Origin of the sequence: Salinicola halophilus, from assembly GCF_003206155.1 — a bacterium.
Classification (GTDB): domain Bacteria; phylum Pseudomonadota; class Gammaproteobacteria; order Pseudomonadales; family Halomonadaceae; genus Salinicola; species Salinicola halophilus.
Genome location: NZ_PZJV01000003.1, coordinates 1 through 113229, shown reverse-complemented (window position 1 = coordinate 113229; position 113229 = coordinate 1). Strand labels below are relative to the sequence as shown.

Annotated in this window: 102 protein-coding genes and 1 CRISPR repeat array; of the genes, 36 read left to right on the top strand and 66 right to left on the bottom strand. The window is 66.3% G+C overall.

The window, feature by feature from the left end:
- Positions 1-54: 54 nt before the first annotated feature.
- The 5 genes from DOM33_RS10760 to DOM33_RS10740 all read right to left on the bottom strand — a co-directional run bounded on the left by DOM33_RS10760 (position 55) and on the right by DOM33_RS10740 (position 6961).
- Positions 55-912: a universal stress protein gene (locus DOM33_RS10760; RefSeq protein ID WP_110668855.1), complete on the bottom strand. Its 858-nt coding sequence runs from the start codon at positions 910-912 to the stop codon at positions 55-57.
- Between the two features lie 73 nt (positions 913-985).
- The gene (locus DOM33_RS10755; protein WP_110668852.1) at positions 986-2473 is read right to left on the bottom strand and encodes a SulP family inorganic anion transporter; all 1488 of its coding nucleotides are present in this window, start codon (positions 2471-2473) and stop codon (positions 986-988) included.
- 438 nt (positions 2474-2911) lie between these two features.
- Positions 2912-4180 (bottom strand): beta propeller repeat protein, encoded by a 1269-nt coding sequence (locus DOM33_RS10750; protein WP_110668850.1) that lies wholly within the window; start codon positions 4178-4180, stop codon positions 2912-2914.
- A gap of 2 nt (positions 4181-4182) precedes the next feature.
- Complete coding sequence (locus DOM33_RS10745) at positions 4183-5412, bottom strand: hypothetical protein (RefSeq protein WP_110668848.1); 1230 nt, start codon at positions 5410-5412, stop codon at positions 4183-4185.
- On the bottom strand, positions 5402-6961 hold the full coding sequence (locus DOM33_RS10740) for a hypothetical protein (protein WP_110668846.1): 1560 nt from the start codon (positions 6959-6961) through the stop codon (positions 5402-5404). Before DOM33_RS10740 ends, DOM33_RS10745 begins: the two co-directional genes overlap by 11 nt.
- Positions 6962-7121: 160 nt before the next feature.
- Here DOM33_RS10740 and DOM33_RS10735 point away from each other — a divergent pair, with 160 nt between their 5' ends.
- Positions 7122-8447 carry a hypothetical protein gene (locus DOM33_RS10735; RefSeq protein WP_110668844.1) on the top strand — a complete coding sequence of 442 codons (1326 nt, stop codon included), beginning with the start codon at positions 7122-7124 and terminating at the stop codon, positions 8445-8447.
- Between the two features lie 15 nt (positions 8448-8462).
- On the opposite strand, the gene DOM33_RS10730 is transcribed toward DOM33_RS10735, so the two are convergent.
- The 6 genes from DOM33_RS10730 to DOM33_RS10705 form a co-directional block, all read right to left on the bottom strand.
- Positions 8463-9548, bottom strand: a complete 1086-nt coding sequence (locus DOM33_RS10730; protein ID WP_110668842.1) for a hypothetical protein — start codon at positions 9546-9548, stop codon at positions 8463-8465.
- A 75-nt stretch (positions 9549-9623) separates the two neighbouring features.
- The gene (mntR, locus tag DOM33_RS10725) at positions 9624-10040 is read right to left on the bottom strand and encodes a manganese-binding transcriptional regulator MntR (protein ID WP_110668840.1); all 417 of its coding nucleotides are present in this window, start codon (positions 10038-10040) and stop codon (positions 9624-9626) included.
- 130 nt (positions 10041-10170) lie between these two features.
- Positions 10171-11448 (bottom strand): Nramp family divalent metal transporter, encoded by a 1278-nt coding sequence (locus DOM33_RS10720; RefSeq protein WP_110668838.1) that lies wholly within the window; start codon positions 11446-11448, stop codon positions 10171-10173.
- Between the two features lie 181 nt (positions 11449-11629).
- Positions 11630-12340, bottom strand: coding sequence for an HAD family hydrolase (locus tag DOM33_RS10715; RefSeq protein ID WP_162617955.1), 711 nt, complete (start codon positions 12338-12340; stop codon positions 11630-11632).
- A 92-nt stretch (positions 12341-12432) separates the two neighbouring features.
- Positions 12433-13227 (bottom strand): slipin family protein, encoded by a 795-nt coding sequence (locus DOM33_RS10710; RefSeq protein WP_110668836.1) that lies wholly within the window; start codon positions 13225-13227, stop codon positions 12433-12435.
- A 102-nt stretch (positions 13228-13329) separates the two neighbouring features.
- The gene (locus DOM33_RS10705) at positions 13330-14766 is read right to left on the bottom strand and encodes an NfeD family protein (RefSeq protein WP_239495336.1); all 1437 of its coding nucleotides are present in this window, start codon (positions 14764-14766) and stop codon (positions 13330-13332) included.
- A 232-nt stretch (positions 14767-14998) separates the two neighbouring features.
- Between DOM33_RS10705 and DOM33_RS10700 the strand changes: the two genes are divergently transcribed.
- The 3 genes from DOM33_RS10700 to DOM33_RS10690 all read left to right on the top strand — a co-directional run bounded on the left by DOM33_RS10700 (position 14999) and on the right by DOM33_RS10690 (position 18967).
- The gene (locus DOM33_RS10700) at positions 14999-16450 is read left to right on the top strand and encodes an SLC13 family permease (protein WP_204352667.1); all 1452 of its coding nucleotides are present in this window, start codon (positions 14999-15001) and stop codon (positions 16448-16450) included.
- A 99-nt stretch (positions 16451-16549) separates the two neighbouring features.
- Positions 16550-17605 carry a GlxA family transcriptional regulator gene (locus DOM33_RS10695; RefSeq protein ID WP_338053853.1) on the top strand — a complete coding sequence of 352 codons (1056 nt, stop codon included), beginning with the start codon at positions 16550-16552 and terminating at the stop codon, positions 17603-17605.
- A 117-nt stretch (positions 17606-17722) separates the two neighbouring features.
- Positions 17723-18967: a TauD/TfdA family dioxygenase gene (locus tag DOM33_RS10690; protein WP_110668832.1), complete on the top strand. Its 1245-nt coding sequence runs from the start codon at positions 17723-17725 to the stop codon at positions 18965-18967.
- A gap of 158 nt (positions 18968-19125) precedes the next feature.
- On the opposite strand, the gene DOM33_RS10685 is transcribed toward DOM33_RS10690, so the two are convergent.
- From DOM33_RS10685 to DOM33_RS10665, 5 genes are all read right to left on the bottom strand, one after another.
- Entirely contained in the window at positions 19126-19383 is a 258-nt protein-coding gene (locus tag DOM33_RS10685; protein ID WP_110668830.1) for a hypothetical protein, read from the bottom strand.
- A 143-nt stretch (positions 19384-19526) separates the two neighbouring features.
- Positions 19527-20012 (bottom strand): thioesterase family protein, encoded by a 486-nt coding sequence (locus tag DOM33_RS10680; protein ID WP_110669013.1) that lies wholly within the window; start codon positions 20010-20012, stop codon positions 19527-19529.
- 17 nt (positions 20013-20029) lie between these two features.
- A complete protein-coding gene (locus DOM33_RS10675; protein ID WP_110668828.1) occupies positions 20030-21001 on the bottom strand; it encodes a 3-hydroxyacyl-CoA dehydrogenase NAD-binding domain-containing protein in 972 nt (323 codons plus the stop codon).
- Positions 21002-21111: 110 nt separating this feature from the next.
- Entirely contained in the window at positions 21112-21993 is an 882-nt protein-coding gene (locus DOM33_RS10670) for a beta-keto acid cleavage family enzyme (RefSeq protein ID WP_110668826.1), read from the bottom strand.
- Between the two features lie 158 nt (positions 21994-22151).
- Complete coding sequence (locus DOM33_RS10665) at positions 22152-23162, bottom strand: GlxA family transcriptional regulator (RefSeq protein ID WP_239495335.1); 1011 nt, start codon at positions 23160-23162, stop codon at positions 22152-22154.
- Between the two features lie 138 nt (positions 23163-23300).
- On the opposite strand from DOM33_RS10665, the gene tmpA reads away from it, so the two are divergent.
- The 6 genes from tmpA to argC all read left to right on the top strand — a co-directional run bounded on the left by tmpA (position 23301) and on the right by argC (position 28998).
- Positions 23301-24422 carry a 2-trimethylaminoethylphosphonate dioxygenase gene (tmpA, locus tag DOM33_RS10660; protein ID WP_110668822.1) on the top strand — a complete coding sequence of 374 codons (1122 nt, stop codon included), beginning with the start codon at positions 23301-23303 and terminating at the stop codon, positions 24420-24422.
- Complete coding sequence (locus tag DOM33_RS10655) at positions 24419-24991, top strand: HD domain-containing protein (protein WP_110668820.1); 573 nt, start codon at positions 24419-24421, stop codon at positions 24989-24991. The genes tmpA and DOM33_RS10655 overlap by 4 nt, the downstream gene beginning before the upstream one ends.
- A gap of 119 nt (positions 24992-25110) precedes the next feature.
- Complete coding sequence (locus DOM33_RS10650; protein WP_110668818.1) at positions 25111-26043, top strand: ABC transporter substrate-binding protein; 933 nt, start codon at positions 25111-25113, stop codon at positions 26041-26043.
- Positions 26044-26068: 25 nt separating this feature from the next.
- Positions 26069-27025, top strand: coding sequence for an NAD(P)-dependent oxidoreductase (locus DOM33_RS10645; protein WP_110668816.1), 957 nt, complete (start codon positions 26069-26071; stop codon positions 27023-27025).
- 95 nt (positions 27026-27120) lie between these two features.
- On the top strand, positions 27121-27867 hold the full coding sequence (locus DOM33_RS10640; RefSeq protein WP_110668814.1) for a class II aldolase/adducin family protein: 747 nt from the start codon (positions 27121-27123) through the stop codon (positions 27865-27867).
- 171 nt (positions 27868-28038) lie between these two features.
- Positions 28039-28998, top strand: coding sequence for an N-acetyl-gamma-glutamyl-phosphate reductase (gene argC, locus DOM33_RS10635; RefSeq protein WP_110668812.1), 960 nt, complete (start codon positions 28039-28041; stop codon positions 28996-28998).
- Between the two features lie 204 nt (positions 28999-29202).
- Here argC and DOM33_RS10630 read toward each other — a convergent pair whose 3' ends face one another.
- Positions 29203-30126: an NAD(P)-dependent oxidoreductase gene (locus DOM33_RS10630; RefSeq protein WP_110668810.1), complete on the bottom strand. Its 924-nt coding sequence runs from the start codon at positions 30124-30126 to the stop codon at positions 29203-29205.
- A gap of 105 nt (positions 30127-30231) precedes the next feature.
- Positions 30232-30762, bottom strand: a complete 531-nt coding sequence (locus tag DOM33_RS10625) for a cupin domain-containing protein (RefSeq protein ID WP_110668808.1) — start codon at positions 30760-30762, stop codon at positions 30232-30234.
- 237 nt (positions 30763-30999) lie between these two features.
- Between DOM33_RS10625 and DOM33_RS10620 the strand changes: the two genes are divergently transcribed.
- The gene (locus DOM33_RS10620) at positions 31000-31869 is read left to right on the top strand and encodes an NAD(P)-dependent oxidoreductase (protein WP_110668806.1); all 870 of its coding nucleotides are present in this window, start codon (positions 31000-31002) and stop codon (positions 31867-31869) included.
- A gap of 6 nt (positions 31870-31875) precedes the next feature.
- Here the strand turns inward: DOM33_RS10620 and DOM33_RS10615 are convergent, their stop codons facing one another.
- Together DOM33_RS10615 and DOM33_RS10610 are read right to left on the bottom strand one after the other, a co-directional pair.
- Complete coding sequence (locus DOM33_RS10615) at positions 31876-32580, bottom strand: DUF4396 domain-containing protein (protein WP_110668804.1); 705 nt, start codon at positions 32578-32580, stop codon at positions 31876-31878.
- Positions 32581-32797: 217 nt separating this feature from the next.
- Entirely contained in the window at positions 32798-33652 is an 855-nt protein-coding gene (locus DOM33_RS10610) for an oxidoreductase (RefSeq protein WP_110668802.1), read from the bottom strand.
- Positions 33653-34081: 429 nt separating this feature from the next.
- Between DOM33_RS10610 and DOM33_RS10605 the strand changes: the two genes are divergently transcribed.
- Positions 34082-34669: a LysE family translocator gene (locus DOM33_RS10605; RefSeq protein ID WP_110668801.1), complete on the top strand. Its 588-nt coding sequence runs from the start codon at positions 34082-34084 to the stop codon at positions 34667-34669.
- Here DOM33_RS10605 and DOM33_RS10600 read toward each other — a convergent pair.
- The 3 genes from DOM33_RS10600 to DOM33_RS10590 all read right to left on the bottom strand — a co-directional run bounded on the left by DOM33_RS10600 (position 34662) and on the right by DOM33_RS10590 (position 37308).
- Positions 34662-35501 (bottom strand): AraC family transcriptional regulator, encoded by an 840-nt coding sequence (locus tag DOM33_RS10600; protein WP_162617954.1) that lies wholly within the window; start codon positions 35499-35501, stop codon positions 34662-34664. The two genes, DOM33_RS10605 and DOM33_RS10600, sit on opposite strands and share 8 nt — an antisense overlap.
- Complete coding sequence (locus DOM33_RS10595) at positions 35498-36310, bottom strand: MBL fold metallo-hydrolase (RefSeq protein ID WP_110668797.1); 813 nt, start codon at positions 36308-36310, stop codon at positions 35498-35500. The genes DOM33_RS10600 and DOM33_RS10595 overlap by 4 nt, the downstream gene beginning before the upstream one ends.
- Positions 36311-36411: 101 nt before the next feature.
- Entirely contained in the window at positions 36412-37308 is an 897-nt protein-coding gene (locus DOM33_RS10590; RefSeq protein ID WP_162617953.1) for a DMT family transporter, read from the bottom strand.
- Between the two features lie 96 nt (positions 37309-37404).
- Between DOM33_RS10590 and DOM33_RS10585 the strand changes: the two genes are divergently transcribed.
- The gene (locus tag DOM33_RS10585) at positions 37405-38313 is read left to right on the top strand and encodes a LysR substrate-binding domain-containing protein (RefSeq protein ID WP_110668793.1); all 909 of its coding nucleotides are present in this window, start codon (positions 37405-37407) and stop codon (positions 38311-38313) included.
- A gap of 79 nt (positions 38314-38392) precedes the next feature.
- Here the strand turns inward: DOM33_RS10585 and DOM33_RS10580 are convergent, their stop codons facing one another.
- Positions 38393-39439 carry a pentapeptide repeat-containing protein gene (locus tag DOM33_RS10580; protein ID WP_110668791.1) on the bottom strand — a complete coding sequence of 349 codons (1047 nt, stop codon included), beginning with the start codon at positions 39437-39439 and terminating at the stop codon, positions 38393-38395.
- A gap of 310 nt (positions 39440-39749) precedes the next feature.
- Between DOM33_RS10580 and DOM33_RS10575 the strand changes: the two genes are divergently transcribed.
- Complete coding sequence (locus tag DOM33_RS10575; RefSeq protein ID WP_110668789.1) at positions 39750-40091, top strand: hypothetical protein; 342 nt, start codon at positions 39750-39752, stop codon at positions 40089-40091.
- A gap of 124 nt (positions 40092-40215) precedes the next feature.
- On the opposite strand, the gene DOM33_RS10570 is transcribed toward DOM33_RS10575, so the two are convergent.
- The 5 genes from DOM33_RS10570 to DOM33_RS10550 all read right to left on the bottom strand — a co-directional run bounded on the left by DOM33_RS10570 (position 40216) and on the right by DOM33_RS10550 (position 45948).
- Entirely contained in the window at positions 40216-40974 is a 759-nt protein-coding gene (locus DOM33_RS10570; RefSeq protein ID WP_110668787.1) for an HAD family hydrolase, read from the bottom strand.
- Positions 40975-41048: 74 nt separating this feature from the next.
- A complete protein-coding gene (locus DOM33_RS10565; protein WP_204352666.1) occupies positions 41049-42044 on the bottom strand; it encodes a DNA/RNA non-specific endonuclease in 996 nt (331 codons plus the stop codon).
- A gap of 91 nt (positions 42045-42135) precedes the next feature.
- Positions 42136-43845: a thiamine pyrophosphate-dependent enzyme gene (locus DOM33_RS10560; protein ID WP_110668785.1), complete on the bottom strand. Its 1710-nt coding sequence runs from the start codon at positions 43843-43845 to the stop codon at positions 42136-42138.
- A 236-nt stretch (positions 43846-44081) separates the two neighbouring features.
- On the bottom strand, positions 44082-45488 hold the full coding sequence (locus tag DOM33_RS10555; protein ID WP_110668783.1) for an amidase: 1407 nt from the start codon (positions 45486-45488) through the stop codon (positions 44082-44084).
- Between the two features lie 154 nt (positions 45489-45642).
- Positions 45643-45948: a YrhK family protein gene (locus DOM33_RS10550; protein ID WP_110668781.1), complete on the bottom strand. Its 306-nt coding sequence runs from the start codon at positions 45946-45948 to the stop codon at positions 45643-45645.
- A 237-nt stretch (positions 45949-46185) separates the two neighbouring features.
- On the opposite strand from DOM33_RS10550, the gene zwf reads away from it, so the two are divergent.
- Together zwf and DOM33_RS10540 are read left to right on the top strand one after the other, a co-directional pair.
- A complete protein-coding gene (zwf, locus tag DOM33_RS10545; RefSeq protein ID WP_110668779.1) occupies positions 46186-47838 on the top strand; it encodes a glucose-6-phosphate dehydrogenase in 1653 nt (550 codons plus the stop codon).
- Between the two features lie 59 nt (positions 47839-47897).
- Positions 47898-49031 (top strand): MFS transporter, encoded by a 1134-nt coding sequence (locus DOM33_RS10540; protein WP_110668777.1) that lies wholly within the window; start codon positions 47898-47900, stop codon positions 49029-49031.
- A 40-nt stretch (positions 49032-49071) separates the two neighbouring features.
- On the opposite strand, the gene DOM33_RS10535 is transcribed toward DOM33_RS10540, so the two are convergent.
- The 6 genes from DOM33_RS10535 to DOM33_RS10510 all read right to left on the bottom strand — a co-directional run bounded on the left by DOM33_RS10535 (position 49072) and on the right by DOM33_RS10510 (position 55872).
- Positions 49072-49962, bottom strand: coding sequence for an NAD-dependent epimerase/dehydratase family protein (locus DOM33_RS10535; protein WP_110668775.1), 891 nt, complete (start codon positions 49960-49962; stop codon positions 49072-49074).
- 143 nt (positions 49963-50105) lie between these two features.
- Positions 50106-51053: a cyclodeaminase gene (locus DOM33_RS10530; protein ID WP_110668773.1), complete on the bottom strand. Its 948-nt coding sequence runs from the start codon at positions 51051-51053 to the stop codon at positions 50106-50108.
- Between the two features lie 151 nt (positions 51054-51204).
- The gene (gene fos / locus DOM33_RS10525; protein WP_110668771.1) at positions 51205-51615 is read right to left on the bottom strand and encodes a fosfomycin resistance glutathione transferase; all 411 of its coding nucleotides are present in this window, start codon (positions 51613-51615) and stop codon (positions 51205-51207) included.
- Between the two features lie 118 nt (positions 51616-51733).
- Entirely contained in the window at positions 51734-52720 is a 987-nt protein-coding gene (gene eutB, locus DOM33_RS10520; RefSeq protein ID WP_110668769.1) for a hydroxyectoine utilization dehydratase EutB, read from the bottom strand.
- 164 nt (positions 52721-52884) lie between these two features.
- On the bottom strand, positions 52885-54297 hold the full coding sequence (locus DOM33_RS10515) for an aminotransferase (protein ID WP_110668767.1): 1413 nt from the start codon (positions 54295-54297) through the stop codon (positions 52885-52887).
- A 111-nt stretch (positions 54298-54408) separates the two neighbouring features.
- Entirely contained in the window at positions 54409-55872 is a 1464-nt protein-coding gene (locus tag DOM33_RS10510; protein WP_110668766.1) for an NAD-dependent succinate-semialdehyde dehydrogenase, read from the bottom strand.
- A 354-nt stretch (positions 55873-56226) separates the two neighbouring features.
- Here DOM33_RS10510 and DOM33_RS10505 point away from each other — a divergent pair, with 354 nt between their 5' ends.
- Positions 56227-57180 (top strand): aldo/keto reductase, encoded by a 954-nt coding sequence (locus tag DOM33_RS10505; protein WP_110669009.1) that lies wholly within the window; start codon positions 56227-56229, stop codon positions 57178-57180.
- A gap of 84 nt (positions 57181-57264) precedes the next feature.
- Here DOM33_RS10505 and DOM33_RS10500 read toward each other — a convergent pair whose 3' ends face one another.
- From DOM33_RS10500 to doeA, 3 genes are all read right to left on the bottom strand, one after another.
- Positions 57265-57735, bottom strand: a complete 471-nt coding sequence (locus DOM33_RS10500) for an Lrp/AsnC family transcriptional regulator (protein WP_110668764.1) — start codon at positions 57733-57735, stop codon at positions 57265-57267.
- A complete protein-coding gene (gene doeB, locus DOM33_RS10495; protein WP_204352665.1) occupies positions 57732-58814 on the bottom strand; it encodes a N(2)-acetyl-L-2,4-diaminobutanoate deacetylase DoeB in 1083 nt (360 codons plus the stop codon). Before doeB ends, DOM33_RS10500 begins: the two co-directional genes overlap by 4 nt.
- A 139-nt stretch (positions 58815-58953) precedes the next feature.
- Positions 58954-60153, bottom strand: coding sequence for an ectoine hydrolase DoeA (doeA, locus tag DOM33_RS10490; RefSeq protein ID WP_110668760.1), 1200 nt, complete (start codon positions 60151-60153; stop codon positions 58954-58956).
- 318 nt (positions 60154-60471) lie between these two features.
- Between doeA and DOM33_RS10485 the strand changes: the two genes are divergently transcribed.
- The 5 genes from DOM33_RS10485 to DOM33_RS10465 all read left to right on the top strand — a co-directional run bounded on the left by DOM33_RS10485 (position 60472) and on the right by DOM33_RS10465 (position 68345).
- Positions 60472-61401: a 2-hydroxyacid dehydrogenase gene (locus DOM33_RS10485; protein ID WP_110668758.1), complete on the top strand. Its 930-nt coding sequence runs from the start codon at positions 60472-60474 to the stop codon at positions 61399-61401.
- 152 nt (positions 61402-61553) lie between these two features.
- A CRISPR array of direct repeats spans positions 61554-62601; the repeat unit is 28 nt; unit sequence GTTCGCTGCCGCACAGGCAGCTCAGAAA.
- 76 nt (positions 62602-62677) lie between these two features.
- The gene (locus DOM33_RS10480) at positions 62678-65110 is read left to right on the top strand and encodes a membrane-bound PQQ-dependent dehydrogenase, glucose/quinate/shikimate family (RefSeq protein ID WP_110668756.1); all 2433 of its coding nucleotides are present in this window, start codon (positions 62678-62680) and stop codon (positions 65108-65110) included.
- Between the two features lie 228 nt (positions 65111-65338).
- Positions 65339-66013: a hypothetical protein gene (locus DOM33_RS10475; protein WP_110668754.1), complete on the top strand. Its 675-nt coding sequence runs from the start codon at positions 65339-65341 to the stop codon at positions 66011-66013.
- Positions 66014-66170: 157 nt separating this feature from the next.
- Entirely contained in the window at positions 66171-67097 is a 927-nt protein-coding gene (locus DOM33_RS10470) for a LysO family transporter (protein WP_110668752.1), read from the top strand.
- Between the two features lie 240 nt (positions 67098-67337).
- Complete coding sequence (locus DOM33_RS10465; protein WP_110668750.1) at positions 67338-68345, top strand: LacI family DNA-binding transcriptional regulator; 1008 nt, start codon at positions 67338-67340, stop codon at positions 68343-68345.
- 38 nt (positions 68346-68383) lie between these two features.
- Here the strand turns inward: DOM33_RS10465 and DOM33_RS10460 are convergent, their stop codons facing one another.
- Positions 68384-68926, bottom strand: a complete 543-nt coding sequence (locus DOM33_RS10460) for a gluconokinase (RefSeq protein WP_239495334.1) — start codon at positions 68924-68926, stop codon at positions 68384-68386.
- Between the two features lie 242 nt (positions 68927-69168).
- Here DOM33_RS10460 and DOM33_RS10455 point away from each other — a divergent pair, with 242 nt between their 5' ends.
- Positions 69169-70551: a GntT/GntP/DsdX family permease gene (locus tag DOM33_RS10455; protein ID WP_110668748.1), complete on the top strand. Its 1383-nt coding sequence runs from the start codon at positions 69169-69171 to the stop codon at positions 70549-70551.
- Between the two features lie 97 nt (positions 70552-70648).
- Here DOM33_RS10455 and DOM33_RS10450 read toward each other — a convergent pair whose 3' ends face one another.
- The 8 genes from DOM33_RS10450 to DOM33_RS10415 all read right to left on the bottom strand — a co-directional run bounded on the left by DOM33_RS10450 (position 70649) and on the right by DOM33_RS10415 (position 78881).
- On the bottom strand, positions 70649-71773 hold the full coding sequence (locus DOM33_RS10450) for a tRNA nucleotidyltransferase/poly(A) polymerase-related protein (RefSeq protein WP_110668746.1): 1125 nt from the start codon (positions 71771-71773) through the stop codon (positions 70649-70651).
- A gap of 4 nt (positions 71774-71777) precedes the next feature.
- Positions 71778-72104 carry a thiosulfate sulfurtransferase GlpE gene (glpE, locus tag DOM33_RS10445; protein WP_110668744.1) on the bottom strand — a complete coding sequence of 109 codons (327 nt, stop codon included), beginning with the start codon at positions 72102-72104 and terminating at the stop codon, positions 71778-71780.
- 97 nt (positions 72105-72201) lie between these two features.
- Positions 72202-73023, bottom strand: coding sequence for a symmetrical bis(5'-nucleosyl)-tetraphosphatase (locus DOM33_RS10440; RefSeq protein ID WP_110668742.1), 822 nt, complete (start codon positions 73021-73023; stop codon positions 72202-72204).
- A gap of 79 nt (positions 73024-73102) precedes the next feature.
- Positions 73103-73486 carry a Co2+/Mg2+ efflux protein ApaG gene (gene apaG / locus DOM33_RS10435; RefSeq protein ID WP_110668740.1) on the bottom strand — a complete coding sequence of 128 codons (384 nt, stop codon included), beginning with the start codon at positions 73484-73486 and terminating at the stop codon, positions 73103-73105.
- Complete coding sequence (gene rsmA / locus DOM33_RS10430; protein WP_110668738.1) at positions 73483-74286, bottom strand: 16S rRNA (adenine(1518)-N(6)/adenine(1519)-N(6))-dimethyltransferase RsmA; 804 nt, start codon at positions 74284-74286, stop codon at positions 73483-73485. The genes apaG and rsmA overlap by 4 nt, the downstream gene beginning before the upstream one ends.
- A gap of 16 nt (positions 74287-74302) precedes the next feature.
- Complete coding sequence (pdxA, locus tag DOM33_RS10425; protein WP_110669005.1) at positions 74303-75313, bottom strand: 4-hydroxythreonine-4-phosphate dehydrogenase PdxA; 1011 nt, start codon at positions 75311-75313, stop codon at positions 74303-74305.
- A complete protein-coding gene (locus tag DOM33_RS10420) occupies positions 75313-76272 on the bottom strand; it encodes a peptidylprolyl isomerase (protein ID WP_110668736.1) in 960 nt (319 codons plus the stop codon). Before DOM33_RS10420 ends, pdxA begins: the two co-directional genes overlap by 1 nt.
- Before the next feature lie 143 nt (positions 76273-76415).
- Positions 76416-78881, bottom strand: coding sequence for an LPS-assembly protein LptD (locus DOM33_RS10415; protein WP_110668734.1), 2466 nt, complete (start codon positions 78879-78881; stop codon positions 76416-76418).
- A 326-nt stretch (positions 78882-79207) separates the two neighbouring features.
- Between DOM33_RS10415 and DOM33_RS10410 the strand changes: the two genes are divergently transcribed.
- The 3 genes from DOM33_RS10410 to DOM33_RS10400 all read left to right on the top strand — a co-directional run bounded on the left by DOM33_RS10410 (position 79208) and on the right by DOM33_RS10400 (position 81409).
- Complete coding sequence (locus tag DOM33_RS10410; protein WP_110668732.1) at positions 79208-80266, top strand: aminoglycoside phosphotransferase family protein; 1059 nt, start codon at positions 79208-79210, stop codon at positions 80264-80266.
- On the top strand, positions 80263-80928 hold the full coding sequence (murU, locus tag DOM33_RS10405; protein WP_110668730.1) for an N-acetylmuramate alpha-1-phosphate uridylyltransferase MurU: 666 nt from the start codon (positions 80263-80265) through the stop codon (positions 80926-80928). The genes DOM33_RS10410 and murU overlap by 4 nt, the downstream gene beginning before the upstream one ends.
- A 61-nt stretch (positions 80929-80989) precedes the next feature.
- Positions 80990-81409, top strand: a complete 420-nt coding sequence (locus DOM33_RS10400; protein WP_110668728.1) for an OsmC family protein — start codon at positions 80990-80992, stop codon at positions 81407-81409.
- 146 nt (positions 81410-81555) lie between these two features.
- On the opposite strand, the gene coq7 is transcribed toward DOM33_RS10400, so the two are convergent.
- The 4 genes from coq7 to purD form a co-directional block, all read right to left on the bottom strand.
- Positions 81556-82197 (bottom strand): 2-polyprenyl-3-methyl-6-methoxy-1,4-benzoquinone monooxygenase, encoded by a 642-nt coding sequence (gene coq7 / locus DOM33_RS10395; protein WP_110668725.1) that lies wholly within the window; start codon positions 82195-82197, stop codon positions 81556-81558.
- A gap of 58 nt (positions 82198-82255) precedes the next feature.
- On the bottom strand, positions 82256-82600 hold the full coding sequence (locus DOM33_RS10390) for a histidine triad nucleotide-binding protein (RefSeq protein ID WP_110668723.1): 345 nt from the start codon (positions 82598-82600) through the stop codon (positions 82256-82258).
- Positions 82601-82647: 47 nt separating this feature from the next.
- On the bottom strand, positions 82648-83520 hold the full coding sequence (locus DOM33_RS10385) for a phosphoribulokinase (protein WP_110668721.1): 873 nt from the start codon (positions 83518-83520) through the stop codon (positions 82648-82650).
- Positions 83521-83736: 216 nt separating this feature from the next.
- Positions 83737-85029, bottom strand: a complete 1293-nt coding sequence (gene purD / locus DOM33_RS10380; RefSeq protein WP_110668719.1) for a phosphoribosylamine--glycine ligase — start codon at positions 85027-85029, stop codon at positions 83737-83739.
- A gap of 188 nt (positions 85030-85217) precedes the next feature.
- Here purD and DOM33_RS10375 point away from each other — a divergent pair, with 188 nt between their 5' ends.
- Positions 85218-85928, top strand: a complete 711-nt coding sequence (locus tag DOM33_RS10375; RefSeq protein ID WP_110669003.1) for a 16S rRNA (uracil(1498)-N(3))-methyltransferase — start codon at positions 85218-85220, stop codon at positions 85926-85928.
- Between the two features lie 401 nt (positions 85929-86329).
- On the top strand, positions 86330-87655 hold the full coding sequence (locus tag DOM33_RS10370) for a methyl-accepting chemotaxis protein (protein WP_110668717.1): 1326 nt from the start codon (positions 86330-86332) through the stop codon (positions 87653-87655).
- A 75-nt stretch (positions 87656-87730) separates the two neighbouring features.
- On the opposite strand, the gene DOM33_RS10365 is transcribed toward DOM33_RS10370, so the two are convergent.
- The 4 genes from DOM33_RS10365 to DOM33_RS10350 all read right to left on the bottom strand — a co-directional run bounded on the left by DOM33_RS10365 (position 87731) and on the right by DOM33_RS10350 (position 93135).
- Positions 87731-88171, bottom strand: a complete 441-nt coding sequence (locus tag DOM33_RS10365; RefSeq protein WP_110668716.1) for a hypothetical protein — start codon at positions 88169-88171, stop codon at positions 87731-87733.
- Complete coding sequence (gene flhF, locus DOM33_RS10360) at positions 88168-90378, bottom strand: flagellar biosynthesis GTPase FlhF (RefSeq protein WP_162617952.1); 2211 nt, start codon at positions 90376-90378, stop codon at positions 88168-88170. The genes DOM33_RS10365 and flhF overlap by 4 nt, the downstream gene beginning before the upstream one ends.
- Before the next feature lie 130 nt (positions 90379-90508).
- The gene (locus tag DOM33_RS10355) at positions 90509-91981 is read right to left on the bottom strand and encodes a lytic murein transglycosylase (RefSeq protein WP_239495333.1); all 1473 of its coding nucleotides are present in this window, start codon (positions 91979-91981) and stop codon (positions 90509-90511) included.
- A gap of 125 nt (positions 91982-92106) precedes the next feature.
- A complete protein-coding gene (locus DOM33_RS10350) occupies positions 92107-93135 on the bottom strand; it encodes a deoxyribodipyrimidine photo-lyase (protein WP_110668712.1) in 1029 nt (342 codons plus the stop codon).
- Positions 93136-93478: 343 nt separating this feature from the next.
- Between DOM33_RS10350 and DOM33_RS16175 the strand changes: the two genes are divergently transcribed.
- The 7 genes from DOM33_RS16175 (at position 93479) to DOM33_RS10320 (ending at position 99774) form a co-directional block, all read left to right on the top strand.
- Positions 93479-93658, top strand: coding sequence for a hypothetical protein (locus tag DOM33_RS16175; RefSeq protein ID WP_162617951.1), 180 nt, complete (start codon positions 93479-93481; stop codon positions 93656-93658).
- A gap of 266 nt (positions 93659-93924) precedes the next feature.
- Positions 93925-96729 (top strand): monovalent cation/H+ antiporter subunit A, encoded by a 2805-nt coding sequence (locus DOM33_RS10345; protein ID WP_110668710.1) that lies wholly within the window; start codon positions 93925-93927, stop codon positions 96727-96729.
- Entirely contained in the window at positions 96729-97076 is a 348-nt protein-coding gene (locus tag DOM33_RS10340; protein ID WP_110668708.1) for a Na+/H+ antiporter subunit C, read from the top strand. Before DOM33_RS10345 ends, DOM33_RS10340 begins: the two co-directional genes overlap by 1 nt.
- Positions 97073-98590 carry a monovalent cation/H+ antiporter subunit D gene (locus DOM33_RS10335; protein ID WP_110668706.1) on the top strand — a complete coding sequence of 506 codons (1518 nt, stop codon included), beginning with the start codon at positions 97073-97075 and terminating at the stop codon, positions 98588-98590. The genes DOM33_RS10340 and DOM33_RS10335 overlap by 4 nt, the downstream gene beginning before the upstream one ends.
- Positions 98587-99084, top strand: a complete 498-nt coding sequence (locus DOM33_RS10330; protein WP_110668704.1) for a Na+/H+ antiporter subunit E — start codon at positions 98587-98589, stop codon at positions 99082-99084. The genes DOM33_RS10335 and DOM33_RS10330 overlap by 4 nt, the downstream gene beginning before the upstream one ends.
- Positions 99081-99350 carry a K+/H+ antiporter subunit F gene (locus DOM33_RS10325; RefSeq protein WP_110668703.1) on the top strand — a complete coding sequence of 90 codons (270 nt, stop codon included), beginning with the start codon at positions 99081-99083 and terminating at the stop codon, positions 99348-99350. Before DOM33_RS10330 ends, DOM33_RS10325 begins: the two co-directional genes overlap by 4 nt.
- Positions 99351-99381: 31 nt before the next feature.
- The gene (locus tag DOM33_RS10320; RefSeq protein ID WP_110668701.1) at positions 99382-99774 is read left to right on the top strand and encodes a Na+/H+ antiporter subunit G; all 393 of its coding nucleotides are present in this window, start codon (positions 99382-99384) and stop codon (positions 99772-99774) included.
- Between the two features lie 29 nt (positions 99775-99803).
- On the opposite strand, the gene hemH is transcribed toward DOM33_RS10320, so the two are convergent.
- Positions 99804-100787 carry a ferrochelatase gene (gene hemH, locus DOM33_RS10315; protein WP_110668699.1) on the bottom strand — a complete coding sequence of 328 codons (984 nt, stop codon included), beginning with the start codon at positions 100785-100787 and terminating at the stop codon, positions 99804-99806.
- 110 nt (positions 100788-100897) lie between these two features.
- On the opposite strand from hemH, the gene DOM33_RS10310 reads away from it, so the two are divergent.
- Positions 100898-102457, top strand: a complete 1560-nt coding sequence (locus DOM33_RS10310) for a cryptochrome/photolyase family protein (protein ID WP_110668697.1) — start codon at positions 100898-100900, stop codon at positions 102455-102457.
- Between the two features lie 173 nt (positions 102458-102630).
- On the opposite strand, the gene DOM33_RS10305 is transcribed toward DOM33_RS10310, so the two are convergent.
- The 10 genes from DOM33_RS10305 to rnr form a co-directional block, all read right to left on the bottom strand.
- The gene (locus DOM33_RS10305; RefSeq protein WP_110668696.1) at positions 102631-102933 is read right to left on the bottom strand and encodes a DUF6482 family protein; all 303 of its coding nucleotides are present in this window, start codon (positions 102931-102933) and stop codon (positions 102631-102633) included.
- Positions 102934-103113: 180 nt separating this feature from the next.
- Entirely contained in the window at positions 103114-104886 is a 1773-nt protein-coding gene (locus tag DOM33_RS10300) for a GGDEF domain-containing protein (protein ID WP_110668999.1), read from the bottom strand.
- 197 nt (positions 104887-105083) lie between these two features.
- Entirely contained in the window at positions 105084-105377 is a 294-nt protein-coding gene (locus tag DOM33_RS10295) for a hypothetical protein (RefSeq protein ID WP_110668694.1), read from the bottom strand.
- Between the two features lie 104 nt (positions 105378-105481).
- Positions 105482-106867, bottom strand: a complete 1386-nt coding sequence (dnaB, locus tag DOM33_RS10290) for a replicative DNA helicase (RefSeq protein ID WP_110668692.1) — start codon at positions 106865-106867, stop codon at positions 105482-105484.
- Between the two features lie 254 nt (positions 106868-107121).
- Entirely contained in the window at positions 107122-107568 is a 447-nt protein-coding gene (rplI, locus tag DOM33_RS10285) for a 50S ribosomal protein L9 (RefSeq protein ID WP_110668691.1), read from the bottom strand.
- Positions 107569-107584: 16 nt separating this feature from the next.
- Positions 107585-108436: a hypothetical protein gene (locus tag DOM33_RS10280; RefSeq protein WP_110668690.1), complete on the bottom strand. Its 852-nt coding sequence runs from the start codon at positions 108434-108436 to the stop codon at positions 107585-107587.
- Between the two features lie 19 nt (positions 108437-108455).
- Positions 108456-108683: a 30S ribosomal protein S18 gene (rpsR, locus tag DOM33_RS10275; RefSeq protein ID WP_035472385.1), complete on the bottom strand. Its 228-nt coding sequence runs from the start codon at positions 108681-108683 to the stop codon at positions 108456-108458.
- Between the two features lie 26 nt (positions 108684-108709).
- The gene (gene rpsF, locus DOM33_RS10270; RefSeq protein WP_110668689.1) at positions 108710-109141 is read right to left on the bottom strand and encodes a 30S ribosomal protein S6; all 432 of its coding nucleotides are present in this window, start codon (positions 109139-109141) and stop codon (positions 108710-108712) included.
- A 254-nt stretch (positions 109142-109395) separates the two neighbouring features.
- Positions 109396-110277, bottom strand: a complete 882-nt coding sequence (gene rlmB, locus DOM33_RS10265) for a 23S rRNA (guanosine(2251)-2'-O)-methyltransferase RlmB (RefSeq protein ID WP_110668688.1) — start codon at positions 110275-110277, stop codon at positions 109396-109398.
- A complete protein-coding gene (gene rnr, locus DOM33_RS10260) occupies positions 110277-112895 on the bottom strand; it encodes a ribonuclease R (protein ID WP_110668687.1) in 2619 nt (872 codons plus the stop codon). Before rnr ends, rlmB begins: the two co-directional genes overlap by 1 nt.
- Between the last annotated feature and the right edge of the window lie 334 nt (positions 112896-113229).

The window sequence follows — 113229 nt, the reverse complement described above, 5'->3', positions numbered from 1 at the left end:
GCCCGGCTCGAAGGCAGAACTCACACCGCGGCTTCGCGCAAAACTCGCCCGGCTTCAGCGCAGAATGAGCGTCGCCACCTGCGAATGGCGCAGCATCGTGGTGGTCGTGCTGCCGACCAGCAGCTGGCGAATGCGCGAGTGGCCGTAGGCGCCCATGATCATCAGATCGATCTCTTCCCGCGCGGCGTAGTCGCCGAGCACCTCGTCGACCTCTCCCGCCAGCACGTCACCCTCGGCCTCGATGCCGCCCTCGCGCAGGCGATTCAGCGCCCACTCGAGCTCGGCGCGCTGATCGTCGGTGCCGGCGCCGATCATCACCACGTGGCAGACCAGTCCATTGAGCAGCGGGCTCTCGGCGATCATCTCCACGCCGCGCCGCGTGGTACGGCTGCCGTCGAAGGCGAGCAGCAGCCGCGTCGGCGCGCGGAACTCGGTCGGCGTGACCAGAATCGGTGTGTGCAGCGTGCGCACCACCCGCTCCAGGTTGCTGCCGAGATGGGGCGAGGCGTCCCGCTGCGATTCGCCCTGCTTGCCGAGCACCACCAGCCGCGCCTGCGACTCCCGCTCGACCAGCGACTCGATCAGATCCCCGTGACGCAGCGCCGTCGCCACCGAGGTCGTGGTCACTGTCTGGGCCTCGCTCTTGGCCGCACTCAGCAGTTCGCGACCGTGCTGCTGGGCGAGCGTGGCGCGCTGCTCGTCGAGCTCGGTGAGCTGGGCGCGCAGGTTCTCCCGGCTGCCGAGACCGATCTGGCCGCTGGCATCGGTACTGTCGGCGTCCCGCGGCTTGCTCAGCACGTGCAGGAGCTCCAGCGGCGCCGCAAGCCGCGCCGCCGCCCAGCTCGCGGCGGCGCAGACGCCGCTGGCGTGGGTCGAGTCGTCGATGCAGGCGAGTACGTATCGTTCGCTCATGTGCTTTCCTCGAAAAGAGAGATCGTCGGCGCGCCGAGACGATAGCCAGGCGCGCCGATTGGGGTCCGGCTCGTCAGTGCCCCATCAGCTTCTCCACCGCGTCCGGCTTGTCGTGGACGGCGAAGCGGTCGACCAGCGTGGCGCTCGCCTGATTGAGCCCGATCACCTCGACCTCGGTGCCTTCGCGGCGATACTTCACCACCACGTTGTCCAGCGCCTCGACGCCGGTGATATCCCACAGATGCGCTCGGGAGAGATCGATGGTCACGCGCTCGACCGCCTCCTTGAAATCGAAGCTCGCGGTGAAGCGGGTCGAAGAGGCGAAGAACACCTGGCCGACGACTTCATACTCGCGGGTCCGACCGCTTTCGTCCATCCGGCTGCCGACATAGAGAATCTGCCCCACCTTGTTGGCAAAGAACAACGACGCCAGCAGCACGCCGACGAGAACGCCGATCGCCAGGTTGTGGGTAGCGACCACGGTGACCACCGTAGCCAGCATGACCACGTTGGTGGAGAGCGGATGACGCTTGAGATCCCGGATCGACTGCCAGCTGAAGGTGCCGATGGAGACCATGATCATCACCGCGACCAGCGCCGCCATAGGGATCTGCGAGACCCAGTCGCCGAGGAAGACCACCAGGATCAGCAGAAAGACGCCGGCCACCAGCGTCGAGAGCCGGTTACGGCCGCCGGATTTCACGTTGATCACGGACTGGCCGATCATCGCGCAGCCCGCCATGCCGCCGAGCGCCCCGGTGACGATATTGGCAAGGCCCTGGCCCTTGCACTCGCGGTTCTTGTCGCTCGGCGTGTCGGTGAGTTCGTCGACGATGGTCGCGGTCATCATCGACTCGAGCAGACCGACGACGGCGATGCCCAGCGAGTACGGCAGGATGATCCACAGCGTTTCCAGGTTCAGCGGTACGTCCGGCCACAGGAAGACCGGTAGCGCGTCGGGCAGCTCGCCCATGTCCCCCACGGAGCGGATGTCCATGCCGGTGATCATGTAGACGGCGGTCAGCACCACGATGCAGACCAGCGGCGACGGCAGCGTCTTACCGATCACCGGCAGATAGGGGAAGAGGTAGATGATGCCGAGGCCGGCCGCCGTCATGGCGTAGACGTGCCAGGTGACGTTGGTGAGCTCGGGCAGCTGCGCCATGAAGATCAGGATCGCCAGCGCATTGACGAAGCCGGTGACCACCGAGCGCGAGACGAAGCGCATCAGCGCCCCGAGCTTCAAATAGCCGAACACGATCTGAATGACGCCGGTGAGCAGCGTCGCGGCCAACAGATACTGCAGACCGTGATCGCGCACCAGGGTGACCATCAGCAGCGCCGTCGCCCCGGTTGCCGCCGAGATCATCCCCGGACGCCCGCCGGCGAAGGCGATCACCACCGCCATGGAGAACGACGCGTAGAGGCCGATCTTGGGATCGACGCCGGCGATGATCGAGAAGGCGATCGCCTCCGGGATCAGCGCCAGCGCCACCACGGCGCCCGCGAGCACGTCGCCGCGGACGTTGGAAAACCAGTGTCGTCTTATCGTTTCATACATGGAGTGTCCCCTTCTGGAGTGTTCCCTTGTGTCAGGCAGGTACCGCCTCGTTTCCCCAGGCCAACGCCACGGCGCACGGGCGACCGAATGACGATCGCTTCCCCGCGACAGCGGATGACGCCATCTTGAAAGCCGCGCGCCGACCGTCACGGATAGTGACGGACGTGCTGTACGACGAGATTCGAAACGAGTACCGAATTGAGCGAATACGAAAAGCATCGCCGACCGGGAGAACCGGGGCGATCGAGGGCACGGACGCATCGCGTCGTGCGGGGAAGGCTGCGCTAGGGCGGAGTCATGCGAACAGTCACGCTCGTGGCGGTTGATGGCATACCGGCGAATTCTCGGCGTTGCGCCGCGGCCCGAAGGCCCGGGATCGACGGCAGTGGTCGTTGCAAGCGGCGGAGTCTACCACCGACGCCATGTCGACCCAACCGTTCAGGGCAGGCGATCCTCGGGCGGTCGCAGCCAGCGATAGGGATAGCGCGCATCGTCCCCGGGGTAGCCGAATTCGAGAATACCCGCGCCGGAAGGGTCGAGAATCATACGTTCACCCCGGTGCCGGCTGGCCATCGGTAGCCACTGCTCGCCGTCCCGGCTCAGCAGCAGGTGGGCACCATCCCCCTTTCCGCTGTCGAGCAACATCACGTTCCGGCCACCCTCGAGATGCCCGAGTGGATCTCCGCCGGTCTCCAGCAGCGGCTCTCGCTTCTCGCCACGAAGGCGATAGAGCGTATAGCGCGTCGGCTCGCCGGATTCATGGAGTGCCAGCAGCGCGCCGTCCTTGCGCGTGAGCGTACCGGTGAAACGCCCTGCCTCTTCATTGGCTTCGAGGATACGCCCGCTGTCGGCGTCGAGCCGATAGTTCACCATCCCGCGGCCGTCGGTGCCGCGGTAGCTGGCGTACGCGTGAATCTCGTCCGCATCGTCGAGCGCCCAGTCGAATCGCGGGTCGCTCGGCAGCGCGACACCCAGGGTTGGGTCGTGAAGGAGCAGCGCCCGCGCGCTAGAGAGCGTCTTCCAATGGCGCCCGCCATCGCGAGAGGCGTAGAGCGTATCGCTGTCCGCCAGCCAGATGGCGTCGCCCGCAACATGCACGAATTCGGCCAGGGTATCCGCTTGCTCGAGGATGCGCTCGGCGGCGAGGCGCCAGTGCCCGCCGAGATCCTCGGAGACGAACAGGGTCTGATGCGGCGTTTCCGGCAGGCGGGCAAGGAGATAGCAGCGCATCTCACCGCAGCGCAGATCGAGAATCTCGCCCTGCAGCCTGGCGACCGTTTCCACCCGCTCGCCATCGCTACGCAGCAGATAATACAGCGAGGGCTCGCGATAGCGCGGGGCGGCGTCGCCACTCGTCGGCGGCGCCATCAGGCAGTTGAAGATCGGGCGCGCCGGCCCGGTTTCGATCTCCCGCGCTCCGCTCGCTGCCCCGGCCGCGCACGCCGAGCCACAGTCGCCTGCCGCTGCACACGCTTCCACCTCGGCATCGCGGCCGTGGGATTCGAGCACCAGCAGTGCTTCCTCCCCGGCCGCCGTCCCGGTCAACGAGCTCCACTCGATCGGCTCTCGCAGCGCATGGGCGAGCGTCTGATCCGCGTCTCGCTGCCAGCCGAACGCATACGCGGCCATGAAGTGCCAGACGAGGGTGAATAGACCGACGATCGCCAAAGTGACGAAGACCCAGGGGCGAATCCAGACGGGCAGCATGATCAGCGAAACTCATCGAGGTGAGTGGAGCGACCGTTGTGGATTCGCCAGCGATAGGCGATACCCAGCAGTCGCTCGAAGGGAAGATGAGAGCGCCGGCCGTAGTAGAACTTGTGGATGCGATCGACGATCAGCCCGACTCCACCCGCGATCAGCGTCGACATCACGACATTCACCCCCATGAACAGAGAGAGCGCTTCCCGCACGGCCCAGACGTCAGGCAATTTGCCCTGTGACCACCACTCTTCGAGGATGAAGATCGAGAAAGTGATCAGCATGAAGGCGAACAGGAATACCAAAAACGCCTGCGTGCCCCAGCGCCCCGCCCGTGTATAGGGCGCGCCTTGGGTATTGACTTGGGCGCGACCGTCTTCGGCGTCGAGAATGGCGTGAACTTCACCGTCACCCGCCAGCGTCAGCAGTGAGATCCGATCCCCCTCGCCGATGAACAGCGGTGCCCGGCGGTAGAAGACCGGATCGAGTACCTTGCCCACGTCGCCGTGGAAGCTGCGCAGCGTGAAGTCTCCGCCGCCACAGCGGAAATGATAGCGACGGTAGTCACGCCGATAGCGCCCGCTCCCCTCGGTTTCGATGACGAGGCGTACGTGCTCTGCCCGCCCCTGGACCAGCCCGATGCCGTGATGAGCGCCATCCTCGAGCGAAAGCGGCGTCGCCGGCAGCGGTGACGGCGAAAGCGATGATCGATGACGCGCATCCGTCCCGTCAGCCAGGTGACGCTGCAGCGCCCGCTCAGTCGGATGCCAGCGTATCGCGAGGCGGTAGAGCGACAGGCCCAGCACACCGACGGCGATGATTCCCAGCAGCGCCTGCAGCGTCATCCACCCGACACCGTCGCTGGGTAGCTGCGTCATCCACCAGGCCATCAGCGGCGCCGACAGCAGGCCGATCGGCAATAGCCAGGACCAGGACGACTCGGGGCGACAATGCAGGCCGCCATTCTCACGTGCGAGCCAGTGCAGCCAGCCACTGCCGTCACGCAGGCGCGACGCCCCGAGCACCAGGCGCTCCCCGGGGCGAGGGTCGTGGGCACCCTCTTCCAGCTCGGGAAACTGCTCGCGGTAGAAGAAGAAAACGCCACCGTCGGTGGAAAGCCGACAGAGCGTGCGGCCCTCGACCGGCGGATCGCACGTCAACCCGAGGCAGCGCACCTCGCCGCTGATGACGCGAGAGGACGCTGACGGAGAAGCGATCGATACCCGCCTATCGGTCATGGTCTGACTCCTTTTCCGGACCGATGACGCCCGAGTCGAAGCGCTGAGTGGCGAACGACGCCGTATCCACGCCGCGCGCCGCGAAGTACTTGGCGAGCGCCTGGGTCACGGCATCGAACTGCGCCTCGGTCATGCCGTGGTAGGCCGAGGCGGTGACGAAGAGATAGGGACTCGGCGTCATGGTCAGCCACTGCTCGGCCATCGCCAGGGAGAGCGTGGGCCGCGCCTGCAGGCTCTCCTCGATCCGCTCGGGCAGCGTCTCGATATCGCGGTAATTGACGCGCCAGCTTCGCGTCCGCATCGGTCGCGCCGAGGCCCCCGATTCGAGCGCATCGCTCGCTATGAGATAGAAATAGAGCGCGCCCTCCCCCTCGACGGACGCCTGCGAGACGCGCGTGCGAGGCGTACGCGCAAGAGCCTCACCGTATCGGAGAGCGACGCGGTAGCCCTCGGCCTCGCCACCGAGAAGGAAATCGGAAATTCGACCCGCGGCGCTCATCAGATCGAGCGCCGGCATGCCGATGCCCGAGTGCACGGTCACGTTGGGCAGGAGCACGGGCTGCACGGCCACCGGCGCCGGACGGCCCCAGAGAAATACCGGTCCTTTTGCCGCGATGGCTCGCGCCAGGCGATGCTTGCTGAGCTCGAAGGCCGCCGGCGCTTTCTCTTTCATACCGTCGAACGGACTGGGATTGACCACCGAGCGGATCTCCGAGCCGAAGAGGCGCACTATCACCAGCAAGGCCAAGAGGCCGAGGACGACATAGGAGAGGATCTTGCGTTGATGGGCCTTCTGCGCCGTGCTGCGCTGCACGGCAGCGCCGTTGGCGGCCCCGAGGCGAGTCGCCGCGTCGTCCGTCTGCGCGGACGACGACGCCCGTGCGTCGGATCGCGACCGATTCGCGCCGGCAGCCGTCGACGCCGATGATGACCGGCGCTCGCCGCTAGCACGGGTCTGAGTGTCGGTGTCGGTGCCAACGAGAGAAGGCGTCGTTTCTGCCGCTGACGCCGGGCTCGCGTCGAACAGGCGCTGCCGACCGAGAGGCGGCTCGCGCTGGACGAGCGCTGCCTGGCCGTTCGCGGCAAGAACCGCTGCATCCACGAAGCCGACATAATCGAGAATGTCTTCGGCGTAGTGGCGCCGATCCAGATGGTATCGCAGCTGCCGGCCATCGGTGAGTGTGAGCACCAGCGACGGCGCATTGTGCTCCCAGCGAAGCGGTGCGATATCCCGCGCCTTGCGATAGCCGGTGATCGCCTCGAAGGGAATACGCCCGTGCAGACGAGAGTGAAAGCCGTCGGCATCGACGGTGATGTGCTCCGCCAGGCCACGACCGCGGCGCGCCCGCTGCCAGAAGACGCCGACCGCCCCCAGCAGGACGACGGTCGCAACGATACCGCAACCCCACCACCCCTCCGCAGGCACGCGTCGATAGGTCACCGAAAGCGCGATATAGACAAGGCCCAGCCCGATGACGAACACGAGCAGCGCCAGGCCCCGTAGATCCGTTCTATCGAGATGGAATTCGAGCGGGTCCGAGACACTCAACGGCAGTGTTTCCCTCTGCTCTTGGCTGAAATAGACTCGCTTCGCGCCAGTCCCGCGGCGGCGGCCCGATAGATGCCGAACTCAACGTATATTCTGTTTGCACGATCGGGGACCGCTGCGGACCTTAACCAACAACGCCGAAAAGAGCCAACGCCACGTCATGTCAGGTGCGTCTTCTCCTTCTGCCTTCTCCACGCTTCCCGTCGTCTACCGGCTGGCCTTTCCCCTCGTCGTATCGATCGTCGCCTTGAACGTCATCGTCGCGGCACGGCTGCCGTCGGCGTCGCACGCAAGCGGCGTCGGCATCGGACTGGTGGCGCTGCTCGGTCTGTATGTCGCGGCGTGGTTTCTGTTCCGACGACGACCGATCCATGACGTCAGTGTCGCTGTTCGCACGCAGGTCCTGGCACTGGTGATCGTCACGATCGCCGTTGCGCTCGTCGTCTCGGTCATGAGCCACTGGGAAGGCTGGTCGCGGCAGTTAGACGAGTCCTTCGGCGGCAAGCGAGAGGTGCCGATTTCGACCGCCGCCGATCTCGATCGCTACCTTCCGACGTTTCACAACGAACTCGTCATCGACGGCCTCCCCGCCGACTGTGAGGCACTACCGCTCGACTACTGGGGGCCCAATGACATCAACGTCGGCTGGAACTGCAACATCGCGAGAGTCGGTCAGCCCAGCGCCCAGGCGACATCGACATTGAGCGAACGCCAGCTCGATGCCCTGCGCGTGCTGATCACGCATCTCGACGATGTCGCCGAGAAGGTCGATGACGACGAGGCCGTTCGGCTCTCGGTGGGCGGTGACCGCTACGGCCGTTTCGCCCGCCACGTCTGGCTCGACTACCGTATCGCGCCCCTGGAGACACTGCTGCCGGCGGTGGATGCGCTCTGCCCCGAGCCGGATCGGTGCATTACCCTGAAGACGCTGCTGCGGCCCCAGGATCTCGGCTGGCAGGAGAGCGTCGAGCGGGCCCGCGCCGGCGAGCCGCTACCCGACCATCTACTGCGAGACAGCCACCGTCGCACGCTGGAATCCGAGCTGGCGAACCTGATCGACTACGAGTTCGGCCGCGATCTGCGCCAGATGTGGCAAACGATTCGCCAGGCGCAGGGTGAGTCGACCTGGACGATTCGCGACATCGACGACGTGAGAATGGTGAGCTTCGAGGCAGGCGATCAGCGTCCGAGCGTCGACGTTCCCAACGACATAGCGCTGAACAACGTAGGCCCTTGGCGACGCCTGATGACCGATTTGACGCTGACCGACAGCGGGCACGTGACGAGCCGCGGCCAGTGGGTATCGACGGACACGACACAGCGCCCGGCAACCCTGCTGATCGATTCGGGATACTACTGGTCGCCGCCTTGGCTCACCCTAGCACCAGTCGCGGTAGGCCTCGCGCTGCTGATCCACTGGCTCGTTCAGATCATCATTGCCGTTCGTGCCTACCGCGCCTTCGCTAGACGGCCAACGAAGGCCTAGACGGCACTCTTGGACTCAGCGGCGAACCGATACGATGGGACGGATGACTCGGGCGAAAAGATCGTGCAGACGCGCCTTCTCCTCGGCGAGGTGTCGACGGTAGGCGCTCTGGATTCCCCGGTCACTATCGTTGAGCCCAGGGTCGACGACGGCCGTCGCGGAGACGCCATCTTTCCCTTCTGCGTAGCGGTGCCCCGAGGGGAACTCGAGCGTGGAGGCGATCGCCTGCACGTCGCCTATCGCCCCAGCGGAATCGATCAGCGTTCTGATGTTGAAGCCGACGACTTCACTGGCGCCGAGACGCATCACGATCGCAAGGTCAGGCCCGCGCTTCGGCGCGCGAGTCACGCCCCAGGAGAGCATCGCCGGCGTGGTCTCGAGGACAGGCGGGTAACTCCAGCGGGCGTACCAGGCGTCCCCCATCAGCTCTTTTCGGACGAAGCGATCGACCATCTGATCGCCCGGCAGGCCGAGCGTGTCCATGACGTCGTCGAAATAGTCCTGATAGCGCTCGAGCAGATGATCGCGCTGGGCGACGAGGTCGCCCTCGACGATACGCGGCGAATCGACCACCGACATCGCCGCCATCCATTCACCGCTGGCCGGTCGTAACAGACCGCTATCGCCGCTGGCGCTGTGCCGCTCTTCGCGAAGATCGAACTCGTCACGCTCGACGGCCGCCACCTCATCCATCATGGCGGCGTAATCGCCGCCATCGAGATACTCGTAGCCGTCGGGCAGCGCGAACGTCACGCCGTCCGCGAGGGTGATGTCGGCAGGACCGGCGATCCAGTTCGCCCTCTCCTGCAGCGTCTCGATGCGCTGCTGGCGATGGAACGCCTGCCAGTTGCGTGCCGCGGCATAGGGCAGATCGGCAGGTTCGAGCTCACCCGCCTCTATCGCCTCATCGATGCGGTGAACGGCCGGACCGTCGTAGGCCGCCATCATCGCCGACGCCAGATCGTTCTCGGCGTCACCGGTGGGCTCACGATCCAACGCCTCGATCGATTGGCGTAGCACGCGATCGCCATCGTCGGCTCGCGCGTCGAAGGGGACGACCACCGTCAGTGCCAGTAAGGATGCCAACAGCGAGCGGCGCACGAGACCGCGTGAACACGCGACGGTATTGCGGGAACGAGGGGAGAAAAACGCAGCATTCACGTGAGTCGAAAAGCCTCAGGAGCGGGGGGTTTCCAAAAACCGCTTCATCGCTTCGACGGTGGCGTCGCTGCAGTGGTGCTCGATGCCTTCGGAGTCGGCTTCGGCCACGTTGGGCGGCACCCCGAGGGCGAGCAGCGTGGAGAGCACGAGCTGATGGCGCGCTTCGACCTTGGCGGCCAGTTCGCGCCCCTGATCGGTGAGAAACACGCCGCGATAGGGGCGCGCTTCGGCAAGACCGTCGCGCTTCAAGCGCGTGATCACCTTGGAGACCGCCGCGGCGCTCACGCCGAAGCGTTCGGCGAGGTCACTCGCCCGGGCCTCACCGTGATCGCGATGCAGCTGCGCGATCTCTTCCACGTAGTCCTCGACCAGCTCCTGCTGGTGGTCGAGCCGCGTCCGTTCGAAGCGGGCGTAACGCGGGGGTGCTGTCATGGCGCTCTCGTCGACGACTGTCTCGGGGGAAATGAAGTGAGATACTGCGTCCCAGGCGGCAATGCGGATCGCGGCGGTGCCGTACGTTCAAGACAACGCGGTTTGCGACGCCGCCGGGGACACGCAGAGCCTACAGCAACTCGAAGGCCAACACATAACCATTCAGCAAGATGATGATGCCCGCGGCCACACAGCCGAGCGCCGTCACCCAGCGACGATTGACCAGATTGCCCATGAGCTGATGCTTCGCGGTGAACTGAATCAGCGGGATCAGGGCGAAGGGAATGCCGAAGCTAAGCACCACCTGGCTTGCGACCAGTACCTGCTGTTCGGGCAGGCCCAGCATGATCACCGCGATCGCCGGCGCCATGGTCAGCAGTCGTCGCAGCCAGATCGGAATGGTGAAGCCGACGAAGCCCTGCATCACCACCTGGCCGGCCAGGGTGCCGACGATCGACGACGACAGCCCCGCCAGCAACAGCGTGATGCCGAACAGCGTACTGGCGAGTCCACGATCCATCAGCGGCGCGAGAAGCCGATAGCTTTGCTCGATCGATGCCACGCCGGTGCGGCCGCTGTCGAAGAACACCGCGGCCGCCAGCGCCAGCATCGAGAGATTGATGATGCCGGCGATACCCATGCCGATGATCACGTCCCAGCGGTAGTAGCGCATCGCCCGCTTGCGCTCGGCATCGGTGCGGGTCGGGATGCGCCGCTGCGACAGCGACGAGTGCAGATAGATGACATGGGGCATCACCGTCGCCCCCAGGATGCCGGCGGCGAGAAAGACGGCGTAGCCGTCGGGGAACTGCGGCAGCAACAGCCCTTCGAGCGCCGGCGCGGCGTCGGGGCGACCCATCACGATCTGGGCAACGAAACCCGCCGCCACCGCCATCAGCATGCTGCCGATGATCACTTCCAGCAGCCGAAAGCCGTAGCGCTGCATCGCGAGCGCCGCGTAAGTGATCGCACCGGTGAGCAGCGCGCCTTCCAGCATCGTGAGTCCGAAGAGCAGATTGAACGCCAGCGCCGCCCCCAGGAATTCGGCCAGGTCGGTGGCGATCGCCACCAGCTCCGCCTGCACCCAGTAGAACCACACCACCGGGCGCGGATAGCGCTCGCGAATCATCTCCGCCAGATTGCGCCCGGTGGCGAGCCCCAGACGCACGGAGAGCGTCTGGATCAGCATCGCCATCAGGTTGGCCCAGAGCACGACCCACAGCAGCGTGTAGCCGTAGCGCGACCCGGCCTCGATGTTGGTGGCGAAGTTGCCGGGATCGATATACGCGACCGCGGCGATCATGGCCGGGCCGAAGAACGGTAGAAAGCGCGATACGAAGGAGCGACGACGTCCCGGGTACGTCCCCGCCCCCTCGTGAGCTGCAGAATCAACTAGCGTGTCGGACACCGGGACCTCTCCAGACGCGATACCGGGCCGGGACGAAGGCGCCGTGAACGATGACGCACCTCCCTCCCGGCCACCCAAATAAACCGAGGTTGATAAAATATACCTCAGTTACTTTAGGCGCAACGATGCCGCTGATCGCTTCTCTCAATCGGCCCGATCGGCCGATGTCGCGCGCCGCGGGTCAGCGCCACTGCAGCACCGGCCAGCCGCGGGCCTCGGCCGTCTCGCGCAGGCGCGCGTCGGGCTGCGTGGCGTGAGGGTGATCGACGAACTCGAGCAGCGGCAGGTCATTGAAGGAGTCGCTGTAACCCCAGGTCTCCCAGCCGTCGGCGAAACCGGTCTCGTGACTCGCGAGCCATTCGGCAAAGGCGTCGAGCTTGCCGCGCTGGTAGGTCTGGATGCCGGTGGGCTCCCCGGTGAAGCGCCCTGCCGAGTCGAACGCCGGCCGGGTGGCCAGCGCATCGTCCGCACCGACGAAGCGGGCGATCGGCTCGACCAGATGATACATCGACGCCGAGATCACAAGCGTCGCGTGGCCGTCGCGGGCGTGCTGGCGCAGTCGCTCGACGCCGGGCGCCATCAACCGCGGCGCCACCGCACTCGCGACGAAGGCGTCCACCTGCTCGCGCACCGCGTCGCGGTGGCGGCCGACGAGCGGTGCGAGCGAAAAGCGCAGGTGGTCGGTCATATCGAGGGTGCCGGCGTGATACTGACGGTCGTGGTCGCGCATGCGGGCGAGTAGCGCCTCGCCGTCGTCGACCCAGCCGCACGCGATCACCCATTCGAGCCAGAGGTGGGTGCAGTCGCCGTCGAGCAGGGTGTCGTCGAGATCGAAGATGGCGAGCGTTTGCGGCGTCCGGGACGCCGGAGAGGGTTGATCGTCGAGGGTCACGCAGAGCTCCGATGGGCGGCTGAAAACCCCGAGAATAGCGTGTCGGCGCGGCGAGGTCTGCGCCTCGCCGACCCTCCGTGTCCGGCGTCCGCTCAGTCCGGCGAGGTATCGCGACTCTCGGGCGCCGCTCCCGTGCCACCGCCGAAGCCGCGCATCGCCTTGAACGCTTCCATGATGTCCATGGGTAGCGGGAAGACGATGGTGGAGGCGTTCTTGTTGCTCATGTCGCTCATGGTCTGCAGGTAGCGAAGCTGCAGCGCCGCCGGATTCTGCGACATGATGTTGGCCGCCTCGACCAGCTTCTCCGCGGCCTGCTGTTCGCCCTGGGCATGGATCACCTTGGCGCGACGCTCGCGCTCGGCCTCCGCCTGCCGGGCGATGGCGCGGATCATGCTCTCGTCCAGATCGACGTGCTTGATCTCGACGTTGGCCACCTTGATACCCCACGCCTCGGTCTGGGCGTCGATGATCTCCTGGATATCGTCATTGAGCTTGTCACGCTCGGAGAGCATCTCGTCGAGATCGTGCTTGCCCAGTACCGAACGCAGCGTGGTCTGGGCGAGCTGACTGGTGGCGTTGACGAAGTTCTCGACCTGGATGATCGCCCGCTCCGGGTCGACGACGCGAAAGTAGAGCACCGCGTTGACCCGCACGGTGACGTTGTCCTGAGAGATCACGTCCTGCTCCGGCACGTCCATGGTGATCACGCGAAGATCGACCACCTCCATCTTCTGTACCACCGGAATCAGAAAGAACAGCCCGGGGCCCTTCACCCCCTGGAAACGACCGAGAAAGAACACCACGCCGCGGCGGTACTCCGGCAGGATCCGAACCGAGGCAAAAAGCAGCAGTACCAGCAGCACCACGGGGACGAGATAGGCGAACATGAGCGCTCCTCTTAGGGTTGTGCCTGCATATTGTGGGTATTTCTACGTATCCAATGGTCGGCCACGGTGTCGCTGAACGACTGCGCCGAGAGGCGATCCGACTCAGCGCTCCGGCGTGCCGGCCACCTCCGGCGGCGACACCGTCACCACCAGGCCGTCGAGGGCCACCACTTGCAGTACGTCGCCGCGGGCGACCGGCGTTTCGCTGCGCGCCTGCCAGCGCTCGCCGTGGAGCTGCACCTTGCCGCGGCCGCCGGCGAAATCCCCCAGCGCCACGGCCCGCGCCCCGATCATCTCCTCGCGGCCGGTCTGCGGCAGGCGCCGACGCATCTGATAGACGCGCAGCACGCCCCAGAGCAGAAACCCCGCCGCGATCGCCGCCGTGCCGCCGATCAACGGCCAGGCGAATGCGCTGTTGGCGCCGTCCATCAGCATCACCGAGCCGATCGAGAACGCCGCGATACCGCCCGCCCCCAGCGCGCCGAAGCTGGGAATGAACGCCTCGCCGACGATCATCGCAAGCCCCAGCAGGACGAGACCGAGACCGGCGAGATCGAGCGACAGCACCTGGAAGGCAAAGAGCCCCAGCACCAGACTGATGCCGCCCACCACGCCGGGCACCAGCGTGCCGGGGCTGGCGAGTTCGAACACCAGACCGTAGAAACCGAGCAGCAGCAGGCCGTAGGCGACGGTCGGGTTGGCGATCAGCGACAGCAGCGTCGTGCGCCAGCCCGGTGCCTCGCGGATCGGTTCGAGGTCCGTCGTCGCAAGCTCGCGCTCGCCGTCGGCAAGGGTCACCTCGCGGCCGTCGAGCTGGGCCAGCAGATCGTCGATATCGGTGGCGACCACGTCGATGACGCTGCGCGACAGCGCCTCCTCGGCGCTCAGGTTGGCCGCCTCGCGCACCGCCCGCTCGGCCCACTCCGCGTTGCGGCCGTTGCGCTCGGCGTAGCCGCGAATCATCGCCACCGCATCCTCGATGCGCTTGCGGCGCATGTCGTCGCTCTCGCCGCCCGCCGGGCGTTCGCCCTGCGTGTTCTCGTCGTCGCTACCGCCGCTGCCGCCGCCCTGCTCGCCCAGCACCACCGGCGTCGCCGAGCCCAGGTGCGTCCCCGGCGTCATCGCCGCCACGTGGCTTGCATAGAGCAGATAGGTACCGGCACTCGCCGCCCGCGCCCCGCTCGGGGTGACGTAGCTCACCACTGGCACCTCGGCGGCCAGAATCGTCTGCGCCAGACGTCTGAGAGATTCGACCTGACCGCCCGGGGTGTCGACTTCGATGATCACCAGCGCCGCCCCGCTCGCCTCGGCGTCGTGAATGCCGCGCTCGAGGTAGTCCCGCGTTGCCGGGTTGAGGCTGTCGTCGAGCGTGAGAATCGAGACTCTCTCGGCCGGGGACTGGCTCAGCCCCGCCAACGACCAGACGAGACCGAGCGCCAGCAGGCACACCCACGCGATGAGACGCCAGCGGCCTCGACGGCACTGACGATCCTGCAACGAGAAAGGCGGGAACGGAGTCATTGTTTGAGCGTAGTGCATGCAGCGCTCCCGTCGCCCCAGGACAACGACACGACGCCTCGAGTTAGACCAAAGTCGCAAGGGAAGCGACAAACGTCTTATAGACCAAAGTGCTAGCATCGATTCCCCCGCGAAACGCGGCGCTCCGCCTTTAGAGACGCATCGCCTCACCGCACGAAACGCCTCGCTTCGCGGCCCGGGCACCTTCGGCGTCGTCGGAGGGCGAGACCACAACAGTCGGGGAGTTTTGAGGATGTCGCTAGCCGCGATGGGATGGAAACACGGGGTAACGCTGCTGGCGGGGCCGGTTCTGTTTGCACTGATTCAGGTCGCGATGCCCGAGTCGCTGATCGACCCGGCGCCGCGCACGGTGCTCGCGCTGACCGCCTGGATGGCGGTGTGGTGGGTGACCGAGCCGGTGCCGATTCCGGTGACGGCATTCCTGCCGATGGTCCTGCTCCCGCTGACCGACGTCATGCCGCTCGACGAAGCCGCGGTGGGCTACGCCAACCCGGTCATCTACATGTACATGGGCGGTTTCATTCTGGCGATCGCCATCGAACGCTGGAACCTGCACCGTCGCATCGCGCTCTCCATCGTCAGTCGCATCGGCAACAGCCTTCGCAGCATCGTGCTCGGCGTGATGATCGCCTCGGGCTTCCTGTCGATGTGGATCTCCAACGCCGCCACCGCGCTGATGATGCTGCCGATCGCGGTGGCCCTGATCGCCGAACTCGACGAGCGCGATCAGTTCGACGCCGGCCAGCGCGACGGCTTCGCCCGCGTGCTGCTACTCACCGTTGCCTACTCCGCCTCCATCGGGGGGCTCGCGACCATCATCGGCTCGGTGCCCAACGGCATCGTGGTGGCGATGATCCCGCAGTTTTTCGATATCCAGATCAGCTTTCTGCAGTGGATGATCTTCGCCCTGCCGCTGTCGCTCGCCCTGCTGGTGGTGCTCTATGTCTACCTGACCCAGATCTACGCCAAGGTGCCCAACGAGCGTCTCGAGGTGAACTTCGTCGCCGAGGAACTCGCGGCGCTGGGGCCAATGAAGCCGGAGGAGAAGCGCGTACTGGTGATCTTCGGGCTCACCGCCGCCGCCTGGGCGCTGCGCGGCTGGCTGGCGCCGTTCTTCGATCTGCCGCTCAACGACACCATTATCGCGGTGGTCGCCGCGATCTCACTGTTCATCGTGCCGGCGAGTCGCGAGAAGCGCGCCCTGCTGGTGTGGGAAGACATGCGCGATCTGCCCTGGGGGCTGTTCATTCTCTGGGGCGGCGGCATGGCCCTGGCGGCAGCCTTCAGCGCGAGCGATCTCACCGGCTGGATCAGCCTGCAGCTCGAGGGTCTCGACGGTATCGGCTACTTCTGGCTTTTGCTGATCATGGTCGTGCTGATGCTCTTTCTCACCGAGATCATCTCCAATACCGCCACCGCGAACATGGCGCTGCCGATCACCGCGGGCCTTGCCGGCGCGATCACCACCGGCAACCCCCTGGGGCTGATGGTGGGCGTGGCGCTGGCGACCACCTGCGCCTTCATGCTGCCGATCTCCACGCCGCCCAACGCCGCGGTCTTCTCCAGCGGTCGCATCTCGATCCGCCAGATGGCACAGGCCGGCATCGCGATGAACGTGGTGAGCGCCATCGTCATCACCCTGTTCGTCTACTTCTTGATGCCGCTCTTCTTGCCGACGCCCTGAGTCTCGACAAGCCCGAGCCGGCCCGAACGCCCCCTCGGCGTTCGGGCCGGTGCGCATCGCACGCGATCGCCTGTACCCTGTCGCTCACGCTTCCCTTCGGTGCTGCTCGATGACGCTTTCGCACTCGCCCATGCTCGCTCGTGTCACTCGCCGCCCGTCGGCGGCATTCGCGGCGCGCTGATCGCCATGCGCCCCGACTATTCAGGCCCGCTGCCCGAACCCGTGGGCTTTCTGCTCGTGCCGCGGTTCTCGATGGTGGCGTTCTTCGCCGCCGTGGAGCCGCTGCGCATCGCCAACCGGCTCGCCGGCGAGACGCTCTACAGCTGGACGCTGATCGCCGTCGAGGGCGACTCGGTCACCGCCAGTAACGACATGACGCTGCTGGTCGATCATGATCTCGACTCGGCGCCGACGCTGCCGAGCGTGGCGGTCTGCGCGAGCTTCGAGACCGAACAGTGGATGTCGCGCCGGCTGCTGCAGTGGCTGACGCGCCGCGCCGGCGAGGGCTGTTTTCTCGGCGGAATCGATACCGGCCCGCTGCTGCTCGCCGAGGCCGGCCTGCTGGAAGGCCACCGGGTGACGCTGCACTGGGAGAGCCTGCCGGGGTTTCGCGAGCGCTTTCCCCACCTGGCAGCGGCGGAGTCGCTCTACGAGTTCGACGCGCGGCGCTTCACCTGCGCCGGCGGTGCCGCCGCGATGGAGATGACGCTCAATCTCATCGGCCAGCGCCACGGCGAAGCGCTGGCCAACGCCGTCGCCGAACAGCTGGTCCACGCCCGCCTGAGGCCCCGGCAGGAGTCGCAGCGACTCTCGCTGGTGACGCGGCTCGGCACCCACTGCCGCCCGCTGATCGATGCCGTCGCGCTGATGGAGCGCCACCTGGAAACGCCGCTTGCGCTCACCGAGCTGGCCGCCCGGGTTCGGCTCTCGCCGCGCCAGCTGCAGCGCCACTTCGTCACCGAGCTGGGCACGCGGGCGCGGGACTACTATCTCATCCTGCGTCTCGACCGCGCCCGCCACCTGCTCGAAGAGACCGACCGCGACATCTTGAGCGTCGGACTCGCCTGCGGCTTCCAGAGCGCCTCGAGTTTCTCCCGCGCCTACCGCCGCCATTTCGGTCACGCCCCGAGCGAGGCCCGCGGCAATAACCAGTAAACGGTCAATAAACGCGTAGCGACGGCCAACAAGATCAAGGATACGGCCAATAATCTCGGGTTCCGGCGGCGGCGATGGGCGAGCCTAGAGAGACCTTCATTCCCCCCGGAGCCCCGCATGCCCACCGACGCTGCCGCTCGACCCGAATCGATGCCGCTCCCCCCGACGCCCGACTACGACGCCTGGCCGGTCGACGTCGATATCGTCCGACTCGACGCCACCCCGTATCTTCTCCACGTCGTCTGGGCAGACGGGCGCGAGAGTCGCTACCACAGCGTCTGGCTGCGCGAGAACGCCACCGACGACAGCACCGTCAACCCGGCGACCCGCGAACGCATTCTCGATCTCTCCCGTCTCGGCGCCTGGCCCACGCTCGAGGCGGCGCGGCTCGAGGCGAACGGCGCGGTGACGCTGGATTTCGCCCCCGACGGCCGCCGGCTCGCCTTTCATCCCGGCTGGCTGCGCGCCCACGACTACAGCCACCTCGAAGCGCTGCCGGCGGTGCTGCCGCAGCGAGTTCACTGGCTCGGCAGCGAGCGCGACGCGCCGGCCACGCTCGATGCGACCGGCTGGATGGCGCAGGCGGATGATCCGCAGCGTGAAGACCCGCTGCTGACCCGGGCGCTCGAAGCGGTGCTCCGCGACGGTCTGGTGCGGCTGCGCAACCTGCCGGTGGAGCCGGGCAGTCTCGAGGCCATCGCCCGGCGCATCGGCCCGCCTCGCCCGACCAACTTCGGCCAGCTGTTCGACGTCCGCGCCAAGCCCGACCCGGACTCCAACGCCTACACCTCGATCGCCCTGCCGCCCCATGTCGATCTGCCCACGCGGGAGTACCAGCCCGGCGTGCAGATGCTGCACTGTCTGGAGAACGACACCGTCGGCGGCGAGGCGGTCATGATGGACGGCTTCGCGGTGGCCGAGGCGCTGCGCGCGCGCCATCCCGAGCACTTCGAAACGCTCACTCGGGTTCGCTGGTGCTACGCCAACACCGCTCGCACGAGTGATCACGTCTGGTTCGCCCCCATGATCGGCCTGGACGCCGACGGCGAACTCGACGAAGTGCGCATCGCCGACTTCCTGCGCGGCCCGCTGCAGGCGCCTTTCGACGACGTCGAGCCGGCCTACGCCGCCCTGATGGCACTGCAGCGGCTGCTCGCCGAGCCCGAGTTCGCGCTGCGCTTCGGCTATGTCCCGGGGGATCTGGTGATCTTCGACAACCGCCGGCTACTTCATGCCCGTGACGCCTTCGACGCCGGTACCGGCGGCAGCCGCTGGCTGCAGGGCTGCTATCTCGAACGCGACGAGCTGCGCTCGAGACTGCGCATGCTCGAGCGCGCCGAGCGGATGCAGCGTCTCGGCTGAGCCTGTAACCGCCATCGCCCGAATAGCGATCGGCCACGAAAAACCCCGCCTCTTGGCGGGGTTTTTCGTGGGCGCGGCGGCGACGCTCGGGCGGCGTCGTCCTTTCAAACCACATAGCCGTTCCAGACGATATAGCCGTTTCAGGCCATATAGCCGTTTCAGGCGCTATAGTCGCCGATCTTGCCGCCCCGGCCGACCAAGCGCGTGCGCACCATGTCGAGGCGTTCGACGAGTGTCGACTTCTGCTGCCAGGTCGCCGGCTCGATCTCGAAATCCTGTATCTCGTCGTCCATCTCGACGGTGAAGCGGTCGAAGTCCTCGCCCTTCTCTTCGTGGAACTTGCACACGTAGGGGTGAACCGCGCGGCGAATGATCTCTTTGGCCTGATCCTTGGTAAGCGTTTCCTGTTCTGCCATGAATCCTCCGAATCCGTTCTTTTGGGGAGCACGTGACCGGGCGTCGCATCGCGACGCCGTCACACATCGGTCACTGCTGAAGGTAGCTAGGGTGGTCGATTTGTAAAACCCGGCGGCAAGGTCGTCGACTCTTCAGACAGCGCCTATCCGCGACGAATACCGATACGTTGCCCTGCGGCGGACGGCCACTCACCCGTGGCCCGCGGCTGCTGCTCGATGGTGTTCGAGACCGCGGAGGGAAACGGCGCAGGTCGGCCGCTTTCGACGTCGATCCCCATCAACATCTGCTCGCTGGTGGCGAGCAGCTCGCCGTCGGCATTGCGCAGCGTGAAGAAGACATGGAGTCGCTTGCCGTCGACGTCGAGCAGCACGAACTCGACGCCTAGCCCCTCGCCGCGATGCGCCTGCTGGCGATAGCAGAGGTGGGTCTCCAGGGTGTAGAGGGTGTAGCCGTGGGCGGCGCGGCCGGCCTCGTCGAGACCGATCTGGTCCATCAGCGCCTCGACCGCCAGCGAGAAGACCCGGGCGTACTCGGCGTCGTTCATGTGGCCGTTGTAGTCGACCCAGGCATCCTTTACCCGGGTTTCGAACAGCCGGTCGGCCACGACCGCATCGTTGGACTGCGTCATCAGATTCGCCTCGTCGATCAAATACGGCCCTTCAGCCCTTCGGCTTCCGGCCAGTACTTCTGGGTGAGCTCCAGCAGCTCGGTGAGAAACGCATCGCGACGCGTCTCGAGTGCCGAGACGCTGCGCCCGGCGGCCTGGTGCTCGCAGCCGTCGGCGACCCTGTCGATCAGCTCGTCGGTGAGCTCGGGGGCTTCCAGCTTCGTCCACGGCAGCTTCAGCGCCGGGCCGAACTGATGGAGCATGTGGCGCATGCCGCCGTCGCCGCCGGCGAGATGAAAGGTGAGGAAGGTGCCCATCAACGACCAGCGCAGACCGCAGCCGTAGACCACGGCGGCGTCGATCTCTTCGGTCGTCGCGACGCCGTCGTTGACCAGATGCAGCGCCTCGCGCCAGAGCGCCTCCATCAGCCGGTCGGCGACGTGGCCCTCGATCTCGCGACGCACCACCAGCGGGCGCATGCCCAGTGCCGCGTACTGCGCCTTGGCCCGCTCGAGGATCACCGGCGGGGTCTGCTCGCCGCCCACCAGCTCCACCAGCGGCAGCAGATAGACCGGGTTGAAGGGATGCGCCACGATCACCCGCCCCGGCGCCCGCGTACAGGCCGACTGCAGGTCGCTCGGCTTGATGCCGGAGGTGGACGAGCCGATCACGACGTCGTCGGCGGCGAGCGCGTCGAGCTGGCTCAGCACGTCGTGCTTGAGCGCGAGCCGCTCCGGCACGTTCTCCTGGATCAGCTCGGCGCCGTCGATGGCCGCGGCAAGCGTCTCGGCGAAGGTGAGCGCGGAGGCGTCGGCGTCCTCGGCAAGGCCGAGCCGCTCGAGCGACGGCCAGGCGCGCTCGACGAAGGCGCGGGTCCGCGCCGGCGCGGCCGGATCCGGGTCGAAGGCGGTGACGTGGCAGCCCGCCGCCAAGGCGCGGGCGATCCAGCCGTTACCGATCACGCCGGTGCCGATGACGGCAACGCGGCGGGGAAGGGTCGATTCACTCATGAAGTCTCTCGAATTCGGATGCATCAGGGCGCCGCGGTGACAGTCGCGACGCCGTGGGAAAGGCGCGAACGCCGCCGCAGCGGCGTGAGAGGGAGAACGCTAGGACGGCCTCAGACCGTGCGAAGCCCCAGCGACTCACGGGTCTGGGCCGGCGTCTGCACCTTGCCGCCGAGGTTCTCGGCGATGGTGACGGCGCGCTCGACCAGTTGGGCGTTGCTGGCGAAGACCCCTTTGCTCAAGTAGAGGTTGTCCTCGAGGCCGACGCGCATGTGCCCGCCGAGCAGCGCGGCCTGCGCCGCCATCGGGAACTGCTGACGACCGATGCCGAAAGCGGACCAGATAGCGTTGGCGGGCAGCTTGTTGCGCATCGCCAGCAGCGTTTCGGTATCCGCCTCGGCGCCCCAGGGAATGCCCAGGCAGAGCTGGAACAGCGGGTCGCCGTCGATCAGCCCCTCGTCGACGAGCTGACGCGCGAACCAGACGTGGCCGAGATCGAAGCACTCGAGCTCCGGTTTGACCCCGGCCTGCTGGATCAGGCGGGCGTGCTCGCGCAGCCACTCGGCGCTGTTGAGGTAGACCATGTCGCCGAAGTTGAGGCTGCCGCAGTCCAGCGTGCAGAGCTCCGGCAGCAGCTCGCCCACCGGCGCGTGGCGCTCCGCCGGCGTCTGCAGGTCGGTGCCCTCGCGGCCGTGGATCGCACCGTCGCGGATCTCGGGGAAGAGATCGCCGCCGCCGCCGGCGGTGATGTTGATCACCGCATCGACGTCGGACTCGCGGATACGCTCGACCACTTCACGGAAATGCTCGCAGGAGTGGCTGACGCCGCCGGTTTCCGGGTCGCGTACGTGCAGGTGAACGATGCTGGCGCCGGCGCGCGCGGCGTCGAGGGCGCTCGCGGCGATCTGGCTCGGGGTGACCGGCAGATCCGGATGCTTGCCGGCGGTATCGCCGGCGCCGGTCACGGCGCAGGTGAGAATGACGTTGGAATTCATGGGGCTCTCCCGTCGGAGCGCACTTGGCGCTGAGCGAATCGGATGCCGCGCTGGCATCGAGATGGCGCTCATTGTGGGCATCCGACGGCCCTTCGATTTGACACCTGGCGACGCGCATTCGACACATTCCGACAGCGGTCGATGTCACGCGCCGACGCTCAGTCGAGACGCTGACCTCGCGCCGCCGTCATCCTGGGCGACTCGTCGAACCGGGTACGGTAGGCGCGAGAGAAATGCGCCGGCTGGCCGAACCCCGCCGCCAGCGCCGCCTGGGTAACGCTGATGCGGCTGTCGGCCAAGAGCTGGCGTGCCCGGTCGAGACGCAGCGAGAGATAGCGCGCCTTGACCGTCTCGCCGCGGTACTGACGAAACAGGCGGTTGAGCTGGCGCTGGGACTGCCCCACTCGGCGACAGATCTCGGGGATCGCCAGCGGCTGGGCGAGATTCGCCTCCATGACCGATTCCGCCCGGCGCACGCTGCGCGGCAGCGGCTCGGCATCGCTCACCGATAGGCTCGCGGGCGGGTCGGCTCGTCGCTGGTGGACCAGCTGACGGCTGACGGCGGCGGCGAGGCTGGCGCCGAACTCGCGCTCGATCAGCGCCATCATCAGATCGAGACTCGAGGCCCCGCCACCGCCGGTGAGCCGCTGACGATCGAAGCAGTACGCCGCTTCACTGAGGCTGAGCGTGGGGAACTCCTCGACGAAGGCGGCGTGGCTCTCCCAGTGCAGTGCGACCTCGACGCCCGCGAGCAGGCCCGCCCGGGCGAGGATGAACGCCCCGGTATCCAGCGCGCCGAGTAGCCCGCCGTGGGCGGCGACCTGGCGCAGCACCGCCCACTGCGCAGGGCGCACCGTCGCTTCGGCGTCGTAGGAGGCGACCACCAGCAGATTGTCGTAGACCCGCGCGGCGTCCAGCGACGCATCGACGTCCACCGTGACGCCGTTGCTCGCCGTCACCGCGCCGCCGTCGCTGGAGAAGAGTCGCCAGGCGAACAGCGACCGGCCGAAGCGGTTGGCGACCCGCAGCGGCTCCAGCAGCGAGTAGAGCGTGAGCATGGAGAACTTGGGCAGCAGCCACAGGTTGATGGTGACGTCCGCCTCTGCCGGGTCGAGTACCGGGGGCAGATCGGGTCGCGGATACAGCCATTCCGGTGTCGAGACGTTCACAGCCGCTCTCCTGTCGTTCGAAAACCACAAGGATATGGCCAGAAACATCAACTCTTCAACGGCAGGCGACTCTAGAGTGGAGTCTTCCCGGGCAGCCCCCGCCCGGCTGCGACGAGCCCACCGACCGCGGAGAGTGCCATGCCCCTGTTTGCCGAGATCGTCCCCGACACGGGCGCACGCGAGCTGCGCGTCGTCGACCGCGCTACCGAGCGACGCTTTCACGCGCTCTGGCTGCGCGAGCGCGCCCCGGACCCGCAGACGCTGGACCCGCGCACCGGCCAGCGACTGATCGAGGCCGCCGCCCTGCCGCTGGATCTCGCCATCGACTCGCTCGACTACGACACCACGCAGCTGCATGTCGGTTTCAGCGACGGCCACGTGACGAGCTATCCGGTCGCCGAGCTGCTGCCCGCCCCACGTGAGACGCGCACGCGCTGGGACGCCACGCTCGCCGAGATTCCCGAGACGACGTTCGACGAGGCCGTCGCCGACGATGCCGCGCTGCTGGCGATGCTCGAAGCGCTCGAGCGCTTCGGCGTGGTCAAGGTGCGCGGCGTGCCGCTCGAAGACGACGGCATGCTTCCCCTGGTGGCGCGTCTCGGCCCGCTTCGCCATACCAACTGGGGCGGGGTCGCCGACGTCAAATCGGTAGTGGACGCCTTCGACCTGACCATGACCCAGCGCGGGCTCGAACCCCACACCGACAATCCCTATCGCGATCCGATTCCCGGCTACATCTGGCTGCACTGTCTGAGCAACGCCGACAGCGGCGGCGACAGCACCCTCGCCGACGGCTTCCAGGCGGCAGCGCGGCTGCACGAGAGCGACCCGGACGCCTTCGACGTGCTGACGCAGACGCCGACCCGTTTCCGCTACGTCGACGATGACGCCCATCTGGAGAGCGAGGGGCCGCTGATCGAGCTCGACGCCCGTGGCGACATCTTCCGGGTGCGCTTCAGCAACCGCACCGAGCGCATTCCCGCTCTAGAGCCGGCGGTACTGGCGCGCTACTACGCCGCCCGCCAGCAGTTCTTCGCGCTGATCACCGCCCCGGAGATGACGCTGACGCCCAAGCTCGCCCCCGGCGAGATGCTGATCATGGATAACTACCGGCTGCTCCACGGCCGCACCGCCTTCACGCTGAGCGAGGGCGTGCGCCACCTGCGCCAGGGCTATGTCGACCGTGACACCACCGCCAGCCGGCGATTGACGCTCGCGCGCCAGCGCCGCCAACCCACCTTCGAGGAGCGTGCTTCATGAGTGCCGATTTCACCCGTTTCGACGAGGCCCAGGCCGACGACTGGCGCCGCATCGACGACCACTTTCGCGACTACCGCGAGGGCGTCGTTCCCCGCGTGCTGGTCCACCTCGAGCGGCTCAAGGGAGACACCCACGGCTATCCGGTCGACCGCTACACCCACTGCCTGCAGACTGCGACCCGGGCCGAGCGGGCCGGTGCCGACGAGGAGACCATCGTCTGTGCCCTGCTGCACGACATCGGCGACGATCTCGCCCCCGACAACCACGCCGAAATCGCCGCGGCGATCCTCGAACCCTTCGTCGACCCGCTCAACCTCTGGATGGTGCGCCACCACGAACTGTTCCAGGGCTATCACTACCGCCACTACTACGGCCTCGACCGCCACGCCCGCGACGCCTACCGCGACCACCCCGCCTATGCCCGCACCGTGCGTTTCTGCGACGAGTGGGACCAGACCTCCTTCGATCCCGCGTACGAACCCTACCCGCTCGAGCACTTCCGGCCCATGCTCGATCGCGTTCTCGGCCGCGCCCCCTTCGGCGGCATGCCGACGGTGTCGGCCGAGTGAGGCTTCAGCGTCTCGCAGGACGGACGAACCCGACCCGCGATCACCGCCCTTTTCGGTGCTCGCCAATGACAACTCATCAATCACAACTCACCAACGACAACTCATAAACTGGAGTGACCATGACGAAACGCCATTGCCTGCTCGCCGCTGCACTCATCCCGCTGCCGTTCTCCGCCCTCGCCGCCGACGAAGCGGAGAACGTCAACTTCGTGGTGCCGCCGTGGCCCGGCGTGACCGTCAAGACCGAGATCTTCGAGCAGCTGATCGAGCCGCTCGGCTACAGCGGCGACAATCAGGAAGTGAGCAGCACGGTCGGCTATCAGACGCTGATGTCCGGCGACAGCGACGTCTTTCTCGGCGGCTGGATGCCGGCGCAGCAGGAGAGCTACGACCGTGCCACGCAGAGCGGCCAGATCGAGGTGCTGGGCAGCAACATCACCGGCGCCCGCATGGGGTTCGCGGTGCCGGGCTACGTGTACGACGCCGGCGTCACCCACGCCGAGGATCTCGACGCCCACCGCGAGCGCTTCGACGGCCGCTTCTACTCCATCGAATCCGGCTCCACCGTCAGCGAGTTCATCCACGGCGCGGTGGACGATGACACCTACGGCCTGGGCGACTGGCAGGTGCTCGAGTCTTCGACCCCGGGCATGCTTTCCGAGGTCGACGCCGCCTTCAACGACCAGCGCTGGATCGTCTGGTACGGCTGGACGCCGCACTGGATGGCACCCGCCTACGACATGCACATCCTCGACGACCCGGAATCGGTCTACGGACCGGACAACGGCAAGAGCGATGTCCTGACCCTCGTCAACGCCGACTTCGCCGCCGCCAACCCCAACCTGCGCCAGCTGCTCGAGCAGTTCCGCCTGACCGCTGACGAGCAGAGCGAGTTCATCGACGGCTACAGCCGCCAGAACCGCAGCGCCGAAGCCGTCGCCCGCGAGTGGCTGCAGGCCCATCCGGATCGCATGGCGACGTTCCTCGACGGCATCACCACGCGCGACGGTAGCCAGGCGGCGCTGGGCGTGGTCGAGCGGCATCTCGACTGATGCGACCGTCGACCAGGAGCGGGCAATGACCGATACGGGCCCCGTGCAGGGCGTCTTCCTGAGCGCGACGTTCGATCTCGCCGCGGACTACGCCAGCGCGCTGGCCCGCGCCGGTGACGACGTTCGGGTGGCGCGGCCGGCGGCGATCACCGACCCCGAGGCCGTGCGCTTCGCCGTGTGCTGGGCGCCCGCCGCCGATGCCTTCGCGCGCTATCCCAATCTCGAGCTGGCGATCTCGCCCGGCGCCGGCGCGGATGCGCTGCTGGCCCATCCGGGGCTGCCCGCCCAGGTAGCGATCGCGCGCATTCGCGACCCTCATCAGGCGGATATGATGGCCGGTTTCGCGGTGCACGAGATCCTGCACCGCGAGCGCGACTTCGACACCCTGGCGCACCAGGCCGCCCGGGCTCAGTGGGCGCCGCTGGCGCTGCGGGCACCGCAGGACGTCAAGGTTGCCGTGCTCGGCGGCGGCACCATGGGGCGGGCGGTCGCGGCCGCCGCGCGCGCCCTCGGCTTCGGCGTCAGCGTCGCCTGTCGGCGCGAACCGACGTCGCCTCTGGACTCGGTCGAGTACTGCTGGGGCGACGACGCGATGCCACGTGCGGCGACGAACGCGCACTATCTCGTCAACGTGCTGCCGCTCACCGCCGAGACCGAGAACCGGCTCGACCGGGAGCTCTTCTCGCGGCTCGCGCCGGGGGCGTGGCTGGTGCAGATCGGTCGCGGCGAGCATCTGGTCGAGCGCGATCTGATCGCTGCGCTGGACAGCGGCCAGCTCGCCGGCGCCACGCTCGACGTCTTCCGGGAAGAGCCGCTGCCCGCCGCCCACCCCTTCTGGCAGGACGCCCGCCTGCGCCTCACCCCCCACGTGGCCAGCGAATCGCTGCCCGACACCGTCGCCGCCCAGGTCGTCGCCGCCGCACGCGCCCTGCGCGACGGCCAGCCGCCGCCGAACCGTATCGATCGCGACCGCGGCTACTGATCTCTCGTCGCGAATGACCGGTCAGCGCGAGCGATCGGTCAGCGCGACTCGCCGCGCTTCACCACCGTTCTTTTCTTACCGTCACGAGACGTCTCATGGATCACACCGTTTCTTCCCGCGAGCGCCAGACGCGCATCGAACTCGCCGCCTGCTACCGATTGGCCGCGCACTACCGCATGACCGACCTCATCTATACCCACATCACCGCCCGGGTGCCCGACGAAGCCGGGCACTTTCTGATCAACCCCTACGGCTGGCGCTGGGAGGAGATCACCGCGTCGTCGCTGGTCAAGATCGACGTCGACGGCAACAAGGTCGATGCCAGCCCCGAGCGGGTCAATCCCGCCGGATTCACCATCCATTCGGCGATCCATCGGGCGCGCCACGACGCGGCCTGGGTCATGCACACCCATACTCGCGCCGGGGTCGCGGTTTCCTGTCTCGAGGAGGGCTTGCTGCCGCTCAACCAGATCGCGCTGCAGTTCCACGGTCGCCTCGGCTATCACGACTACGAGGGCATCGCGCTCGATCTCGACGAGCGGGAGCGGCTGGTGGCCAGCCTCGGCGACAAGCCGGCACTGATCCTGCGCAACCACGGTCTGCTGACGACCGGCGCCAGCGCCGCCGAGATGTTCAACAACGCCTTCTATCTGGAGCGCGCCTGCGACATCCAGATCGCCGTTCAGTCCACCGGCCAGCCGCTGCGCGCGATACCGCCGGCGCTGGCCGAGGAGGTGCCGCGTCAATACGACCGGATGTCCCACGACGACGGCGATCTTCTCCTCGAATGGCAGGCCCACCTGCGCACGCTGGAGGCGATCGACCCCGGCTACCGCCTCTGAGGCGTCAGTCGCGGGCCCGGCGGCGGGCGGCATGGAGAGCCGCGGCGGCGGGCGGCATGGAGAGCCGCGGCGGCGGGCGGGCTGACAAGCCGCGGCGAAATCCGCACAATACCGGGCCTTCAGCCGCTCGATTGGTCAATCGCCAGGCAGCCGACACACGAGATTTTGCGCATGACTCAGCAGACACCGTACAAGGTCTACGTCGACGGGCAGGAAGGTACCACCGGCCTTCGTCTGTTCGACTATCTCAATCAGCGCGACGACATCGAGCTGCTGCGCATCGAGAGCGACAAGCGCCGCGATCCGGCCGAGCGCGCCCGGCTGCTCAACGCCGCCGACGTCGCCTTTCTCTGCCTGCCGGATGCCGCCTCCCGCGAAGCGGCGGCGATGGTCGACAACCCCGATACCTGCCTGATCGATGCGAGCACCGCGTTTCGCACCGACGACGCCTGGGTCTACGGGCTGCCGGAGCTCGCCCCCGGCCAGCGCGAGGCGATCCGCGCCAGCAAGCGCATCGCCAACGTCGGCTGTCACGCCAGTGCCTTCATTCTGCTGGTGCGCCCGCTGATCGACGCAGGCCTTCTCTCGCCGGATACCGCGCTCTCCGCCTTCTCGCTGACGGGCTACAGCGGCGGCGGCAAGAGCATGATCGCCGAGTACGAAGCCGATACCGACGGCCGGCTGACGGCCCCGCGCCCCTATGCCATGAGCCAGAGCCACAAGCACCTGCCGGAGATGCAGCGTCACACCGGGCTGGCCGCCCAGCCGGTGTTCTCGCCGATCGTCGGGCCCTACCTCAAGGGGCTGTCGGTGACGGTGCCGCTCGCCGTTAGCCAGCTCGAGGGCGGCGCCGACGCCGTGGCGCTGCTCGCCGCGTATCGCGCGCACTACGCCGACGAGCCGTTCGTCCGCGTGATGCCGTTCGCGGACGACACCCATCTCGACGCCGGTTTCTTCGATCCGCAGGCGTGCAACGAGACCAACCGGGTGGAGCTCTTCGTCTTCGGCAACGCCGAGCGGCTGACGCTGGTCTCGCGGCTGGACAATCTCGGCAAGGGCGCTGCCGGTGCCGCGGTGCAGAACATGAACGTCCATCTCGGGCTCGACGAGACCACCGGCCTGACCGCCTGAAAGCGAAAAGCCCAGACGATGGCGCCCGATATCGCCGGATAGCCGAGCAGGCTGGATAGCCGAGCAGGCTGGATGGACGAGCCCGGAAACGACGACGCCCCGCCCTGCGTGATCGCAGGCCGGGGCGTTCGGGTTCAGGCGCCTTGGTTCAGGCGCCTTGGTTCAGCGGCTTTGACTGAGGCGTTGCGGGTCAGCCGCCTCAGTTCAGCGCTTTTCGAGGTAGGCGTAGATCGCGGCGATGTCCTGCTCGGCGTAGCCGTCGTCGACGGCGTCGGCCCACAGGTTGCGAATCTGCGACAGCGACGGCAGCGGCGTGTTCTTGCCCGCCTCCAGTGCGAGCCCGGCATCCTTCAAGCCCCACTGCAGCGCCATCTGCGGATCGAAGTTTCGGCTTTCGATCGCATCCAGCTTGCCCTTCATGTACGGCACCGCCAGCGGGCCGCCCTCCAGCACCGACCACAGCGTCTCGGGATCGATACCCTGGGTATCCGCCAGCCGGGCGGTCTCGGCGATCCCCTGCATCATGGCGATGAGCCAGGCGTTGACCACCACCTTCATGCGCGCGCCCTGCCCGGCCTCGCCCAGCCAGTGGGTCTGCTGACCGAGAACGTCGAAGATCGCCTCGACGAAATCGCCGGCGCGCGCGCGATCGCCGCTCGCCAGTATCGTGACGCTGCCCTGCTGTGCCGGCGCCTTGGTGCCGGAAACCGGGGCGTCGATGAAGACGATGTCGGGCCTCGCTGCCGCGACGCCCTCGATCAGCCGCTCGGTCTCGACGACGCCGAGAGTGCCCATCTGAATCAGCGCCGCCTCGCTCTGCATCGCCCCCAGCGCGCCGTCGTGGCCCATCAGCACTTCGCGGGTCACGTCGAGATCCGGCAGCATGGTGATCACCGCCTGACAGCCGGCCACCGCCTCGGCGGGCGAGTTCGCCAGCCTTGCGCCCTTGTCGGCGAGGTCGTTGGCCTTGCCCGGCGAGCGGTTCCATACCGAGACCCGGTAGCCCGCGGCGACGAGATTGGCGGCGAAGGCGTGGCCCATCGCGCCGAGCCCCAGTACCGCGACACTGCCTTGTCGCTCTGACTGCCCTGCCTGTTCTCTCTGCTCTGCCTGCTCTCCCTGCGACATCGATCGGCTCCCTGATTGCCTGAGTGTCTGTGCGACTGAATGAACGACTAGCCCGCTAACTGTAGGCGATCGTCGTATTGTTCAAGGCCTCGGCGGTCACTCGCTTCAGCGCCAGAGTCGCAGCAGTTCCCCGCCCACGGGGTCGTCATCGGGCAGTGCCACCGCCGCCACCCGCGCTTTCGCTGCCGCCAGCGCCTGCACATCGCCCCGTTCGACCTCCCAGCGCTGCCCCGGTGGATAGGCGCCGACCATCGAGAAGCCGTCTTCGTCCTGCAGGCAGGCGTGGCCGACGCCCGCCGGCAGGATCAACACGTCACCGGCGTGAAGCTCGATCTCAGCGCCATGCGGGCCGCCGAGGCGCGCTCGAGCATGGCCGCGAAACACCCCGAGCGCCTCGTGGGCGGTGGAGTGAAAGTGATCGAAATCGAACAGGCCGTAGCGCCACTCGGGCCGCCAGCCGTGCCGCGTAAAGAGCGTCTCGAAGCGCTCGGCGAGCGCCGAGGCATCGAACGCCTCCGGCTCGAAGACCCGACGATAAATCACCGCCGGCAGCGGCGAATTGGGAAAGCCGCTGGCCGCATCGGCCTCGAAGGCGCGGGCCTGCGGTGTCGTGAGAGAAGGCGTGTCGTGAGTCATAAAGAGATCTCCTGAAAGCGCGATTGCGTGAATGGCCGAGCGGACGCGCGGACGAGCGGACGAGCGGTTGAGCGGACGCGCGGATGAGCGCCACGTACACGCGACATGGCCTTCGGACTTTCATCGAGACGATGGCCGTTCGTCCCGGGCTGAACGATAGTGTCCTCATGTTCGCGACAGTGCGTTTGCCGTTCTCGCGCGTCGCTACCCACCGTCTTCGACACGGAGTGTGACCCGATGCCCACGACCGTTGCCCTGATTGCCCCCGGCGCCATGGGTGCCGCCATCGCTCGCCGCCTGACCGACCACGGCGTCGAGGTCATGACGTCGCTGGCCGGCCGCAGCGAGGCGAGCGTCACCCGCGCCCGCGAGGCCGGCATGCGCGACGTCGATCTCGACACCCTGATGCGCGCCTCGCTGCTGCTGTCGGTAGTACCGCCGGCGGAGGCCGAGGCGCTGGCCGCCTCCCTCGCCCCGCACCTGGCGGCGGCGGAGGCACCGCCGGTCTACTGCGATCTCAACGCCGTCAGCACCGCCACGCTCTCGCGTCTCGAACGCGTGGTGCGCGATACCGGGGCCGAGTTCGTCGACGGTGGCATCATCGGCCCGCCGCCGTCCGCCGAGAAGACGCCGCGGATCTACGTCGCCGGTGAGCGTGCCGATCTCGTGACGGCGCTCAATGACGCCGGCCTCGACGTGCGCGCGCTTACCGGGGCGAGCGGCAGCGCCTCGGCGCTGAAGCTCTGTTTCGCCGGCATCAACAAGGGCATGACCGCCCTGACCACGATGATGCTCATCGCCGCGGCGCGACACGGTGCGGGAGCGGCGCTTCGCGACGAGCTCGCCGAGCGCCTGCCGGAGGTGATCACCCGAATCGACGACGGCATTCCCGACATGCTGCCGAAGGCGTGGCGCTGGCACCCGGAGATGCGCGAGATCGCCGATTTTCTCGACGATAGCGACCCGCTTGCCCACAACCCGGCGGGACGCAGCACCTTCGAAGGCTTCGCCACGCTCTACGAGCAGCTCGGCGACCCCGATAGCGGCGGCGAACTCGAGCGACTGCTCGACTCGCTCATGACGGCCACCGAGCCGCGTGATCGCTGAACGCACTTACATGCCGTGCTTGATGCCGCGATCGATCAGCACCCAGTTCGCCGGATAGGAGGTGACGAAGCCGACCAGCATGGCGATCTGCATCATGAACCAGAACGTGACGCTGAAGGCGTTCATCTCCGGCAGCCAGCGCTGCAGCGCGATCAGCATCCAGAGGTACATGCCGAGCTGAAAGGCGATCAGCGAGAGCGTATCGGCCTTGATCGCGTTCTTCAGCGCCTCGCCGCGACCGGCGTCGCTCATCGCCCGAATCGGCAGATACTGAAACAGCACGCCGAAGAGATAGGCGCAGACGAAGGCCAGCGCGAAGTGGCCGCAGACGCTCGAGCCGAGTAGCGCAAAGCCGGTGAGCGTGGCGAGGGGCGAGGCGACCACGTCGCCCAGCGTGCAGCCGCCGCCGCAGTGGGTCGCGGAAACGAAGACGCTCTGCCATTGGGGTTTGTCGCCGCCGTGATGATGATGGCTTTCGTGCCCGCCGTGCTGATGACCGCCGTGCGCATGCGATGCCTGCTGCGAGGCGAGCGGGGCGCGACCCATTCGGCGATAGGCGAACCAGCCGACGACCGGCATGTAGAGCCCGGTGATGGGCCAGGTCACGTTCATGACCTTCATGTGCTGTGGGCGTTTCGAGACATCGATGGCGATCCCGATCGCCGTGACGATCCCTGCCAGAAGGCAGAGCCAGGACCAGAAGGTCAGCATGCTCAGTCACTCCCTGTCGACCGATGAACGGGTTGAGGACCCCAAGGTATAGATTCCGTCATCGCGATCGGCAAGCCATGCCCCGCCCCAGGTTACTGGGCTCGCCCTCTCGTGACGCTCGCGTTTCGCCCGCGCCATAGGCGTCGATACGCAAGAGGCCGGCGATTGGCCGGCCCCTCGATCTCTCTCGACGCCTAGCGCGTCGCCACGGCCCCGGTCAGCGCTCGGTTTCGGGAAAGTCCGTCGCCTCGCCGACCGCGCGATACGCCCGCACCTCGGCCAGTCGCGCCTCGAGCCTGTCGGTTACCTGTTCCACGCCCCAGCCACCGAGCACCAGATGCCGCGGCGGCTCGGGGTTGGCGACCAGATCGATCATCGCCTGCGCCGCCCGTACCGGGTCGCCCGGCTGCTGGCCGCTGACCCGACTCGTACCGGTCATGCGCGCACCGACGGTTTCCTGGTAGTCCTCGAGGCGTGTCGCCGTCTGCTCGAGCGAACGCCCCGCCCAGTCGGTGCGAAACGGGCCGGGTTCGACGCAGGTGACCGCGATACCCAGCGGCTCGACCTCGGCCTTGAGCGAATCGGACCAGCCCTCCACCGCGTGCTTGGAGGCGGCGTAGTAGCCCGACCCCGGAAAGCCGACCAGCCCGGCGACCGAGCTGATGCTGATCACGTGCCCCTGGCGACGCTCGCGCATCCCCGGCAGCACCGCCCGCGTCATCGCGAAAAGGCCGAAGACGTTGGCCTCGAACTGGGCGCGAATGGCGGCGTCCTCGCCCTCCTCGCAGGAGGCCTGATAGCCGTAGCCCGCGTTGTTGACCAGCACGTCGATGCGTCCGAATTCCGCCTGCGCCGCTTCGACGGCCCGGGCGATCTGCGCGTCGTCGGTGACGTCCAGCGCCAGCGCCAGGCCGCGTCCCTCGCTGCCCTCGACGAGGTCGATGACGCTGTCGCGGTTGCGGGCCGTCACCACCGCTTTGCCGCCCTGCTCGAGCACGCGATGCGCGAGTTCGCGGCCGAAGCCGGTGGAGCAGCCCGTGATGAACCAGACGGGGTCTTGTGGCATAGCCATACTGTCTCTCCTCGAGTCATGAACCAAAGGCGCCGGCGCCGAGCGGCGCGTGATGCGTTTCGAGGCCGCGCGTCCAAGGCACGGTCACTTCGACGCCGTCGCTTACAACGCCGTCGATCACGACGCGGCGACTTCCAATCTAGCGACTTCCAGCGTAGCGACTTTCGAAATAGCCATTCCCAACGTGGCGACTTCCCAACATATTCGTTTCCAACATAGTCATTTCCAACATAGTCATTCCCAACCTAGCTCTACCCAACATAGCCACACTCGAACGTCTCGCGATCCGCTTCGGACTTTCCGACACGTCATCGACACGATCGTGCATCGGTATCCGGCCTGCCCGACGACACCCATAGCGCAATATTCTTCAATAACGTCGCCCGCCATCTCGCTAGGCTCCTCGTCTTCTTCTCGAGGAGCCTTCCGATGTCGCCGACTCTGCTCGTCTCCATGGCCGCTTTCGCCCTCGCCGCGTCGCTCTCCCCCGGCCCGGTCAATCTGGTCGCGCTGAGCGCCGGCATGCAACGCGGCTTTCGGCACAGTCTGCGCCACGTCACGGGGGCGACCTGCGGTTTCACGCTGCTGCTGATCTCGATCGGTGCCGTGTTGCAGCCGCTGCTCGCCTGGCCGGCGGTCATGACGACGATCCGCTGGCTGGGTATCGGCTTTCTGCTCTATCTCGCCTGGAGCATGGCGCTCGACGACGGATATCTGACATCGCGACCGCTCGCGGTCGCCACGTTTCGTCGCGGCGCGCTGATGCAGTGGCTCAATCCCAAGGCCTGGATGGCGAGCGCCGCTGGGATTGGCGCCTTCACCTCGGACGGTGCCGTTCCCGGCGTCGCGCTTTTCGCGCTGCTGTTCTTTCCCATCTGCTACGTGAGCCTTGCCGCCTGGGGTGCGCTGGGCGCCTGGCTGGGTCGGCGGCTGCCGGAACCGCGCAAGGTCCGCTGGGTCAATCGCTCGCTGGCCTTGATGCTCGCCGCGAGCGCGATGCGCCTCGCGGTCAACTAGCGCGGCGAAAACGGTTCGGCGTCGTCGCCGTGAACCGTTTGAAGATGCGCTGGAAATGCGCCTGATCGGCGAAGTGCCAGTCGTGGGCGACCTCGGCGATCGGCCGGCCGGCGCTCAGCGCCTCTCGCGCTCGGCGAATCCGACAGTCGAGCAGGAAGGCATGAGGGGTGATGCCGTACTCCCGTTTGAAGACCCGCACCAGATGGCTCGGCGTCATCGCCGAGCGCTCCGCGAGCCAGGCAAGCGTGAGCGGTTCGGCACAGCGCAGACGAATCAGTTCCGCCGTGCGTGCAAGCCGGGCGCCTTCCCGGTGGCACTGGTGCTGGCGGGTGCGCGAGTGGGCGAACAGCCCCCGGAAGAAATCCCGACAGACGAGCGTCTTCTCGGCCGCCGTGGCGTGGTCGTCGAGCAGCCGCTGACACAGCCGAATCAGCGCCGCGTAAAGCGTCACGTCTCGCGTCGCATGCAGTGCCAGCGGGCGAAACTCGCGCGCGCTGCCCGCCCCCTGCAGCGGCGAAAGCCACACCGGATCGACGTGGAGCATGTAATACGACCAGGGCGCGCCATCCGTCGGGTTGCAGGCGTGGATCTCCCGCGGGTTCATGATGACCACCGCGCCCCGGGTGACCGGCACCGCTTGCAGCGAGTCACCGGGCACCTGGTATTCGTAGAGACTCCGCCCACCGGTGACGGCACCGATGGAGAAGCTGTCATGGCTGTGCCGGGCGTAGCCGATGCCCTCCCCGGCCCGGCTCTCGCGCAGCTCCAGAAACGGCAGCGCATCGCGACGCCAGAAGCGCATCGCCCCGGACGGTGCCACACGTCGACTCACGCCGGCGGCACCTCGCCCTGCACGGCACGGCAGTGGCGCTGGACCGACTCCTCGATCACGCGGCCGGCGTCGAGCAGGATCTCCTGGCCCCAGAAGGCGGAGTAGGCGCTCTCGATCGCCAGCGGCGCGAGGCGCTCGCCGATGTGCGCGACCGTCGAGGCGGGCAGCGGGATGTTGTTGGGGTAGGACCACATGAACGACGCCATGCGATCCGGTGTCACCAACAGCGTGTCGCCGGTGAGTAGGGTCCTGCGCTCGGCCCAGTGGAGTACGCAGGCGCCGGGGAAGTGACCGTCCAGCCGGTGGAGGGTCAGCCCCGGCAGCGGTTTCAGCGTATCGCCCTCCCAGAACTGCAGGCGCCGATCGGGGATGGTTACCCAGTCGCGGTCGGCGGCGTGGACATGCACGGGACAGTCGAACGCCTCGCCCCAGGCGGCCATGGTCGAGAAGTAGTGCGGGTGCGAGATCGCGATGGCGTCGATGCCCCCGAGCCCCTGGATCAGTTCGAACGTCGCCTCGTCGAGCAGGCTGAGACAGTCCCACAGCAGATTGCCCGCCGGCGTGCGCAGCAGAAAGGCACGCTGCCCGATGGCGATCTTCGGGACGCTGGCCAGCGCCAGCAGCCCCGGCGCCATGTGGCGGAACGTGTTGGTGTGCGCCGCGGCGAGCTCGCTCGCGGTGGTCCAGCGCTGACCCTCGATGGGCACGTACTGGCGCTCGTCCTCGCAGATGCCGCAGTGCGCGGGCGGCTCGGCGCTTTCAGGATACTGCACGCCACAGGTGGCACAGATAAAGCCAGGATGCTGCATGTCGACCTCCTGTTGCAGAAACCTCGATGCCTCCAGTCGTCGAATGACCCTCGAAAGCCGCAGGCGCGGGTTTTGCCGATGTCGGCCCCTGACGGCTCATCTCAGCGCGTGAGCGTCAGCCAGCCCGAGAATACGATGACGACCATGCCCAGTATGGCCCAGACATCCGGCACTTCACCGAAAAACAGCCACCCCCAGCCCAGCGCGAAGACGAGATAGAGATAGTCCAGCGCGGCGACGAGGGATGACGGCGCGAGCTGATAGGCTTCGGCGACGGCGACGTTGACCACCAGCATCAGCGCCGCGTACAGCGCCATCAGAGAAAGCTCCGTCGCGTCGAGTCTTTGCCAGCCGCTCAGCAGAAAGTCGGCGCCGGTACGGGTCGGCTCGACCAGCACGACAGTCAGACTGCCCACGAGGCCGGCAAGCAGAAAGGCGACGTTGAGCCCCATCGCCAGGATCAATGGCGAGACATCCCGCAAGCGCCGTCGAGTCAGCACCATCGCCGCCGCGTAGCAGAGCGCCGCGGCGACCGGCAGCGCCATGATGACGTCGAAAGCGGCACTTCCCGGCCGTAATACCACCAGAATACCCACGAATCCCGCCATGAGCCCGACTACGCGTCGGGCATGAAGACGCTCGCCGAGACCCATCGCCAGTATCACGATGAACAGCGGCGTCGTGTAGATACCGGCGGCAGCGACGCCCAGCGTGATCCACGGCAATGCCGCGTAGAACGCGATCCACATCGTCAGCAGCAAAAGACTCCGCAGGCCAATCCAGCCAAGTGTCTGCGGGGCAGGACGATCAATACCCCGATGCCTCAACAAGGCCACCAGCGTGACGAGCGACAATACCGGCGCCAACGTCAGCAGCTGCCAGAGCGACAGCCCCTCGCTGAACGACTTGACCAGTGCATCCGCCAGTGCCTGCAGCGATACGGCGACGACGATCAGTAGCGCACCGCGGCGCGGGTTATCCTGCGAGGGGGAGAACATGGCCATCACGACACCTTGGCGAACGAAAGGTGTAGCCTGTTCTCCAGCGCGGCATTTCGAAAGCGATGTCGACGTCGCCATCCATGAGTCTGAGTCATGCATTCATCAAACCGCGCCCTTCCCCCGCTCGCCACGCTGCTACCGTTCGAATCCGCCGCCCGTTGGGAGAGTTTCACCCGGGCCGCACAAGAGCTGAACCTCACGCAAGCGGCCATCAGCCGCCAGGTTCGAGCGCTGGAGACCGATCTCGGCGTCGCCCTGTTCGAACGGCGCAATCGAGCCGTTCATCTCACGCCGGCGGGGCGCGAACTGGCCGACACCATCGCCAGTGGGCTGGGGAAGATCGCCGAGCACGCATGCGCTCTGCGCGGCAGCAACAATCCTCTGCGCGTCACGCTGTTCTGTCAGCTCTGCGAGGCGTTCTACTGGCTGATGCCACGCCTGGCGGACTTTCACCGTCGACACCCCGATATCGACCTCAAGCTGACCACGTCGACTCGCCCCCTCACCGAGCAGCACGAGCCGTTCGATGTCGCCCTGCAGACACAGGGACGCCCCTGTGGCAGTCACCGACTGGCGTTCACGGGCAGTGACAGCATCTTTCCGGTGTGCAGCCCGAACCATCCTGCCGCGAGCGCCACACCGATACCGCTCAAACGGCTCGTCGAGCACGATCTTCTCCACTACCGGCCGGCGTCGCCGGACTGGATCGAGTGGCCGCAGTGGCTGCAGGCCGTGGGCGCGCCCGACGTCGCTCCCCGGCTCGGCCGCCACTTCGATAGCTATCCCCTGCTCATCCAGGCAGCGGTAGCGGGTCACGGCATCGCCCTCGGCTGGCGACGGTCGACCGAGCGCCTCATCGCATCCGGCTCGCTGGTGCGTCCGGTGGCGGAGCGTCTCGATCAGCCCGAGGCCCTCGAGATCTATACCCCGCCGAATGCGTTCGATCGCTACGCCAGTCGCGCTCTGCTCGGCTGGCTTCGCGAGACGCTGGAGAGCGAATAGACGACCGGAATGCTAGCCGCCCTCGCCGTCAATATCGTGTGACGAGACGGCGCGCGACCGACATCGAGACGAGCGTCGCTCAAGCGCTGCGCAGACGGTTGCCGAGACAGAAACCCAGCAGGCCCAGCAGCGTGATACCGAGCGTGGTCTCGAGGGTTGCGGCCCACATCACCCAGCGCCGGTGAAGGTTGGCATCGAGCGAGGCGGTCATCGCCTGGGCGCTGAACAGCACGGCGTCGGTGAGCTTCAGCCAGGCCGGATCGGCAGCCTGGCCCGCCACGTCGGTGAGCGCGAACAGACCGGCGAAGGCGAGCATCACCGCGAGCGTGGTGAGAATCACCCGCATGGGGCTCTCCCCGAAGCCCGCGATCAGGCCCGCGCTCGTGCCGAGCAGCCAGCGCCAGCTCCCCAGCGCCAGCCCCGGTCGAGTCAGCGCGCTCTGATCGCGCTCGATGCGCCGGCGGCGCCACAGGTGATCCGGACGCACCGCGAGCGTCTCCAGACGGCGGGCGTGATAGTAGGCCCAGCCGGCGTCGCGGGTGCTGCCGTTGGACGCCCAGTGTGCCGAGAGCGCGCGATAGATGTCCGCGGCCTCGCGGTGGCGACGGGAGAGATGCAGCCGCGTACGCGTCGGGTCATCGCCCCGACCACGGGCGATCAGATCGGCGTGAAAGGCGGCGAAGTCGTCCTCACGCTCCTGCAGCAGCCCGCGCCGCTGCCCCTCTTCCACCGCGCTTCGCGGCAGTGCCACGCCGTCGAAGACCGCCAGATGCAGCGAGCAGGCGCTGATGTCGGATGACTCGAAGATGGTGTTGGCACCCAGGCGCGACCGGTAGAGATCGCAGCCGGTGAGCGACGCCCGCTTGAACGAGGTGCGCTCGAATTCGGTGTAGCGCAGATCGCAGTCGATCAGCCGCGCTTCCTGGAACTTCACGTCGCGCAGCGAGGCGTTGGTGAACGTGCAGCGTGTCAGCGTCGCGCCGCGAAAATCGAAGCGCTCGAGCCGGGTGGCGCTGTGGGCGTGGCCGAAATCGACGTCTTCGATCTCGACGCCGCGCAGATCGACCCAGCCGTCGGGCCGTGCGGCGATACGCTCGGCCACCTCGACGGCGCTCAGCGTCGTCATGGCACGTGCCCCTCGACAACCCGCGAGTTCGGTCCAGAGGGTCTGGCGTGCGTGTCGGGGAGAGCCCAGCGTTGAACGGCGCGAAGCGAAAGCGTCATGACGAAAGCGACCCCTGGAGGCAAAACGAAGCGGATCCGTAGTGTAAGCGATCGCGCTTCTGCGGTGTTCCGGCGCGGCGAAACCGATCGCGTTAGACTATGGCGGGGAGCGCGGCACCTTGGCGATCTCGAGACGATGCGCGTCGCCCGGTGGCCGGATTCGCCGACGATCGATCCTCCCCGGCCTGAACTGATCATCTCAAGGAACATTCATGAAAACGAAACTGGCGCTGAGCCTCGTTCTGCTGAGCGGTCTCTCCGTGACGAGCGCGCAAGCGAACGAATGCACAACTGATGCCCTCGTCCAAGCGACTCAACGCTTCCAGTCACAAATCGTCTCTTACGGCCAGGCGCACGAGAACGATTCCGATGCCGCCGAGCGCAAGATGATGCAGGCGATGTCCGAAGCCGGCGTCAATCGAACCTTCGAAGCGCATGCCGACGAACTCAAGGCGGTGACGTCCGATCCGGACGAAGAGCCGTCCCAGGCGCTCTGCGATGACATGTATGCGATGTTCGACAAGTTCGATGCGAAAGTCGACGCATTGGACTGACGGCAGTCGGCGATTCGAATGACGACGATGCCGGGGCTTGCGAGTCCCGGCATCGTCGCTAGTGGGCCATCGAATGTAGGGTAACCGCTGCCACATCGGTGCCTTGCGCCTCAAGGGACGCGCTCTAGCACCTCTCCAACCCGAAGTGACGGCGGGCGATGCGCGCCACGGCCGCAGGGTCGCCGTCGGCCACCGTGGCCAGCGGCGTCGGCAACTCGACCCCGGACGGGGCCTGCGTACCGCGGTCGAGCAGGATCGTCGGGATGCCGAGGGCATCGGCGCCGAGCACGTCGTCATACGGGTTGTCGCCGACGTAGATCACCTCCTCCGGCGTGCAGTCGAGGGCGTCGAGCGCGGCGCGAAAGAGCTTCGGATCCGGCTTGCAGGCGCGGACGTCGGAGCTGAAGCGCACGATCTCGAAGTCGTCCCAGATCCCCAGCATGCGAAGCTCCGCCTCGGTGTAGGCGCGCTGGGTATTGGAGGCGATCGCGAGGCGAAAATCCCCCTGACAGGCGTCGAGCATCGCTCGCGTGCCGGGCCAGAGCGCGATCTCGCGGGTAGTGATCTGACGATAGGTCAGCGCAAGCTCCGGCGTCAGTACCGCCCGCCGGGCAGCGGTCGCGTCCTGCTCGGCAAGCAGCGCGTCCCATACCGCGATGACGTCGACGTCCGGCGAATCGCCGCCAGCCTCAGCGAGCTGCACCTGCGTCAGCGCCGCGAAGCGTGCGGCGAGGTGCTCGGGCTCGAGGGCGACCCCTCGGTAGCGCAGCCAGTCGGCGAGAAAGACGAACGTCTCGTCGTCGACGTGGTCGCCGTCGAAGACGAAGAGCGTCTTGAAGACATCGAAGAGCAGCACGGGGCGGCGAGACTCGGGGGCGACCATGATCGGTTCCGGTGTGAATGAGCCCCCATTCTAGGGCGACGCCGGGCGACAATCCCAGCGCCGCCCGCCTGCGGTCAGACGCGAATGTCTTCCGGGCCGCGAATCTCCGCCTGGATGCGGGTGCCGGTATCGCGCTCCTCGTTGGAAAAACCGTCGAAGCGCGAGAGCTCGCCGAAGTCGAGCTGGGCGAGCTGTTCGATACGCGCCACGCTTTTCTGATAGGTCTTGTACTGGCCGAACAAAAAGCCCGGGCCGAGATCCTCGAGCTCATCGGCCTGCTCGATCATGTACGCCGTCGCCGAGGGGCGGCCGTCCTCCCCGGTGAAAGCGACCACCTTCCAGTACGCTTCGGGGATGCGAATGCCGCGATAGGTCCGGTCGGACTCGCGAAACACCGGCCCGGTGAAGATGCACAGGCGCTGGCGATCGGCGCGGGCGTGCTCGAGCAGATAGTCCTCCAGCCCCAGCCAGGTCTGCTGGTTGAACGCCGCCATCTGCGGGGCGCAGTTGGTAAAGTGGAAGGTATCGGCCTCGGCGCGCTCGGCGTCCTCGCCCCAGTTCGCCGAGGTACGCCGCACCAGATGGCCGCGATCCAGCGGATTGCGCGAGTAGACGTCCGGCCCCGCCTGCAGCGAGGCATCGAGCCTGGGGTCGAGCCGCCAGTTGTCGCTGCGCGGCACGCTGACCAGCGAGCGGCCGTCGAGGTTGAGCGCGGTGAAGATCGCCAGCCGCCGCGGGCGCGACATCACGATCGAGAAGTGGGTGTAGTCGAGACGGCCGTCGTCGCGACCGGGTATTGGGGTGACCTCATCGATGCGCTCGCCCACCGGGGTCGGCAGCGGCACGTCGAAGCCTTCGAGGAAGTCGGTGGCATAGCCTTCGCGGTCTGACAGAGAGCTTCCGCGATTGGCTAGAGAGCCTTCGCGGTCTGCTAGCGCGCCTTCGCGGCCGGCGAGAGCGCCGGCGCGCGCCGATAGCGTGGGATCTCGCGGCCCCGCCGCCGTCGGCCGCGGCGCGATCAGCGGGCGCATCTCTCTGAGCGTGGGGCGAACGGTGGTCTTCACGGACATGACACTCTCCCGGTCGGGTGGCTAGCAGAATGAGCGAATGGAAACGAAGACGCCGCCGTGAGGTCGACTCGACGGCGGCGCTCGACGGACTTCACTTCCAGAAGTTGCTCTTCACCAGGTCGACGACCTCGCTCATGCGGCCGTTGAGTACCGCCTTGCCGGAGTAGAGCGCGGTCGAGGTGACCTGGCCCGGCTCGACCTTCGGCGGCATGACCAGCTCCATGCGGTTGACCGTGACGTCGAGAATCCCCGGTCCCGGATGCGCCAGCCACTCGGCGATGGCGTGATCGAGCTCGTGCTTCTGCTCCACCTTGCGGCCCCATAGCCCCATCGCCTGGGCGAGCTTGCCGAAGTCGGGATTCTCGAGGTCGGTGTAGCTGTCGAGCAGGCCGTCGACCTTCTGCTCGATCTCGACGAAACCCAGCGAGCTATTGTTGAAGACCACGATCTTGAGCGGAATCTTCTCCTGCTTGAGGGTGAGCAGATCGCCCATCAGCATGGTCATGCCGCCGTCACCGCACATGGCGATCACCTGGCGCTGGGGGAAGGCCTTCTGGATGCCGATGCCCTGCGGATAGGCGTTGGCCATGGTGCCGTGAACCAGACTCGACAGCGTGCGGCGCTGGCCGTTGGTGCGGATGTGACGCAGCATCCAGACCATCGGGCTGCCGGCGTCGGCGGTGAAGATGGCGTCGTCGTGGGCCGCCGCGTTGAGCGCCAGCGTCAACTCCTGAGGATGGATCAGGTCGTCATCGTCGGACTGGTGGGCATCGTGCTCGAGTGCCTTGGCGTAGGTCTCGCGGCAGCTGTCGAGCCACTTGGTGTCCGTCTGCTCGTCGACGAGCTGGGCGAGCGCGGCGCAGGTGTCGCGCACGCTGCCAACGAGGCCGACGTCCACCGGATGACGTCGACCGATCTGGCCCGGGTCGATGTCGACCTGAATGATCGTCGCCTTTTCGGGGTAGAACTGGGTCCAGGCGAAGCTGCAGCCGAGCAGCAGCAGCGTGTCGCACTCGGCTACCGCGCGGTAGCCGCCGGCCAGGCCGAAGACGCCGGTCATGCCGACGTCGAAGGGGTTGTCCGGTTCAATGAAGTCCTTGGCGCGCGAGGTCCACGCCACCGGGGCGTTGAGCTTGGCGGCCAGCGCCAGCACCTCGCCGCGGGCGTGCTCGCAGCCGAAACCGGCGAAGATCGAGACCTTGCCACCGGCGTTGAGCGCCTTGATCGCCGGTACCAGCTCTTCGGCGTTGGGGCGAATCACCGGGTCGAAGCGGTGCGCCCGATAGGGCAGATCCTGGCTCGGCGTCTGGGTGAAGAGATCGCCGTGGACGATAAGCACCGCGACGCCGTTCTTGGCGATCGCTTCCTGCGCGGCGAGGGCCGCCATGCGCCGCGCCTGATCCGGATTGATGATCGACTCGCAGAAGACGCTGTACTGGGCGTAGATCGGCTTGGGGTCGACGTCCTGCGGGAAGCCGACGCCGGTGTCCGCGGTGCCTACCTGAGAGGCGATCAGCACCACCGGCGAGCCGTTGCGATGCGCCTCGAAGAGGCCGTTGACGAAGTGCAGCGTGCCCGGTCCGCAGGTGCCCGCACAGAGGGTGAGATTGCGGGTCATGTGCGCCTCGCCGCCGGCGGCGAAGCCGCCGACCTCTTCGTGGCGCACGTGAACCCAGTCGAGATCGCTGCGGCGAATGGCGTCGGTGAAGTGGTTGATGGTGTCGCCAACGACACCGTAGCAGCGCTTGGCGCCGGCCTGGGATAGCGTCTCGACGAGAATTTCGGCGACGTTCTGACTCATGCTGGCGACTCCTTTCGCGGTCTATGCAGACGGTCTATGCAACCGGTCCCTGCAAGCGACCCGGGTGAACCCCGCAAACGCGGGTGATGAACGAACAAACCCTCGCCACGCGATTCGCTCCGAGGGAGACGAATGCACGGCGAAGGCTTTCAGCGTAGTTCGCTCAGGGCGAAGCGTGGGCGTTTGCGCCGGCCGCGGCATCCAATCTAGCTCGGATGCCGCGACGACCGCACCGGCTAGGCCGACTGCGGCGCATCCGGATAGCGCGGCGGATGGGCGCGCATGTAGGCGTCGCAGGCGCGCAGCACGCGAACGTCGTCGTGCTTGCCGCCGGCGAGCTGAAAGCCGATGGGCAGCCCGGCGCGGGTGAAGCCGCAGGGCACCGAGGCCGCCGGCTGCTGGCTCAGGTTGAAGGGGTAGGAGAACGGCGCCCACTCCTCCCAGTCGCGCATGCCGCTATTCGGCGGGACTTCGTGGTTCACCGCGAACGGCGAGATCGGCACGCTCGGGGTCATCAGCAGGTGGTAGCGCTGATTGAAGCGCTCCAGCGACTGGGTGAACTCGGCCCGTTTGGCCAGCGCCTGGAAGAGATCCAGCGCGCTCCAGTCGCTGGCGTGCTCGGCGTTGGCGACCAGGCCCGGATCGAGCCGCTCGCGATCGGCCTCGCTGCACTGCGACCAGAAATCCCGCGAGGCGGTGAACCAGAGCTTCTGGAAGATGCCCAGCGGCGATTCGAACCCGGGATCGATCTCCTCGACTTCGGCCCCCAGCGCCTCGAGCCGGTTGGCGGCTTCGCGCACCGACGCGGCGATCTCTTCGTCCACCTCGGCGTAGCCCAGCGTCGGCGAGTAGGCGATGCGCAGCCCGCGCAGATCGCGGCCGAGATCCTCGCCCCAGTCTTCCGGCTGACCCCGCACCGCGTAGGGGTCGCGGTAGTCGTAGCGGCCGATGACGTTGAGCATGCGCGCCGCGTCGGTGACGCTGCGAGTGATCGGACCGAGATGCGACAGCGTCGCCTCGGTGGCCGGCGGCCACTGCGGCGTCCAGCCGTAGGTGGGCTTGAAGCCGAAGGTGCCGGTGAAGGCGGCGGGAATGCGAATGGAGCCGCCGGAGTCGCCGCCCTGGTGCAGCACCCCCATGTTGAGTGCCGCGGCCGCCGCCGCACCGCCGGAGGAGCCGCCCGGGGTCAGCTCGGTGTTCCACGGGTTACGCGTGGCACCGAAGACGCGATTGTCGGTGACCGCCTTCCAACCGAACTCCGGCGTATTGGTCTTGCCGAGAATCACCGCACCGGCCTCGCGCAGCATGCGCGCCGGCGGGCAGTCGTGCTCGCAGAGCGCCTTGGAGGTGGTCAGCGAACCGCCGCGGGCGGGCATGCCGGCAACCTCGGCGAGATCCTTCATCGAGATGGGAATGCCGTCGAGGGGGCTGAGCGGCGCGCCCTTCTTCCAGCGCTCGGTCGAGGCCTGCGCGGCCGCCTCGGCGCCCTCTTCATCGACGTAGACGTAGGCGTTGACCGCCTCATTGAAACGCGCGATGCGCGCAAGCGCCGCTCGAGTCGCCTCCAGCGGCGAGGCACTCTTGTTCCGGTATGCGTCTTCCAGCTGTACGGCATCGAATGTGCCGAGATCGGTATCGCTCAAGCGGCCTCCCGTGGCTATCGTCCTTGATTCGAGCATCCTTGGCCGCGAGCGGTACCGATCGCGGCGTAACGACGTGAAGGCTAGTCCCCTCTGACCGGACCGTGCAAAGTCGCAATGCGTTTCTGCATCGGTGGCTCGAGCCCGCAACGCGGGTTCAGAAGTCGTGACTGGTCTCGACCGAACTACCCGAGCCGCCCTTGAGGCGTTTGAGGTGAATACGGCGGATCAGACGGATGACCGGACGGATCAGCATCTCGACACTGCCGATCACGAACAGCCAAGTGCCGTAATAGACCAGCGGTTCGAAGAAGAACAGAACGCTGCCCACGACGAACCAGATACCGATGAGCACATCGTTGACGATGCTCAACGTCTCGTAGCGCTGGCGAATGATCAGTTCCTCGTCACCGAATTCGAGCGTCTTGCTGCGAGATTGGCGATCGCGGTTGGCGTCGTTCATGCGAAAGGTTCCCTGAAGGTGAATGACACGCGTCGACCGACCCTTGCCCTCCCGGGTGGTCGACATCGTCCCTAACCATAGCGGCTCGACCCCGCCTGTCGATGCGCCGACAAGGGGGCGTCGCGGGATTGCTGGGTGGGAAAACCGGCCCGAATCGCCAAGACGTATTACGCTGAGCGGGGATTGCTGGCGATGTCTCGCGACACCGTTTCACTCTTTCGTTCGAGAGGTAGGTCCATGGCAGAGAATACGAAGGACACGGCGAGGCCGGAAGACGGCGGCGCCAATCCGCAGGGCGACGCCCCCGCCGCGGAGAACACCACCATGTTCATCTTCGGCGCCAACGGCGATCTGGTGAAACGGCTATTGATCCCCTCGCTCTATCATCTCGATCGCGACGGCCTGCTCGACCCGGCCATGCGCATCGTGGGGATCGACCTTGCCGAGCAGGACGATACGAGCTTTCGTCGCCACTTCCGGGATTTTCTCGCCGACAAGGCGGCCAAGAGCCACACCGAAGGCCGCAAGAGCGATCTGCAGGACGAAGCCTGGGGCCAGTTCGAGCAGCGGCTTCACTATTTGCAGGGTGATTTCACCGACGACGCCGTCTACGCGAAGATCGGCGAGCAGATCGATACCGGCGAGACCGCCAGCGCCATCTTCTATTGCGCCACCGGTTCGCGCTTTTTCGGCGAGATCGCAACCCGGCTCGGCGAGGCCGGGCTGATGCGCGAAGGCAGCGAGCACTACCGTCGCCTGATCGTCGAGAAGCCCTTCGGTCACGACGCCGCGTCCGCCCGCGAGCTCAACGCCCAGCTCCTGGAGATGATGAAAGAGAGCCAGATCTATCGGATCGATCACTTTCTGGGCAAGGAGACGGTGCAGAACATTCTGGTGGCGCGATTCGCCAACGTGTTGTTCGAGCCGTTCTGGAACAACCACTACATCGACCACATTCAGATCACCGCCGCCGAGACCATCGGCGTGGAGAAACGCGCGGCGTTCTACGATAGCGCCGGCGCCACCCGGGACATGGTGCCCAACCATCTCTTCCAGCTACTGGCGATGGTGGCGATCGAACCGCCCGCCTACTTCGGTGCCGATGCCCTGCGTGGCGAAAAGTCCAAGGTGTTGAGCGCGATCCGCCCGTGGTCGGTGGAAGAGGCCGCCGCCAATTCCGCCCGCGGGCGCTATGCCGCCGGCGAAATCGACGGCGAAACGGTACCGGGCTACCTCGACGAAGAGGGCGTGGCCGCCGACAGCACTACCGAAACCTATGTCGCCATGAAGGTGATGGTCGACAACTGGCGCTGGATGGGCGTGCCCTTCTATCTGCGCACCGGCAAGCGCATGAGCGCCCGCGATACCGAGATCGCCATCTGCTTCAAGCAGGCGCCCTATGCCCAGTTCCGGGATACCGAGCTCGAGCGCACGGCGTCGAACTGGCTGATCATCCAGATCCAGCCCAACGAGGGCATGTGGTTCGACTTCCAGGCCAAGCGGCCGGGGCCGGAGCTGCACACCGATACCGTCAAGATGGGCTTCGGCTACAAGGACTTCTTCGACCTGCCGGCGGTGACCGGCTACGAGACACTGCTCTACGACTGCCTCACCGGCGATCAGATGCTGTTCCAGCGCGCCGATACCATCGAGAACGGCTGGCGCGCGGTAGAACCCTTCTTTCAGGCCTGGGCCCAGTCGCCGGCGGTGGAAGACTACGCCGCGGGCGAGGATGGCCCCGAGGGCGCGTTTACGCTGATCGAGCGGGACGGCCGCGAGTGGCATCAGGTGGGGCAGCCCACGGGGCCCGGCGTGGCGCCCGTGCCCGCCTCTCGTGACAGGGCGCCGACGTCCGGCTCTGGTGACAAATCGGGGCGCGACCCGCGTTGAGCCGTCGTTCGGCGGCTGCCGCACCCAGCGTCAGGCGAACCTGGCTTGCGGTCGCCGCCATGTTCGCCCTCAACGGCGGGCTATTCGGCACCTGGGCCTCGCGCATCCCGTCGGTCACCGCGCGCCACGATCTCGGCGGCGGCGAACTCGGCCTGCTGCTGTTGATGCTCGCCGTCGGGGCGATCGTCTCCTTCCCCCTGGCCGGGCGCGCCGCGGATCGCTTCGGCGCCGCCCGCGCCACCCTCGCCATCGGCGTGGGCTACGCCGTGGCGCTGCCGCTGATCGCGCTTTCGCCCAACGTCTGGCTGCTCGCGGTGGCACTGTGCCTGTTCGGTGCGGGCCACGGCGCGATGGATGTCACCATGAACAGCTGGGCCGGCGAGGCGGAGCGCTACATCCAGCGTCCGGTGATGTCGTCGTTCCACGCCATGTGGAGCCTGGGCGCCGGCGTCGGTGCGCTCGGTGGTTTCGCCGCGACCTCGCTGGAACAGGGGCTCGTCACACACTTCTTGGTCGTGGGCGCCACGCTGTGGGGCGCGGCGAGCTGGCTCGGCCATATCGGCTGGCGCTCGGAGACCCGCGATCGCACGCCTGGCGGCCGGCGCTTCCCGCTACCCCACGGGCCGCTTTTCTGGATCGGGCTGGTGGCAATGTGCTCGGCCCTGGGGGAAGGCGCCATCGCCGACTGGAGTGCGCTATTTCTGGTCAGCGTCACCCAGGCGAGCGAAGCCCAGGCGGCGCTCGGCTACGCCGTCTTTTCGGTGGCGATGGTGGCGATGCGGCTGGTCGGCGGGGTGGCGATCTCTCGGCTGGGCGCCGTACGCGTGGCCCGGCTGGCCGGTTGCCTGGCGTTCGCCGGCGTGCTGCTCGCGGTGCTGTCAGGACACTTCAGCGCCGCGCTCGCGGGGTTCGCGCTACTGGGACTCGGCTACGCCATGATCATGCCGCTGGCGTTCTCCCGCGCAGCCAACGACCCGGAGACGCCGCCGGGTGTCGCCATCGCGAGCGTCGCTACGCTTGGCTACGGCGGCATCCTGATCGGTCCGCCGCTGATCGGCTTCACCGCGCACTTCATTACCCTGCACTACGCCTTCGCGCTGCTCGGCGTGCTGGCGCTGGTGATCGTCGCCAAGGCGTCCGCGCTGGCGCCGCCGGGGTCAGCCGCCGGCGCTGACGAGCGGTCGCGACGCTAGCTTTACGGCCCCAGGGATCGATTCGAGAACCGGGCCGGCGCTACTCGGCCAGCTCATCTCGCCAGGCGTGAACCGGCGCGAAACCGACCAGACGGCGGGCTTTGTCGATGCTATAGAAGGTCTCGAATTCGCCCATCTCGCGCTTGAGCGGGACGCCCGCGTAGAAACGCTCGATCACCTCGGCACTGGTCAGATTCACGGATGGGTCGGCATTGGCCACGTTGAAGACCTCGTAACCCAGACCGTCCGTCTTCAGGCAGCAGTCGACCATCTGGCCCAGATCCCGGGCATCGATGTAGGCGAAGATGTTGCGACGGCGCAGGGCGGGGTCGTCCACGAACGCCGGAAACTTCTCGCGATACTCGTGCGGTTCGATCACGTTGTTGATGCGCAGGCCGTAGATGTCGATGCCCGAGCGCGCCTGAAAGGAGCGTGCGGTGACCTCGTTGACCACCTTGCTCATGGCGTAGCTGTCCTCGGGGACGGTGGGGTGCTCCTCGTCCACGGGCAGATAGTCCGGCTTTCTCTCGCCGTCGGCGAAGCAGATCCCGTAGGTGGTTTCGCTGGAGGCGAAGATCACCTTGGGAATACCCAGTTTGGTGGCGGCATCCAGCACGTTGTAGGTGCTCAGCGTGTTGATGCGATACGTCTCGTTGTCCGGCCGGTGCAGAATCGCCGGTATGGCCGCGAAGTGAACGATGGCGTCGTAGCGCGGCACGCCAGTGCCCGGCTCCAGCTCATCGTGACGAGCGTAGGCCTGACAGGCATTGAAGACCTGACCGGCGTCGGTCAGATCGATCGTCAACGACGCGATGCCGGGCGTGTCGGAGGGCGCCCAGTCCAGATTGGTGACCTGATGCCCCTGATCGCGAAGATAGGCGGTCGCATGGCGGCCGGCCTTGCCGCTACCGCCGGTAAATAGAATGCGCATGGGGTTCTCCGATGATTGGAACGGTCATGACACTCTAGCAACGGATGGGGCGGTCCGCCTGAGGGCGGATAAAGGCACCGCCCGGCCGATCTCGATCTACCTTGGCGACAATCGCCATCACTCTCAGCGCCTCGCCCGGGGGATCACGTCGTCAGCCGCGCCAGAGCAAAACCGGCGATGGCCGTGTCCTGCACGCCGGTGCCGGTGAGATCGCAGACGGTGATCTCGTTCGGCTCCCGACGTAGCGGCTGGCCGTCGGCGATCACGCGGCCGAGTTCGAGCACCGAGAACGGCGGCGCGTGCCCGGCGTAGGCCTTGAGTTCGCCGTTGTTCTCGCTCTGGGCGCGAGTGTCGGCGATGAAGTGATCCGCGCGCTCCATCACCGAGGTGTCGAGCTCGCGCTTCTCCGGGCTGTCCGAGCCCATGGCGGTGACGTGGGCACCCGTTGGCAGGTGCTCACCGGAGAGCAGGGGCTCCCGCGACGGCGTGGTGGTGACGACGATGTCGGCATTGGCGCAGGCGGCGCCGATCGTTTCGTGCACCTCCACCGTCACGCCGTGGCGCTCGCGCATCCGCGCAGCGTAGGCGCCGGCTTTCTCGGCATCGCGGGCCCAGACGTCGATATGCGCGATGTCGCGCACCAGCGTCAGCGCCGCGATCTGCAGCTCCGCCTGCACGCCGGCGCCGAGCACGGCGACGCGGCGACTCTCTTCCCGGGAGGCGTGCTTGGCAGCGATGGCCCCGGCGAGCGCGGTGCGCACGTCGGTCAGATAGCCCTCGTCGAAGAGCACCGCCTCGACCACGCCGGTCTTCGCCGAGAAGACGACCATCAAGCCGTTGAGACTCGGCAGGCCGAGCTTGGGGTTGTCGAAGAAGCCGGGGCTGACCTTGATCGCAAACGCCGCGTTGCCCTTGATATGCGCGGTCTTGACGTCGACCTCGCCGTTGGACTCCTCGATCGGCATGGAGAGAATCGGCGGCTGGACGACGTTGCCCTCGCCCAACGCGCGAAAGCCGCGCTCCACGACGTCCAGCGCCTCGCGGTCGAGGGTGACGACTCGCTGAATCTGCTCGCGATTGTAGAGTTGCATCCTCACTCCTGACTCATTGATGACAGTGACTCGACTTCATTTGGCGACGCTCGCCTCCCGAGGTACCGGCAACAGGTGGCCCCGGCAGCCGGCGTCGCGACTCTTGGCAGGTGCGGTTTCGAGGTAACGGTTTCATTCGCTACTTACCTGGCTACGTCAGGATTTCCATCCCGGCATAAGGGGTTTGCCGACAGGCTTGTAGCCTGCTGCGCAGATCCCCCGCATGAATCTCGAGCTTGTGGCCGTCGGGATCGAGAAAATAGAACGACGCCCCCTCGCTTCGGTTCTGGCGCCACTCCTCGACGCCGCAGGCCTTGAGATGAGCGACGGCCGGGGAAAAACCCGCCTGCGTAACCGTGAAGGCGTAGTGGGTGTACTCGGGATGCGGGGCGGTGTTCCGATGTTCGTCCCAGCTCAGACAAAGCCATAGATCGCGAAGCGATAAATAGGCGCCTGTGTCCCATCGAGCGTTCAGCGTGAGCCCCAGCGTGTTTCGGTAAAACTCGATGCTCCTGTCCAGTTGGGAGACAGCAAGCGTCAAGTGATTGAGACCTTCGAGCATACTCGGCTCCGTTAACTGACAGCGCTCTCTGCGTCATACAAGGGCCACGACGTCGTGAACGTCGGTGGTCGTGACCGTCATCTTCGACGGCGAGCTACGGATCATGGCAACGCCCTCTTCAGCGTTCGGGATAATCGACCAGCGTCCGCGCTCGCATCAGCGTACCGGCGTCGACACCGTTACCGGAGACGATCAGCGCGATCGTCTCGCCACGCACGTCGATGCCGTGCGCTTCCAGCGCGGCGAGGCCGACCACCGCTGCGCCTTCGACGAGCATCTTCTCGTGCTCGAAGAAATGCAGCATGGCGCGGGCGATGGCGGTTTCGGAGACGCGGTAGTGATCGTTCATCACCTCGCGTACCAGCGCGTAGGTGCAGCGGTTGTCGAGACCGATACCGCCACCGAGCGAGTCGGCAAGCGACGCTTCCTCCTCGACCTCGACCGGCCTGCCCGCCGCGAGGCTATCGATCATCGCCGCGCCCTTCTCCATGCTGACGCCGGTGACGTGCACCCCGGGATTGATGCCCTTGAGTGCCCGCCCGACGCCGCCGAGCAGGCCGCCACCGGAGAGCCCGATCAGCGTGCGGTCGAGCTTGGGCAGATCCTCCATCAGTTCCAGGCCGATGGTGCCCTGCCCGGCGGCGATCAGCGGATCGTCGAAGGGTTCGATCAGCGCCATGCCCGCCTCACTCACCAGTCGCCTCGCCTCGACGAAGGCGTCGTCCTGGGAGCGACCGATCACCCTCGCCTCGGCGCCGAGCGCCTCGATGGCGGCGACCTTGTTGGCCGGCACCAGCTCGGAGACGCAGATCACCGCTCGCGCGCCGAGGCGTTTTGCCGCCCACGCCACGGCACGGCCATGGTTACCGGTGGAGGCCGTGGTGACGCCGCGCTCGAGCTGCTCGGGCGAGAGCGAGGCGATCTTGTTGAGCGCGCCTCTAAGCTTGAACGCACCGCTCGGCTGCAGCGTCTCGAGCTTGAGATGGATGTCGGCGTCGAAGCGCGCCGACAGGCTCTGCGAGTGGATCAGCGGCGTGCGCGCCGCCTGACCCTGGATACGTGCACGGGCCAGATAGATATCGTGCAGGGTGACGGGGTCGGACATGTCGGCTCCCGAATCGAGACGGTAAAACGCCGGAATGGCAAAGCGGCAGGGGGTATCTCTTCACCCTGCCGCAGGCGCGTGTCGGTATCAATGCGCGTCGCGGGATTCCACCGCGGCACCCGGGCTCATGGCTTCAGGTCGGGCCCTGAGCGCATCTCTACAGATCAGCCCTTCAGATCGCCGCTGCGGGTCAACTCATCGGTCACCCGGTCGATGGCGCGTTTGGCGCGCCCGATCACCTCGTCCACTTCGTCGCGGTCGATCACCAGCGGCGGCGCGAAGCCGAGGATGTCGCCGTTGGGCATGGCGCGGGCGATCAAGTTCTCCTCCAGTGCCGCGGCAGCGACGCGGGGGCCGACCTTGAGCGCCGGGTCGAAGGGCGTGTAGGCGCCTTTCTGCGGGGCGAACTCCAGTGCCGCCATCAGCCCTTCGCCGCGGACGTCGCCCACCAGCGGATGCTCGCCGAAGGTCCGCTGCATGGCGGCGTTGAAGTAGGCGCCGGTCTCGGCGGCATTGCCCACCAGATTCTCGCGCTCGATGATGTCCAGGTTCGCCATCGCGGCGGCGGCGCCCAGCGGGTGGCCGGAGTAGGTCCAGCCGTGGCCGATGGGACCGAACTCGCCGGTGCCGTCCTCGAGCGCTTGCCACACCCGTTCGCCAACGATCACCCCGGAGAGCGGCTGATAGGCGCTGGTCAGCCCCTTGGCGATGGTCACCAGGTCCGGCTTGATGCCGTAGTGCTGAAAGCCGAAGTCGCTGCCCAGACGACCGAAGCCGCTGACGACTTCGTCGGCGATCAGCAGGATGTCGTAGCGCTCGAGCACCGTCTGGATCGCCTCCCAGTAACCTTCCGGGGGCGGAATGATGCCGCCGGTCCCCAGCACCGGTTCGCCGATGAAGGCGCCGACGGTCTCCGGCCCTTCGCGCTGGATCATCGCCTCGAGCTCGGCGGCGCAGTGGGCGGAGAATTCACGCTCGCTCATCTCGCCCCGCGGTCTCCTGTAATAGTAGGGCGCCTCGGTATGCAGCACGCCGTCGATGGGCAGATCGAAGTGCTGGTGGAAGGCGGGCAGCCCGGTGAGCGAGCCGGCGGCGATGCTGGAGCCGTGGTAGCCGCGATGGCGCGAGATGATCTTTTTCTTCTGCGGGCGGCCGGTGACGTTGTGGTAGTAGCGCACCAGCTTGATCTGCGTCTCGTTGGCATCGCTGCCGGAGAGCCCGTAGTAGACGCGGTTGAGACCGTTGCCAGCGAGCTTGGCGATGCGTTCGGAGAGGGCGATCAGCGGCTCGTTGGAGTGGCCGACATAGGTGTGGTAGTACGCCAGCTCCTTGGCCTGTGCGTAGATCGCATCGGCGATCTCGGTGCGCCCGTAGCCGATGTTGACGCAGTAGAGCCCGGCGAAGGCGTCGATCATCTCGCGGCCGTCTCGGTCGACGATGGAGATGCCTTTACCGCCGGTGATGATGCGTCCCGGCGCATCGCCCTGGGCGAAATCGCGCAGATGGGTGGAGGCGTGAAAGGTGTGGCGGCGACTGCTGTCGATCAGGTCGGCAGTGGAAACTCGTGTGTCAGACATGTTGCTACCTCAAGGATGACGCCGGCTTGATGCCGGTCGCCGAGCGGCGGTGTCGCCGCCCGGCCGATGAAAAAAGCGCCTTGGAAAGTGCACCGGGCGTGTCGCCTTGGCTCAGGAGGAACTGACGGAGGGCAGATTGCCCAGACAGTAGTACTTGGTGTCGAGATACTCCTCGAGCCCCTGCGCGCCGCCCTCGCGACCGAGTCCGGACTGTTTCACCCCGCCGAAGGGGATCGGTGCACCGGTCATCTTGACGCTGTTGACGCTGACCATGCCGTACTCGAGCCCGCGCATCAGTTTCCAGATGCGACGCACATCGGTGGTGTAGACGTAGGCGGCGAGGCCGTATTCGGTATCGTTGGCCAGCCGGAGTGCCTCTTCGTCGCTGTCGAAGACACCGATCCCCGCCACCGGCGAGAAGGCCTCCTCGCGGAAGACGCGCATCTCCGGGGTGATGTCGGCAAGCAGCGTGGGTACGAAGAAATTTTCCCCTGGTGCCCGCCGCTGGCTGCCGAGCTGGCGTGCGCCCTTGGCGACACCGTCCTCGACGATGGCGGCAGCGGCATCCACGGCGCGCTTGTGGATCAGCGGGCCGATGTCGCTGTTCTCCAGGCCGTTACCCACGCTGAGCGCATCCATGTGGGCAACGAAGCGTTCGACGAAGGCGTCATAGATGCCGCGCTGGACCAGGATGCGGTTGGCGGCGAGACAGTCCTGCCCGGCGGTCTGGAACTTCGCCGCCACGGCCTCCTTCGCCGCCGCGTCCGGGTCCATGTCGTCGCAGACGATGAAGGGCGCGTTGCCGCCGAGCTCCAGCGACATCCGCTTGACGTTGGACGAGCTCTGGCGCATCAGCAGCTTGCCGACCCGGGTCGAGCCGGTGAAGGAGATATTGCGCACCCGGTCGTCGCTGCAGAGCACCTCCGACACGGTCGCTGCATCGCCGGTGACGACGTTGAACACGCCGGCGGGGATACCGGCTCGCTCGGCGAGTTCCGCCAGCGCCAGCGCCGAATAGGGCGTCTCGTTGGCGGGCTTGACGATCACCGGACAGCCGGCGGCCAGCGCCGCCCCCGCCTTGCGGGTGATCATCGCCAGCGGGAAGTTCCACGGCGTGAACATCGCCGCCACGCCCACCGGTTCCTTGATCGTACCCAGCGCGGCATCGGGAATATGGCTGGGAATGGTCATGCCGTAGGCGCGCTTGCCCTCCTCGGCGAACCACTGGATGAAGCTGGCGCCGTAGTCGATCTCGCCGCGAGCGTCGTCGAGCGGTTTGCCCTGCTCACGGGTCATCAGATAGGCGAGATCCTCCTTGTGCTGATGCAGCAGGCGGTACCAGGCGTTGAGCTTTTCGGCCCGCTGGTTGACGTTGAGCGCGCGCCAGCCGGCGAAGGCGTGCTCGGCCGCGGTGACCGAGGCGGTGACCTGTTCGGCTTCGAGCAACGCGCAGTGACCCAGCGTCTCGCCGGTGGCGGGGTCGACGACGGCCTCTTCACGGCCCTGAGTGCCGTGGGTCCACTTGCCGTCGATGTAGGCGTACTGGCGGAATAGCCGCGGATCGTCGAGCTTCATGTCGTCTCCAGCGTCGCGACCGGCGAAAGCGCCGGTCGATACGAAAAGGGTCAAAGCGGGCATGACCCGCCGATGCCCCCAGCCTACGCCTGACGGCCTCGGCTGTTTTTTCGTCCTGCGCTGTCGGACTTGGGGTTTTTTTTGGAAAGCGGCCGCGCGACCTCCGGTTTTTTTGGCGTCGTCCCATCGACCCTGCCGGTGCCGGGCAATTTCGCGCCGGGGTATGGCAAGCTCGCGCCGGCGATGGCGAGTCGGCGCGTTCGTTTGACAGCTAACGAGATCCTGCCGAGATTGAAGGGAACCGGCGGCCGGCGACAGTACGGCCGCGACCCGTCGCCAATCGAGGAGATCACGATGCAGAAGCGCTCCCTGGGCCATCCCGACATTCAGACCGCACCGCTCATCTTCGGCGGTAACGTCTTCGGCTGGACGCTGGACGACAGGCAGTCGTTCGAGATGATCGACGCCTGGCTGGATGCCGGCTTCAACACCATCGATACCGCCGACGTCTACTCGCGCTGGGCCGACGGCAACGTCGGCGGCGAATCCGAAACGGTACTGGGCAAGTGGTTCAGGCAGAGCGGTCGCCGCGACGAGGTGATCCTGACCAGCAAGGTCGGCATGGAGATGGGCGACGGTAAGCAGGGACTGTCGAAGGCGTACATCCTGCAGGCGGTGGAGGATTCACTGAAGCGGCTGCAGACGGACTATCTCGACGTTTACTTCTCCCATCAGGACGACCCGGACACGCCGCTCGAGGAGACGCTGGAGGCGTACGAGCGGCTGATCGAGCAGGGCAAGGTGCGCACGATCGCCGCTTCCAACTACTCGGGGGATCGGCTCGCCGAGGCGCTCAAGGTCAGCCAAGAGAAGAACCTGCCGGCCTATCGCGCCCTGCAGCCGTTCTACAACCTCTACGACCGGGAAGCGTTCGAACGGGATCTGGCACCGGTCTGTCGCGACAACGAGCTGGCGGTGACGCCCTACTTCGCGCTCGCCAGCGGCTTTCTCACCGGCAAGTACCGCTCCCGCGAGGACGCGGCAGGCAAGGCCCGCGCCGGTTTCGTCGACAAGTACTTCGATGCGCGCGGAATGCGCATTCTCGAGGCGCTGGATCGCGTCGCCGAGCGCTACGCCGTCCAGCCCGCGTCGGTATCGCTGGCCTGGCTGATGAACCGACCGACGGTCACCGCGCCGATCGCCAGCGCCAGCAAACCGCACCATCTGGAAGCGCTGAAGGCCGCCTGCGAGCTCGCGCTCGACGACGAGGCAGTCCAGGCTTTGAACGAGGCGAGCCGACCGGACTGAGCGTCTTCCTCGCGATGTCGATGACCCGAACGCAACGACCCGGCCACATGGCCGGGTCGTTGTGGTCTTGCCCGCCACGCTTCCCTACTCGTCGAGCGCCAGCGCTGGCGGCCCCTCCCGCTTCACCGTCTTGGTGACGATATAGGTGAAGTAGCGCTCGATCCCCAGATCCGAGACCAGCCAGGCGTCGATGAGGCGCTGATAGGCGTCGATGCTGTCGGCGTCGATGCGCACGAGATAGTCCATGCCGCCGCCGATGGCATAGCACTCCGCCACGGCGTCGGTGTCGAGCGCCAGCCGTTCGAACCGAGCGAGACTCTCGGCGCTGTGCTGCTTGAGTTCGACCTGTACCCACACGGGCGTGCGCTTGACGATGGCGTCGGGGTTGAGCCGCGCGCTGTAGCCCTCGATCACCCCGGCCTTCTCGAGCCGCTTCACCCGCTCCCAGCAGGGGCTGACGGAAAGATTGATCGCCTCCGCCAGCCGCGACTTGGTGATCCGCCCGTCGCGACTCAGAATCTCAAGGATCTTGAGATCGTAGCGGTCGAGCTTCATTCGGCGCGTGGCAAGGTGGCCGCGTCCGTTTCGCCGCCCTGGCCCGAGGCGCGCGCCAGCGAGTCGACCACTTCGGCGATCACCGCGATGGTGTCGCCCATGCCGACTTTCGCCGGGAACCGCCGAGCGATCAGCACCCCGTCCCGCTCAACGCGATAGACGACCGGCTCGGCCCCGGTGCGGGTCATATCAAAGACCCGCGCGATGACGTCGCCGTGGGTGACCGTGTCGCCCAGCGCCACGGTCAATTCCAGCAGCCCGGCGTGCTCGCTCTGCACGTAGCAGCTCGCATCCGGCATATCGAGATAGGTCATCGCTTCGGCGGGCGCCGCCTCGTCGCTCTCGCTGGGCTTGCCGGCCAGCAGCCCGTAGTGGACGAGAAAACGGTGCACGCCGCGCTCGGTGACAGCCAGGCTCTGCGGCGTGGAGGTGCCGCCGCCGCCGAGTTCGGTGGTGACGAAGATCTTGCCCTGGGACTCGACGGCGGTGTCGTAGAGCCGGGTAGCGTCGAGCTCGAACATCATCATCGCGTAGGGCGCGCCGAAGGCGATGGCGCCGGCGAGGCTGGCGTCTTCCTGGGCCAGATCGTCGAGCCGGTGCGCGGCGGCGAACGGCACGATGTCCAGCGTGCGTCCGCCGGAGTGCAGATCCAGCGCCACGTCGCACATCGGCACCAGCACGCGGTTGAAGTAGTCGGCGATCTGACTGGTCACACCGCCGTTGGGGTCGCCGGGAAAGCTGCGGTTGAGATTGCCGCCGTCCAGCGGCGAGGTGCGCCTGCCCGCCTCCGCCGCCGGTACGTTCATCATCGGTACGATGATCACCCGACCACGCACGTCTTCCGCCTTCAGCGAGCTTGCGAGCTTCATCAGCGCCGTGATGCCCTCGTACTCGTCGCCGTGGTTGCCGCCGGTCAACAGCGCCGTCGGCCCCTCGCCATTGGCGACCACGGTGATGGGGATCATCACCGCGCCCCAGGCGGACTCGTCCACGGAAATGGGGAGTTTCAGAAAGCCGTGCTGGACGCCTTCGGCGTCGAAGTCGACGGTGGCGCTGATGGGGCTGGGGCGCGTGGACATGGTCACTCTCCTGAATTCGAACGGGCGGTCATCGGGCCGCCCGACCCGACGCGCAACATTGATGGTGTGTGGCGAAGCGCGATGCGATCTCACTTGTTGAGACGCGGTGCGATCTCACTTGTTGAGGCGCGATGCGATCTCACTTCACGAAGAGCTGGCGGGGAAACTCGCAGAGCGGTTCGGCGCCGTTTTCGGTGATTAGAATGCTCTCGGTGATTTCGAGACCCCAGTCGTCCATCCACATGCCGGGCATGAAGTGAAAGGTCATGCCGGGCTCGAGAATCGTCTCGTCGGAGGGACGCAGGCTCATGGTGCGCTCCCCCCAGTCCGGCGGATAGCTGATGCCGATGGGATAGCCGCAGCGGGCACCGCCGCGGTCGAAGCCGTACTTGTCCATCGCCGCGCCCAGCGCCAGCGCGATGTCGGCGCAGCGATTGCCGGGCTTGGCCACGGCGAGACCGTTCTCGATCCCCTCGAGCAAGGCCGATTCGCCGCGCAGGAACTCCTTCGGCGGCGTCCCCAGAAAGACCGTGCGCGACAGCGGCGCGTGGTAGCGCTTGTAGCAGCCGGCGATCTCGAAGAAGGTTCCCTCGCCCTTGCGAAACGGCGTGTCGTCCCAGGTCAGGTGCGGGGCAGCCGCGTCGCTGCCGGTGGGCAGCAGCGGTACGATGGCCGGATAGTCCCCGCCGTAGACGACGCCGTTCGGGTCGGTCCAGCCCTCGGTGCCCACGCGGTAGATCTCGGAGACCAGTTTGCTCTTGGCGAGCCCCGGCTCGATCATCTCGATGATGCGGGTGTGCATGCCTTCGACGATGCGCGCCGCGGTGCGCATGTAGGCGATCTCCTGCGGCGACTTGATCGCGCGGCACCAGTTGACCAGCGCCGTGGCGTCCTCGAGACGCGCATGCGGCAGCTCCTTGACCAGACTCACGTACGCCTTGGCCGAGAAGTAGTAGTTGTCCATCTCGAGCCCGACACTGCCGTTGTGCCAGCCGTACTCCGGCAGCACCGACTGCGCGAGATACTCCATCGGGTGCATCTCGGGATTCTGGACGTAGTAGTCCGGGTAGTAGCGCACGCGCTGCTCGTCCATCCAGCAGGTACGCCAGGCGCCGTTGGCATCCTGGCGGCGACCGTACCAGACGGGCTCCCCTTCGAGCCCCACCAGCACGCACTGATGAACGTAGAACGACCAGCCGTCGTAGCCGGTGAGCCAGGCCATGTTGGAAGGGTCGCTGACGATGAGGACGTCGAGCCCGCGGCTGGCCATCGACACGCGCACCTTGTGCAGGCGGCTGGCGTACTCTTCACGGGTAAAAGGCAGGGAAACCTGGAACATGAGGCGACTCGACTAACGAAACCGAATTGTAAGGATGCAGGCCGTCGAGGGGATCGAGCCGTGCCTGTCCTGCCACTTGCCGGCCGGGGCGTGAAATCGCCGCGGATGCGGGGCACCGCGGCGATTGTCGACCGTTGCATCGTCATCGATAGTAGCATCGCCGCGCGTGGCGCCGTCAAAAGCTTTATTGCCCCGGCGAGCCGCGTCGCAGGCGGGCCGCCAACGACGCGACGACGATCGCGACGCCGGGATCGGTTAGGCTGTTAGACGCCGTCGCGAGGCGCTCGCGACCCCTCTTCCATCGACGACGGAGCCGATATGCGCGTTCTGATCTATCACCGAGACGCCGACCAATGGCGCGACGTTCTGCGCTCGCGACTCCCCGAGGCCACCTTCGATATCGCGGGCGACAGCGGCAACCCGCCGGCCGACTTTCTGGTGGCGTGGAAACCGCCCGTCTCGCTGCTCGAGGAGCAGACGACGCTCAAGGGCATCGTCAACCTCGGCGCCGGCGTCGATGCGCTGCTCCAGAACCCCGCTCTGCCCCGCGATATTCCCATCGTCAAACTGCGCGATGCCGGCATGGGCGAGCTGATCGCGGACTACGTGCGCTACGGCGTCTTTCACTTCCAGCGCGACTTCGACCGCTACCGTCGTCAGCAGGCGAGCCACGAGTGGCGCGAGTTCGACGTCGTCGACAAGCGCGACTGGGGTATCGGCGTGCTGGGGCTCGGCGCCATCGGCAGCCACGTCGCCAAGGCGCTCACCGCGGACGGCTTTCCGGTCCACGGCTGGAGCCGCACGCCCAAGCGCATCGAGGGCATCACCTGCCATGACGGCGACGACGGGCTCGACGGCCTGCTCGGCCAGGTTCGAACGCTGGTCACCCTGCTGCCGGATACCCCGGCGACGCGGCAGATCGTCAACCGCGACACGCTGGCCAAACTTCCGCCCGGCGCCAGCCTGATCAACCCCGGGCGCGGCACGCTGATCGACGAGGCCGCGCTGCTCGAGGCGCTGGGCAAGGGAACGGAGGAAGGTCAACTTCGTGGTGCCCTGCTCGACGCATTTCCGGCGGAGCCGCTCGCCGCCGACAGCCCGCTCTGGTCGCACCCGCGCATCCTCGTCACCCCGCACATGGCCGGCCCGACACCGCTTGGCGCCGCGGCGGATCAGGTCGCCGATGCGTTGAACGCGATGTCGAAAGGCGAAGCGGTCGAGACCATCGATCCCGATGCCGGCTATTGAGGCGATGACCGGACGTCCTCAACCCTTTTTTTAGCGGCACTTGCCGTCACCAACAAAATCAATGAGTTATAAAAGCGACGAGAAAAAGGGTCAGCGGACCAAAACGCCGGCCTTTCCATCACCGATCAAAGACTTACACTCAGACAGGTCTAGTTCGCTGCCGCACAGGCAGCTCAGAAAGGCGGACTCGACGCGGCTGTCGAGGCTGGTGTGTTCGCTGCCGCACAGGCAGCTCAGAAATTCGCCAATTTCGCAGAAGGCGCCTGGTCTTCGTTCGCTGCCGCACAGGCAGCTCAGAAACATAGGACAAAGAGGCGTAGTGCTTGAGATGAGTTCGCTGCCGCACAGGCAGCTCAGAAAATTATCATCAATATTAACCTCAATTACATTATGTTCGCTGCCGCACAGGCAGCTCAGAAACTCTTGGCGCCAGTCGATCCATGCCTGAAACTGTTCGCTGCCGCACAGGCAGCTCAGAAATTAAAGCTGAAGAAGGGAGAAACAAGCACGGAGTTCGCTGCCGCACAGGCAGCTCAGAAAAATAGAGATGGCGGGCCGTGAGTCGTGGGGAGGTTCGCTGCCGCACAGGCAGCTCAGAAAGCATCGCTGGCGTTGCGGTAGGAACGCTCGAGGTTCGCTGCCGCACAGGCAGCTCAGAAAATCAAAGCATGTCCGCCGCGCCGGGCGCGGCAGTTCGCTGCCGCACAGGCAGCTCAGAAACTTAGGGGGCGGGCTCTATTCGCTACGCTCACGTTCGCTGCCGCACAGGCAGCTCAGAAATACAGGATGGGGTGACGCATGGGACTACTCCAGTTCGCTGCCGCACAGGCAGCTCAGAAACAATCGTATCAGACGTGTAATGCTGCTGACGCGTTCGCTGCCGCACAGGCAGCTCAGAAAATGTCAATGCAGCGTCAGGCGCACTGAATCCCGTTCGCTGCCGCACAGGCAGCTCAGAAACCAGTCGCAGCCGAACTCGGCCCGCCAGGCATGTTCGCTGCCGCACAGGCAGCTCAGAAATATCCAGACTCGTCCCAACATAGTTAGTGATAGTTCGCTGCCGCACAGGCAGCTCAGAAATGGAGGCAGCGATGCAGGTTCTCTTACCCGTTGTTCGCTGCCGCACAGGCAGCTCAGAAATACCACGATGCGTTCTACACGCAAACCGAGCAGTTCGCTGCCGCACAGGCAGCTCAGAAAACGAATGTGGCCGCGGTCGCTGGCGTCGCGTCTTTTCCGCTAGAATCCCGCCCGCTCACATCAAGGGATTCCAGAGATGAAAAGAAAAGAGAGGGGTGTCTCCACCCCTGCCCGCCTATTGCTGATACTGATTGGCGCAGTCATCGCGCTGCTCGGTCTGGGGCTCGCGGTCGGCGGGGGTATGCTGATCGGTCGTGGCGGTAGCTGGTACTACCTGCTCATGGGCCTGGCCCTGCTGGCCACCGGCGTGGAGATCGTCCGCGGTGGCGTCATGGCGCTGGCTATTTACCTGATCGCTTTCATCGCCACGGTCATCTGGGCGTTCTGGGAAGCCGGGCTCGATTTCTGGGCGCTTCACGCGCGCCTTTTTGCCTTCCTCTGCATTCTGTTCGTACTGCTGCTGCTTCAGCCGCTGCTGCTCAAGCGCGCGGGCTATCAGAGCCGCAAGGGGCTGAGCCTGGGGGCTGCGGGCGTTGCGCTACTCGCTATCGCCGGCATGACCTGGGGCATGTTCCAGCCGCACGGCATTCATAACGCGGTTGCCGATACCGGCAAGACGGCGGTCACCGACGCCACGCGCCAGCAGAACTGGGATCACTACGGCAGCGGCGGCGATCAGAATCGCTTCGCGGCCCTCGACCAGATCAACCGCGACAACGTCGACGAGTTGGAGGTCGCCTGGACCTTCCGCACCGGCGAGACGCCGATCAGCTCGGGCGGCAGCAGCCTGGAAGATCAGAACACGCCGCTGCAGGTGGGCAATTCCGTCTATCTTTGCACCGCGTCCAACACCGTCATCTCCGTCGATGCGACCAGCGGTGAAGAGCAGTGGCGGCACGAGTTCCCCACCGATACCAAGACGTGGGTGCGCTGCCGTGGCCTGGCCTATTTCGACGCCGACCAGCCGCTCACGCAGCCGCAGGCGCCGGATTCCACCCCGGTGACGCCGGTCGACACCTCGACCGACATGGCGTGTCCGCGACGCATCTTCATGAATACCATCGACGCCCAGCTGGTCGCCCTGAATACCGACACCGGCGAACTCTGCGCCGGCTTCGGCGACGAGGGCACCATCGATCTCAAGCAACATCTGGGTAACGCCGAATCGCCGCTGTATTCGATGACCTCAACGCCGCTGGTGGCCGGTACCACGGTCGTGGTGGGCGGCCGTGTCGCCGACAACGTCGCCCTCGACATGCCCGGCGGCGTGATGCGCGGCTTCGACGTGATGACCGGCGAGATGAAGTGGGCCTTCGATCCGGGCAACCCGGCGCAGCGCGAGGCGCCGAGCGGGGACGAGATCTATGCGCGCTCGACCCCCAACGTGTGGGCGCCGATGACCTTCGATGCCTGGTCGAACACGGTGTTCATGCCGGTCGGCAGCGCCGCGGTCGATCTATGGGGCGCGAAGCGCTCGCCCGAAGACGAGGAATACGGCGCCACCATGCTGGCGCTCGACGCGACCACGGGTGACGAAAAGTGGCGCTACCAGACCGTGCACCACGATCTGTGGGATTTCGACGTACCGATGCAGCCGACGCTGATCGACTTTCCCGAGGAAGACGGCAGCACGACGCCGGCACTGACCTTCGGCACCAAGGCCGGACAGATCTTCGTGCTCGACCGACTCACCGGCGAGCCGCTGACCGAGGTCGTCGAGAAGGACGTCAAGCCGGCCAGCATCCCCAACGAGAACTATGCGCTCAAGCAGCCGCTCTCCGTGGGCATGCCGCAGATCGGTGCGCAGACGCTGACCGAAGCCGACATGTGGGGCGCGACGCCCTTCGATCAACTGATGTGCCGCTACATCTTCAAGGGCTATCGCTACGAAGGGCTCTATACCGCGCCGGATACCGACTACTCGCTCTCTTTCCCCGGCTCGCTGGGCGGCATGAACTGGGGCGGCGTCTCTTTTGATCCCACCGCCGACACGCTGTATGTCAATGACATGCGCCTCGGCCTGTACGTCCACATGGAACCCCAGGACGAGGGCGCCGAGGCGTCGGACGGCGACGAGTCGGTGAACGCCGGCATGGGTGCGGTACCGCTCAAGGGCACGCCCTATTCGGTCATCAAGGATCGCTTCCTGTCGCCGCTGGGCATTCCCTGCCAGGAGCCGCCGTTCGGTTCGCTGACGTCGATCGACATGAAAACGCGCAGCGTGAACTGGGAAGTGCCGCTAGGCACGGTGCAGGACACCCAGCTGTTCGGCCAGAAGATGCACCTGCCGATCCCCATCGGCATGCCGACCATCGGTGGTTCGATGACCACGCAGGGTGGGCTGACCTTCTTCGCCGCGACGCAGGACTACTGGCTGCGCGCCTTCGACTCCGCCACGGGCGAGCAGCTCTGGAAAGCGCGTCTGCCCGTGGGCAGCCAGGGCACGCCGATCTCCTATGTCTCGCCGGAGACCGGCAAGCAGTACGTGATCATCTCGGCGGGCGGAGCGCGGCAGTCGCCGGATCGCGGCGACTACGTGGTCGCCTACGCGCTGCCGGATCAGGACTGACCGCGCCGTTCGAAGGGTAGCGACTCTCCAAGGGGCCTTCGGGCCCCTTTTTTCGTCTGGCCACCCCCACGCTGACAGGCCTGCGCTGCCGTCCGGACGACGCAAAAAGCGCGCGATCTCGGCCGCGGGCGCCGCAACACGTTCACTCACTCACCGGCAACGAGGTCGAGGCGAAAGGAACCCGGCGCTAGGCTGTGTGTTCCAACGCCCATTGCCAAGGAGTCTTCGATGAAACGAGCCTTTTCTCGCAGTGGTGCGGTCGCGCTGCTGCTGTTCGCCTGCTGCACGAGCGCGCTGGCGGCATCGGCCCCGCAACCTTTCACGGCGCACTATTCGCTGGACGTCGACGGCTGGCCGACCGTGGGGATCACCCACACGCTGTCGCACCAGGGCTCGGTCTGGCAGAGCGAGATGGAGGCGAGCATCAAGGTCGCCAGCGGCGAGGAGCGCAGCCGCTTCGCGGTCGAGAACGAGACGGTCGAGGCGCTCGACTACCGCAGCGGCTATTCGCTGCTGGGCATCGGCGGCGACTACCGGCTCGACGAAGACGATCTCGCCGAGCTGCCGGACCGTCAGACGGCGATCTTCATGCTCTCCCGGCAGGCGCCGACGGCACGCTGCGCCAACCCCCAGGTCTCGCCCTGCGAGCTGAAATATCAGGACCACAAGGGCCGCGAGAAGACGCTTCTCTACCGCGTCACCGACAAGGCGGAGGTCGGAACGCCCGCCGGCGATTTTACGGGAGTGACGGTGGACACCTGGGACCCGGAGAAGCGGGATCGCCATCTCTATCTCACCTTCCATCGCAAGATCCCGAGTCTGCTGCTGGGTAGCCGCTACGTACGTGACGGGGAACAGACCAGTCAGCTCACGCTGAACGAGGTCAGCCTGAGCGGCGAATGAGCGCCTGAACGACGATAGCGCGAATCTGGCCCCGCCGATGACCGGACGCTTCCCTCTTCCCCGGCGCATTCGAATCTTCTAAAGTCTTGATCTTCAACGGACGCCGCTTCACGCGGCGTCCGTTTTTTCGTCATGTGAACTGCCGAGGGAGGGCGTGATGCTGCTGGGGCTTTTGTGGATACTGCTGCCGCTGGTCGTGGGCTATCTGATTCCGCTACGCGACGAGCGCATCAAGCGCGGTATCGACAGCGGCGTCAACGCCTCGGTCTACGTCATTCTGTTCTTGATGGGACTCGGTCTCGGCGCCATGAACGACCTTCTCGGCCAGCTCTCGCGCATCGGCACCACGGCGCTGACGCTGTTTGCGATCATCTCGCCGCTCAACCTCGCCGTCCTTGCGTGGCTGGGCCGCTACCGGTTCGCGCGGGTCGAGCGTATCGAGGGGCACGACGCCCCGGCTGCCGGCGACAAGTGGCAGGCGATGAAGGGCTCGCTGCTGCTGGCCGGCGTGGTCCTACTCGGGGTACTGGTCGGCGCCGCCATCCAGCTCGCCGGCTGGCACCCGGCCGCCGCGGCGGAAACGCTGGCCACCTGGGCGCTCTACGTCCTGCTCGCGCTGATCGGCTGTCAACTGCGTAACTCGGGGCTCGGGCTGCGCCAGATCCTGCTCAACCGGCTGGGACTCGCCATCGCGGTTGGCGTCTTCGCAAGCTCGATGATCGCCGGACTGATCGCCGCGCCGCTGCTGTCGCTGCCTTGGAATCACGGCATGGCGATGGCCGCCGGCTTCGGCTGGTATTCGCTGTCGGGCATCCTGATCGGCGATCAGCTCGGGCCGGTGCTCGGCGGGGCGGCGTTCTTCAACGATCTGGCACGAGAGCTGGTGGCGTTTCTGCTGGTGCCGCTGTTCATTCGCCGTGCGGTGCCGCTCGCGGTGGGCTACAGCGGCGCGACGTCGATGGACTTCACCCTGCCGGTCATCCAGCAGTACGGCGGCATCAGTTGCGTGCCGGTCGCCATCGTCAGCGGTTTTCTGCTGTCGCTGCTCTCGCCGCCGCTGACGCTCTTTCTGCTCTCTTTCTAAGCGCGCCTCGCCGGGCGTTGTCGGCGCACTTCATTCGGCTTTGTCGGCGCACCTTGCTGCCACCGCTCGGCGGCGTCGCCCACCGCGCCGGGGCGACACCGGCCCCATTGGACCAAGGCCCAACGGCGGGGGTTACAACCTCCGTGATAGGCTCTCGCGTTACCGGTAACACTCGCTTTCGCGATCGCTTCGACATCGCAACGCGCCGGCCCAGGACCACAAGAACTTCACGGAGAGCCCATGCCGCGTCGCTCGTCGGGGCGAGTCACCCTGCAGGACATCGCCGACCGTGTCGGCGTCACCAAGATCACCGTGTCGCGGGCGCTGCGCGAACCGCAGCGGGTCTCGGCGCCGCTGCGGGCGCGGATCGAGTCAGCGGCCAAGGCGCTCGGCTACATCCCCAACCATATCGCCGGCGCGCTGGCGAGCGGTTGCAGCCATAGCGTGGCGCTGCTGATCCCCTCGCTCTCCAACGCGGTGTTCTCGGAGATCCAGCGCGGCATCGAGGAGGGTCTCGGCCCGGCGGGCTATCAGGTACTGATCGGACACACGGGGTATTCGTTTCTCGAGGAGGAGCGGCTGATCGATACCTATCTGCGCTTCGGCGTGGATGCGCTGATCCTGCCCGGCACCCGCCATACCGAGCACGCGCGGCATCTGCTCACCTGCGCCGACGTGCCGGTGGTGGAGACGCTGGAGCTCACTGATACGCCCATCGACATCAACGTCGGGCTGGACCAGACCGCCGCCGGCGCGGCGATGACGCGGGCCCTGATCGAACGCGGCCGGCAACGCATCGGCTTTCTGGCGGCGCGCATGGATCACCGCACCCAGCTGCGCATGGCGGGCTGGGAGTCGGCGCTACGCGAGGCGGGCCTGTCGACCGAGCACTGCCTGACCACATCGCACCCGTCGACCTATCGTCTCGGCGGCGAGATGCTGGCCTCAATGCTCGACCGCTGGCCGCCGCTCGACGGCATCTTCTGCAACAACGACGATCTCGCGGCGGGAGCGCTGTTCGAGTGTCAGCGCCGCCGGCTGGAAGTGCCACAGGCGCTGTCACTGGCGGGCTTCAATGGACTCGACATCGTCGAGGCGACGACCCCGATGCTGGCGACCGTGGTCACCCCGCGCCGACGGATCGGCGAGACGATCGCCGAGCGGCTGCTGGCCCGGCTGGGCGGGGCGCCGAAACGCCCGGCGAGCGAGGACATGGGCTTCGAGATCCGCACCAACGGCAGTCTCTAGGCCTTGCGTCTCCGACGCTCGTCGCAGGGAGCGCGCGACTAGACCTCGTCCTCGCCCAGACGCCGGTAGCGCGCTTCCAGCCCTTTCGCCGCCTGATCCACGACTTCATCGATGGTCCCGGCGATGTCCACCGTCACGGCCTCGTCGGATTTCGGCGCCTCCAAGGTGGCGAGCTGGCTGTCGAGCATCGCTTCGCCCTTAAAGAAGTGATCCTCGCGGGACTGGATACGCTGCAGCAGCAGCTCTCGGGTGCCTTCGAGAAAGACGAACGCCAGATGGTCGTCGCCCGTTCTCAAGGTGTCGCGATAGCGCCGCTTGAGCGAGGAACAGCCCACGACCAGCGTCTCGCCGTTGTCTCGGGCGTCGCCGATCAGCTCGCTCAGCCGCTGGAGCCAGCCGGCGCGGTCGTCGTCGTCGAGCGGTTCGCCGCGAGCCATCTTCTCGACGTTCGCTTTCGAATGGTAGTTATCGCCATCGATGAAGCGACCGTCGAGCTTCTCCGCCAGCTGTTTGCCGATCTCCGTCTTGCCACAGCTGGATACGCCCATGACGACGATGCGGTGTCCGTGTTGTGCTTTCATGCGCCTGACTCTTGCTGCGAGGGTCGGTGCCGGAATCCGGAGCGGATCGCGGCGATGCTCGAATGATGGATCATGCGTAACCGGCAACCCACGCCCTGTCTCTACGTCTTTAGGCGCATTGTTGTTCTAGTCTTGTTACCGGTAACATCCATTTTCGCCAACTCCACCGCGAAGCACAACGCCACCAAAGGCTAAGGGTCGCGCCGCGCGCCCGTGCCTCCAATCCAGGATCTTTCGCCGTCATGGAAAGCCTCATCGCTCCCTTCCAGGTCTTGCTGAGCGACCCGACCTATCGGCTGATCGCGGTCGCCGCGCTCAGTATCGTTCTGCTGCTGGTTCTCGTACTCGTTCTTCGCCTCCATGCCTTCGTGTCGCTACTCATCGTCAGCCTCATCGCCGGTCTCGCCGCCGGCATGGGCGTCGACGAGCTGCTGGACACGGTCGAGAAAGGCATGGGCGGTACGCTCGGCTTCGTCGCCACGGTGGTCGGTCTCGGCGCCATGTTCGGCAAGATGCTCGAGGTCTCCGGCGGGGTCGACCGTCTCGCCAATACGCTGCTCAAGCGCTTCGGCGAGGACCGCTCGCAGTGGGCGATGGGCCTGACCGGTTTTCTGGTCGCCATTCCGGTCTTCCTCGACGTCGCTTTCATCATCCTGGTGCCGCTGATCTACGCCCTGACGCGACGCACCGGTCGTTCGCTGCTCCACTACGGCATTCCGCTGCTGGCGGGTCTGGCGGTGACGCACTCGTTCATCCCGCCGACGCCGGGGCCGATCGCGGTGGCCGAGCTGGTGGGTGCGGATCTCGGCTACGTCATTCTCTTCGGGGCGATGGCGGGCCTGCCGGCGATGATCATCGCCGGGCCGCTGTTCGGCCGCTGGATCGGCAAGCACATCGATGCGCAGATTCCCGAGTACATGGAGCTGCCGGAGGAGTCCCGGAACCCCGAGAACCTGCCGAGTTTCACCATGATCGTCTCGATCACGCTGCTGCCGCTGGCGCTGATTGTGCTCAACACCGTCTCCGGTGTGGTGATGCCCGAGGGCAGCACGCTGACGTCGGTCCTCGGTTTCCTCGGCCACCCGTTCGTGGCGCTGATCCTCGCCACGGTGCTGGCATTCTACTGCCTGGGCATCCGTCGCGGCATGGCGAAAGAGAAAGTCATGGAAGTGGCGACCAAGGCGCTGGAGCCGGCGGGCATCATCATTCTGGTCACCGGTGCCGGCGGGGTGTTCAAGCAGGTACTGATCGACTCCGGTGTCGGCGAGGTGATGGGCAACCTGATGGCGGACAGCTCGCTGCCGCCGATCCTGCTGGCGTTCATCATCTCCACCGCCGTACGCGTGATTCAGGGCTCGGCCACGGTCGCCATGATCACCGCCGCCGGCCTGATGGCGCCGGTCATCTCGACCCTCAACCTCGAAGGCCCGGTACTCGGGCTCATCGTGATCTCCATCGCCTCCGGCGCCACGGTATTGAGCCACGTCAACGACTCCGGCTTCTGGCTGGTCAACCGCTACTTCGGTCTGACCGAAGCACAGACCCTGAAGAGCTGGACCGTGATGGAGACGATCATCGGTCTCGTCGGCCTCGCCATGGCGCTGCTGATCGGCCTGTTCGTCTGACCGCCGGAGACGCAGGGGGCGCCAGCGCCCCTTGACGCGAAAACGCCCGCTGCGNNCGCAGCGGGCGTTTTTCATGCCGGATTCGTTGGCGTGACGACTAGGTCGTCCCCAGCGCCTCGGCGATGGTCGCTTCGCGACGCCGGGCGAGCTCTTCCCCCAGCGCCGGACCGCGGAAACCCTCGTCGAGCAGCGACTTGGGCAGCACCTGGGCGGCAAGCCGCGAGGCGAGCGCGAGATCGTCGGCGAGCTTGCCGTCGTCGTGGGCGATCAGCGCGATCAGCGGCGCCAGCCGCTCGGGGCGACGCCAGGCGTCGATGGCGTCGAGCCAGGCCATGATGGCGCTCGCGTCGCGGGAGTCACCCAGTTCGAGCCGCAGCGTTCGCGAGTGGGCGGCGAGGCGCATGGCGTCGCGGTAGTCGTTGGGCACCTTCAGGCGGGCGTTGAGCGAGGCCTGGGCATCGGGCGCGAGATGTTCACCCAGCCGCGCCCAGCGCCAGAGCGCGACGGGACGGGGCTCGAGCACCTCGGCCATGCGCGCGCAGGCATCGGCGAGTTCGGCCGTGGCAAGCTCCGGCATCAGCACCGCCAGCGCACCGCAGTCGTCGAGCGTGGCGAAGTAGGCCGCGGGGTCGCCCTCGCCGAGGGCTTTCTCGGTCTCGACCCACACCCGTTCGGCAACCAGATGGGCGATTTCTCCCTTCGCCGAGAGCTCGCGCATGCGCTCGAAGGTGTCGGAGGCGATCTCGAAGCCCAGTCCGCGGTAGCGGGCGAGAAAGCGCGCCGCCCGCAGTACACGCAGTGGATCCTCGACGAAGGCGGGCGAGACGTGACGCAGCCGCCGCGCTTGTAGATCGTCGAGCCCGCCGTAAGGGTCGACGAGTTCGCCGTCGGCGGACTGGGCCATGGCGTTGAGGGTGAAATCGCGTCGCGCCAGATCCTGCTCGAGGGTGACCTCTGGGCTGGCGTAAATCTCGAAACCGGTGTAGCCGTGGCCCTGCTTGCGCTCGGTGCGCGCCAGCGCGTACTCCTCGTGAGTCTCGGGATGCAGAAAGACCGGAAAATCTCGCCCTACCGGTCGGAAACCCCGCTCGCGCATCGTCTCCGCCGTGGCGCCGACGACGACCCAGTCGCGATCGCCCACCGGCCAGCCGAGACGCGCGTCCCGCACCGCACCGCCGACCAGATAGACATCGAGTCCGTCGAGATGGGGATCGCTGCTCATGGCGTCACTGCGCCACGTGATCGGGATGACGATGGGACCAGTCGACGAAGCCGCCGTCGAGGCTGTAGACCGTCTTGAAGCCCTGCCCGGCCAGCCAGGTCGCGGCCTGCTGGCTCGAGTGACCGTGGTAGCAGACCACCACCAGCGGTTGGTCGGTGGGGGTCTGCTCGACGAGTTCGGCGACGCTCGAGTTGTCGAGATGCTGGCTACCGGGAATATGGCCCTGAGAGAAGCTGAGCGGATCGCGAATGTCGACCAGCGTCAGCGCGCGGCCGTCGCTCAGCCACTGCGACAGCGTCGTCGGGTCGAGATGTTCGAACGGCGTGGACATGAATGACGCTCCTCGGACGGCGGACGACCGCCTGTGGGTAAGTGAAACTCCGCGGCGAAGCGAACCGCCTGTGGATAGAACGGCTCGAGCCGAGACGCTACTCGGCCGTCGCTTGCGCCGGTTCGACGATACGCTCGCCGCTGTCCAGATCCAGCGCGGTGAGCGAACCGCCCCAGACACAGCCCGTATCCAGCGCGCGCGCCTCGATGCGCGCGCCGGGGGTGCGTCCTTCCAGCGCCGCCCAGTGGCCGAACAGCAGCGTCGCCGAATCGGCCCGCGGATAGGTGAACCAGGGCGCGAAGCCTTCGGGGGCGCTGTCGAGCCCCTCCTTGGCGTCGAAGTCGAGCGTGCCTTCGGCGTCGATGAAGCGCATCCGCGTGAAAACGTTGACGATGGCGCGGATGCGATCCTCGCCGGTCAACGTCTCTTCCCACAGCGCCGGCCGATTGCCGTACATCACGGCGAAGAAGTCATCGGCGTCGGGCCCTCCCAGCACCGCCTCGGCCTCGGCGGCGAGCTCGCTCGCTCGCGCGACCGACCACTGCGGCAGGATACCGGCGTGGGTCATCACCTGGCCCCGGTCGTCGTCGGCGACCAGCAGCGGCTGACGCCGCAGCCAGTCGAGCATCATGTCGCGATCCGGGGCGTCGAGAATCGCCGCCAGCGTATCCTTGCGCTTGAGCTTGCCGTGGCCGCGAGCGACCGCCAGCAGGTGCAGGTCGTGATTCCCCAGCACCACGCTCGCCGCACCGTCGAGTTCGACGCAGCGGCGCAGACACGCGAGCGACCCGGGGCCGCGATTGACCAGATCGCCGGCGAGCCAGAGCCGATCCCGGGAGGGTGAAAAGTCGAGCCGAGCCAGCAGGGCTTCGAACTCGGCGTGGCAGCCCTGCAGATCGCCTATCGCATACGTGGCCATGCCCTACCCCTGCCTGAAGATTGCGTGAAGCGCGTCCTGTCGACGCCAATGAAGACGCCACCCGACACCGACGGATGGCTCAGTGAACCTGATTGGGACCGGCCAGCCGGAACGGCGCGATGGCGACCTCGAAGGTCTCCTGGGTCGCCGGATCGATGCAAGTGTAGCTGCCCTGCATGACGCCGACCGGACACTCCAGCACTGCGCGGCTGGTGTAGCGAAAACTCTCCCCGGCGGCGATGACCGGCTGCTTGCCGACCACGCCATTGCCGCGCACTTCCTGCACCTTGCCGTGGCCCTGGGTGATCTTCCAGTAGCGCGACAGCAGCTGCAGGCTCTGTTCGGCGTCGTTGTGAACCGTCATGGTGTAGCTGAAGACGTAGCGGTTCTCCTGCGGCGAGGACTCGTCGTCGCGATATTCGGGCTCGACGGCGACGGTGATGGCCTGGGTGAGCTCGCTCATGGCGTCCCCCCGATGTGGTTGCTGATCGCGACCAGCTCGTCGACGCGCAGCGTCTGCGGGCGCCGGCCCGGGTCGATACCCAGTTCGGTGAGCGCCTCGGCACCGATCAAGCCCTTGAGATTGTTGCGCAGCGTCTTGCGCCGCTGGCCGAACGCCTCGCGCACCACGTCGGCGAAGCGCGACTCGTCGTGTGCCACGGCGGGAAGCTCGGCGTGGGGCATGAGCCGCACGATCGCCGAGTCCACCTTGGGCTGCGGCACGAACGACTCCGGCGGCACGACGAACAGCGACTCCACCTGACAGTAGTACTGCGTCATCACCGAGAGCCGCCCCCAGGCCGAGTCCCCGGGCGCGGCGGCGAGTCGGTCGACCACCTCCTTCTGCAGCATGAAGTGCATGTCTTCGATCGCGCCGCGAGCGGCGAGCAGATGGAAGATGATCGGCGTGGAGATGTTGTAGGGCAGATTGCCGACGACGCGCAGCTGTCGACCGTCCTCCTCTTTCAGCGCCTGAAAGTCGAACTTGAGGGCGTCCCCCTCGTGGATGACGAAGTCGGGATAATCGAAGAACTGAACGCGCAGCCCCGGAATCAGGTCGCGGTCGAGCTCGATCACCTCGAGCGCCCCCGCCGCCTCGATCAGTGGCGCGGTGAGCGCCCCTTGCCCCGGCCCGATCTCGACCAGGCGGTCATTCTTACGCGGGCCGATGGCGCGCACGATGCGCGAGATGACGCCGGTATCGCGAAGAAAGTTCTGACCGAAACGTTTACGGGCCCGGGGGAGCGGGGAGCGAGTAGTCATGAAACCTCGAATTCTGTCAGTGAGCGCGTCGCGTCATGTCGACGGCGACATCGAGCGCGACGCGCAGGCTGCCGGCATCGGCGCGACCGGTACCGGCGAGATCCAGTGCAGTACCGTGATCGACGGAAGTGCGCACGAGCCCCAGCCCGAGTGTGATGTTGGCGGCCTGTCCGAAGCCGGCGTACTTGAGCACCGGCAGCCCCTGGTCGTGATACATCGCGAGCACCGCATCGGCGGTGTCGAGATGACGCGGCGTGAAGAGCGTATCCGCCGGCAGCGGGCCGACGACGTCGAGACCGGCAGCGCGCAGTCGCGCAAGCGCCGGCTCGATCACCTCGACCTCCTCGCGGCCGAGATGGCCGTCTTCGCCGGCGTGCGGATTGAGTCCGCAAACGAGCAGTCGCGGCGAAGCGATGCCGAAACGCTCGCGAAGCTCGCGCGCCAGAATCGTCGTCACACGCAGGAGCGAATCGACCGTGATCGCCTCGGCGACGCGCGAAAGCGGCAGGTGCGTGGTCGCCAGCGCCACTCGCAGCGGGTGCCCGGTGCGTGCGGTGGCGAGCATCATCACCACCTCGTCGACACCGCAGGCATCACGCAGATATTCGGTATGCCCGGTGAACCCGGCAAATCCGCCGTCGATGATCGCGCCCTTGTGCAGCGGCGCCGTGACCATTGCGCTCGCTCGCTGCGAGCGGCACGCCTCGACCGCGAGATCGAGCGTGTCGAGCACGTAGCGGGCATTGGCCGGATCGAGCCGGCCAGGGCTGGCCGGACGCTTCAGCGCGACCGGCCACACCGGCAGGTGACCATCGCGCCGGGGCGGCAGCGGCTCGCCCGGGTCGACGGTTTCGATCTCGACCGGCCAGCCCAGCAAGGCGGCGCGCTCGGTGAGCATCGCCGGGTCGCCAATGGCGACGACGTCGGCCTCGAGCCCCTGCCAGTCCCGTGCAGCGGCGAGCGCCAGCTCCGGGCCGATGCCCGCGGGCTCACCGGTGGTGAGGGCGAGAACCGGACGCTGGGCGATCAATTGTCGTCGAGACGATTGTCGATGTAGGCGCTGGCGCGGATTTCCTGAATCCAGGCTTCGAGCTCGTCGTTGACCTTGCGCTGGAAGATCGCCTGGCTCGCCTGCTCGCGACTCACCTGGCCGCTGCCCTCACCGCGAGTCTCCAGCAGCTTGAGCAGGTGGAAACCGCTCGGACTGCGAATCGGCTCGCTGACCTCGCCGGCGTCGAGCTCGGGCAGCACGTCGCTGAAGATCGACGGAATCTGCGCCGCCGGACGCCAGCCCAGATCGCCGCCCTGCAGCGCCTGCGCGTCGTCGGATTCGGCCGCGGCGAGCTGCTGGAAGTCGGCGCCGTTCTGCAGCTGACGATAGACGTCCTGCGCTTCGGCTTGCGCCTGGCTCACCTGATCCGGCGTCGGCGACTGCGGCACGGCGATGAGAATCTGCGCCAGATGATAGGAGACGTTGCGGCTCTGCCCGGCCTGCTCGAGGAAGCGGTCGACTTCTCGGTCGGAGACGTTGACGCGGCTGGCGACCCGATTCTGCTGGACCTGGCGAATCACCAGCTCGCGGCGAATCTGCTCGCGCACCTGAGCCAGCGACTGTCCCTGCTGCTCGAGCGTATTGGCGAATTCGTCGAGGCTCATGCCGTTGTTCTCGGCGACACCGCGCAGCGTGGCATTGAGCTGGGTCTCGTCGATGGTGAGATTGGCATCTTCGGCCATCTGCAGTTCGATCTGCTCGACGATCAGCCGGTCGAGCACCTGGCGCTGCAGCGCCTGCGCCGGCGGCATCTGAATGTTGTTGCTCTGGAGCTGACCGCGGGCCTGATCGACCCGCGCCTCGAGCTGACTCTGCATGATGGCGTCGTCGTTGACGACGGCGACGATGCGGTCCAGCGGCACCGACTGGGCGACGGCAGCCAGCGGCGACAGCAACATGGCCAGCGTCAGGGGAATACTCGCGCGTAGACGCATGCCTACCTCTCCTGCTTGTTGAAGGGCGCGCCGGTATCGGCGCGCAGGATTCGAAACGATGGGTCGCGATACACCGCCCCGTTCACACGAGACGATTCGCGATGACGCGGGGTTGGCTCGAAATCAGAGACCACCCCCGCGACTCAGAATTCCGTCGGCCGATAGCCCGGTACCGCGGTCGCGAAGTAGCTGTCGGCATTCTGACCGACGCCACCCAGCCCTTTGAAGACGAAGCGCAGGAAAAGACCGCGATCGGAATAATCGTCCTCGATGTCGTTGGCGGTGTCGTTGTCGTCGACCCATTCACGCCATACCACCTGAACCGCGCTGCAGCAGCTGTTGAACTGGACCCCGGCGAGGGTTTCCAGGTCGCGGCTGTTGGTGTTGTCGTAGAGATAGCGCCCGATCAGATCCAGCGACGCGGTCGCCTTGTAGGCAAACGAGACGTCGTAGTCCTCGCGGTTGTAGTTCAACTGGTCCTCGTCGTCGCCGGAAGGATCGAAGCCCTCGAGCTGCCAGCGATAACCCAGGTTCAGCACGCTCCCGGCGGTACTCATGTACTGCACATAGGCGGACGCTTTCTCGGTCAGAGAGCGGTCGGGGTCGTAGAACCACTCGTAGCGCGAGCGCCAGTGATCGTTGATGCGCCAGTCGAGCTGAGTGATGACCGGCGAGCGGTCGCGGGTGGCGTTGTACCAGTCCTCGTAGTTGCTCTCCCGGTCCGGCAGCGTGTCGGGGTCGCCGTCCATATCGATGTTGCGATCGGAGAAGTAGGCGCTCTGCCCCACCGAGAGATTTAGTCGCTCCCGCCCCGAGGCATCTTCGAGAAAGCGCGTCGAGGCGCCGTAGGATAGCTTGTTGACGTCACCGACCCGGTCGCTACCGGTGAAGCGATACGGCGACCAGAGCTGATTCCAGGAGATCGCCCGCTCGTTGGTATCGAAGTCCGGAAACTCGCTCTGATCCCGCTCCGGCACGTAGGCGTAGTAGAGCCGGGGCTCGAGCGTCTGCCGCCAGGCGCTGTCGAACAGCTCGACGTCGCGCTCGAAGATCAGGCCGGAGTCCAGCGAGTAGACCGGCACGGTACGCGACAGGCTCTCGTCACGATCGGTATCGCGGTTCTCGTAGTCGAGCTCGTAGTTGGTCTGCCAGAGCTGATAGCGCGGCTCGAGGAAACCCCAGCTCGGCTGGGCGCGCCAGCCGACGGCCGGCGTCAGGTTGACACGCCCGCCGTTGGCCGCCTCGCGCAGCTTGATCCGGCCGCTGTCGCCGGCGGTCTCGTTTTCCCAGAAGCCGTCGCTGTCGACGCCGTGCAGGTCGCGCTCGAAGTAGGTCGCGTTGGAGTTCCACTCCTGATAGAAGCCGTTGTCCTGATCCCAGCGGGCGTCGGCGGTCAGGCTCGGCAGCTGGTAGTAGGGACGGTCGTCCTCGTCGAGGGGATAGTCGAGCTTCTGATAGCCCTGGGCGCGGGCATCGAGATTCCAGGTGGTACCGGCATAGGTCAGTCGCGCCAGGCGTTCGAGGTATTCGGTGTCCTGCTCGGCGAAATCGCGGCCGAAGTCGTCGAAGTAGCGGCCGTCGCTTGCGGCACCGTAGCGCAGGCCGTAGTCGAGACGATCGGTGAAGTACCCGTAATGGCGGTAGTCGACGTACCATCGATCCTCGCCCTCGAAGGCGTCGTCCGGATCGTTGGGATTGTCGCTATCGCTGCCGCGGTCGTTGGGCAGATAGGCCCCCTCGATCGAGCCTCGATCGCTGTCCGCGAGGTAGCGGAATTCGCCGCCGAGCAGAGTGCCGTGCTCGCTGAGGTAGCGCGGGGTCAGCGTGGCGTCGTAGTTGGGCGCGAGGTTGAGATAATAAGGCTGGCTGTAGTCGAAGCCGTCGCTGGAGATGCCGACGGCCGGCCAGAGAAAACCGCTCTGGCGACGGTCGTCGATCGGGAAGCGCACCCACGGCCAGTAGAAGACCGGCACTTCGCCCATCTCGAGCCGCGCATGGGTCGCGGTGCCGTAGCCCTGCTCGCGGTCGATGGTGACGTCGTTGCCGACCATTCGCCAGAGGCGACTGTTCGGTTCGCAGGTGGTAAAGCTCGCCTCGGACATGCGGTAGCGACCGTCGGCGAGGCGCTCCATCGACTGGGCGTCACCGCGCGCGCGCTGCTGATGAAGCACGTAGTGCGCGTCGTCGATTCGGGCCGCGTCGCTGTCGAGGGAAACCTGGGCATCGCCGCCGCGCACCAGCAGGCCGGGATAGCGAACCGTGATCGGGCCATCCGCGAAGGCCGTGTCGCGGGCGGCGTTCACCCGGACCTGCGGGGCTTCGAGCTGGCTGTCGCCGCGACGCAGCACCACCTCGCCGCCGAGAATCGTCTCGCCGTCATTGCCGTACTCCGCCGAGGAGGAGTCGGTCAGCACTTCCGCCGGTGACTGCCCCTGCGGGAGCTGGTAGCCCGGTTCGATGTAGCGCCCGGTGCAGAGCGCGCCAGCCGGCGCCTCGTCGCCCCAGGGCGACCAGTCGAGCTGATCCGCGGGAAGTTGTTCCGGGGGCGCCGCCTGAGCCGTCGTCGAGATCAGGCCAGTGAGGGCAGTCCAGACCAGTCGCTTGCCCATGTCCTCTGTGTCCTTGCCGAGTGGAATCGGTATTATACAGACCTCGCCGAGCGTTGCCGCGAGCCCCTGTGTTCTCGTCATCGCGTCTGCCGCGTCCGTCGCCGTCATGCGGGCGATCGGCCGTGCATGCTATCGCATCGCTGATGGAAAAGCCGCGTCTCGCGCGTGCATCTGTCAGGCCACGAATTTGCCGGCACGCGCGAGCGGGTTCAGCATGCGGGGCGAGCGTGGACCCGTCAACTCGATCGACGGCTCGTCGCGGCACTTTCGAAACGCTGTTCGTGACGCTCATCATCACTTCTTTATCGACTCCCACGGAGTTCTTCATGACGCTGCGCCTCGATGCCCTTCGCGACTGGATCGCGCAACGCCACGCGCTGCCCGCGGCTTCGCTCGACCTCGAGGTGGTCGCCGGCGATGCCAGCCTGCGCGGCTACTGCCGGGTCGGTCTGCCCGACAGCCGCACGCGGATCGTCATGGATGCACCGCCGGCCCTCGAGGACAGCCGCCCCTTCGTCGCCATCGGTCGCGAGTGGCGTGACGCCGGCCTGCCGGTGCCGACGATCCACGCCGCCGACCTCGAACGGGGGTTTCTCGAGCTCGACGATCTCGGCGACGACAGTCTGCACCATCACTTCACCGACGAGGCGAGCGCTCGCGCCAGCACCGAACGCGCCCTCGGCGTGCTCGATGCCATCCAGCATCGGGCGCCGGTGGCAACGCTTGCGCCCTACACGCCGGCGTTTCTCGACGAGGAGATGGAGCGCTTCCCCGACTGGGGACTCAGCCGCTGGCTGGAGATCGATACGCCGCCACTCTGGCCCGAGGTGAAAGCCCAGCTGCTCGAGCAGATCGCGACGCTGCCGACGGTGGCCGTGCACCGGGATTTCGACGCCATGAACCTGATGATCCATGAGGACACGCTCTGGATCATCGACTTCCAGGGCGCGCTCGCCGGCCCGCTGGGCTACGACCTGGTCTCGCTGCTGCGCGGTCGCTACCGCCACTGGCCGAAAGAAGACGTGGCGACGTGGATCGAGTCATTTCGCCAGCGCGTGGCGGCGACCGGCGATCTGCCCGCCCACCTCGACCGCGAGGCGTTTCGCACCGCCGTCGAGGCGATCGGGGTGCAGCGTCAGCTCAAGATTCTGGGTCAGTTCTGCCGGCTCCATCTTCGCGACGGCAAACCGCACTATCTCGACTGGCTGCCGCACTTCTTCGCCCAGCTCGACGACGGCCTCGCCGCACTGCCGGCACTTGCGCCCTTTCAGGCCTGGCTTCGCGATACCTATGCCCCCGCGATGCGGGCGCGACTCGCCCAGCATTGCGCGGATCAGCAGCACGCGGATCAGCATCATGCGACAACCGACGGGGACGAGGCATGAAAGCGATGATTCTCGCCGCCGGGCTCGGCACCCGCATGCGTCCGCTCACCGACCACTGCCCCAAACCGCTGCTGCCGGTGGCCGGCAAGCCGCTGATCGTCCACCACCTGGAGCGGCTCGCTGCGGCGGGCTTTACCGAGGTAGTGATCAACGCAAGCTACCGCGCCGAACAGCTCATCCAGGCGCTGGGCGACGGCAGCCGCTACGGCGTTGAGCTTGCCTTCAGCGTCGAGGCCGAACCGCTGGAGACCGCCGGCGGCCTGCGCCACGCCCTGGCCCTGCTCGGCGACGCGCCCTTTCTGCTGCTCAACGGCGACGTCTGGAGCGATTTCCCCCTCGAGGCACTGTCGCTGCAAGAGAGCGATCTGGCGAATCTCGTCATGGTCGACGCCACCGACTTCAACGACGGGGATTTCCATCTCGATGCCGCCGGCCGAGTCCACTCCGGGGGCGAGCCCAAATTCGTCTACGCCGGCGTCGGCGTCATCCACCCCGCCCTCGTTGCCTCGCTCGTCGACGGCGAGCCGGCGAAACTGGCACCGCTTCTGATCGAGGCGATGCGCGCCGGGCGGGTTGGCGGATGTCATCACCGCGGCGACTGGGTGGACGTGGGCACGCCGGCTCGGCTGGCCGAACTGGAGGCGCGGCTGGCGCAGGCGTGAGCCGCGTCGTCGATGTTATCCTCGCGCCATCGACACACCCGTTCATCAAGGAATCGCTCTCATGAAAGCCACAGTCAAATGGACCGACGGGCGTCAGTTCGTCACCGAATCCGGCAGCGGTCACAGCGTCGTGATCGACGGCAACCCCGAAAGCGGCGGTCGCAATACCGGCCCGCGGCCGATGGAGCTGATGCTCATGGGCCTGGGTGGCTGCACCTCCTACGACGTGATCCAGATCCTCGAAAAGGCCCGCGCCGACGTCACCGACTGCGTCGCGACGCTCGAGGCCGAGCGGGCGGATACCACGCCCGCAGTCTTCACCAAGATCCACGTTCACTTCGTGGTCACCGGTCGCGGACTGAAAGATGCCCAGGTAAAACGCGCCGTCGATCTTTCCGCCGAGAAGTACTGCAGCGCCTCGCTGATGCTCGCCCAGGGTGGCGTCGAGATCACCCACGACTACGAAGTCGTCGAAGCCTGAGCCGCAGTGACGGCCTGACACTCGAATACAAAAAACCGCGACGATGTCGCGGTTTTTTTCTGCCTTCCGGTAGCGCCCCGAAGCCAGCTCACTCTTCTTTTGGCTCGAAGGCCTTGGCGCTTGGCGCGAAGCGCGTAGCGCGTAGCTCAAACCCGGTAGACGCTCTTGGTCATCACCTTGGAGACCAGGCGCATGCCCCATTTCACCGGTAGCGGAAAGCGGCTGCCGCCGGACTCCATTGCCCAGCGCTCGTGCTGCGCTTCGTCGATACGCATCTGCTCGAGCACGGCACGGGAGCGCTTGTCATCGACGGGCAGTTTGCGCACGTGCGTCTCGAGGTGGCGGCCCACCTGCTCTTCGGTGGCAGCGACGAAGCCGAGACTCACCCGGTCGCCCACCGCCCCGGCGATGGCGCCGAGCCCGAACGAGGCGGCGTAGAACATCGGGTTGAGATAGCTCGTACGGCCGTCGAGATCCTGCAGACGCTGGTCGCACCACGCAAGGTGGTCGATCTCTTCCGCCGCGGCCGTCTCCATGCGCGCGCGCGTCTCGGCGAGCGTCGCGGTGAGCCCCTGGCCCTGATAGAGGGCCTGTGCGCACACCTCGCCGGTATGGTTGATGCGCATGAGACCGGCGACGTCGCGGCGCTGTTCCGCATCGAGCGGGCCTTCCGGATGGGCGTTGGCCGGTGAGGGCCGACTCGGCTGCGCGGCTCTGGGTGTCAGCGTGCGCAGCACGGTGTCGAACTGATGAATCAAGTTGTCGGTACGAGAGATTCGGCGCGTCATGCGGGCCTCCTTGCGCGTTGCACGCTCACCCGGCGGGCGAGTCGCGGTCGTTCGCTCTTCAGCCCGGCGGCCAGGTCAGGCGGCGTCCGCCGAGCAGGTGCATGTGGATATGATAGACGGACTGGCCGCCGTTCTCGTTGCAGTTCATCACCACGCGATAGCCGTCCTCGGCGAAGCCGAGCTGCTTGGCGAGCTTGGCCGCGGTGTACTGCAGCCGTCCGATCAATGCCAGATCCGTCTCTTCGATGTCGTTGAGGGTCGCGATCGGCTTCTTGGGGATGATCAGAATATGCGTCGGCGCCTGCGGATTGATGTCGTTGAACGCCAGCACCTCGTCGTCCTCGAAGACGATGTCGGCGGGTATCTCGCGAGCGATGATCTTGTCGAAAAGCGTCGGTTCCATGCGTCTCTCCTCGAATCGACGTCGGTTGTGTGGGGGTGGCAGCGCGTTCAGCGAAAGCGGCGCTGCGACAACAGCTGACGCACCTGCGGGGCGAGAATCAGATCCATCGCCAGCGACAGCCGTGCCCCCGGGACGACCAGGGTATTGGGCCGGCTCATGAAGGCATCATGGATCATCGTCACCAGGTAGGGGAAGTCGACCGCGCTCGGATCGCGAAAGCGGATCACCACGAAGGACTCGCCATCGTTGGGCACGTCCTGCAGCTCGAACGGGTTGGAGGTGTCGACGGTCGGCACCCGCTGGAAGTTGATATGGGTGCGCGAGAGCTGCGGCTGGATATAGCGCACGTAGTCCTGCATTCGGCCCAGGATGGTGTCGATCACCGCCTCCTGAGAGTAGCCGCGCAGCTTGGTGTCGCGGTCGATCTTCTGCAGCCACTCGAGATTGATGGTCGGCGCCACGCCGATGAGCATGTCGACGTGCCGGGCGATATCGTACTCGTGGGTCACCAGCCCGCCGTGCAGCCCCTCGTAGAGCATCAGGTCCGTGCCGCTGGGGATCGGCTGCCAGTCGGTAAAGGTACCCACCTGCCAGCCCGCCTCGATCATTCGCTTGTCTTCGGCGTGGATGTAGTGGCGATAGGTCCCCTTGCCGCTCTCGCCGTACTCCTGGAAGAGCCCGTCGAGACGCTCGATCAGGTTGGCGTCGACCGAGAAGTGCGAAAGCTCCGCCTTGCGCTCGGGCTCGACCTGCAGGATCTCGGCGAGCTCCGCCCGGGAGTAGCGGTGGAAGGCGTCGCCGTCGATGAAGGCAGCGTGGACGTCCTCGCGGGCGAACATGCGCTCGAAGGTGCGCTTGACCGTCGTGGTGCCGGCCCCGGAGGAGCCGGTGACGGCAATGATGGGAAACTCACGCGACATCGCAGACTCCGCGTCTCATGTCCGAGGGTTTCGACACCGCATCGGCGCTCGACGGCGCATGCCGTCTCGTGGCGTCGCTGTGGCGCTGTCGCAGAACCTGCATGACCCGATCCTTCTGGCGATCGCCCCGCGGGGCGTGACGTGTTCGACCTGTCTGTTTCTCCGACTTCGATCCGCCTCGGCTGGCCTCGATCCGGCTCGACCGAGCCTGGCGCCTCAGATCTCGCGTTCGCGATCGATCGCCCGATGCGCGATGTCGCGGCGATAGCCGGCCCCTTCCCAGCGCACGAACTCGAGACCGGCATAGGCCCGAGAGGCGGCGTCGGCGACGCTATCGCCGAGAGCGGTCACACATAGCACACGCCCGCCGCTGGTGACGACGCGACCATCGTCGTCGAGCGACGTACCGGCGTGAAAGACCTTGCAGCCCGTCTCCCCGGCGGCATCGAAACCGCCAATGACGTCGCCCTTGGGATAGCGGCCCGGATAGCCCTCGGCGGCGAGTACCACACCGACCGCTGCGCGCGAGTCCCACGTGCACTCGACCTCGTCGAGGCGGCCCTCGAGTGCGGCCTGACACAGAGTGACGAGATCGCTATCGAGGCGCATCAGGATCGGCTGGGTTTCGGGATCGCCGAAGCGGCAGTTGTACTCGATCACCTTGGGGGCGCCGTCCGGATCGATCATGAGGCCGGCGTAGAGAAAGCCGGTGTAGGGATGCCCCTCGGCGGCCATGCCTGCGACCGTCGGGCGGATCACCTCGTCCATGATGCGCTGATGGACGACCTCGGTGACCACGGGGGCCGGAGAGTAGGCGCCCATGCCCCCGGTATTGGGGCCGGTGTCGCCGTCGCCGGCACGCTTGTGGTCCTGACTGGTGGCGAGCGCGAGCACGTGCTCGCCGTCGACCATGACGATGAAGCTCGCCTCCTCGCCCTCGAGGAACTCCTCGATCACCACGCGGGCGCCGGCGTCACCGAAGGCGTTGTCCTCGAGCATGTCGCGGATCGCGGTTTCGGCCTCGGCGTCGGTCATGGCGACGACCACGCCCTTGCCCGCCGCGAGTCCATCGGCCTTGATCACGATGGGTGCCCCGCGCTCACGCAGATAGTCGAGCGCCGCGGGCACCTCGGCGAAGGTGCGATAGGCGGCGGTGGGAATCGCGTGACGATCGAGGAAATCCTTGGTGAACGCCTTGGAGCCTTCGAGCTGAGCAGCCGCCTGGGTCGGTCCGAAGATCGCGAGTCCAGCGTTGCCGAAGGCATCGACCACCCCGGCCACCAGCGGTGCCTCGGGCCCGACGATGGTGAGCTCAACGCTATTGTCCTTCGCGAAATCGACCAGTGCCGCGATGTCCATCGCATCGATGGCCACGTTGGTCAGCGCCGGTTCCACGGCCGTGCCGGCATTGCCCGGCGCCACGAACACCGTCTCGACCTGCGCCGACTGCGCGACCTTCCATGCCAGGGCGTGCTCGCGGCCGCCTCCCCCAATGATTAGAACCTTCATCGTTCGCCTTTATCGCGGTTTGCCCGAGTGGATCGCGCATTATGTCAGAAAGGATGCGAGGTCGCCCGAACGGCACCGGCCTCGCCGCGGCTGCACGCCATGTTACGAAGCCCGCGGATTGAGGCACAATGGCCCGCTCTCACAACGGCTTTTGGCCGCTCCTTCATCCGCTCACAGCGTGTCCCGCCATGAACCTCATTCTACTCTCGCCCACGGACTGGACGGACGCCGAACACGCGACGGTGCGGGATTCGCGCCGCCTGCGCCATCTCTTGGAGGTGCACAAGGCGACCCCGGGCGACCGACTCACCGTGGGCGTGCTCGACGGGCGTATCGGTCACGGCGAGCTGCTGTCGCTGGATGCCGATGCCGCGCGCTTTCGCGTCACCCTGGAGCGCGAGCCGCCGGCGCCGCTGCCGGTGCATCTGCTGCTGGCGCTGCCACGCCCGCGGATGCTCGCCCGTACGCTGGAACACACCGCCGCACTCGGCGTGAAACGGCTGACGCTCCTGCACACCCGACGGGTCGAGAAGAGCTACTGGCAGTCGCCGGAACTCAACCCCGAGAAAATCCATCAGCACCTGATGCTCGGACTCGAGCAGGCCCGCGACACCCGCCTGCCGACGGTGACGCTGGAACCGCGCTTCAAACCCTTCGTCGAGGACCGGCTCCCGGCGCTCACGGCCGGTCGTCGCGCACTGATCGCCCATCCCGGCATGGCATCGGCCTGCCCCCGCGGCATCACCGATGACACCCTGCTGGCGATCGGCCCTGAGGGCGGGTTCGTCGACTACGAGGTCGAACGCCTCGTCGACGCCGGCTTCGAGGGCATTCACCTCGGCGAACGCATCCTGCGCGTGGAGACGGCGGTCACCGCCCTGCTCTCGCGGCTGTTCTGAGTCGTCAGCGCGACGGTCTCGCCCCGCTCCCCGCCACCGCTGTCGTCAGGCACGCTCGGCTTTTTTCACGCGGCCCACCCTGCGCGGTCGCGCCGTGACGGCATGCTGCGGGGAGCGTCTGCTCACCCGGTCAAGTGATTGATCTTTGGCGCTTACCTTTGAGCCGATGTCGCCGCCCCCGCGTGGGTGCGGCGAATGCCGTCGGCTCCCGCTCCCGTCGATATCGGCCGCGACCACGGGGTTTGTGGTTCGAGAACAGTGGCGCACGGGCTTAACTTGAATTAAATTTGTTACTTTAAGTAAATTTAGAGCACCGCTGTTAACCCAGACACAACAGAACCGTCCAAGGAATGGCATCGGTTCTCTTGTCCCAACCGGTTTGAGTCAAAAAAGGATTTTCCATGTTCCAGAATGTCAGGCGTCAGTCCCGCCAGGCGTCGCTCGTCGATGCACTCCAACGCACCTCGCTCGTCGTGGAATTCGACGCCGAGCTGCGCGTGATCGACGCCAATGCGGCCTTCCTGGCACTCGTGGGATACGAGCGCGACACGTTGATCGGTACCCCGCACCAGCAGCTCTGCGCCGAGGCGACCGGCGATAGCGACGACGATCGCGACCTCGAGGCGCGTCTTTTCCGCGGCGAATCCGCCAGCGGCTGTTTCCCGCGCCTCACGCGCTCAGGAGAAACGGTCTGGCTGCAGGCGAGCTACAGCCCGATCGAGAATCGACGCGGCGAGGTCGTTCGCGTGGTTCAGATCGCTTTCGATGTCACCCAGCGCGTGTCACGGGCGATGACCGACCAGGGGCGGATGCTCGCTCTCGACCGCTCCATGGCGAGTATCGAATTCGATCTCGACGGCATCATCACGGATGCCAACGACAACTTCTTGAAGGTGACGGGCTACACGCGTGACCAGCTGGTCGGCAATCATCACAACCGGCTCTGCACCGCGAGCTATGCCAAGAGCGACGAGTACCGGCGCTTCTGGCACCGGCTGAACCAGGGCGAGTTCTTTTCGGGGCAGTTCGAGCGCGTTCGCGCCGACGGCCACACGCTCTGGCTCGAGGCGACCTACAACCCCATCCGTGACGCTCGCGGGCGCGTGCAGCGGGTGGTGAAATTCGCCTCCGACATCACCGAGCGAGTGCTGCGACACCAGGCCGAATCGCAACGGGCCGCCATGGCTTACGACATCTCGGCCGAGACGCAGTCGATCTCCGCGCGCGGCAGCGACCTGCTCGACCGGGCGACGGCAGAGATCCACCGCATGGCGGAGGCGATCCACTCGACCTCGGCCCGGGTCGCCAAGCTCCAGGCGCAGTCGAAAGAGATCGACACGCACCTGGCAGCGATCCGGCGCGTCGCCGAGCAGACCAATCTGCTCGCACTCAACGCGGCGATCGAGGCCGCGCGTGCCGGCGAGCATGGCCGCGGTTTCGGGGTGGTATCGCATGAGGTGCGCCAGCTCGCCGAGCGTGCCGCCCGCACCACGCACGATATCGACGCCGTGATCGGCGAGTTCCAGACGCTGACCGAACAGGCAAGCGCCGACATGAGCGGCTGTCTGGCGAGCGTCGAACAGGGCGTTTCGCTGATCGACGACACCGGTGAGATCATTCGTCAGGTACGCGGGCACGCCAACGACGTGGTTTCCGCCGTCGGCGCTCTCACCTCGACCCTGGAGCCGCCCGCGGCGGAGCGCCAATCCGGGGGCGTCGCGGCGTAGCGCTTCGTCTCTCGACCCCGTCACCCCTCGGCGCCGGCATTCCTCGGCCGCGTCGGCTCTCAGCCGCGTCGGCTCTCAGCCGCGTCGCCGGTTCCCGGTCGGCTCTTGGGCGTGCCAGGTATCGCCCCGGGAATGAAGCGCCACGCCCAGAAAGCGCCGGGCGGCCAAGCCGAGGTTGTCGCGCTGCTGCCGGCGCGTCGGGTCCTCGACGTCTGCCGGCCAGACGAGGGTCGGCAGCGGCCCGACGTCTGACGCCATGCGCTTGAGCCAGCGGTACGCGGCGGTCGCGTCGTCGGGCATCGTCTCGATCAGCAGCAGGGCATGGCTCGGTAGGAGGTCGAGCGCATCGTCGAGTCGGACGGGGCGCCAATCCCCGCCGAGCCGCGCCAAGGCATGCGTGAGCGTTGCGGCATCGGGGTCGCCGAGAATCAGCAGCGGCCGGGCGTCGCGCTGCTGCCCATCGTCACGCTGACGCTGCCGCTGCCAGGCACGCAGGCCGGCGGCCTGATCGCTCACGGCGTCGCGGTGCGCGCGCGGCGCAGGGTATCGAGGGCGCTCAGCGCATCCATCAACGCTTCCAGCAGTGCCTTCGGTTTACGCCCACAGCGGCGCTGGGCGATATCGCCAAGGCGCGCCCGTACGTCCATCGCCCAGCCCGCCTCTTCCTGCGCCAGACGCAGGGCGAGCGACGCCAGCGCCGCGGCGAGCTGCCAGCGGTGCGCGCGGTCGGCGAGTTCGGGGCGGCGCTCGGCGAGGAGCCGATCGGCCTGGGCGGTGAGCGTGGGCAGCGTCTCGAGGGTCAGCGAGGCCGTCAGGCGCGATGCCATGTCCAGTCCGGTACGGGCACTGGCGAGCCAGTAGCGCATACCGAGCGGGCGACCTTCGTCGACATCGAACCAGGCCCCCTGCCAGGCGACGACCGCCAGCCCGCCGCTGTCACCGCGGCGCAGGGGTAGCGAGGTCTCCAGCCGGGTCAGCGTGAGGCTCGCGGGACGACCGCGATGACGAATGCCAATCGGGGGCTGCGTCTCGCCGAGCGCCAGGGCCTCGGCGAGGGTCAGCGACTCGCCGGCGTGCTGAATTCGGCGCCCCTTGCCCACCGCGGCGAGCCATCCCGTTCGGGCGACGTCGAGGCGTGCGAGCTGCTCGATCGATGGCAGCGCGGCCAGCAGATGACACTCGACGTCGAGCGAAGCGGCCCAGTCGAAGCGCGCGTCATCCCCGGCAGGGAGCGTGTGCCGTGGCCAGACCCGCGGCTGCGGCAGCACGCTCTCGTCCAGCCCGACCACAGGCATCGCCTGACCGCTGCCGCGAACGGCACTCGACTTGGGCCACCAGAGCGCCGATACCGACGCCGTCTCCGGTTCGCCACGGGCCGCCCGCATGCGGGCGTCGAAGCTTTCGTCGTCGCCCTGGGTGGCCGCTTCGCCGCTCTCGTCCGCCCACGCGCGTCGTAACCACGTCACGCCATCGAGTTCGGCGTCGAGCGTGGCAAAGGTCGTCTCGAGTGCGCGTCCCTGGCGCAGCACGCCGTGGGAGAGCGCCTGCTGGCGCGCCTGTGCCGGAGGCGGCACCGGGGTATCGGTGGAGAACGGCGAGGCCAGATCCTGCCCCAGCGTTTCGGCGAGCAGCGTGTCGAGCGCGACCGGCTCCAGGTCTTCGGGAACGCGCTGACCGCGGGAGAGATAGCAGAGCTTGAGACCGTGACGCATCAATACATCCAGCGCCGGCCCCAGCCGAGTGGCCTCGTCGAGTTTGGTCAGGATGCAGCCCCAGAGCGGCTCCCCGGCTTCCTTCGAGGCGCGCTGCCACGCCTCGACCACCTGTTCCAGCGTGTCGCCGTGGCGTGCCGCATCGAGCACCAGCACGCGGCGCACGCTGACGGGGGTGTCGCCGAGCCGCGCCACCTCCCCCATCAGCCGCTGGTCGCGCTGACTCATGCCGACGGTGTCGATCACCATCATGCGCTTGCCACCGCTGCGTCCCATCAATCCGCGGCGCGGCTGGGCGAGGCGTGTCAGCAGCCCGCCGAGATCGCCCTGCTCGTCGAGGGCATGCACTTCCGCGCCGAGCAGCCGCGCGTAGATACGAAGCTGCTCGGCGGCACCGATTCGGTAGCTGTCGGTGGTGACGAGCGCGACGTCCTTGGGCCCGTGCTGCATCACGTAGCGCGAGGCGAGCTTGGCGGTGGTGGTGGTCTTGCCGGCCCCGGTGGGGCCCACCAGGGCGAAGACCCCGCCTTCGTCGAAGAGCCCACGCTCCTCGTCGAGCACGTCGAGTCGCGCGGCCAGCTGCCGGACGAGCCACGCCTCACGGATCGACTCGCCGCCCTCGCCGGCCTCCATGAGCTCGTCGGGGATCGTTTCGAGGAGGGTATCGCTGAGCGTGGCGCTGAACCCGGCCTGGCGCAGGCGCCGGTGCATGGCGGCGCGAATCTCGCCGCGGGCATCGGAGGCGGGCGTCGCGCCAGAGATCGAGGTCTGCAACAGCGCGCGCATCTCGCCGAGCAGCCGCTCGTTGTAGGCCTCCCACGCCGCCGGTGTCTGTTCGGCCTCACTCGTCGGCGACGCCTCGAGCGCCTGCTCGTGGGCCTGCTCCGACATGGCGACGATTTCGACACCGTCGTCGACGACCCGGTTGGAGAGAATGAGCACGTCCTCGCCGAGCGCCAGGCGAACCTGGCGCATCGTTTCGCGGGTGTTGGCTCCGATGAACCGCTGCACGCCCATGTCTCGCCTCGGTGTTGTCGATCACTGAAAGCGGGAAGTGTGCCACAGACATGGGCCTCGCGAACCGACGAAAAGACGCCGAATCACGCGTCAATCGGCGTTGAAGCCGATCGCGGACGCGCCGTCAGCCGCCGGTGAGACGCTGGATCAGGCGCTGCGTGGGGTAGCCGTCGGGGGTCGTGCCGATGCTGCGCTGATAGGCACGAAGCCCCTTGCGGGTATTGGGTCCGACCAGCCCATCAGGCGTGCCGACATCGAAGCCGTTGGCGTTCAGCGCGCTCTGCAACCGACGGATCTGACTGCGCGACAGCGCCGGCTCGCTACGCGGCCAGTCGGCCTGGATGCCGCCGCGACCCGCGATACGGTCGGAGAGCTTGGCGACCGCCAGGGCGTAGCTGGTCGAGGCGTTGTAGCGCAGAATCGCCCGAAAGTTGGGACCGACCAGGAAGGCGGGCCCCTGAGCGCCGGCGGGCGCGATCACCGAGGCTTCGGCGAAATCCGGCAGCGCTGCGCCGGCAACCGCGGCGACGCCCTGCGCTATCCACTCCTGACTGGAGTGGCGCGTATCGAGTTCGGTCTGGGCGTAATCGAAGTTCTCGGGTAGCCGCACCTCCGCCCCCCACGGCTGGCCCGTTCGCCAACCGGCTCGGGCGAGATAGTTCGCGGTCGACGCCATCACATCGGGGATGCTGCCCCAGATGTCCCGGCGGCCGTCGCCATCCTCATCGACGGCGTAGGCGAGAAAGCTCGAGGGGATGAACTGCGTATGCCCCATGGCCCCGGCCCAGGAGCCGCGCATGCGATCGCGGTCGATGTCGCCGTTCTGGAGAATCTCGAGTGCCGCCATCAGCTCGTCGCGAGCGAAGGACTGGCGCCGACCGTCGAAGCCGAGCGTGGAGAGCGCATCGATCGTCTCGAAGTCGCCGAAATTGCTGCCGTAGTTACTCTCGATCCCCCAGATCGCCACGATTACCTCCGCCGGCACGCCGTACTCGCGCTCGACGGCGGACGCCGTGTCGCGATGGGCGGCGAGCCGCTCGCGGCCGTTGCTGATCCGCGAGTCGGAGACCGCCGTGTCCAGATAGCTCCAGATCTGACGGGAGAACTCCGGCTGCGAACGGTCGTACTCGAGGATCTTCGGCTGGAAACTCGCCTGGCCGAAGGCAGCCTCGAGCGTCGCCCGGTCGATCCCCTCCGCCGCCGCGTGCCGGCGAAACGATGCCACCCAGGCGTCGAATTCAGCACTATCGCGGCTCGTTGAGGCATCGATACCGTTCGACGACGCCTGCGCGCTCGGCTCATTCGACGCTCCTGAATTCGGCGGGTTCGACGATCCCGAATTCGACTCATTCGACGGTGCCGGACTCGGCTGGCTCGACGATCCCGGATTCGGCTGATCCGCGGCGCCGGTCTCGCCCGCACTGGCCGTTGCGGCCCCGTTCGCGCTCGGCGCCTGGGTATCGGCAACGCTCTGACACCCCATCAGCGACAGCGACAGACAGAGCGATAGCGCGGCGGCACGCCGACGTGAGGGCGGCCCCGGCCGGTCGGCGGATGCTGAGACGACGTGGCGGTAGGAGAAAGAGGAACGAGTCACGAGGCACATCCTTAAATACGAGAGATCCTGGGGCTCGCCACCGGACGACATCGACGAGCGACAGCGAACGGGCCCGGCGGCGACCGAAATCGCAGTGTAGTCGATTCCGGTGGCCCCGAGCCGGCTCAGTAGCGGTCGAACCAGGAGCCGGTGACGCTTGCGGATGGTGCCACCGGCTCGGTGATGTCATCGCCTGGCGCTTCGTAGCGCGGGGGGCGGGGCGGGCTCTCGAATGCGGCCTCCATTCCGCGATAGCGGCGCTCGCCCCGGCCGGTGGGATCGATCAGGGCCGGTGCGCCGAGCCGCTCGTGGCGTCCCGACTCACGCTGCCAGCGCAGGTACTCCTGCCACAGCAGCTCATGGCGTAGCCAGCGCCAGGGCTTTGACTGCCCCGCCGCGCCGTTCGACTGGCAGAGCGCGTAGAGCTGGCGAGCGGAGACGCTGCCGATCGCGAGCGCCAGCTGCAGTTCGCCGACGTGGGCCAGGGTCAGCGTGATGTCGCCGCGGGCGAGCTGATTCAACAGCCGCTGTACGCCGTCTTCGCCGTCGCGAAGTGTCGCGGGGCTGAACGCTGACAGAATCGGCAGCGACAGGCTCTCCATCGATGGCAACCCCCTCGGTCCGTTCTCCGGCCAAGGCGGCAGCGTGATCGGCAGGGCGACCGTGATCGGCGCCAGCGGATCCAGCGCACTCAGCCTTTCGAGAAACGCCGGAAAGCTGGGCGTCACGGCCCCCGCCGGTATCGGGGGGAGTGCAAACAGCGGGGTCTCCGGTAGCCGCTCGACGCGATCGCCACCGATGGCGGCGGCGACTCGGGCCAGACTCTCCTGCTCGTTGCCCCCTTCGAGATCGTGCACGCACAGACACTCGGCGCCCAGCCGGTGCATCAGCGGCGGCAGCAGTCGTTCGGGTTCGCCGACGCAGACGAGCAGATCGCTGCCGCGGGTCAGCAGGTTGCCGCGCAGCGCCATCAGGCTCTCCCACAGCAGTGCCCACTGGGCCGGCGCCAAGCGACGGGCGGGGTCGTCCATCCAGCTCGGTTCGAGTACGTAGACGCAGAGCTGCGACTCGGCGCGCGCTCGTCCGGCGAAGAGGTCGTTGTCGATCAGACGTAGATCGCGCCTGAGCCATATCACGTCACACCGTACTGTCATCGACGTCCTCTCTGATCACTTTCGACACCGCTGTCGACGCCAAGCGGATTTTTCCGTCGTCTCGCCCATGCGTGCCTTCGGGAGTCCTCGCGACACACAGTGTACGAAAGCCGTTGAATGATGCGACACCCGGTCGCACCGCGCGCGTCACGATGGGCGTCGCCCTCGGCAATCGCCCAGCACCGTGCCCGCCCATCTATGGCTAGGGGCATATCACCGTGATAGAGTCAGATCAACGCAACCGCTCGACGACTGTAAATATCCAATACTTTCAACAATTTCACGGTTGAAAACAATCCTACGACAATACCGTGTCGAGCGATTTGAAGGGAGGAGAGACACCATGCCGGGCCCCCCGCCTAGCCAGCGCCTGCTGACAAGCGCGACCTGTCGTATCGGTGCCCAGACTCTGTCACCGAACGCCGCCACGACGATGTCGATCGACGGTCGAATCCCTGCGTGGATGCTAGCGCCGCGCGCCGTCCGCTATCCCTTCCTCACCGATCCACCTCAGCGCCTCTGATCTCAGGGTAGCCAGTCGACTCGCGACCCCGCGCGCGACCGCCTCATGACGACCGCCCCCACTCTCGAGTGGACGAAGATCAACTGGCCGAGCCTGCACACACGCCCTCGACGAGCCCATTCACCGAGCTGGCGTCATCGACATCGCTACACTGAATCGGACGACCGTCGAGACCCGTTCTCGTACTCGCCCTGTCGATGCCCACGTGCGCTGTCTCGATGACGATGTGGGCTCGCTTCTCGGCCAACGACTAGAGCAATACATTCATGGCACTGCCGCTGATCGTTCTACTGCCCCTGCTGGGCAGTCTCGTCTCCCTGATGGGCAACAACCGGCAACGCAACGTTCTGACCGTGATGACGGCGATACTGCCGGCCATCGCGCTGGCCATCGTGCTGGTTCACGTGCCCGACGTGCTGGCGGGTAACGTACCGCGCTTCGCGATTCCCTGGGTGCCCCAGCTGGGACTGGACTTCGCGCTGCGACTCGATGGTCTGTCGCTGCTGTTTCTGCTGCTGATACTCGGCATCGGCCTGCTGATCGTTCTCTACGCTCGCTACTATCTGTCCCCCGAGGACAGCATGCCGCGATTCTACAGCTACATGATGCTCTTCATGACGTCCATGATCGGCATCGTGATGGCGGACAACCTGCTGCTGCTGTGGGTCTTCTGGGAGCTGACCAGCCTGTCGTCGTTTCTGCTGATCGGCTACTGGTACCACCAGAGCGAAGCCCGACGCGGCGCGCGCATGGCGTTGACGGTCACCGGCATGGGCGGCCTTGCGCTGCTCGCCGGGTTCCTGTTGATCGGCCATATCGTGGGGACGTTCGATCTCCAGACGGTGCTCGACAGTCGCGAGCTGATCCTGGCCGATCCGCGCTATCTGCCGGCGCTGCTGCTGGTGCTGCTGGGCGCTTTCACCAAGTCGGCCCAGTTCCCATTCCACTTCTGGCTGCCACATGCAATGGCCGCCCCGACCCCGGTCTCGGCGTTTCTCCATTCGGCGACCATGGTCAAGGCCGGCGTGTTTCTGCTGGCGCGGATGCATCCGGCGCTCGCGGGCTCTCAGCTGTGGCTCTACATCGTCACGCTGACCGGGCTTGTGACGATGATCTACGCCGCCTACTTCGCGCTGCTGAAGTACGACCTCAAGGGCGTGCTGGCGTTCTCGACGGTGAGCCATCTCGGCCTGATCACGATGCTCTTCGGGCTGGACAGCAAGCTTGCGGTCGTCGCCGGTCTCTTTCACATCATCAATCACGCCACCTTCAAGGCGGCGCTGTTCATGTCGGCGGGCATCATCGACCACGAGAGCGGGACTCGCGACATTCGCAAGCTCAGCGGATTGCGCCACTACATGCCGGTGACCGCGGTTCTTGCGCTGCTGGCGGCGGCGTCGATGGCGGGCGTACCGCTGCTCAACGGTTTCCTCTCCAAGGAGATGATGCTCACCGAAACGCTCGGCACGGGTATCCTCGGCGGGCTGGCGTGGCTGATTCCGGTACTCGCGACGATCGGCAGCCTGCTCTCCGTGGCCTACTCGCTGCGCTACGTGCGCAACGTCTTCTTCGGCCCGAAAGCGGAAGACCTGCCGCAGACGCCGCACGAGGCGCCGTTCTTCATGCGCCTGCCGATGATGGTGCTGGTCGCCCTGTGCATCGTGATCGGCCTGCTGCCGGCGCTGAGCGTTACCGGACTCCTGGAGGCGGCGGCGCAAGCCACGCTGCTGTCCCCCCGGCCCGAGCTGCATCTGGCGATCTGGCACGGCTTCAATCTGCCGCTGCTGATGAGCGCCGTGGCGCTCGCCGGCGGCGCGGGGCTCTACTGCGTGCGGCGTAAGCTCTTCAGCTTTCATCGCCAGTTCCCCCAGCGCAACGCGCTGATGAACTTCGAGTTCAACGTTCGTCGCGTCCAGACATGGACCCAGACGATGATCGATCGCCTGGAGAACGGCTCGCTGCAGCGCTACATGCTGTGGCTGATCGTCGCCGTGCTGTTCTTGACCGGAAGCGGCCTGCTCGACCTGACCCAGCTGACGGGCCCGACGCCCAACCAGCCCCTCGACGGCCTGCTGATCGTCGGCGGTGTGATCACCATTCTCGCCGGGGTCGGCACGGCGGTGATGCACCGCCGTCGCCTAGTTTCGCTGATCATGCTGTCGGTCGTCGGACTGATGGTGTCGCTCGCCTTTGCCCGCTTCTCGGCCCCGGACCTGGCGCTGACACAGCTGGCGGTCGAGGTGGTGACGGTCATTCTGCTGATGCTGGCGCTGTTCTTCTTGCCGCAGCGCACGCCCAAGGAGTCCAGCGGCGGGCGGATCATCCGCGACGTGCTGCTGGCCGCCGGCTTCGGTGGCGTCGTGACCAGCCTCAACTACGCGCTGCTGACCCGCCCTCTCGACACCATTTCGGGTTTCTTCCTCGACAACAGCGTCAGCGGGGGCGGCGGTCACAACGTGGTCAACGTCATCCTGGTCGACTTCCGCGGCTTCGATACGCTCGGCGAGATCACGGTGCTGTGCATCGCGGCAATCGGCATCTACAAGCTGCTCAATCGGCTGCGACTGTTCATGCCGTCGAGCGACAGCGAGGGCCGCCCCTGGTCGAAGGACCTGCACCCGATGCTGCTGGGCACCGTCTCGCAGTCGTTGCTGCCGCTGGCACTGCTGGTGTCGGTGTTCATCTTCCTGCGTGGACACAATGAGCCCGGTGGCGGCTTCATCGCCGGGCTGGTCACCGCCGTGGCGCTGATCCTGCTCTACATCGCCCGCGGCGTCGATTGGGCCCAGGAGCGACTCTCCTTTCACTACCAGCCCATCGCGGTATCGGGCGTGACGATCGCGGCATTCACGGGACTCGGTAGCTGGGTCTTCGGTCACAACTTCCTGACGTCGGCCTTCGGTCACTTCACGATTCCGTACATCGGGGAGATCGAGCTGGCAACGGCCATGTTCTTCGATCTGGGTGTCTATCTCACCGTCGTCGGGGCGACGCTGATGATCCTCGCCAACCTGGGCAAGCTGACCACACCGCACCGGCCCAGCAAAGAGAACAGCAAGGAGACCCTCTGATGGAAGCGCTCTTTTCCACCGTCACCGGCTTTCTCGCCGCCAGCGGTCTCTATCTCGCCCTACGGGGACGCACGTTTCCCGTGGTCGTCGGACTCACGCTACTGTCCTATGCGGTGAATCTGTTCCTGTTCTCGACGGGGGGTCTGACGACCGACGGCGCTGCGGTGATCAGCGATGATGCGGCGCGTTATGCCGACCCGCTCCCCCAGGCGCTGGTACTGACCGCCATCGTCATCGGCTTCGCCATGACCGCGTTCTCGGTCATCCTGGCGATGCGCGTGCGCGGCGATCTGGGCAGCGACCAGGTCAACGACCAGCGTGAAGAGTCCAAGGAGGAGAAATCATGATGCAGCACCTGCTCGTTCTACCGGTGCTGCTGCCGCTACTCAGCGGGCTGTTGATGCTGGTCAAGCGCGACGCCACGCGCCTGCCCCGACGCGGCATCGCACTCGTCTCCACGGCGCTGCTGGTGGTGGTGACCGTCATCATGGTGCTCGAAAGCCGCAGCGGTGAGATCAGCTATTACGCCCTGGGCGACTGGCAGCCGCCGTTCGGTATCATTCTGGTGCTCGACCGGCTTTCCGCCCTGATGGTCTGTCTCACCAGCATCCTGGCGCTCGGCAGCGTCGCCTATGCCTGCGCCGGCGACGATCGCAAGGGCAGCAACTTCCACGGCCTCTTCCAGCTGCAGCTCATGGGGATCAACGGCGCCTTCCTGACGGGCGATCTGTTCAACCTGTTCGTCTTCTTCGAGGTGCTGCTGATCGCCTCCTACTCGCTGCTCATGCACGGCGGCGGCAAGGATCGAACCCAAGCGGGCTTTCACTACGTGGCGCTCAATCTCGCCGGCTCGGCGATGTTCCTGATCGCGCTCGGCGTGCTCTACGGCACGCTGGGCACGCTCAACATGGCGGACATGGCGCAGCGGGTCGCCATGCTCGACGTGGATCGGCTGGGGCTGGTCGAAGCCGGCGCGTTTCTGCTGCTGGTGGTGTTCGGGCTCAAGGCCGCGATCCTGCCCCTCTACTTCTGGCTGCCGCGGGCGTATGCCAGCGCTCCGGCCCCGGTGGCGGCGCTGTTTGCGATCATGACCAAGGTGGGTATCTACGCCATCCTGCGCGTCTACACGCTGATCTTCGGCGAAAGTGCGGGGGAGCTTGCGAATTTCGTGCAGCCGTGGCTGTGGTGGTTTGCCCTGGCGACGCTGGCGCTCGGCGGCGTGGGCGTGCTGTCGGCGCGGGATCTGCGCACGCAGGTCGCCTATCTGATCATCATTTCGGTGGGCACGCTCCTGGTCGGCGTGAGCATGAACCGGGAGGCGCCCATCGCCGCCCTGCTCTATTACATGATCCACACGACGCTGGTGAGCGGTGGGCTGTTTCTGCTGGCCGATGCCATCAGCGAGCAGCGCGGCAAGGCGGGGGCGCGCATCGTGCCCGGGCGCGGCGTCACCCAGCCCAGCCTGCTGGGGTTCTTCTACTTTCTCGGCGCCGTGACGGTCATCGGCCTGCCGCCGCTTTCCGGTGCGATCGGTAAAGCGCTGCTACTCGACTCGGCACAGCCCGGCGAGCAGATGTGGCTGTGGCCGTTGCTGCTGCTGTCGAGCCTTGCCGGTATCGTTGCCATGGGCCGCAGCGGATCGACCATCTTCTGGAAGGCCAAGCCCGGCGACAGCGACGGCCCGCGTCTGCAGCCGGCAATGCTCGCCGGTCTGATCCTGCTGCTGGGGGCGTCACCGGTTTTGTCGCTGCTAGCCGGCCCCATCACTGAGTTTACCGACGCCAGCGCGACACAGCTGCTCGATCCCGGTCAGTACGCGCAGTCGATTCTGTTGCAGAACGCTACTGGAGATGGCTCATGATTCCTCCGACTCGCGGTCTACCCATGCCGGTCCTCTCGCTGCTGCTGCTCGTCGTCTGGCTGCTGTTGCAGCACAGCCTGGCCTTGGGACAGTGGCTACTCGGTGGCGTGCTGGCGATCGCCATCCCGCTGGTCTGTCAGCCGTTCTGGGAACGCCAGCAAAGGGCCAGGCGGCCGTTCAAGCTTCTGCGCTACGTGCTGCGGGTCCTCGTCGACATCGTCGTTGCCAACCTCGAAGTCTCCAAACTGATACTCGATCCGAGAGGCAAGCTGCGGCCGGCGCTGGTCGAATATCCGCTGACGCTCAAACAGAACTTCCCGATCACGATTCTCGCCAGCACGATCACGTTGACGCCGGGCACCGTGTCGGCGCACCTGCGACTCGACGGTCGTACGCTCCTGATTCACGCCCTCGACGTGGCGGACATCGATGCCTTGATCGACGAGATTCACCAGCGCTACGAACGCCCTCTGATGGAGATCTTCGAGCCATGATCGATACCGCACTCTGGATCTCGCTGGCGCTGTTTTCCGCTGCCATCTCGCTCAACTTCTATCGCGCCGTGATCGGCCCCAGCCTACCGGACCGCATCCTGGCGGTGGATACGATGTACATGAACTCCATCGCCCTGATCGTGATCTTCGGTATCTGGGTCAACGGCAAGAACTACTTCGAGGCCGCGCTGCTGATCGCCATGCTGGGCTTCATCAGCACCATCGCCATCTGCAAGTACCTGCTGCGCGGCGACATCATCGAATAGACGACGCGCGACGACGCGCAAGGAAGACACGATGCTCAACAGCATTCTCGAAGGCGTGATCGCCTTCATGCTCATCGCCGGTGGCGCCTTCGCCTTCATCGGCTCGCTGGGATTGACGCACCTCAAGGATTTCTACATGCGTCTGCACGGGCCGTCGAAGACGACGACGCTCGGCGTCGGCTGCACGCTGGTCGGCTCGTCGCTCTATTTCAGCCTGAACGACGGGCCGATCGTCCAGGAACTGTTGATCACGATATTCGTGTTCATCACGGCGCCGGTGTCGGCGCACATGCTGGCCAAGAGCGCCCTGCACCACAAGTTGAAGCCGGACCCGCGCACCCGCGGCAACCCGGTCGAACTCGAGAGCGAAAAGCCCAAGCACTCGGTCGAAGAGGCGCCTCAGGGCAAGTCACCGCTGCCCTGAGGAAGCCGTCGATTTCGCCGGCGGCGTGCTTACCAGCCGGCGGTGTTCTCCTCGACCAGCCGGCGCAGCAGGTAGATGTGCTCCGGACGGTCGTTGAGCGCGGGAATGTAGCGGTAGCGGCCGCCACCGGCCTCCTGGAAGTACTCGCGGTTCTCGGCGTCGATCTCCTCCAGCGTCTCCAGGCAGTCGGCGGCGAAGGCGGGGCTGATGACGTCGACGCACTCGACCTTGTCTGCGCCCCACGCCTTGAGCGTCTCGTCGGTATAGGGTTTGAGCCACTCCTCGCGACCGAAGCGTGACTGATAGCTCTGGAACCAGGCGCCCTCCTCCAGCTCGAGCGCCTTGGCGAGAAGATCACTGGTTCGCCGGCAGTGGCTCGCGTAGGGGTCGCCGTTATCGACGTAGCGCTTTGGAATGCCGTGGTAGGACATCAGCAGGCGGCCGCGGTCGCCGTGCGTCTCCCAGTGCTCGCGTACGCTGGCTGCCAACGCTTCGATGTAGTCCGGATGGTCGTGGTATTCGTTGACGAAGCGCATCTCCGGCAGGTGCGGACAGGGCGCGAGCGCCTTGGCCAGCCGCTGGAAGACGGCGCCGGTCGTGGTACGGGAAAACTGCGGATAGAGCGGGAGCACCAGAATGCGCTCGACGCCGGCATCGCGCAGTTTCAGCCCCGCCTCTTCCATGCTCGGCTTGCCGTAGGTCATCGCCAGCTCCACCGGTATCGCCTCGCCGGTAGTGGCCTCGAGGTCGGCGGCGAGCGCGCGCTGCTGGCGTCGACCGATCGCCAGCAGCGGCGAGCCCTCCTCCTGCCACACCGAGGCGTAGGCCTTGGCGACCTTCGGCGGGCGAATCCGCAGAATCACACCGTGCAGCACCGGCCACCAGATCCAGCGGGGGGCATCGATCACCCGGGGGTCGCCGAGAAATTCGGCCAGATAGCGCCGCACCGCTTTCGGCGTGGGCGCCTCCGGCGTTCCCAGATTGACCAGTAGCACTCCGAACCGCGCCGCCATATCACCACTCCTGTCGAACTCGTTGTCGCCGCAAGTTTACCACTCCCGGCTTGCGCAAAACCCATCGTCTTATACGATCAAACGTATCTGTATAAGTCATGGTCAAGTCTATGTCGCGCCCTCTGATTCTGATTCTCGGTGACCAGCTCACCGACTCTCTCGATGTCCTGACCCAGGCGCCGGACGATGCCGTCGTCGCGCTTTGCGAGGTCAAGACCGAGGGGGATTACGTCCCTCACCATCCGCAGAAGATCGCGCTGATATTGTCGGCGATGCGCCACTTCGCCGACACCCTCCGCGACAAAGGGTATCGGGTCCACTACAGCCGTCTCGACGATGACGACAATCGTCAGGATCTGATCGACGAGGCGGAGCGTCTCGCCGACGCCTACGAATGCGACGAGATTCGCGTCACCCACCCCGGAGAGTGGCGACTGCTGGAGCGAATACAGAGTCGCGGAACCCGCTGGCGGCTGTACGAGGATACGCGCTTTTACTGCACGCTGAGCGACTTCGGCGAGTGGCTGGAAGGCCGCCGGCGCTTTCGCATGGAGGATTTCTACCGCCAGATGCGAAAGCGAACCGGCCTGCTGATGCGCGACGGCGAGCCCGCAGGCGGACAGTGGAACTTCGACAAGGAGAATCGTGCCCCGGTCAGTGGCGATCTCGACTTTCCCGCCTCGCCGCAGCATCGCATGGACGACACCACGCGCGAGGTCGAAGCGCTGGTCTCGGAGCACTTCGGCCACCACTTCGGCACCCTCGAAGGCTTCAACTGGGCGGTCACCCGGCGTCAGGCGCTCGCCGATCTACGCCACTTCATCGATCACGCGCTGGCCCACTTCGGCACCTATCAGGACGCCATCAGCGACGACGACCCTCTGCTGTTCCATTCGCGGCTTTCGGCCTCGATGAATCTCGGCCTGCTCGGTGCCCGCGAGGTGTGCGAGGCGGTGGAAAAAGCCTGGCAGGACGGCAAGGCGCCGATCAACGCCGCCGAGGGTTTCATCCGTCAGATCCTCGGCTGGCGAGAGTACGTGCGCGGCATCTACTGGCAGCGGATGCCGGATTACAAGCGTGAGAATCGACTCGACGCCCGCCGCGGCCTGCCGGATTTCTACTGGAACGCCGACACCGAGCTTCGCTGCCTGCGTCGAGCGCTGGAGATGACCCGCGACAATGCCTATGCCCATCACATTCAGCGACTGATGGTCACCGGCAACTTCGCCCTGCTCTGCGGCGTGGCCCCGGCGGCGCTCTGCGACTGGTATCTGGCGGTCTATGCCGACGCCTACGAGTGGGTGGAGCTGCCCAACACTCTCGGCATGACGCTCTACGCCGACGGCGGTTACCTCGGTTCCAAACCCTACTGCGCCTCAGGCAAGTACATCGACCGAATGTCGGATCATTGCCGCGAGTGCCGCTACGACGTCAAGCAGGTGACCGGCGACAACGCCTGCCCGTTCAACAGCCTCTACTGGCACTTTCTGGAGACGCACCGCAAGCGCCTGGAGAACAATCAGCGCATGCGACTGATCTACGGCAGCTGGGATCGCATGGCCGACGACCGCCGCGAGGCGATCATTGCCAAGGCCGATGCCTTTCTCGAAACGATCACGTTCGAAGCCCCCTACGGCAAGGGCGATCATGCCAGCGGCTACCAGAATTGATGGCGCAACGATGCGGCGACGAGGAAGCAGGAGAGGCAACCGAGAGACACAAGAACCGACTCGGTCGGCGGGCGGGCTCGATTATCGGGCAAGTCTCGTGGCGACTTGCCGGTAGTGAGGCGCTAGGCGTGGCGGGAAGGGTTGGAGTGCGGTAGGCGTGGAGAGGGGCGAAGTCAGAATACCAGCGACAGTCGGGATGCCTGCGGGTCGCAGTAGTGCGCATCGAAGCCGACGGGATCGTCGTTGGCGACCTGGTGAACCAGATAGGCCTGGCGAATGTCGGCGCGCTTGAGTTCGCCGTAGACATCGTCGAGGGCGCGAAACATCATCGGCTTGCCGCGCCGCGTCAGTACTTGAGTCGCGCCGCCGGCGGGTTCCAGCATCACCTGGTAGTAACGGCTGCCCGCGTGGGCGACGATGCGGATGTCGTAATCGTGATGCGTTCGGGTGAAATTTTCGAGTGCTTCGATATCCATGGTCTCTCCGCCAAAATAAGTCGAGTCGGCGGCGGCACCAGCGTTTCGGTGCCGCACGCTGCCTGAACGCTCAGGCATTCCCACCATTAACGCGTAACTATGTTAAAGCCGCGTTGCATTGGTCGTTGCAGGTCGATGAAGCCGTACTCCTCGGTCCCGGTTCGGCAGCCCCGCCGACGTCTAACTCGAGGACTTGCCCGGGGACTTGAGCGTGACCACGATGCGACCGTTGCCGGCCCGCTTGGCCGGCGTCTTGAAGCGGCTCCATAGGTCACCGAAGCTATACGTTGCGGCATCCGGCGGCACGCGAAGCGCGATGATAGACAGCCGGGTATGAGGAAAGAACCGCCACTGATCGAATCGATCCTTGGCATGAAAACCGCCCGCGGCTCGCTCCAACGACGGCAGTAGCGAGCTGCCGTCACGAGCGAAGTGGCGCTGGATCGCCTCCAGCCGGGTGTGGAGCCGGCCGTCGTCGTCGAGCAGCAGGACGAAGTCGTCGCCGCCGAGATGCCCCAGGAAGTCGTCGCGGCCGGTCGCCTCGCCCAATACCCGGGCCAGAATCAGGATCATCTGGTCGCCCAGCGCGCAGCCGAAGCGATCGTTGAACGGCTTGAAATGATCGAGATCCAGATAGCAGGCAACGAAGGTGCTCCCGCGTTGCTGGTAGCGCTCGAGCGCGGCACGGATGGGCCGATTGCCGGGAAGCTGCGTCAGCGGATTGGCCTGTCTAGCGATCTGGACCTGCTGCTCAGTCACCAGCTGGAGCAGGTTGATGACATGGCCGACCCCGCGATAGCGCCCGCCGTCGGTGATGATGAAGTCCTCATCGCGCGTGACATCGGCGCGGCCGGTCACCTTGCGCGAGACCCGCTCCAGCGGCTCGCTTGCCTCGACGCAGAGCGCCTGCGTCTGCATGACCTGCGACAGCTGACGTCGCCCGTGAAGATCGAAACCGAAGCGTTTGCCGAGCAGCGTCATCAGCTGCTGGCGCCCGAGCAGCCCCACCGGTCGGTCAGCCTCGTCGACGACTGCCAGCGCGTTGGCCTCGGGCATGCGGGTAAAACGTTCGGCGGCGCTGGCGACGCTCATCTCGTGCGTCAGCGCCGGCAGTGCCACGCAGAGTCGCCCGATCTCCGTGCCGGCGGCGTGGAGCCGGCGAGTTTGGCCCAGCGCAGCGAGTGCGGCTATCAGGTCATCGCGACCCACCTGCGGCTGCGGTTCGGGATGCGCGAAGAGCCAGCCCTGACAGTAGTCGGCGCCGAGTTCCAACAGCGCATCCAGTTCGGCCTCACGCTCCACCCCTTCGGCAATCACCCGTCCATCCAGGCTGTGGGCGATGTCGATGATCGAGCGTACGAAGCGGCGCTTGACGTGGTCACCATCGATGCCGCTGACGAAGTGACGATCCAGCTTGACGTAGCTCGGCGTGAGCTCCGACCAGAGCCGCAGCCCCGCATAACCGTCGCCGAGGTCATCCAGCGCGAAGTTGAGCCCCAGCGTCTGGCACTCCACGACCGCTTCGACGATGCGCTGCGAATCGATGCCTGGCGACTGTTCGGTGATCTCGATCACCACCTGCGATGGCGCGAGGCCGACCTGCGACAACAGCGCTACGACGGTCGCGCCGAACGTTGCCGCGTCGATCAGGACTTCTGGAGAGACGTTGAGAAACAGAAGCTCGCCGAGCCCGGTCTCGGCCCAGCGCTCGATGGCGCTGGCGAGACAGGCATACTCGAGAGCGATGAGCCGGCCATGCCGACCCGCCGATTGAAACAGTGCCAGCGGGCTCTCCAGCAACGACCCTTCGGGCCCGCGGGAGAGTGCCTCGTAGGCGAGAATTCGTCCCGTCGGCACGGAGACGATCGGTTGAAAATGCGTGCGAAGACGGCGCCGTTCGACGATGTCGGTCAGGGTCTCTTCTTCGCGGGAGGTGACAGTGAACGGAGTCATACCGACCATTGAGTGCCACGAAGATGACGCCAAGATGAAAATGTGTCGAAATGTTTCCTATCGCTCACCGAAAAATACGAACCGGTGAACCAATGGCGCATTTGACCCGCTAACGCAGAGACAGAGGGCCGTGCAGAGACAGAGGGCCGTTGCTGTTAGCGGAGGTCAGATCGCCACGACGCTCGCCCGTCGTCGAACTACTGATAGTCCGACGGGTCGATCGCCTTGCCCAGCGAGTTGCGGTCGATCCAGCGTCCTGCCTTGGTCTCCTTGTAGCGGAACACGACGCGATCCCCCACCGCGACCGGCAGTTCCGAATCCTCGGTCTGGTAGCTGTAGAGCTCGCCGTCGACAGTGATCCAGTGTCGGTAGAGATCCGGCATCCCCAGCCACTCCTTGAACGGCCCTTCCCGTTCCAGCTTCTCCAGTTGACCGCGAACTTCGATCTTGGGCGTACGCTGACGCCGTCCGCGCTGAAAACCGCCTGCCATGTCTGACTCCTCGATAATCGATGAACGCCGCCCGTCGCTGGCGGCGATACGCTGGTGACGACGAACGCACGAGGCGCTCAGCGTCGATGAAAGCCGCTAGGGCATCACTCGTAGTGCTGGCCGTAGCTGTCCGGCGCCAGGTCTTCGAAGCGGGTGTACTTGCCGATGAACGCCATGTGCACCGTCCCGATGGGGCCGTTACGCTGCTTGCCGATGATCAGCTCCGCGAGGCCCTTGTTGTCCGGGTTGTCGGTATTGTAGACCTCGTCACGGTAGACGAAGGCGATGACGTCGGCGTCCTGCTCGATGGCCCCGGATTCACGCAGATCCGACATCACTGGACGCTTGTTGGGTCGCTGCTCGAGCGAGCGGTTGAGCTGCGACAGCGACACCACCGGGCAGCTGAACTCCTTCGCCACGCCCTTGAGCGAGCGTGATATCTCGGAGATCTCGGCGGTGCGGTTCTCGGACAGACCGGGCACCTGCATCAGCTGCAGATAGTCGATCATCACCAGGCCGACGTTGCCGTGTTCGCGGGCGATACGTCGCACGCGGGAGCGCAGCTCGTTGGGCGAAAGCGCCGGCGTGTCGTCGATGAAGAGCTGACGATCCTTGAGCAGATTGACCGCCGAGGTCAGCCGCGGCCAATCCTCGTCCTCGAGCTGACCGGTCCGTACCCGGGTCTGATCGATCCGTCCCAGCGACGAGAGCATACGCAGCATCAGCGATTCCGCGGGCATCTCCATCGAGAAGACCACGACCGGCTTGTCGGAGGAGACGACGGCGTGCTCGACCAGGTTCATCGCAAACGTGGTCTTACCCATCGACGGGCGCCCGGCGATGATCACCAGATCCGACGGCTGCAGACCCGAGGTCATCTCGTCGAGATCGCGAAAGCCGGTGGAGATACCGGTCATTTCGCCTTTCATGTTGAACAGCTCGTCGATGCGATCGACCGCTTTGGTCAATAGCTGGCTCATGCCCTGCGGGCCGCCGAACTTGGGCCGCGACTCGCTGATCTGAAAGACCAGACGCTCGGCCTCGTTGATCAGCTCGTCCGCCGCCCGACCTTCCGGCGAATAGGCGCTGTCGGCGATCTGACGCGACGCCTGGATGAGCTTGCGCAGCATCGCCCGCTCACGAACGATATCGGCGTAGGCGCGGATGTTACCGGCCGACGGCGTGTTGCGAGCAAGTTCCGCCAGATAGGCGAGACCGCCGACGCTCTCCAGCTGATCGCGGCGCTCGAGCGACTCCGACAGCGTCACCACGTCCAGCGGCTGGGTCGCCTCGGCGAGCTCCGCCATGGCGTTGAACGTCAGGCGATGTTCGTGTCGGTAGAAGTCGTCGGCGACGAGACGCTCGGAGACGGTGTCCCAGCTCGAATTGTCGAGCATCAGCCCGCCGAGCACCGACTGCTCCGCCTCGAGCGAGTGCGGCGGCATCTTGATCTGACTGGTTTCGAGATCGCTATCGACGCGTTCATTCATGCTGGCTCTTACCCTTCGGCGGCACCGACCACACGTCCGGCGCTGCGCTCATGTTAATCGATGGCCGACGAGGTGCTTTCCGTTCACATGAAAGCAACCGCTCTATGGGGGCTCACGTCGTCGGGGTCGTCCAAAAGGCTCTATGAAAACGGAAAACCTTCAATAACGGAAAACCCACGACGACGGAAAATCCACGAAAAAAGGCACGCGGGATAACCCGCGTGCCTTTGCTCGGCATTCGCCCGACGGGACGATTACTCGGCGACCACGACCACGCGAACGCTCGAGGAGACTTCGGCATGCAGCTGCATCGCGATGTCATACTCGCCGGTCTGGCGAATCGGGCCTTCCGGCATGCGAACTTCGCTCTTGGAAACGTCGATACCGGCCTGCGCCATGGCTTCGGCGAGATCGCGCGGGCCGATGGAGCCGAACAGCTTGCCTTCGTCACCGGCCTTGGCCACCAGCGAAAGCTCGATTTCCGCGAGTTGCGCGGCACGTTCTTCGGCCTGGGCCTTGCGATCGGCAGACTGCGCTTCGAGCTCAGCACGCTGCGCTTCGAACGCTTCGACGTTGTCTTTGGTGGCGGGCACGGCGAGGCCGTACGGCACCAGGTAGTTACGGCCGTAGCCGGGTTTGACGGTGACCTTGTCACCCAGATCGCCCAGCTTGCCGATGTTATCGAGCAGAATGACTTCCATTCTCTTGAACCTCTCGTCAGTCACTGCGGGTCAGGCGGCCGCGAAAATCCGCGAAGGTATCCACCAATGCCAACAGCAGTACAATCAGAATCGTGGGCCAGGTAGTCAGCAGCAACACGTAGAAGCCGACCAGCCACAACCCGCTCATTCCCTTCAAACCGATAAAACCGTGGACCAGCGCCACACCGGCAATCAAAAGCGGCACCCACGCCAGTAGAGCCGCTGCCGGAAGCGTTAGCAGTACGCCTGCGGCGAGCAACCCGACCAGCAGTAGCAGCTGCTTGCGCGAGAGCTTCAGCGCATGAAACTCCTGACGAAAGCCGCCGGGGTTATAGAGCCCGGCCTGCCAGGAGCGCGCCAGCGCCGTGCAGGCGATTGCCGCAACCAGTACCACCAGCCCGGTGACACCGCCGATGACCACTTCAGCCAGCAGCTGGGTATCGACGCCCTGCGCCGACAGCTGATTCAGCATGCCCGCGACATCGGTGCTGCTGCGCCGGAGCTCCGCCAGTAGCGGTCCGGCGCCGCCGGCGGGCATGAATACCCCCAGCTGAACCAGCACCATGCTGGCGACAGTGGCCACGATCAGCGTTTCGCTCCAACTCATTCGCGACCGCAGCACCGTCGCCATCAGCGTCACCAGCAGCACGCTCGCCAGCGGTACGGCATCGCCCTGCGTCCACCACCAGCCGGCAGGTATCGCCGAAGCAATCAGTACCGGGGCGGCGGTGGTGAAGCCGCGTCTCAATGTAACGAGGCCGGCGACGGCGGCGCTGAACCAGAAGAGCCAAGGCACCAGTGCGGTCAGTGCGGCCGCCCCGATCGCCTGTGGCGTGCCGCGCATGATCCAACGGGCCAGTGCCAGCATGACGCCCTCGGTTTCGGTGTTACTGGTGGCTGTCGGAGTACGGCAGCAGCGCCAGGTAGCGCGCCCGCTTGATCGCGGTGGACAGCTGACGCTGGTAGCGCGCCTGAGTCCCGGTGATACGGCTGGGTACGATCTTGCCGGTTTCGGTGACGTAGGCTTTCAGCGTATCGATGTCTTTGTAGTCGATGTACTTCACGCCTTCGGCGGTGAAGCGACAGAACTTACGACGACGGAAAAAACGTGCCATGCGAGTCTCTCCTAAAGCGGTGTGGATCAGTTGGCTTCGGTAGCGGCTTCGGAGCGTTCGGAACGCTCACGATCACCACGCTCGGACGGCTTGTCGTCACGCTCGGAGGGCTTGTCGTCACGACGACGGCTCTTTTCCTCGGCCGGCTTCATCATCGGCGAGGCTTCGGTGACAGCCTCTTTGTTGCGCACGATCATGCTGCGGATGATGGCGTCGTTGAAACGGAAAATGTTCTCGATCTCGTCGAGAGTCTCGCCGCTGCACTCGATGTTCATCAGCACGTAGTGTGCCTTGTGGATCTTGTTGATCGGGTAGGCCAGATGACGGCGGCCCCAATCTTCGAGACGATGCACGGTGCCGCCGTTCTCGGTCACGAGGCTGGTGTAGCGCTCGACCATGGCGGGAACCTGCTCGCTCTGGTCCGGATGGACCATAAACACGATTTCGTAGTGACGCATGTTAGCTCCTTGCGGTTTGGCAGCTTCCGCGTGGCGTCGATAGCACGAGGCCTCGGGAAGCAAGGAGTCGATATCGGGCTGCACCGGTCTCGGCGCATCGACGGTCCGTCGGACCCGAATAGTCGAACTTGGGGGCGCTTGCGTCTCGGCTTCGGGCGCTGGGCCACCGGCGCGAGATTGCAAAAACGCGACTCCGCGAGCAGAGCCTGCCCGCAGAACCGCGTAATTGTAGAGATGAGAGGCGCTAGAAGCAACTAGAGTGGCGCAGCGAGGCCCCGCTGGCGCAGCGCCTCGAACAGGCAGACGCCCGTCGCCACCGAGACGTTGAGACTGGTGACGTGGCCCTGCATCGGCAGTTTGATCAGCGTGTCGCAGGCTTCTCGCGTCAGCCGCCGCAGCCCCTTGCCCTCGGCCCCCATGACCAGCGCGCAGGGTGCCGTGAGATCGGCATCGAAGAGCAGACCTTCGGCCTCGCCGGCGGTGCCGATGAGCCAGACGCCCTGCGCCTTGAGCTTCTCCATGCAGCGGGCCAGGTTGGTGACCTGGAATACCGGTACGCTTTCGGCGGCGCCGCAAGCGACCTTGCGCACCGTCGCATTGAGCGGCGCGGACTTGTCCTTGGGCACGATGACCCCGCGGACACCGGCGGCATCGGCGCTTCGTAGGCAGGCGCCGAGGTTGTGCGGATCGGTAACGCCATCGAGGATCAGCAACAGCGGCGGCGCCTCTCCCAGCCAGCGTTCGAGTCGCCACCAGAGCGTGGTTTCACTTTCCGCGACCAGCGGATCACAGAAGCCGATCACGCCCTGGTGGGCGGCATTGCCGGAAAGCGCGTCGAGCGTTTCGCGAGCGACGCGCTCGACCCGACATCCCGCGGTCTGCGCCTGCTCGAGCAGCGTGGCGAGACGCCGCTCGGCATCGCCCTGCTGGACCCAGAGCCGTCTCGGAGGCTGGCCGCGTTCGAGCAACGCCTGCACGGCGTGAACGCCGTAGATCGCTTCCAGGCCGTCCGGCGCGGAGACCGCCGATGCGCTGCGGGCGGCCGCGCGCGGTTTGGCCGCTCGTTCGCGCCCCGGTTGACCCGATCGGTCGCGAGCCGGCCGACCTGCACCCTCTCGTGGTGGCTTCTTCGCCATTAACGCTTGCCTCGGCGCTGCCGCGGCCCGCGGGAGCGCCGCTGTGAGCGGCCGCCTTCCTTGCCTTCGCCACCCTCTTTGCTCTCACCGCTGTCCTGGCCATCTCGGCCGCCAGCGTGGGACTGATCGGTCTCGATCGCCGTGCCACCGTCGCCTTGGCCGGTCTTTGCACTCGCCTGCGGCGTCGACGGCTCGCCCGTATCGGACGCAGTCGTATTGGACTCGCCCGTATTGGACTCGCTGTCACCGGCCGAACCGCCGCCGCTGCGCTCACGCTTGCCTGCGCGCTGCTTGCGCTTGCGCGGGTTGCCCCCGCCGGAGGTGTCGCCACCGCTTTCGGGCTTTCGGCTCTTGGGCGGCTTGCGGTGACGCGGCGCGGTGTCAGCAAGGTCGAAATCGATCTTGCGATCGTCGAGGTCGACTCGCGCCACCCGCACGGTCACACCGTCACCGAGGCGGTAAGCGACCCCGCTGCGCTCGCCCTTGAGCCGGTGCTTCTCCGCTTCGTAGTGATAGTAGTCGGAAGGCAGCGAGGTCACGTGGACCAGCCCCTCGACGTAGACATCGTCGAGGCGCACGAAGATGCCGAACTGCGTGACCGAGGCGATCGTGCCTTCGAAGACCTCTCCGACGTGATCGGAGAGGAACTCGCACTTGAGCCAATCCGTGACATCGCGAGTGGCGTCGTCGGCGCGACGCTCGGTCATCGAACAGTGCTCGCCGAGCTCGAGCATCTGCTCGAAGGTGTAGGGACACCAGGTCGCCGGCTTCTCCACCGGCGCGCCCTCGGCACGCTGCACCGTCTGCGTCTGGCGCGGTCCGCGAATCACCGAGCGGATCGCCCGGTGAACCAGCAGGTCCGGATAGCGGCGAATCGGCGAAGTGAAGTGTGCGTAGGCCTGATAGGCGAGACCGAAGTGCCCATCGTTCTGCGGCGAATAGACCGCCTGGCTCATCGAGCGCAGCATCACCGTCTGGATGATGTCGGCGTCGGGGCGATCCTTGATCACCTCGCGCAGCGCCTGGTAGTCCTTCGGCGTTGGCTCGTCGCCACCACCGAGAGTCAGCCCCAGCTCGGCCAGGAACAGGCGCAGATTCTCGAGGCGCTCCGCCGCCGGCGGCTGGTGAACGCGATAGAGCGCCGGCAGGTCGTGCTTGTCGAGGAAGCGCGCGGTGGCGACGTTCGCCGCCAGCATGCACTCCTCGATCAGCTTGTGGGCATCGTTGCGGGTACGTGGCACGATCTTCTCGATCTTGCGCGCGTCGTTGAAGACGATCTGTGTCTCGGTGGTCTCGAAATCGATCGCCCCGCGCACGGTGCGCGCCTGGCGCAACACGCCGTAGAGTTCGTGCAGATTCTCGAGCGAGGGCACCAGCTTTCGATAGCGCTCGCGCAGTGCCTGACCCGCTTCGCTGTCGCCATCCTGCAGGATGGTGCCGACGTCTTCGTAGGTCAGGCGGGCGTGAGACTGCATCACCGCCTCGTAGAACTTGTAGCGGCTGATCGCCCCGCTCTGGGAGATATTCATCTCGCAGACCAGCGTCAGGCGGTCGACATGGGGATTGAGCGAGCAGAGCCCGTTGGAGAGCAGCTCGGGCAGCATCGGCACGACCTGGCCGGGGAAGTAGACCGAATTGCCGCGCACGTAGGCTTCGGCGTCGAGAGGGCTGGCGCCGCGCACGTAGTGAGAGACGTCGGCGATGGCGACCACGAGCTTCCAGCTGCCGGACTTGGTCTTCCAGGCGCAGACGGCGTCGTCGAAGTCCTTGGCGTCCGCCCCATCGATGGTGACCAGCGGCATGTCGCGTAAATCGATTCGTGCCTTCTTGTCCTCTTCCAGCACCTCGGCCGAAATACCGGCGGTCTGCTGCTCCACCTCCGGCGGGAACTCTGCCGGGATGTCGTGGGTGCGGATGGCGATATCGATCTCGAGGCCCGGGTCCATGCGCTCGCCGAGCACTTCGACCACCTCACCGACCGGTTGCTTGCGCGTCTCCGGCTGCTGGGTGATGTTCACCGAGACGATCTGACCGTCCTTCGCGCCCTGGCTGGCGCTATGCGGGATGATCACTTCCTGGCTGATGCGCGAGTTCTCGGGGATCAGCACCGCGAACTCGGGACTGTTCTGGCGAAAGACGCCGACCAGCGTCTGGGTATTGCGCGCCAGCACCTCGGCGATGGTCCCCTCCGACCGTCCCCGACGGTCGCGACCGCTGACGCGGGCGAGCACCAGGTCGCCGTCGAAGACGCGGCGCATCTGGCGCGGGGGTAGCACCAGATCCGGCTTTACGCCGTCGTGGCGGATCAGAAAGCCCATGCCGTCGCGGTGTCCCTGCACGCGCCCCTTGATCAGGTCGAGCTTGTCGATCAACGCATAGGCGCCCTTGCGATCGCGCAGGATCTGTCCGTCACGCTCCATCGCTGCCAGTCGTCGGCGCACCGCCTCCAGCTGGTTGTCGTCCTCGAGCCCCAGCATCGCACTCATGTTCTCGTGCGTGATCGGCTTACCGTAGGCCTCCAGACGGGCGAGAAGATATTCACGGCTGGGGACGGGGTTGTCGTACTTGTCCGCTTCGCGTGCGGCGTGCGGATCGTCGTTCAATGTCCACTGAGTCATGCAGCCATCGTCCTTGCGTTGAGACAGGCAGACTTGGCACCGCGCGTCTGCTGAACAAATGGGAAGCCGTGCGCCCGCGGGGCGGGATCGGCGGTAGAGAAGCGCGCGCGGTGGGAGGCAGGGCCGCCCATGGCGGTCGCCGAGGAAGGCGAAAAGTCCCGGCGCACGGCGAAACTGCGGCCTGCGAGAGCGTTATCGAGGAATCTTGGACGGTTTTCGGCACCGTCCTGGCGGGCTGGCGCGTTGTCGAATCGAGGCGCGCCGCCGTTACATCGTTGTCGTGTCATGTGCGGAGTATAGCCGCCACGCCTTCCCGACCCAACCGTGGGCGTCA

Bases quoted from the DNA above. Each gene is read 5' to 3' on its own strand.
- DOM33_RS10410 (WP_110668732.1), top strand. From the start codon at position 79,208: ATGACGCTGCGCCTCGATGCCCTTCGCGACTGGATCGCGCAACGCCAC.
- DOM33_RS10345 (WP_110668710.1), top strand. From the start codon at position 93,925: ATGGCACTGCCGCTGATCGTTCTACTGCCCCTGCTGGGCAGTCTCGTC.
- DOM33_RS10630 (WP_110668810.1), bottom strand. From the start codon at position 30,126: ATGTCGCAGGGAGAGCAGGCAGAGCAGAGAGAACAGGCAGGGCAGTCA.
- DOM33_RS10585 (WP_110668793.1), top strand. From the start codon at position 37,405: ATGCATTCATCAAACCGCGCCCTTCCCCCGCTCGCCACGCTGCTACCG.
- eutB (WP_110668769.1), bottom strand. From the start codon at position 52,720: ATGTCCGACCCCGTCACCCTGCACGATATCTATCTGGCCCGTGCACGT.
- DOM33_RS10755 (WP_110668852.1), bottom strand. From the start codon at position 2,473: ATGTATGAAACGATAAGACGACACTGGTTTTCCAACGTCCGCGGCGAC.
- DOM33_RS10675 (WP_110668828.1), bottom strand. From the start codon at position 21,001: ATGAGTGAATCGACCCTTCCCCGCCGCGTTGCCGTCATCGGCACCGGC.
- DOM33_RS10700 (WP_204352667.1), top strand. From the start codon at position 14,999: ATGTCGCTAGCCGCGATGGGATGGAAACACGGGGTAACGCTGCTGGCG.
- DOM33_RS10415 (WP_110668734.1), bottom strand. From the start codon at position 78,881: ATGGGCAAGCGACTGGTCTGGACTGCCCTCACTGGCCTGATCTCGACG.
- DOM33_RS10580 (WP_110668791.1), bottom strand. From the start codon at position 39,439: ATGACGACGCTGAGCGCCGTCGAGGTGGCCGAGCGTATCGCCGCACGG.
- DOM33_RS10300 (WP_110668999.1), bottom strand. From the start codon at position 104,886: ATGACTCCGTTCACTGTCACCTCCCGCGAAGAAGAGACCCTGACCGAC.
- DOM33_RS10590 (WP_162617953.1), bottom strand. From the start codon at position 37,308: ATGTTCTCCCCCTCGCAGGATAACCCGCGCCGCGGTGCGCTACTGATC.
- DOM33_RS10370 (WP_110668717.1), top strand. From the start codon at position 86,330: ATGTTCCAGAATGTCAGGCGTCAGTCCCGCCAGGCGTCGCTCGTCGAT.
- DOM33_RS10605 (WP_110668801.1), top strand. From the start codon at position 34,082: ATGTCGCCGACTCTGCTCGTCTCCATGGCCGCTTTCGCCCTCGCCGCG.
- DOM33_RS10750 (WP_110668850.1), bottom strand. From the start codon at position 4,180: ATGCTGCCCGTCTGGATTCGCCCCTGGGTCTTCGTCACTTTGGCGATC.
- DOM33_RS10385 (WP_110668721.1), bottom strand. From the start codon at position 83,520: ATGTCGCGTGAGTTTCCCATCATTGCCGTCACCGGCTCCTCCGGGGCC.
- DOM33_RS10760 (WP_110668855.1), bottom strand. From the start codon at position 912: ATGAGCGAACGATACGTACTCGCCTGCATCGACGACTCGACCCACGCC.
- rlmB (WP_110668688.1), bottom strand. From the start codon at position 110,277: ATGGCGAAGAAGCCACCACGAGAGGGTGCAGGTCGGCCGGCTCGCGAC.
- DOM33_RS10670 (WP_110668826.1), bottom strand. From the start codon at position 21,993: ATGAATTCCAACGTCATTCTCACCTGCGCCGTGACCGGCGCCGGCGAT.
- DOM33_RS10705 (WP_239495336.1), bottom strand. From the start codon at position 14,766: ATGCACTACGCTCAAACAATGACTCCGTTCCCGCCTTTCTCGTTGCAG.
- DOM33_RS10745 (WP_110668848.1), bottom strand. From the start codon at position 5,412: ATGACCGATAGGCGGGTATCGATCGCTTCTCCGTCAGCGTCCTCTCGC.
- apaG (WP_110668740.1), bottom strand. From the start codon at position 73,486: ATGAGCGAGCTCACCCAGGCCATCACCGTCGCCGTCGAGCCCGAATAT.
- coq7 (WP_110668725.1), bottom strand. From the start codon at position 82,197: ATGACGCGCCGAATCTCTCGTACCGACAACTTGATTCATCAGTTCGAC.
- DOM33_RS10485 (WP_110668758.1), top strand. From the start codon at position 60,472: ATGCGCGTTCTGATCTATCACCGAGACGCCGACCAATGGCGCGACGTT.
- doeA (WP_110668760.1), bottom strand. From the start codon at position 60,153: ATGTTCCAGGTTTCCCTGCCTTTTACCCGTGAAGAGTACGCCAGCCGC.
- DOM33_RS10305 (WP_110668696.1), bottom strand. From the start codon at position 102,933: ATGGATATCGAAGCACTCGAAAATTTCACCCGAACGCATCACGATTAC.
- DOM33_RS10685 (WP_110668830.1), bottom strand. From the start codon at position 19,383: ATGGCAGAACAGGAAACGCTTACCAAGGATCAGGCCAAAGAGATCATT.
- DOM33_RS10515 (WP_110668767.1), bottom strand. From the start codon at position 54,297: ATGTCTGACACACGAGTTTCCACTGCCGACCTGATCGACAGCAGTCGC.
- DOM33_RS10540 (WP_110668777.1), top strand. From the start codon at position 47,898: ATGTTCGCCCTCAACGGCGGGCTATTCGGCACCTGGGCCTCGCGCATC.
- DOM33_RS10420 (WP_110668736.1), bottom strand. From the start codon at position 76,272: ATGCGTCTACGCGCGAGTATTCCCCTGACGCTGGCCATGTTGCTGTCG.
- DOM33_RS10390 (WP_110668723.1), bottom strand. From the start codon at position 82,600: ATGGAACCGACGCTTTTCGACAAGATCATCGCTCGCGAGATACCCGCC.
- DOM33_RS10450 (WP_110668746.1), bottom strand. From the start codon at position 71,773: ATGAGCAGCGATCCCCATCTCGACGGACTCGATGTCTATCTGGTCGGC.
- DOM33_RS16175 (WP_162617951.1), top strand. From the start codon at position 93,479: ATGCCGGGCCCCCCGCCTAGCCAGCGCCTGCTGACAAGCGCGACCTGT.
- DOM33_RS10640 (WP_110668814.1), top strand. From the start codon at position 27,121: ATGGATCACACCGTTTCTTCCCGCGAGCGCCAGACGCGCATCGAACTC.
- rnr (WP_110668687.1), bottom strand. From the start codon at position 112,895: ATGACTCAGTGGACATTGAACGACGATCCGCACGCCGCACGCGAAGCG.
- DOM33_RS10460 (WP_239495334.1), bottom strand. From the start codon at position 68,926: ATGAAAGCACAACACGGACACCGCATCGTCGTCATGGGCGTATCCAGC.
- DOM33_RS10570 (WP_110668787.1), bottom strand. From the start codon at position 40,974: ATGGTCGCCCCCGAGTCTCGCCGCCCCGTGCTGCTCTTCGATGTCTTC.
- DOM33_RS10340 (WP_110668708.1), top strand. From the start codon at position 96,729: ATGGAAGCGCTCTTTTCCACCGTCACCGGCTTTCTCGCCGCCAGCGGT.
- DOM33_RS10375 (WP_110669003.1), top strand. From the start codon at position 85,218: ATGAACCTCATTCTACTCTCGCCCACGGACTGGACGGACGCCGAACAC.
- DOM33_RS10470 (WP_110668752.1), top strand. From the start codon at position 66,171: ATGCTGCTGGGGCTTTTGTGGATACTGCTGCCGCTGGTCGTGGGCTAT.
- DOM33_RS10735 (WP_110668844.1), top strand. From the start codon at position 7,122: ATGTCAGGTGCGTCTTCTCCTTCTGCCTTCTCCACGCTTCCCGTCGTC.
- DOM33_RS10560 (WP_110668785.1), bottom strand. From the start codon at position 43,845: ATGAGTCAGAACGTCGCCGAAATTCTCGTCGAGACGCTATCCCAGGCC.
- DOM33_RS10510 (WP_110668766.1), bottom strand. From the start codon at position 55,872: ATGAAGCTCGACGATCCGCGGCTATTCCGCCAGTACGCCTACATCGAC.
- hemH (WP_110668699.1), bottom strand. From the start codon at position 100,787: ATGGCGGCGCGGTTCGGAGTGCTACTGGTCAATCTGGGAACGCCGGAG.
- DOM33_RS10310 (WP_110668697.1), top strand. From the start codon at position 100,898: ATGTCGCGCCCTCTGATTCTGATTCTCGGTGACCAGCTCACCGACTCT.
- DOM33_RS10620 (WP_110668806.1), top strand. From the start codon at position 31,000: ATGCCCACGACCGTTGCCCTGATTGCCCCCGGCGCCATGGGTGCCGCC.
- murU (WP_110668730.1), top strand. From the start codon at position 80,263: ATGAAAGCGATGATTCTCGCCGCCGGGCTCGGCACCCGCATGCGTCCG.
- zwf (WP_110668779.1), top strand. From the start codon at position 46,186: ATGGCAGAGAATACGAAGGACACGGCGAGGCCGGAAGACGGCGGCGCC.
- purD (WP_110668719.1), bottom strand. From the start codon at position 85,029: ATGAAGGTTCTAATCATTGGGGGAGGCGGCCGCGAGCACGCCCTGGCA.
- DOM33_RS10455 (WP_110668748.1), top strand. From the start codon at position 69,169: ATGGAAAGCCTCATCGCTCCCTTCCAGGTCTTGCTGAGCGACCCGACC.
- DOM33_RS10480 (WP_110668756.1), top strand. From the start codon at position 62,678: ATGAAAAGAAAAGAGAGGGGTGTCTCCACCCCTGCCCGCCTATTGCTG.
- DOM33_RS10550 (WP_110668781.1), bottom strand. From the start codon at position 45,948: ATGAACGACGCCAACCGCGATCGCCAATCTCGCAGCAAGACGCTCGAA.
- DOM33_RS10475 (WP_110668754.1), top strand. From the start codon at position 65,339: ATGAAACGAGCCTTTTCTCGCAGTGGTGCGGTCGCGCTGCTGCTGTTC.
- DOM33_RS10535 (WP_110668775.1), bottom strand. From the start codon at position 49,962: ATGCGCATTCTATTTACCGGCGGTAGCGGCAAGGCCGGCCGCCATGCG.
- DOM33_RS10595 (WP_110668797.1), bottom strand. From the start codon at position 36,310: ATGCAGCATCCTGGCTTTATCTGTGCCACCTGTGGCGTGCAGTATCCT.
- argC (WP_110668812.1), top strand. From the start codon at position 28,039: ATGACTCAGCAGACACCGTACAAGGTCTACGTCGACGGGCAGGAAGGT.
- mntR (WP_110668840.1), bottom strand. From the start codon at position 10,040: ATGACAGCACCCCCGCGTTACGCCCGCTTCGAACGGACGCGGCTCGAC.
- DOM33_RS10710 (WP_110668836.1), bottom strand. From the start codon at position 13,227: ATGTTCGCCTATCTCGTCCCCGTGGTGCTGCTGGTACTGCTGCTTTTT.
- DOM33_RS10465 (WP_110668750.1), top strand. From the start codon at position 67,338: ATGCCGCGTCGCTCGTCGGGGCGAGTCACCCTGCAGGACATCGCCGAC.
- DOM33_RS10645 (WP_110668816.1), top strand. From the start codon at position 26,069: ATGACCGATACGGGCCCCGTGCAGGGCGTCTTCCTGAGCGCGACGTTC.
- DOM33_RS10655 (WP_110668820.1), top strand. From the start codon at position 24,419: ATGAGTGCCGATTTCACCCGTTTCGACGAGGCCCAGGCCGACGACTGG.
- DOM33_RS10690 (WP_110668832.1), top strand. From the start codon at position 17,723: ATGCCCACCGACGCTGCCGCTCGACCCGAATCGATGCCGCTCCCCCCG.
- DOM33_RS10565 (WP_204352666.1), bottom strand. From the start codon at position 42,044: ATGTCCGTGAAGACCACCGTTCGCCCCACGCTCAGAGAGATGCGCCCG.
- DOM33_RS10615 (WP_110668804.1), bottom strand. From the start codon at position 32,580: ATGCTGACCTTCTGGTCCTGGCTCTGCCTTCTGGCAGGGATCGTCACG.
- rsmA (WP_110668738.1), bottom strand. From the start codon at position 74,286: ATGACTACTCGCTCCCCGCTCCCCCGGGCCCGTAAACGTTTCGGTCAG.
- DOM33_RS10500 (WP_110668764.1), bottom strand. From the start codon at position 57,735: ATGAAGCTCGACCGCTACGATCTCAAGATCCTTGAGATTCTGAGTCGC.
- DOM33_RS10330 (WP_110668704.1), top strand. From the start codon at position 98,587: ATGATTCCTCCGACTCGCGGTCTACCCATGCCGGTCCTCTCGCTGCTG.
- DOM33_RS10610 (WP_110668802.1), bottom strand. From the start codon at position 33,652: ATGGCTATGCCACAAGACCCCGTCTGGTTCATCACGGGCTGCTCCACC.
- rpsF (WP_110668689.1), bottom strand. From the start codon at position 109,141: ATGCGTCACTACGAAATCGTGTTTATGGTCCATCCGGACCAGAGCGAG.
- rplI (WP_110668691.1), bottom strand. From the start codon at position 107,568: ATGGAAGTCATTCTGCTCGATAACATCGGCAAGCTGGGCGATCTGGGT.
- tmpA (WP_110668822.1), top strand. From the start codon at position 23,301: ATGCCCCTGTTTGCCGAGATCGTCCCCGACACGGGCGCACGCGAGCTG.
- DOM33_RS10650 (WP_110668818.1), top strand. From the start codon at position 25,111: ATGACGAAACGCCATTGCCTGCTCGCCGCTGCACTCATCCCGCTGCCG.
- DOM33_RS10680 (WP_110669013.1), bottom strand. From the start codon at position 20,012: ATGACGCAGTCCAACGATGCGGTCGTGGCCGACCGGCTGTTCGAAACC.
- fos (WP_110668771.1), bottom strand. From the start codon at position 51,615: ATGCTCGAAGGTCTCAATCACTTGACGCTTGCTGTCTCCCAACTGGAC.
- rpsR (WP_035472385.1), bottom strand. From the start codon at position 108,683: ATGGCACGTTTTTTCCGTCGTCGTAAGTTCTGTCGCTTCACCGCCGAA.
- DOM33_RS10400 (WP_110668728.1), top strand. From the start codon at position 80,990: ATGAAAGCCACAGTCAAATGGACCGACGGGCGTCAGTTCGTCACCGAA.
- glpE (WP_110668744.1), bottom strand. From the start codon at position 72,104: ATGTCCACGCCGTTCGAACATCTCGACCCGACGACGCTGTCGCAGTGG.
- dnaB (WP_110668692.1), bottom strand. From the start codon at position 106,867: ATGAATGAACGCGTCGATAGCGATCTCGAAACCAGTCAGATCAAGATG.
- DOM33_RS10325 (WP_110668703.1), top strand. From the start codon at position 99,081: ATGATCGATACCGCACTCTGGATCTCGCTGGCGCTGTTTTCCGCTGCC.
- DOM33_RS10280 (WP_110668690.1), bottom strand. From the start codon at position 108,436: ATGCTGGCACTGGCCCGTTGGATCATGCGCGGCACGCCACAGGCGATC.
- DOM33_RS10625 (WP_110668808.1), bottom strand. From the start codon at position 30,762: ATGACTCACGACACGCCTTCTCTCACGACACCGCAGGCCCGCGCCTTC.
- DOM33_RS10575 (WP_110668789.1), top strand. From the start codon at position 39,750: ATGAAAACGAAACTGGCGCTGAGCCTCGTTCTGCTGAGCGGTCTCTCC.
- DOM33_RS10335 (WP_110668706.1), top strand. From the start codon at position 97,073: ATGATGCAGCACCTGCTCGTTCTACCGGTGCTGCTGCCGCTACTCAGC.
- doeB (WP_204352665.1), bottom strand. From the start codon at position 58,814: ATGTCCACGCGCCCCAGCCCCATCAGCGCCACCGTCGACTTCGACGCC.
- DOM33_RS10350 (WP_110668712.1), bottom strand. From the start codon at position 93,135: ATGACAGTACGGTGTGACGTGATATGGCTCAGGCGCGATCTACGTCTG.
- DOM33_RS10295 (WP_110668694.1), bottom strand. From the start codon at position 105,377: ATGGCAGGCGGTTTTCAGCGCGGACGGCGTCAGCGTACGCCCAAGATC.
- DOM33_RS10505 (WP_110669009.1), top strand. From the start codon at position 56,227: ATGCAGAAGCGCTCCCTGGGCCATCCCGACATTCAGACCGCACCGCTC.
- DOM33_RS10440 (WP_110668742.1), bottom strand. From the start codon at position 73,023: ATGGCCACGTATGCGATAGGCGATCTGCAGGGCTGCCACGCCGAGTTC.
- DOM33_RS10530 (WP_110668773.1), bottom strand. From the start codon at position 51,053: ATGCAACTCTACAATCGCGAGCAGATTCAGCGAGTCGTCACCCTCGAC.
- DOM33_RS10320 (WP_110668701.1), top strand. From the start codon at position 99,382: ATGCTCAACAGCATTCTCGAAGGCGTGATCGCCTTCATGCTCATCGCC.